Origin of the sequence: Kocuria sp. ChxB (genome assembly GCF_044359605.1) — a bacterium.
In the GTDB taxonomy this organism is placed as follows: domain Bacteria; phylum Actinomycetota; class Actinomycetes; order Actinomycetales; family Micrococcaceae; genus Kocuria; species Kocuria rhizophila.
Map to the genome: position 1 here is coordinate 1,664,453 of NZ_CP121123.1, position 112,548 is coordinate 1,777,000.

The following is a 112,548-nucleotide window of genomic DNA, read 5'->3' on the forward strand; positions in this document are numbered from 1 at the left end:
GTCTCCCGCCATGAACGAGACGGACAACGCCCAGGACACGGCTCTGGAGGAGACCGTGGCACCGGAGTCGCAGGTGGACACTGCCCCGCTCTCCCCGCTGGAGGAGGAGGGCGAGATCGCCGCGGACTACATCGAGGAGCTCCTCGACACCGCGGACATCGACGGTGACATCGACATCGAGGTGCGCGACGGCCGCACCTACGTCTCCGTCGTGGCCGAGGACGACGACGCCGATCTGCGGGCTCTCGTGGGCCAGGACGGTGAGATCGTGGAGGCTCTTCAGGAGCTCGCCCGCCTGTCGGTCCTCAGTGCCACGCAGCGGCGCAGCCGCCTGATTCTCGACGTGGCGGGTCACCGGGACGAACGCGCGGCCGAGCTTCGTTCCCTGGCCGACGACGCCGTGGCCAGGGTCCGCGCGGACGGCGAGAGCGTGCACCTGCCGCCCCTGTCCCCGTACGAGCGCAAGATCGTGCACGACGCCGTGGCGGAGGCCGGGCTGGTCTCCGAGTCCGAGGGCGACGGCGCTGGGCGCCACATCGTGATCTCGGCCGGCGTATGAGCGCCCAGGAGTCCAACGGACGGCCCGCGGGGCCGTCGGCCGGAGGGGCAGGCGGTTCCGGCCAGGAACCCGCTCACCGGGCCGCACCGGAGCCCCAGCCGGCTCCACCACTCGGGGACCTGGAACCTGCGGCGCGGGCCATCTTCGGCCCCCGGCTGGACCTTGCGCGGCGCTACACGGAGCACCTGGCCTCATCCGGGATCGTACGCGGTCTCATCGGGCCCCGGGAAGCCCCGCGCCTGTGGGAGCGGCACGTTCTCAACTGCGCCGTGGTGCAGGAGCTCATCCCCGCTGACTCGCGCGTGGTGGACGTGGGGTCGGGGGCGGGTCTGCCGGGTCTGTGCCTGGCCATCGCCCGCCCGGATCTGCAGATCACCCTGGTGGAACCGCTGGAACGGCGCGTGGTGTGGCTCGAGGAGGTCGTCTCCGACCTCGAGCTGGACAACGTCCGGGTGCTGCGGGCCCGCGCGGAGCAGGCCAAGCAGGATGTCGGCGCCGTGGACGTGGTCACGGCGCGCGCCGTGTCAGCTCTGGTCGGTCTCGTGGACATCACCCTCCCCCTGCTGAAGGGCCGGGGTGAGCTGCTCGCCCTCAAGGGCCGGTCGGCGGAGGACGAGCTCACGAAGGCGTCCAAGAAGTTGGGGCGCTTCGGTGTCAGGGAGTCGGAGGTTCTGACCGTGGGCGAGGACCTGCTGGCCGAACCCACCACGGTGGTGCGCCTGGTGCTCTGACCTGCCTCTGGCACCAGGGTGCGGGGACGGATGCGGATAAGCTACGAGGAGCACGCATCAGCCATGAAAGGGACCGTCGATGACCACCCCGGAGCACGACCCGCAGGCCGTGAAACGCGGACACGATTTCGGGTTGCCGCCCGATCCCGCTAATCAGTCCAAAAAGGTTGTCCCGGATCGCGGCAAGCATGTTTCACGTGAAACAGACGCTCACGCCGGTCTTGCAGCACAGGATGCGGTGGCTGATACCGCTCTGGGGAGGAAACTCGTGGAAGAGAACAAGCGTCGCGCCAAGCTCAAGAACGTCCACTTGGAGCATCCGAAGAACACTCGCTTCATCACCATCAGCAACCAGAAGGGCGGCGTGGGCAAGACCAGCACGTCCGTGAACCTGGCGGTGGCGCTGGCCCAGCAGGGTCAGCACGTGCTGGTGGTCGACAACGACCCCCAGGGCAATGCCTCCACTGCCCTCGGCATTCCCCACGGAGCGGATGCGGACTCGGTGTACGACATCCTCATCGACGAGGTGCCCGTGGCGGACGTGGTCAAGGAGTCTCGCGAGATGGAGAACCTGTGGGTACTCCCCGCCACGATCGACCTCGCGGGCGCGGAGATCGAGCTGGTGTCCGTGGTGGCTCGCGAGCAGCGTCTGCAACGAGCTCTCGCGGAGTACGCGGAGTCACGCGAGCAGAACGGTTTGCCGCGGCTGGACTACGTGTTCATCGACTGCCCCCCGAGCCTGGGTCTGCTGACCATCAACGCGTTCGTGGCGGCCACTGAGGTGTTGATCCCCATCCAGTGCGAGTACTACGCCCTGGAGGGACTGAGCCAGCTCCTCAACAACATCAAGATGATCCAGAAGCACCTCAACCCCCAGCTCACGGTATCCTCCATTCTGCTGACCATGTACGACGGCAGGACCAACCTGGCGTCGCAGGTGGCAGACGAAGTGCGTCAGCACTTCCCGGACGAGGTCATGGAGACAATGATCCCGCGATCTGTGCGGATCTCGGAAGCACCCAGTTACCAGCAGAGCGTCATCACCTATGACCCGAGCTCCACAGGCGCGCTCTCCTATCTTGAAGCGGCGGCTGAACTGGCCACGCGGGAGCCTGGCACTTCCCAGGGATGAGGCCTCACGTGAGTCGGCGCCACCGACTGGTTCACACGAGGTGGCGGCAGAGCATGCAGGACAGCTGAGACCACCGGCCGGGTCGCGGATAATCTCACTGGCGGATGCGGCCCACAACGGGATGCCCCGATGTTTCACGTGAAACATCGGGGCATCGTGCTGTTCGCAGCGGGGGGTGTCGAGCGACGCCCTGACTGATTCGGGACGCCCCAGGAGATGGCGGGGAATACTTCCGACAACGCGAGGGGCGAACCCCACCACGACTACGATGGACAGCACATCATCGGTGAAAGGACATGAACGTGGTCGAACGACGTCGGGGGCTTGGGCGAGGTCTTGGTGCCCTCATCCCCAGTGGAGAACCGGAGACTCAACGCAAAGCTGCGGGGAGACAAAACGAGGCCACCGATGAGCCCAGCAAGCCGGAAAGCGGTCGACGACGACAGCGAACCGGCTCGGTCGGCGGCGCAGAGGCATCCAAGACATCCGGGAACTCGAAGAATGCGGCCTCGACCGGCAAGGCGCCCAAAACCGGAACGGCAGGCAAGGGCGCGCCTTCATCGAAGCAAACGACGACAAGCGACAAGGCGACCTCCCATTCTTCCGGGACTGACGCGGTGAAGAAGGCCGGGTCTGGAGCCAAGAAGTCCACGAAGGCCACGGCAGTGGAGGCGCGCAGTGCTGCGGGGGCCGAAGAGAGGGACAAGAGCACGAGGACGACGGCTGGCAAGGCGTCCTCGGACGGCGCAAAGACCGTGGGGGCCAGGAAGTCCTCCAATGGTGGTGCCGGTGCCGGTGCCGGTGCCGGCGCCGCAGCCATCGGCACGGGGAGTGAGCGGAAGAACGCGGTCAGCCCCGAAGGCCCAGGCGCACATGCTGACGTCGAGCAGTCCGCCACGCCCAGTGCCCGCGCGGCGGAAACCACGCAGGGCTCCGCAAGGGATGACAGCTCAGTCCGAAAGGACCACGAACGGGATAACGATGTTTCACGTGAAACATTCAGTGCAGGCACGTCCCGGCCGGGCGGTCGTCCCAAGGACTCGACAGGTCGACCCGCTCAACGCCGTCGTGACATGGGGCAGGCACTGCGAAGCACAACAAATGTAAGCCGGCCCGTGGACATGTTCTTCCTGCCGTCCGATCCAGACTCCTTCTCCGATGCCCCTTCCAGCCCTGTGGGCACGTCGGGAGTGACGCCGGACGGTGACGGGGACACGTGGCAAGCAACGCGCCGCGAAGGGACGTCGAGTGTCCTGGAGACATCCACGCCGGCTCCCGGGCGTGAATCCTCCATGGCGCACGAGCTCACCACCTCTCCTGCGGACGACCAGGAAATGCGTGGCGATGTGGCTTCAGAGCAGGACAGTTCCACCGGGGCGAGCGATGTTTCACGTGAAACATCCGCGACCAAGGGCTCTGACCCCATGGGGTCACAGAGCATTGGAGAAGATCTCACGATGAACGGCGCGCGGACTCGAGGCGAGGACACGTCCATGCCGGCCGAGAGCTCTCCGGAGACTGCGCCCGATTCAAGCGTAGGTGTGCCCACGGATGGTGCAGGCACCACCGAAATAAACGGTGACGGCGGCGACCTGCGAGCCGTTCCGGGTGCTACCTTCGCCGAGTTGGCGGTGACGGACATCCACCCCAACCGCAAGCAGCCACGGCAGGTGTTCGACGAGGACGAGCTGGCGGAGCTCGCCTTCTCGGTGAAGGAACTTGGCGTTCTCCAGCCCATCGTCGTGCGTCCCAGTCGCGACGGTGGCCCGGAAGCTTATGAGCTGGTCATGGGTGAGCGCCGTTGGCGAGCGGTTCAGGCTGCCGGGATGAGCACAATCCCCGCGATCGTCCGGGAAACGGCCGATAACGACCTGCTCCGTGATGCACTGCTGGAGAACCTGCACCGTGCGCAGCTGAATCCCCTGGAGGAGGCGGCCGCGTATCAGCAGCTGATGGAAGAGTTCGGTGCCACTCAGGAGCAGCTGTCGGAGCGCATCGGGCGGTCCCGCCCGCAGATCTCCAACACGCTGCGACTACTGCGTCTCCCTGCGCTGGTGCAACGACGTGTGGCCGCCGGTGTACTGAGTTCCGGTCACGCTCGCGCTCTGCTGGCGCTGACGGATCCCGCAGAGATGGAACGTCTGGCTCAGCGCATTGTGGCGGAAGGTCTGTCCGTGCGCGCGACGGAGGAAGCGGTGGCGCTCTCCGATAGCCTCAAGCGCCAGTCCACCAGGCGCAAGGCGCCGAGCACCCGACACGACGACCGTCTGGGCTACATCGCTGATGCCTTCTCGGACAAGCTCGACACCAGCGTCAAGATTCAGCTGGGCGCTCGTAAGGGCAAGATGACCATCGAGTTCGCGTCGGTGGAGGACCTGAACCGCATCATCGACGTTCTGGACCCCAAGCTCGATCCGGAGAACTGAGCCTCGGAATGATCGACTGAGAATCCCCGAGGACGCAGACGGCCCCAATGTTTCACGTGAAACATCGGGGCCGTCTGTTGTCGTCGGGACGTGGTGGCAGCGTCAGCACACCAGGGCAAGAAAGGAGCAGAGGGGGTGCAGAGGTAGAGCGCGTCGCTCAGGCCGTGGGATCGCTGCGCACCTCAGCGCGGGGGTTCTCACGGTAGTACGCTTCGATGTCCGCGAGGCTCATGGTGCCCGTGGCAGTCGGCTCCGGCGCGGGAGCCGTGACGCGCTGGAGCCCGCACAGCAGCGATTCAGCCAGACGAGCCCGGTAGGACTCGGTGCGCAGCTGCTCCCGCTCCACGGGGCTGGAGAGATAGCCCAGATCCACCCAGGCGGTGGCTGCCCCTGCGCTGCGCAGCGTGCTCCACTGCCGGGCGTGGCTGCCCAGGTCCAGGGCGCCGGTTCGGGCCACGAGTTCCCGGAGGATCATGTCCGAGGCCTTGTGGCCGATGGGCGCGTAGGACTGTCCGGTGGCGGGGTCGCCCCAGTAGAACGTGGCGACGCCCTGAGCATGTGGGGAGCGGTTCCAGTCGCACTGCAGGCACAGCACCACGGCCTGGGGATGCGCTGCCAGCGCCTCCTGCTGCGTCCGGACGCTCACACGACCGCCCGCCGCGCGGTTCCCTGAGTCCGGTCCCGGGGAGGAAGAAGTGCTCTCGGACTCCTGGTCCCATGGTGTGACGGCAGGATCGTGCTCCGTGCGTGGGTGCTTCGGTTCCTCCTGGGGCGAGGAGCCCCCGCAGGAGGAGGGATTCACGAGCACGGGCACGGCCCCCACGTTGCGCAGCAGGTCGTAGGCGCGGACCGCCACGTCCATCGTGATCTCGTCCTGGGCCGTGGTGAACTCGGGGGGTGCGGCATCGGGTGCTGTGGCGGAGCTCGCGGCGGAAGGGACCAGAACGACCTCCCGTCCGCGAAGCGCCTCGTGCAGCGACTCCAGCCGCCGGTGGTCGCGCAGGGAGAAGGCTTTGGCGGTGGTGATCTTCTTGCTCACGCGGGCCAGTCCCGTGAGCGTCTCCCGGTCCACGACGCCGTCGACCTCGGTCCCGAGGCTGCTCTGCAGCTCCTTGACCGCGTACTCGGTCTGGCGCGTGAACGTCCCGTCCAGGTGTCCGTAGTAGAAACCCAACAGGGAGAGGTTGGTTTGCAGTTCTTCGACGTCGTCACCGTGCAGCGGCCGGTCCTCCTGCAGGAACAGTGGCCGGTCTCCCAGGGAGTACTGCGCATCGTTGAGCGCCGCCTCGGTGTCCGGCCCCACCACACCGTCCACGATGAGCCCCTTGCGCTGCTGGAAACCCCTCACCGCCCGGTCCACGTGACCGTCGAAGACCGAGGGATCGCGGGCGGCGTCGGGCGCCAGCTCGGTGTCCTGCGCGCCGGCGCGCAGCAGCCTTTCCCTGAGCCCCAGGACCCGTCGGTCGGACACGCCGTGGCGAAGCGGTGCTCCTGCGGTGGGTTGCGGCACGTGGGCCTCCCTGCTGTTGGTCGTCCCGCTCGTGCGGGCTTCGGGTCTGGGGTGAATGATGTCAGAGAAAACCCGGGCCCGCGCACCGGCGGTGCGCTGACCCGGGCGGGTGGTCTCACGCGGAGGGGGTGAGGTACTCCCCGAACTCTTTCTCCAGCGCGGACTTGGGCTTGGCGCCCACGGAGGTCTTGGCCACCTCGCCGTTGGCGAAGAGGTACACCGCGGGGATGGAGGTGATGCCGTACTGGGAGGCGATCGCGGGGTTGTCGTCCACGTTGACCTTGACCACGTCCACCTGCTCGGCGTACTCGGCGGCCAGGGCGTCCAGGACGGGGCCGAGCTGGCGGCAGGGGCCGCACCACTCCGCCCAGAAGTCCACGATGGTGGGCTTGGAGTTCTCGAGGACCTCGGTCTGGAAGGTGGCGTCGGTGACGTCCTTGGCTGAGCTCATGTCTGGTTCCTTTCGTCGGTGTCGCCCGGACGGTTCTGTCCGGAGGGTTCCGCGGGGACGGGTCCGGGCGGAGGAATGGGGTCAGCGACCAGGGGGTGCACGCGGCCCCCGCCGGCTCAGCTGTCCAGCGCCGCCAGGTAGTGCTCCACATCCACGGCGGCCACGCAGCCCGAGCCCGCGGCCGTGATGGCCTGGCGGTAGGTGGGGTCCACCACGTCGCCCGCGGCGAAGACACCGGGCAGCGAGGTGGTGGAGGAGCGGCCGTCCACGGCGATCGTGCTGTCCACCGTGAGCTCCAGCTGGTCCCGCACGAGATCCACGCGCGGGTCCGAGCCGATGGCCACGAACAGCCCGGTGACCGCGAGTTCCGAGGCCTCGCCGGTGACCGTGTCCTCCAGGGCGAGGGACTCCACCTTGTCCGCACCGTTGATGCCCGTGACCCTGGTGTTCCACAGGATCTCGATCTTGGGGTCGTCGAACGCGCGCTGCTTCATGATGTCCGAGGCACGGAACTCGTCCCGGCGGTGGATCAGCGTGACCTTGTCCGCGAACTTGGTGAGGAAGGTGGCCTCCTCGATCGCGGAGTCACCACCGCCCACCACGGCGATGTTCTGCCCCTTGAAGAAGAAGCCGTCGCACGTGGCGCACCAGGAGACACCGTGTCCGGACAGGCGCTCCTCGTCCTCGAGCCCCAGCTTGCGGTAGGCGGAGCCCGTGGAGATGATCACGGCGCGCGCCCGCAGGACCGTGCCGTCCTCGATGGTCACGGTCTTGACCTCACCGTCCAGCTCCACCGAGACGACGTCCTCGAAGCGGATGTCCGCGCCGAAGCGTTCCGCCTGCTGCTGCATGCTGTCCATGAGCTCGGGGCCCATGATGCCGTCCACGAACCCGGGGTAGTTCTCCACCTCGGTGGTGTTCATGAGTTCGCCGCCGGCGGTCACGGAGCCCGCCAGCACCACGGGCTTGAGGTTGGCCCGCGCCGTGTAGATCGCGGCGGTGTACCCCGCGGGGCCGGAGCCCACGATGACGACGTCGTGAACGGCGTCGTCACCCGGGGCCGCAGCCGGGGCGGTGGACGGCTGGGCGGCGCCGCCCACGCCGATGTTCACGGCGCTGGAGAAGATGCCGGGCTGGTTGCTCACTGCTTCGAAGCCTTTCCATGGGTCACCGCGTTCGCGGAGGTCGACTACACGTCAGAACGTGGGGAGCACGCTCAGATATTCCACCCCGCGGGGCGTCCTGGGCTGGTCGCGCCGCACGGGGGACGACGACGCCGCACCGCGGGTCCCCGGGGCCTGGACAGCCCCGTGGGCCCACCGTGGGGACCACCCGGACCCCGTGGGGTCAGCGGACGTCCACCTCTCCGATCCGCAGACCGAAGGGGTATCCGCCAATGGGGTTGCTCAGCTGGGGCAGCTCGGTCCACTGGACCAGCACGTACTGGTGGGGCGTGCTGCGTGCGGCGTCCGAGAGCGCAACGGTGACCTCGGGGCCGGTGAAGGAGCCCTTGCCCACCTCCTGGGCGCCCTCGAGAGAGGGCTGGTCCGAGACGTAGACGGTGAACTGGCCGCCGGAGCCGTCCGCCTGCTGGATGGTCAGCTCCTGGGCCGTTGCGGGTTCCTTCAGCTGCACCGCAAGACCCACGCTGTCCGCGAGGTTGCCGAACTGCGCGCTGGAGAACCCGTAGCTGAGCCAGTAGGTGGCGGGATCGCCGTCCGTGGCCTGGTTCATGGTGGCGTCCGTGTCCGCCATGAAGTTCGGATCGGAGGTCAGCCGGGAGGCGGAGGCCACGTCCGGCGCCGCCGCGGCGCTGGGTGCGGCCGTCGCGGCGGGAGAGCCGCTGGGATCCGCCGGAGCCGCGGTCTGCTCCGGTGCTCCCTCACTGGTGAACTGGCTCGTCAGGGCTCCGAGTCCCCGGAACCCCAGGACAATGGCGGCAATCAGCACGATGGCCAGCAGGAGCAGCAGGAGCCAGCGCAACGGTCCCTTGCGGGAGTCCTCTGCGGTGGAGCCCACGGTGTCCGACGTGTCCCCGTTGCCCGTGCCCGTTGCGGCCGCACCAGCCGTGGCCGTACCCGCGTCGACCGCGTCCCTGCCGTGCGTGGCGGGCACGTCCTCCGTGCCCGGGTTCCTGTGTGTTGTGACCTGCTCGAGGTCCTCACGGGAAGCGGTTCCGGGTCCGGTGCTGGCACCGGCCACGGCGGCGTCAGCACCTCCCGCGTGCGGACCCCCCACGGCCGCGCTGGCGGGTGAAGAGGCGGTTTCCGGCTCCGGATCGAGCCCCTGCCCGCGCTGCTGATGCGTGGCGCCTGCCCCCGTGGCTCCTCCGAGTGCGGCCCCTGCAGCGGCAGCCCCCGCGCCGGCGGTGCCACCGGTGCTTTCGTCAGCCGTTCCCGCGGTCCTGTCATCGGTCCGCTCGGTGGAACCTGTGGTGGCAGCTTCGGCGCGGTCCCGGGACGCGGCGGCCGGGGCGGCGTCGTCGAGGGGCCCGGGCGCGTCAGGGATGCCGGCGGCGTCGCCGGACGGGACGGCGCGTGAGCCGCCGTGGCGCTCGTCCAGGCGGTCCGGCTTGCCCTCGGTGCGCTCGAAGCTCTCGTAGCGGTTGTCGCCGTCGTACGTGGGGTCGATGGCGCCGGCGGCCACCGTGGCACCACCGGAGCCGCCGCGGGAGGCTGCGCGGTCGAACATGGTGGAGCGCACGGCACCAGGGCGGACCTTGCGCGCGAGGCCGAGCCTGTTGCGCACGGACGGTGCGGGCGGCGCCGAGGAGTAGTCGTCGTAGTCCGAGGCGCTCCAGCGCGTGACGGCGGGCTGCTCGTCCTGGGGCTCCTCCGTGCGGGGTGCGACGCTGCGCTGCGGCTGGGTGGGATCCGGCTCCTCGTAGATGTAGGACGCCGAGGACGCGGTGCGCGCATCCCCGAAGATGTCGTCGGAGAGGGAGTAGTCGTCCGAGTGCTGGTCCGCGAACAGCAGCGCGTCCAGCAGGTCCGCGGCGGGTGCGTAGGACGTGACCAGGTAGGTGGCGTCCTCGGTCTGGCCCATGTCCAGGACCTGGAAGCCGCTGTGCCCGGAGCCGGCCGCGAGGGAACGGGCGTTCTCCACCACGGTGGACTCGTGCGCGGGCGCGGGAACCAGGATGGACACCCGACGGCGCAGGATCTGGTCCTCGCCCTGGAGCACGTGGTCGTGGTCGGCGGTGCTCAGCAGCGACGCGCTGACCTTGTAGCGGCCGCCCAGGACGGTTCCGAGCGCGATGGGCTGGGACACGGTGGCTCCCTCTGATTCGGGCGCCGCGGCGGTCGCACGGACGCGAGAACGAACTTTCCGGCAGTCTACCGGCCGAGCTTGGCCTTCAGCGGGGCCACGAGGGACGCGAACTCCTGCACCCGGAAGACCTTCAGGGCCACCGCGTAGCCCACGGCCATGGCGATGCCTCCGACCGCGATGGTGGCCAGCGCCGTGACCTGCCGGTGCCACGGGAAGCCGTCCGTGCTGTAGCCGCCCATGAGCCACAGGGCCGCCACGCCGACGAGCCCCGCCACGAGGGAGGCCGCCAGGATCCGGGCGTGCGAGCCCACGATGCGGGACAGGCCGTAGTCGCCGATCCGCCGCTTGAGCGCGTAGTGGTAGATGACCGTGGCCAGGATGTTCTGCAGGGCGTAGCACCCGGCCACGGCGAACACCATCTGCTCGGGCGGGACGGCGTGGGCGATGACCACGGCGCCGAGCACCGTGAACACGGATACCGCGAGCTGCACCATGAACGGTGTGCGGGCGTCCTCCTGGGCGTAGAACGCGCGGCCCAGCATGAACGCCGTGGACATGAACGGTGCGCCGATCGCGATCACGGTGATGACCTGCCCGATCACGGCGCCCGCCGCGGGGACACCGCCGGAGAACAGCATGCCCAGCGGTCCGGCGTAGACGATCAGGGCCACCATGCAGAACACCGTGGCCACGCCCGTGACGCGCAGGCTCGAGGAGAGGGAGGACACCAGGGACTCGCGGTCGTGCTCCGCGGCGGCGGCCGCCATCCGGTTGAACAGCACGGTGGCGATGGACAGCCCGATCACCCCGTGGGGCAGGGCGTAGAGCATCGTGGCCTGGTCCAGCACGGCCGTGCCCGCGATCGGGGCGGGACCGCCCGGGCCGGCGGGAACGTCGGAGCGAGCTCCGGTGGGGATGGCCGCCGTGCGGTACAGGGCCATGAAGGCGAGGTTGGCGATCACGCCGGTGGCCAGGGTCCAGCCGCCCAGCCGACCCGCGGCGGACAGCCCGATCCCGCGCCACCCGAAGCGCGGGCGGACGCGCAGACCCAGCCGCGCGAGCGGCCAGAACAGGATGAAGGCCTGGGCGGCCACGCCCACCGTGGACATCCCCACGAGCCAGAACGTCTGCGCCGACGTCCAGTTCTCCAGCGTGTGCGGGGTGGTGCGGAACGGGCCGAACAGGTAGATGAACACCAGCAGCGAGGCGATCGCGATGACGTTGTTCAGCACGGGCGCCCACATGTAGGCCCCGAACGCGCCCTTGGCGTTGAGCACCTGGCCCACCACGGTGTAGAGCCCGTAGAAGAAGATCTGGGGGAACGTGATCACCGCGAACATGGTGCCCATGGCCAGCTGCTCCTGGGACCAGCCGGGGCCCATGAGCCGCATGATGGGCCCCACGCACAGCAGCACGGCGGCGGTGATCACCAGCAGGGCGATCACGGCGAGCGTCAGCAGCCGCGAGATGTAGTCAGCGCCCTCGTCCTCGGACTTGGACGCCTTGATGATCTGCGGCACCAGAACCGCGTTGAACACACCGCCGGCGATCAGCACGTAGATCAGGTTGGGCAGGGTGTTGGCCAGCTGGAACACGTCCGCCATGGTGGCGGCGGAGCCGATGGCCACCGTGATCAGGAAGGTCTTGACGAAACCCAGGATCCGGGACACCAGGGTCCCGGAGGCCATGATGGCGCTGGCGCGCGCCCCGGAGCTCTGCATGGAACAAGGCCTCCTGCACGAAGGGTGGGACCGTCCGCGGCGCGGCACGGGTCGAACGGGACACCTTACAACTGGTGGATGATGTATTCCCGGGCGATGTCGGCGATGCGCCGCTCGTTGGGGAAGGACAGCTTGCGCCCGAGGTCGTCGATGCCCGCCCACGCCACGTCCACGGCCTCGTGGTCGGGATCGTTCTCGGTGGTCAGGAATCCGCCGGTGGCCTCCAGCAGGAAATGGTGGACGGTCTTGTGCACACGGTGCCCGGAGACGGTGAACCAGTAGTCGATGCTGCCCAGCGGGGAGAGCACCCGGCCCCTGATCCCGGTTTCCTCCTCGATCTCCCGCACGGCGGCCTCCTGGTTGGTCTCCTCACCCTCGGGATGCCCCTTGGGGAGGCACCACTCCAGGCGCCCACCGCGGTTGATGCGAGCGATGATGGCCACCGGATGCGTGGGGTCGGACAGGTTGACCACGATCCCACCGGCCGAGACCTCTTCCACCGTGGGCAGCGCGGAGACCGGTTGGTTCGGTCGCCTCTTGGGCGCGCTGGGTACGGGGAAAGCCATGCCGTCTACCTTAGCCACAATCACCTGGCACTCCCTGACGGCCGCCGGAGGCCCCCGCCGCAGCCCCGGCAGGGCAGTCGAGAAGCCGTGGCGCGACCCCGCCCCGGTTCGGTGGCGGCGGCCGGCGAGGCCGCTCGGGGCCGTGATGCGATAATGGCTCGCATCATGACGCAGCTGCTGGACACCTCCTCCCTCCACCCCGTCTCCCTCGAACTGGGCCGGCTCTTCGCCGCCTCCGGGCACGAGCTGTCCCTCGTGGGCGGTCCCGTCCGCGATCTGCTCCTGGGGCGGGAGGCCCTGGACCTGGACTTCACCACGGACGCGGATCCCGATCAGACCCTGGCCGTCATCCGCGACTGGGCGGACGCCCACTGGGAGATCGGACGGGACTTCGGGACCATCGGGATGCGCAAGGCGGGCATGCAGCTGGAGGTCACCACCTACCGCGCCGAGGCCTACGACCCCGATTCGCGCAAACCCACGGTGGCGTTCGGGGACGACCTCACGGAGGATCTGCGCCGCCGTGACTTCACGGTCAACGCCATGGCGCTGCGGCTGCCGGACATGGAGCTCGTGGATCCCTTCGGGGGCATCAAGGACCTGCACGCGGGTGTCCTGCGCACCCCCGGAACCCCGGAGGACTCCTTCACGGACGATCCCCTGCGCATGATGCGCGCCGCCCGCTTCACGTCCCAGCTGGGTCTGACGGTGGCGGAACCGGTGCGTGAGGCAATGACTGCCATGGCGCAGCGGATCGAGATCGTCTCCGCAGAGCGCGTGCGCGAGGAGCTGGTCAAGCTGATCTGCGGCGCCCAGCCGCGGCGCGGCGTCGAACTCATGGTGGACACCGGCCTCGCCCAGATCGTGCTGCCCGAGGTGCCGGCGCTGCAGCTCGAGACGGACGAGGCCCACCACCACAAGGATGTCTACCAGCATTCCCTCACGGTCATGGAGCAGGCCGCGGAGAAGGAGACGGACGCGGGGGGCCCCGTTCCCGCCCCGGACTTCGCGCTGCGCTTCGCCGCGCTGATGCACGACGTGGGCAAGCCCGCCACCCGGCGCTTCGAGCCGTCCGGGGCGGTCAGCTTCCGCCACCACGAGGTGGTGGGCGCCAAGCTCACCCGCAAGCGGATGAAGGCGCTGCGCTTCGACAACGACACGATCAAGCGGGTCACCCGCCTGGTGGAACTTCATATGCGTTTCTACGGATATGGAGAGGCGGACTGGACCGACTCCGCGGTGCGCCGCTACGTGCGGGACGCGGGGAGCGAGCTCGAGCGGCTGCACCGGCTGACCCGCTCGGACGTGACCACCCGGAACCGTCGCAAGGCCGCCCGGCTGGCCGGGCACTACGACGAGCTCGAGCGGCGCATCGCGCAGCTGGCGGAGCAGGAGCAGCTCGACGCCGTGCGCCCCGAGCTGGACGGGCAGCAGATCATGGGGGTCCTGGGCATCCCGCCGGGGCCCCAGGTGGGTCGGGCCTACAAGTACCTCCTGGAGCTGCGCCTGGACGAGGGGGCGCTCGGGGAGGACGAGGCGCGGGAGCGGCTGCTGCGGTGGGCCCGTGAGAAGGGCATCGGCGGCTCCTGAGCCGAGCGGCGGCGTCGTGCCGAGGGGCGGGGCACTGCGCCACCCCGGTGTGGTCCGGCGCTGGGGGCCGCGCCACAGGTCCGGTGCCGCGCGCCGTTCCACGGACTCGGTGCCGTGCGCCGCTCCACCGGGCAGGTGTCGCCCGGCGCTGCACGCCGCAGAGTGACATGACGCCCGAGAACGCGCACCCGCGTGGAACACTGGTGATCGATTCCCCGCCCACGCCCTAGGAGACCCCGCATGAGCCTCGAAGGTGCACGCAACAGGTCCGGAGCAAGTGCCGGCCTGATGCTGCTGGGCGTGGGGCTGTACACGGTGATGATGGCCTACCTCATCCGCATCCCGTGCCACGTGCCGGAGTGGAACGTCGCGGAGCAGGTCCCGCAGCTGTGCGCCACCGTGATCGACGCGGGCGATCTGGGGGTGCGCTCCTCGGACGTGGCCGGAGGCTTCTTCACGGGCGGCCCCACGGGGGACCAGCCCGTGCTGGTGGGCATGATCACCACGATCATCGGGTGGTTCGCCTCCAACCTGTCCTCCCTGATGGGTCTGGACGTGGGGCAGGGCTTCTACCTGGACCTCTCGGTGGTGCTGCTGGCGCTGGTGTGGCTGGCGATCGTGGCCGTGGTGTCGTCGCTGAGCGGCAACCGCAGCACGGACGCGCTGGTCATGGCGCTGTCCCCCGTGGTGGTGCTGGTGGGCTTCCAGTCCTGGGACCTGTGGGCCGTGCTCTTCATGATGCTGGCCGTCCTGGGGTACGTGCGCGGCAATCCCGCCGTGGCCGGGATCATGGTGGGTTTCGGCGCGTCCGTGGCCTTCTTCCCGGTGGTGGTGCTGCTGGCCATCCTGATCATGGCCGCCCGGCACCGGTTCCTGAAGGACATCGTCTCCGCGCTGCTGTGGGCCGTGTTCGCGTGGGCGGTGATCAACGGGACCTACATGCTCACGGCCTGGGACCGGTGGCTCGCCCAGTTCAACGAGATGGTCCGCTCCGACACGGGCAGCTCCTCCCTGTGGAACGTGTGGGCCTCCACCGTGGAGCCTCGCACCGGAGTCTCCCTGGGCGCCGGGGACGGTGGCCAGTTCGTCCTGCTGAGCATGGTGCTGGCACTGGTGTTCGTCCTGCTCGTCGCACTGCTGAGCAAGCGTGAACCCTCCGTGGTGCAGGTGACCTTCCTGCTGCTGGCGCTCTACATCCTGCTGGCCAAGGAGTACTCCCTGACCTACGTGCTGTGGCTCGTGCCGCTCGTGATCCTGTGCCGGCGCAACTGGGTGGAGTTCGCGCTGTGGCAGGTGGTGGAGACCCTCTACTGGGCCACCGTGGTGCTTCCCAGCTCGGCGTGGCCCACCCTGCCCTGGGCGCAGGAGTTCGGGTGGAGCGCCCAGGACCTGCTGGCCGTGGTGCGCTACGCGTTCCTCGTGTACCTGGTGGTGGCCGTGGTGGTGGACATGTTCCGCGGCCGCAAGGCGGCGGCCCTGGGTGCCTCCGCCGTGCAGTAGCCCGCCGCAGAACCCATGAGCAGACACGAACCCGAGGCCCTCGAGAACCTGGCGCTGCCCACCCTGCGCGCCCTGGCCGTGCCGCTCGTGGTGGTCCTCGCGCTCGTGGTCGGCATCGTCACGGTGTGGACCTCCGCCGCGAACTGGTTCCTGGTGGCCCGGGACCCGGAGTCCCCTGTGGACACCTACCTGAGCTACCTGGAGGGAGGCAGCTCCCGGCAGGTCATGGCACCGCTGCTGACCACGGAGGACGACGGGCTCGACCAGGTGCTCACCAACCCCGCGTACCGAGCCGCGGGCAACCGCCCGCAGCGCCACGAGTTCGTGGGCACCCGGGTCACCGGGGACACGGCGGTGGTCACCGTGGACGTGGGCCTGGGGGACGGCTCCGTGGTCCGGCGCGACTACACCGTGCACCTCGTGACGGCGTGGGGGCCGTTCAACGACGCCTGGCAGCTGCGCGAGCGCGAGCACGCGCCCGTGACCGTCCGGCTGCCCGCCGCCGTGGACGCGCTGGCCGTCAACGGGCAGAAGGTCCGTCCCGAGGACACCGCGATCGGGCCGGACCCGGACGCCCCTCCTGGCGGTCCCGCCCGCACCTGGCGCTTCGAGGGCCTCCCCGGGCAGTACGACGTCGCCCTGCCGCAGGACTCGTACCTGGTGGCCGGGAAGCATGCCGTCACGGAGATATCTCTTGCGGATCCGCGTCCGGCCGAGGCGGGCATGACCTACGAGGCCTCGCCACGCATGTGGGAGGAGGTGGAGCGCGAGGTGCAGAACACCCTCAGCACGTGCGGCAACGTGGTGCGCTTCGACGCGGCCACCTGTCCCGTTCCCCGGAAGGCCGAGCGGGCGCCGTCGTCCGGGGGTGGCGCACCGACCGGGACGAGCGGGTTGGCGGACGGGGTCTCCAACGTGCGCTGGCAGCTCACCTCGCGTCCCGCGCTGCTGCTGGAGCCCGACGCGCGGGATCCCCTCACCTTCCACGCGGTGCCCTTCCGGCAGGCGCAGGCCCGGGTCACGTGGCTGCAGAACGGGCGGCAGATGGAGGAGATGGTGTCCTTCGAGATCGAGGTGACGGCCCGCACCACCGGGGAGCACCTGGACACCGACGTCCGGTTGCGCTCCCCGCTGACCCACCCCCAGGCGGGCCCTCGGCCCTCCTAGACTGGAGACAGCCGAGACACCGCAGTGCCGCACGAGGACAGGGGAGCCACCATGGCCGAGGAACCGGAGTACTACCGCGCGCAGCCCATGCCGCCGCGGGGCGGGGCCCGCCCGGGCTCGCCGTACGGCAGCACCGCCGGCGCCTCCTGGGGAGGCCCCACGGTCAACGTGAACGTGGTGGGTGGCAAGTCCACGCTGCTCGCATACGTGCTGTGGTTCTTCCTGGGCCAGTTCGGGATCCACAAGTTCTACCTGTCCCAGCCGTTCCAGGGCCTGATCTACCTCACCCTCGGGGTGGCGGGGTGGGCCACCGTGGGCATCTTCATCGGGTGGTTCCTGCTGATTCCCCTGTGGCTGCTGCTGCTCGTGGACATCTTCGTGATCCCGGTGCGGGTGGGCACTCTCAACGCCCGGCTGGCCCGGCGCGTCAGTGGCTACTGAGGCCCCGCTGTAGTAAAGTGGGCAAGTCTGTGTGCCGTGCGCCGTTTCTCGTGCCGGCACCGACAACGCACAGAACCTCCTGCTGCGGAAGGACCGCAGCCGCTCAGCCCGAAGGAGGTGGGTTCTTTACATGCGTGAATACGAACTGATGGTCATCCTCAACCCCGAGGTGGAGGAGCGTGCCGTCGAGCCGACCCTCAAGAAGTTCCTCGAGGTCGTCACCAAGGAGAACGGCACCGTCGACAAGCTCGACATCTGGGGCCGTCGTCGCCTGGCCTACGAGATCCAGAAGAAGTCCGAGGGGATCTACGCCGTGGTGAACTTCACCGCCGAGCCGCAGACCGCCAAGGAACTGGACCGTGTCCTGAGCCTGAACGAGGCCGTGATGCGCACCAAGATCATCCGCCCGGAAGAGCAGAAGATCCACGGCAAGTGAGCTGACGTGCGGTCCACCCGGACTGCACACCGCACTCTCCCCGGCAGCCCTCACGGGCTCCGTGAGATGCTTGTCAACCCACTGAGTCTCGCATCCAGCGTCCACACATCCGGAGGTTCACATGGCTGGCGACACCGTCATCACAGTGATCGGAAATCTGACCGCAGACCCCGAACTTCGCTTCACGCCGTCCGGAGCCGCCGTGGCCAACTTCACCGTTGCGTCCACCCCGCGCGCCTTCGACCGGCAGAGCAACGAGTGGAAAGACCAGGAAACTCTTTTCATGCGCTGCTCGGTGTGGCGTGAGGCAGCCGAGAACGTGGCGGAGTCCCTCACCAAGGGCACCCGCGTGATCGTCCAGGGCCGCCTCAAGGCACGCTCGTACGAGACCAAGGAAGGGGAGCGCCGCACCAGCACCGAGCTGGAAGTGGACGAGATCGGCCCCTCCATGAAGTACGCGACCGCCAAGATCAACCGCAACTCGCGCGGCGGAGGAAACTCTTACGGCGGGAACCAGGGCTTCGGCGGCGGTCAGGGCGGCTTCGGAGGAAACCAGGGCGGCGGCCAGGGAGGGTTCAACGACTCCCAGGGCGGCGGCGGTGGTTTCAACCAGGGCGGCAACCAGGGCGGCGGGTTCAACGGGAACCAGGGTGGCCGTGGCGGCCAGCAGCGACCGCAGCAGGGCGGTGACCCCTGGGGTCAGTCCTCCGGCGGGAACTACGACTGGGGCGCCGACTCCGAGGACGAGCCCCCCTTCTAAACATCAACAATCCACCCCATCCCGCAGGTCCGCCTGCGGGCTCCGCACCAGAAAAGGAGCACCACGATGGCCAAGGCTGAAATTCGCAAGCCGAAACCAAAGCAGAACCCGCTCAAGGCGGCTGACGTCACCGAGATCGACTACAAGGACGTCGCACTGCTGCGCAAGTTCATCTCCGATCGCGGAAAGATCCGCGCTCGCCGCGTGACCGGCGTGTCCGTCCAGGAGCAGCGCAAGATCGCCCAGGCGATCAAGAACGCTCGTGAAGTGGCACTGCTGCCCTACTCCGGCGCCGGCCGCTGATCAGAGAGGACTGAGAACTCATGGCAAAGATCATCCTGACCCAGGAAGTCTCCGGGCTCGGTTCCGCTGGCGACGTGGTGGACGTGAAGAACGGCTACGCCCGTAACTTCCTGTTCCCCCGCGGCTTCGCCACCCCGTGGAGCCGTGGCGCCGAGAAGCAGATCGAGTCGATCAAGCAGGCTCGTGCGGCACGTGAGCTGTCCTCCCTCGAGGACGCGCAGGCTCTCGCCGCCAAGCTGACCTCCACCACCCTGACCGTCCCGGTCACGGCCGGTGCCGAGGGTCGCCTGTTCGGCACGGTCCGCGCCGGCGACATCGCCTCCGCTGTGGAGAACGCCGGTCTCGGTTCCATCGACAAGCGTCGCGTGGACCTGACCCAGCGCATCAAGACCACCGGCGTGTACCAGGCCGTGGTCCACCTGCACGAGGACGTCAACGCGAACGTGGAGTTCGAGGTCGTCCCCGCCTGATCCCCGTGGTCCCGCCGCAGCACCCCGGTGCTCGGCGAGCCCGTCCGCGTCCGTCAAGGGGCGCGGACGGGTGGACCCCGGTGGATCCGCGCAGGATCCGTGAGAACCCCGTGGAACGCCTTCCACGGGGTTCTTCCATGCCCAGAGGCATCCAGCCTCTCCGGAGCGGTTCGTGGGAGGATCGAGGTCATGATCTCCAGGAGTGTGTACACGATGAGCACGGGCCGGAAGCTGTTCTGGGCCGGGCTGGGATGTGTGGCCCTCACCGTGGTCCTCTTCTTCGGCGGGTTCCTGGTGGGCAACTCCTTCAGCCCGGAGTTCTCCATGGGGGTGCTTCTGGCAGGGCTGATCCTGAGTGCCGTCACTTCCCTGGTGGCCGGGATCATCGGGGTCGCCGGGATCGTGGCGTTCCCCCGGCTGCGCGGCAGGTTCGTGCTGGTGCTCCTGCTGGCGCTGCTGTGCTCCCCCTTGCTGTGGCTCATGTCCCTGGTGCTCATCAGCTGATTCATCCACAGCTAAGCGTGCTTGTCCACAGAGATCTCCACATGCTGTGCACACGGCCGAGCGGCGTGTTCCACACGTTTCCCACAGAGTTTTCCACAGGCCGTGGACAGCGCGGGAACACGCGCTGTGCGGGTCTGAGGGCGGTGCGAGAATGGTGGGGTGCGCCGCGGAGGACGGGCGCCGCCGTCGTGAAGAAAGTGAGACAGGGTGTCCGAATACACGTCCGGCCCGCGCGAGGACTACGGCCGCACCATGCCGCACGACAACCAGGCCGAGCAGTCGGTGCTGGGCGGGATGATGCTCTCCAAGGACGCCATCGCGGACGTGGTGGAGGTGCTGCGCGGCGTCGACTTCTACAAGCCGGCGCACGAGAACATCTACGACGCCGTGGTGTCCCTCTACGGGCGCGGCGAGCCCGCGGACGCGATCACCGTGGGGGACGAGCTCACCAAGAACGGTGAGATCGAGCGGATCGGCGGGATCGCCTACCTGCACTCGCTCATCGCCTCCGTGCCCACTGCGGCGAACGCGGGCTTCTACGCGGAGATCGTACGGGAACGCGCGGTGCTGCGGCGGCTCGTGGAGGCCGGCACCAAGATCGTGCAGCTGGGCTACGCGCACGACGGCGAAGTGGACGACATCGTCAACGAGGCCCAGGGCGAGATTTACCAGGTGGCGGAGCGGCGCACGGCGGAGGACTACGTCCCGCTGAAGGACGTCATGGAAGCCACCGTGGACGAGATCGAGGCCGCGGGCAGCCGTTCGGGCATGCAGGGTGTGCCCACCGGGTTCCACGAGCTGGACGAGCTGACCCACGGTTTCCAGGGCGGGCAGATGATCGTGATTGCGGCCCGTCCGGCCATGGGCAAGTCCACGCTCGCGCTGGACGTCGCGCGCTCGGCCTCCATCAAGCACGGCATGACCTCGGTGATCTTCTCCCTGGAGATGAGCCGCAACGAGATCGCCATGCGACTGCTCTCCGCGGAGGGCACCCTCAACATGCAGGACCTGCGCGCGGGCACCCTGCACGACGACCAGTGGGCCAAGATCGCGCAGATCATGGGCAAGATGAACGAGGCACCCCTGTTCATCGACGACTCCCCGAACATGTCGCTCATGGAGATCCGCGCCAAGTGCCGCCGGCTCAAGCAGAAGCACGACCTCAACCTGGTGATCCTGGACTACCTGCAGCTGATGAGCTCCGGCAAGAAGGTGGAGTCCCGCCAGCAGGAGGTCTCCGAGTTCTCCCGTGCGCTCAAGCTGCTCGCCAAGGAGCTGGACGTGCCCGTGGTGGCGCTGTCCCAGCTGAACCGTGGTGCGGAGCAGCGTCAGGACAAGAAGCCGCAGGTGAGTGACCTGCGCGAATCGGGCTGCCTCACCGGCGACACCCGCATCCTGCGGGCGGACACCGGCGCGGAGACGACCATGCGTGAACTCTTCGACTCCGGGGAGAAGGACGTGCCCGTGTGGGCACTTGCGGATGACCTCCGGTACGTGAAGCGTCCCATGACGCACGTCTTCTCCACGGGCACCAAACCGGTGTACAAGCTCCGGCTCGCATCCGGCCGCGAGGTCCGGGCCACGGCCAACCACAAGTTCTTCACCTACGACGGCTGGACGGCGCTGGGAGATCTCACGGCTGGAGAGCGACTGGGCATCCCGCGGCACGTGTGTGCGCCGGAGCAGGAAACGCAGTGGGACGATCACGAAGTGGTGATGCTGGCTCATCTGATTGGAGACGGTTCATTCGTACGACGCCAGCCCATTCGTTACGCCTCGATCGATGAGAACAATCTACGAGTGGTGACGAGTGCTGCCGCCCACTTCGGCATCACCCCAGTAAGAGATGAACATGCGGCTTCCCGCTGCACGTCCCTTCGTTTGCCCGCGCCGTACCGACTGACTCATGGCAGACGGAACCCCATAGCGGGCTGGCTCGACGGCATGGGCCTCTTCGGCGCTCGGAGCCACGAAAAATTTGTTCCGCAAGCCGTGTTCTCTCTTCCAAAACGTCAAATCAAGCTTTTTCTGCATCACTTGTGGGCGACGGACGGTTCCGTCACAGTCAACAAGAATCAGCGGGGAGGTCGCATCTACTACTCGTCAACCTCACGTCGACTTGCAGATGACGTCAGCCGGCTCCTCATGCGCTTTGGCATTGTGGGCCGGATCAAGTCCACCCAGAAGAGTGCTTACCGCCCATCGCACACCGTCGACATCTCCGGGACGGAGGACCAGCTCATGTTCCTGGAGCAGATCGGCGTTCATGGAGATCGATCGCGCAACGTCGAGCATCTGCTGGAGATTCTGCGGGACATCAAGCACAACACCAATGTGGACACAATGCCCATCAACGTCTGGGACGATGTCCGGCGGATCATCGAACAGAAGGGCATCACGCACCGCTCATTCCAGGAGGCCCTGGGGACCCGGTACTGCGGATCGGCTCTCTACAAGACGGCCCCCTCCCGTACCCGGATGGCCCGGGTCATCGAGGCCCTGGACACCCACGAGCTCGACATGATCGCCATGAACGACCTCTACTGGGACCGCATCCTGTCCATCACCCATGACAGCGAGGAAGAGGTTTTCGACGCCACCGTGGTGGGTTCGCACAACTTCATTGCCAACGGGGTGACGGTGCACAACTCGATCGAGCAGGACGCGGACATGGTCATCCTCCTGCACCGTGAGGACGTGTACGACAAGGAGTCCCCGCGCGCGGGTGAGGCGGACGTGATCGTGGCGAAGCACCGTAACGGCCCCACCAAGACCATCGTGGTGGCGTTCCAGGGGCACTACTCACGGTTCGCGAACATGGCGCTGGAAGGGTTCTGAGCAGCTCAGCGCCTCCCTGTGCAGGAATGGCCGGGCGGGGCGTGTGGCCAACCTCCCACCAGACTGCCCCCTCCTCGCCTCGCCGGTAACTGCGGCGCCCCACTACGCTTGGCCAGTGCTCACCACAGAACAGGCCGCTTACAAACTCGCCTTCCAGATCGCGGACGCCCTGATCCGCAGCGGGGCGGGGTCCGCGAACACCACCAAGTCGCTGCTGTCGATCTTCCGCAAGACCGACCTGCGGGACGTGACCGTCAGCGTCTCCCTGGGGCAGGTGACCATCAGTCACCAGGACCAGCCGGACAAGGCTCCCAGCACGCGGGTGTTCGAGACCCAGCCCGGAACGCTGGACATCCAGCTGCGCACCGCCGCCGGTGAGGTGCTGGAGAAGTTCGTGCTGGGGGAGCTCAGCGCGGACGAGGCCAGCGACCGCATGGACGAGATCATGGCGAAGTCGCGGGTCGTCGGTCACAAGCTGATCATGACCGGTTTCACCATGTTCGGGGTGGGCTTCGCGCTGATCCTCGGGGGCAGCTGGGGCACCGCGATCAGCGCGGGCGTGGTCTCGGCCATCGTGTACGGGGTGTACGCGCTCATCCAGCGCATCAAGGCCCCGGAGATCTTCAGCCTGGCGGCAGGTGGGCTCACCGCTGTGCTGGGAGCGACCGTGGCAGGGGTCCTCTTCGACATCACCCAGACCGCGGTGTGCATCGTGGCCGCGCTCGCCGCGTGGCTCGCCGGGATCGCGGCCTACGGTGCGGTGCACGACGTCATCACCGGCTGGTACGTCTCCGCGTCCGGCCGCATCCTGGAGGCCGTGACCAGCACGGCCGGTCTGGTGGCCGGCGTGACGGTGGGCATCCACGCCATGCAGCCGCTCGTGGGCAACTCCATGGACTACATCGAGACCCTGGAGATGGACGACTCCCGGTGGGCGCTGTCCGTCCTGGGTGCGTTCGCGGTGTCCGCGGGCTTCGCGCTCGCGTCCGGGGGGCGCGGGTGGAAGCTGTGGGCACTCGGCCTGTTCGGCGGTCTGGTGCAGCTGGGTGTGCTGGGCCTCGGGGCGGTGGGCATCAGCTCCTACGGCGCCATCCTGATCTGCTCCATCATCGCCGGCGCGCTGAGTGTGACCCTCACCCGCACCCTGAACCTGGCCTCCAACGCCACCCTGATGATCGTGCTCCTGCCCCAGTTCCCGGGGATGCTGGTCTATCAGGGCGTGCTGGGCACGATCTTCGGCATGCAGGACGCCGGGGAGTCCGTGCTCAAGGCCGCCATCACCGCGTTCTGCCTGAGCATGGGCGGCATGCTGGGTCAGTACCTCGCGTCGGAGACCCTCTGGGCCGGGCGCCGCAGGCAGTTCGCCCTCAAGCACCCGGGCCAGAAGTTCCGCCGCGAGATGGCGGACGAGGCGAATTTCAGCGACATCATGGTCCCGATCTTCTCCAAGCCCTTCAACAGCTGAGCAGCTACTTCCCCATGGCCTCCGCCACGCGCTGCACGAGGCCGCGCATGTTCTCGAGCGTGCGCTCGGCGCGCTCCTCGGGACTCATGGTCTCCTCCATCTGGCGCACGCCCTCGGGCTTGCGCCGCCCCAGCGTGTAGTCGCTGCACGCGAGGTTGGAGCACACGTACGTGCCCACGGAGCTGTACTTGTCCTTCGCGGACTTGGAGCGCTGGATGGACACGAGCGACACCCCGCTGGCCGGGTGCAGGGTCAGGCAGATCTGGCACATCCTCGCCCCACCCGTCGCCTTCTGCGCGCTCTTCTCCATGACGAGCCCGCGCAGGCCGTCCTCGGTCTCCACCACCACGTAGCCGGCGCGCGGCGATTTGGGGTCGTACCACCCCAGGAAGATCTGCTGCTCCCACGCGGTGTGCAGCACGTCCTGGGGGATGTTGATGCGCTGGGCAGCACCTTTGGAGCAGTTGATGAAACTCTTGCGGATTTCGGATTCTGTATGCGTATGCATGATTTTGGGCTTTCGTTCTGGTGCGTCACTGCGCGCACGACGCCGCTCGCGGGCGTTGCGTGGGACACGCACCCGGGCGCGGGGCAGGAAGGCGCGGCGGCGGCGTCGTTCGGGAGCGTGAGGACATCGGGCACGGTCCGGCGGCGGGGCAGGGACGCGGTGGAATTTTTGGGCGTGACGAAGGGCGCGGCCCGGTCGTCCGCAGACGACGGCCGCGCGGGTCAGCGCTGTCTGGTGCCGGCGTGAGAGCCGGCTGCCTCCTGACGCACGTGAGCCTCGTTCCTCCGCGGGTGCGGATCGTGGTGACGTACCCGGCGAGTCTATCGCCGGGCTGTCGCACGTGCACCGGATGAGTGGCCCCGGGGGGCGCGGGTGTCTGCGGGCGGGACGCCGGGCGGTCCCGGAGAGTAGCTGGGGTTTGGGTTTGGGGGTCCGACGGGGTGTCAGGATGGCCGGGCCTCACCGTGGGGCAACGTGGCCTGACATGCGAGAACGCAAGTTTGGGAATCACCTGAGTGCTAAAATTGATGCATCGACATGAATGCTGGACAGACTGGGGAACCCGTGAACGACTCCGACATCGACCGGCGGCGGCTGGCCAAGGGGGTTGCGTGGAGCGTTCCCGTGATCGTGGCCGCGAGTGTGGCCCCGGCGGTAGCGGCATCGCCAATGCCGACCCTCTCGGTGTCTGGACGAGGGACCTACAACCGCGCCTGGTACACGGAGAATTTGGACTACCGGGAAAACTACAAACTGTTCTCGACGCCCCCGCTGTCCAGTCGGCCCGGTCAGGGCTTCTGCATCCAGAACAGCAAGAGTTCTACGGACATTCAAAATGCGAGAGTTACGTACCACCTCCCGTACTATGACCTGCGATTTGTCTCCGCCGGCCCGGGGGCGAATGGATGGAGCGTGCTGAGCCGAGACTATTCCGTGGGAAACAAGTCATACAACGGGATCACCTACTACGCCTACACCACGGAGTACCGCGGTGGGCTGACCCCTCAGGACGGCACCACGTGCCTTCCTTCATACGGGTTCGAGAGCAACGGCCCTCTCGACAGCACCGGGTACTTCTTCGTGGACCACACCGTGCAGGTGAACGGTCAAACGCTCAGAGTCGATGCTGGACGTGTCGCCATGATCGGCTAACTCCGCGGGAACTCCACAGCCCGGGCCCGCAGTGGCCGCACCGCCTACCCTGGAGGCATGACCTCCACGAGCACCGAAACCGAGTCCCTTGCTGTCCTGCGGGAGGTCTTCGGCTATGACTCCTTCCGAGGTGAGCAGGCGGAAATCATCGACCAGGTGGTCGGCGGCGGGGACGCCGTGGTGCTCATGCCCACCGGCGGCGGCAAATCCCTGTGCTACCAGATCCCCGCGATCCTGCGGGAGGGCACGGGCGTGGTGGTCTCCCCGCTGATCGCGCTCATGGCGGACCAGGTGGCCGCGCTCGAGGCCGTGGGCATCCGCGCGGCCTTCCTCAACTCCACGCTGGAGCCCTACGAGGCGCAGGAGGTCGAACGGCAGCTCGGTGCCGGGGAGATCGACCTGCTCTACGTGGCACCCGAGCGGCTGATCCTGCCGCGCACCATCGACCTGCTGAAGCGCTCGCCGGTTGCCCTGTTCGCAATCGACGAGGCGCACTGCGTCTCCCAGTGGGGCCACGACTTCCGCCCCGACTACATGGGACTCTCCGTGCTCGCGGACGCCTTCCCGGACGTTCCCCGCATCGCGCTCACCGCCACCGCCACGCGCGCCACGCACCAGGAGATCACCGAACGGCTGCGCATGGAGAACGCGCGGCACTTCGTCTCCAACTTCGACCGCCCCAACATCCAGTACCGGATCGAGCCCAAGGACGGCGCGAAGGACCAGCTGCTGCGGCTGATCCAGTCGGAGCACCCGGGGGAGGCCGGCATCGTCTACTGCCTCTCCCGCAAGAGCGTGGAGACCACCGCGGCCTGGCTCTCGAAGCGCGGGGTCACCGCCCTGCCGTACCACGCGGGGCTCGACGCCGCGGTGCGCCAGGACACCCAGGTGCGGTTCCTGCGGGAGGAGGGGATCGTCGTCGTCGCCACGATCGCGTTCGGCATGGGGATCGACAAGCCGGACGTGCGCTTCGTGGCCCACCTGGACCTGCCCAAGAGCATCGAGGGGTACTACCAGGAGACCGGCCGCGCGGGCCGCGACGGCATGCCCTCCACGGCATGGATGGCGTACGGCCTGGGGGACGTGGTGAACCTGCGGCGGATGATCGACCAGGGCGAGGGCAGCGACCTGCACAAGCGCAATGCGCGCTCCCACCTGGATGCCATGCTCGCCCTGTGCGAGACCACCGACTGCCGCCGCGTGCAGCTGCTGCGCTACTTCGGGCAGGACTCGGAGGCCTGCGGGAACTGCGACACGTGCCTGAACCCGCCCAAGGTCTGGGACGCCACGGTGCCCGCCCAGAAGCTGCTGTCCACGCTCATCCGCCTGCAGCGCGAACGCGGTGAGCAGTTCGGCTCCGGCAAGGTGTTCGACATCCTGCTCGGCCGCTCGAACGACCGCACGGAGGCCTCCCGTCACCAGGAGCTCAGCGTGTGGGGGATCGGCCAGGAGCTGTCCCAGCAGGAGTGGCGGTCCGTGCTGCGGCAGCTGCTGGCGCGCCGGGTGGTGGAAGCCGTGGGTGACTTCGGTGTGCTGGTCCCCGGTCCGGAGGCCGGGCCCGTGCTGCGCGGGGAGATCGCCCTGGAACTCGCGGTGGACCGGGCCCCCGCCGCGCGTGGCGGCGGCCGGGCTCGCGGCGGCGGGGGCGGCGGGCGCTCACGCGCCGCGGACACGCTGGACGAGGCCGCCAAGGAGACCTTCGAGGCTCTGCGCGAGTGGCGGACCTCTGTGGCCAAGGAGAAGCAGATCCCGCCCTACATGGTGTTCTCGGACGCCACGCTGGTGGGGATCGTGGAGGCCGCCCCGGAGTCGACCGCTCAGCTCAGTGGGATCAGCGGGGTGGGCGCCAAGAAGCTCGCCGAGTACGGAGACGCCGTGCTGGAGGTGCTGGGCACCTCGGTCTTCTGAGTCCGGGGACCGAGGTGGCCGATCGGTGTCAGCTGGCCGTGACGGAGGAGATCCGGTCCGCGATGGCGTCCGCCACCCGGCCGGCCTCGCGCTCGGGAAGCCAGTGCCCGGCGTCGAGCTCGATGAACTCGTACGGTGCGTGCACGTACACCTCGGTCTCCTCCGCGGCCGTGCGGCCCAGGGCGGGATCCCGGTTGCCCCACACGAACGTGGTGGGCACCGTGATGATGCCGTTGCCAGCGTGTGTGCCCGTCACGCCGTCCTTGCGGAACATCGCGCGGTACCAGTTGATGGGTCCGCGCAGGTCCTCGGCGGTGGAGAACCGCTGTCCGTAGCGGGACGCGGCGTCCTCGCTGATCCCCTGCTTGCGGGCGATCGTGCCGATTCTTCCCGCGAGCAGCCGCTCCGGTGCGCCGGGGATCTGGAACATGCCGATGTACCAGGACTTCTTGAGCTGGTCCGCGGTCTTCAGGGCGTGACCCAGGGCGGTGGGGTGCGGCGTCGAGAGCACGGTCAGGGAGGTCACCCGCTCCGGGGCGCGCAGGGCAATGTCCCACGCGAGCACTCCACCCCAGTCGTGGCCCACCAGGTGGAAGGTCTCGGCTCCCGCTGCGTCCGCGAGGGCCAGTGCGTCCCCGGAGAGCTCCTCGCGGCGGTACGCGGCCAGCTCGGTGGGCCGGGCGCCCGGGGAGTACCCACGCTGGTCCATGGCGAGAGTGCGCAGCCCCTGCGCGTTCAGCCGCTCCGTGACGGAGTCCCAGCAGCGGGCGTCCTGCGGGAAACCGTGCAGCAGCAGGACCACGGGGGCGTCCTCCGGGCCCTGGTCGAGAACGTCGAACGTGAGTCCCTGTCGCGTGAAGCTGGTGATCCGAGTCATGCCTCCACCCTATGGCGCACGGAGGGGCTCGTCAGCCGTGGCCGCAGACCTGGAGCGGGTCTGGGGCGGAGCGGCTCTAGAAGAACCCGATGACACGGCCGATGACGGCCAGGACAATGAACAGCGCCACCACCACGGCCAGGCCGATCAGGACAATCTTGCCCACGGCGCCCTCACCGGGGCGCTCGCGGTCCACCTCGTTGTTGGTGGGTCCCACGCCAAGTCCTTCGGCGGGCGGGGTGTCCCCCTCCACGCTGTACCCGGAGTGCTCATTGGCTGCTGCGGCCGCCTTGCTGCGGTCCTGCTCGGATTCCTCCGGATTGATGTCTGCCACCGTGGCCCACTTCCTGGGTGCTCGTGCGGAGTTGGTGGAGCCACTGTAGCAAGCAGGCTGAGCATCCGGGGGCTCGATCCGCCGTCACCACCTCTGCGCGCGGCGGAATGCCGGGGCCGTGTGGCGGGGGAGCGCGGGGCTGGACCGCGCCGGGAGGGGGTTCGGGGGGCTCCTGCGGAGCCGGCGGCACCGCGCGCGGACGGCCCGGGCGGCGTCGTGCGCTAGGAGTCCGTGGGGTAGTCGCGCGGCCAGCTGTGGCCGAGGCTCGCCTCCACGCTCTCGTTGAAGCGGCGGGTGAGGTGGGCCAGGGTGGCGACGTCCTCCGCGGACCAGTCCCGCGTGAAGCGCTCGAAGGACTCCCGGCGGGCGTGGAACTCCTCCTCGAGGCGGCGCAGGCCCTCCTCGGTGGGGCGGTGCTTGCGGGCCACGCCGCCCTCGGGGTCCTTGATGCGCTCGATCAACCCGCTCTTCATGGCGGCGGCCACCTGGCGGTGGACGGTGGAGATGTCCAGGCCGAAGGACTGCGCGAGCTCGGCCACGCTCATTGGGCCGCCGGCCTGCAGGCGGGCGAGGAGCACGGTGGAGCTGCGGTCCAGCGCCTCGGTGCGTGACTGCGGGGGCGCGCCCTGGAGGGCGTATCGGGAGAGCAGCATGTGCTCGTAGACCAGCTCGCTCACGGAATCCTCGCTCTGCACGGGTCCATCCTTTCATCTGTCGTTCGTCCGCTGTCCGCGCGCGGGGTGCGTGGGCCGCGAGGGTGGGGGCGGCGTCGTCGTCGTGGCAGGGGTGGACGCGGAGGCGGGGGTCACGGTCTGACGGGACGCGAACCCCCGAAATTGCACTATACAAATCTCCGAGTAGTATTTTGCACTATACAAATTCGAGATCCCCAGGAGGCGCCCGTGTCCGTCGACACCCAGGAGCACGTACCCACCGGCCAGCTGCCCATGGTCGTGGAGCACAGCAGGTCGGGCCCGGCGCACTCCGCGGGGCCCGAGCGGCTGGTCACGCCCACGTTCGTGGTGGCGTGGGTGGTCAACTTCCTGCAGTACCTGACCTTCTACATGCTGGTCACCACCATGGCGCTGTACGCGGTGAAGAGCTTCGCGGCCTCGGACGCGGTGGGCGGCTTCGCGTCCAGCGCGTTCGTGGTGGGTGCCACCCTGGCGCGGCTCGTGTCCGGGTACCTGGTGGACGTGCTGGGGCGGCGCCGGATGCTGCTGATCGCCCTGGTGGTCGTGGCCGTGGCGTGCGCGCTGTACATCCCGGCGGGATCGCTGCCCGTGCTGATCGCGGTGCGCATGGTCCACGGCTTCGGGTACGCGTTCGCGAGCACCGCCGTGATGACGATCGCGCAGTCCGTGATCCCCGACTCTCGCCGCGGCGAGGGCACCGGGTACTTCGCGCTGGGCACCACGCTGGCGACGGCGATCGGTCCCGCCCTGGGGCTGTTCCTGGTGGGCAATCTGGACTACACGTGGCTGTTCTGGACCACGCTGGCCACCGCGGTGCTCGGCCTGGTGCTGGGCATCTTCCTGCGCGAGCCTCTGGCCCACCAGGAGGCGAAGGCGGAGCGCTCCAAGTTCTCGCTGAGCGACATCGCGCACCCGTCCGTGCTGCCCATCGGCTCCTTCATGCTGGTGGTGGGCGTCTGCTACGCGGGTGTGATCACCTACCTCAACGCCTACGCCGAGGACCGCGGGGTCACCACCGGCGCCGCCCTGTTCTTCGTGGCGTACGCCGTGGCCATGCTGATCATGCGCCTGGTGCTGGGCAAGGTGCAGGACCAGCGCGGAGACAACGTGGTGGTGTACCTGGGCCTCGTCTGCTTTGCGGTGGCCCTGGGCATCCTGGCCGTGGCCACCCAGGACTGGCAGGTGGTCGTGGCCGGCGCCATGACCGGTCTGGGCTACGGCACCCTCATGCCCGCCGCGCAGGCCATCGCCGTGAGCGCGGTGCCCGCCCACAAGCTGGGCACCGGCATCTCCACCCTGCTGCTGCTCATGGACGTGGGCGTGGGCATCGGCCCCGTGGTCCTGGGCCTGCTGCTCTCCGCCACCGGGTTCGGCACCATGTACACGGTGCTGGCGGTGCTGGTGGTCGTGGCGGCGCTGCTCTACCACGCGGTCCACGGGCGGCACCCGCACGCCAAGCGGGGGCGGCTGGCGGTGGACTGACGGTCGCTCATGTGGGGGCCCGTGGCGTGTGCCGCGGGCCCCTTTTCGTTGCGCGGTTGTTCGGGGGACAACGACGCCGCGGGGCCGGGTGGGTGCGTACCGGCGCCTCTGTGCCAGTCGGTGCCCCCTCCTAGAGTCGATCCATGGATTCCTCGTCATTGCATTTCAAAGAGTGGGATGTCCCCTCCGGGCTGAGGGCGTCGGCCCTGTTTGATGTGGGGTTCACTTCTGGAATCTATGTCCTCGTGTTTGCCAATGGCGAGGAGTACGTGGGCAAGACGGTGAATTTCCCTCGCCGCTTGATGGATCATCGTCGACGGTGGTCGGACATCGTGTCCGTGAGGTTCGCGCCGGTTATTGCAGAGGATCTCGACCGGATGGAACGCGCCGTCGTGTCCGCGCGAGAAGCTGACGGGGTCCTCCTACGCAACCTCTTGCTCCTCTCACAGTCGCTCGGGAGTTCACGTCTGGACTTGCTGATCGACAAGCAGGCCCAGGCGGAGTGGCTGACAGCGGATGAGGACTACACGGGACTGCACGTCGACCCGCAAAGAATTGCCCTTGCGCGCCGCAGGTTGCGTTCGCGGAACAAGCTGGACCAGCTCATGCGTCACCCTCAGGGCGAGGCCGTGGTTTCTACCGTGGCGGCTTATATCAGCGCGGTCATCCCTTCGCCGGATGTGGGGGGAGGGAACGTCCTGGACCTTGACGGCCATGCCTCACACCTCGAAGGGCCCACGGAATCGACGGTTGGCCACCCTCAGCATCCACAGCGTGGAAGTGCTGTTCCTGGGGGAGTGGAGGGGCGATGCCGGTGAGTGGGTGCTCTACACGGTCCTCAACATAGGGCCCCACGGGGATCTGCCGGCTGAGATCACCGCACTCGTCACCACCCACGGTCGTTACCGCTCAGCGGGCACGGTGAGGTCGGTTGAACTGGAGGGTTTCCATGCCGTCCCCGAGTTGCTGCGGATCCCCGGTGTCCTGCGTGCTGCACGATCGCTGGCGCTGGGCCAACTGCGGAAAGGGCGGGGTGCATTTTCACGGTTCCACAACGATGCTTTCGCCGATGCAGTGTTCGCATCTATGAGCGAGGGCGAAGGGTCCTAACCACTGAACCTGTCGCGGGAACCAATGGGACGAAAGGACGGGCGCGGACTGTATCTCGGCAGCTGAGATGTGCGGGGTGGCTATTCAAAGAAATCCTCGTCCACAGCCAAAACCTCGTACGTTTGTTTCACTTGAACGCCCACCCGGTACTTGATCATGAGCGCGACCAACCGGGCGCCGTCGATGAGGATAGGGCGGGGTTGCACCAACGATGCATACTCCTTAGCCAAGGCGGTGAAGGTGCTAGTGGTGATGAAAATACCTCGCGGTGCTCCCTTGACATGCAGAGCCCCTACGAAGGCCTGCAGCGCTTCACGGCCCACCGAGTTGGTTTCCGCATAGCGCTTCGCCTGTATATAGATTTGGTTCAACCCCAATGGGTCCTGATCGATAACACCATCGACGCCGCCATCGCCCGTGCCTCCGATACGCCGCCCGCGCTCTTCAATGCCTCCGTAGCCCATCTTGAGAAGAACCTGAACAACAGCCTCTTCGAAGAAGTCAGGGTGTGAGCCCCGGAGGCGCTGAAGTAGCTCCTCGCCGGTTTTGGTAGTCAGTTGCTCGAAGCCCTGGTCAATTTTCTCCAGGGGGTCAATTTCAGCGACATCAGTCACCAGGGCGGGAGTGGCCGTTGAACGTGCCTCTTTCTTCCAATACGACTTGAAATAGGTGTTCGCTGAACTGTACGTCATGCCATCCGGATGCTCTGAATGAAACTGTCGACCCGCGGCATTGAGGCGATAGTGCCCACGGGATGGCTTGTCCACGAGGTTGGCTCGGGCCAGATGGGTGAGGACCCAACTCATGCGGTGTTCGTAGTTGAGCTCGCCGCTGTTGAGTCGCTCTTGGAGAGCTTTCTCGCTGAGGTGAGCGAGGCGGGCAGCTCGTTCGAAGATCTCCTTGCGGTGGAGGGTCTCTCCAGGCTCCAGAACGTTCATGACGGGGCCCATGAGTTCGGGCCACGTGGGAACTTCACTGGGTCGGGCATTGGGTGAGGTCATGCAGCACCGCTCTCGTGTCTCTCTAGTGGCCGTCTCATGGCTCGGGGCGTGAGGAACGAATCGGTGACAACTGATCGTTAGCGCTGAGAGGCGCTGGCAGGGAGGATGTCATCATGCCCGGTCCTTATCCCAGAGAGTTCCGCGAAGACGTTGTCGCGGTCGCTCGCAGCCGCGAGAGCGGCGTCACCATCAAACAGATCGCCACGGATTTCGGTATCAGCGAAGCGACTCTGCAGAACTGGCTCCGCCAAGCCGACGTCGAGGACGGCAACCGTCCCGGTCAGAGCTCGGCGGACGCGGTGGAAGCGCGTGAGTTGAAGAAGCGGATCCGCCTGCTCGAACAGGAGAACGAGGTGCTCAGGAGGGCTGCGGCGTATCTGTCGCAGGCGAACCTGAGACTCGGTGGCTCCCCAAAATGACATACCCGCTCGTATCTGAGCTCGCCGACGCGGGGATCCCCGTGACGGTGTCGTGCCGGGTCCTCAAGCTCGCAAGACAGCCCTACTACCGCTGGCGCAATGCCCCTGTCCGGGACGCGGACGTTGTCCGCGCGCACCGGATTAATGCCCTGCATGACGCGCACCACGATGACCCGACGTTCGGATACCGATACCTCGCCGACGAGGCTCGGCGGGCCGGGTGGCGGATGAGCCGGCGGACGGCGTGGAAGCTGTGCTCGCAGGCCGGGATTCTCTCGTCCGCGCAGCGCCGCCGGCGCGGGAAGGGGAAGAAGGCGGGCCCGCCCGTGTTCGATGACCATGTGAAGCGGGTCTTCCGGGCCGACGCCCCGAACAAGCTCTGGCTCACGGATATCACGGAGCATTGGACGAGTGAGGGCAAGCTGTATTGCTGCGCGATCAAGGACGTGTTCTCGAATCGGATCGTCGGGTACTCGATCTCGGATCGGATGACCGCGAAGCTCGCCGTCGACGCCGTCCGCAACGCCGTCACCCGCCGGACCGAGGTCGCTGGGTGCATCCTGCACGCCGACAGAGGCAGCCAGTTCCGCAGCCGCGCCATGGCCCGGGAACTGCGCTGTCACGACATGGTCGGATCGATGGGCAGAGTCGGCGCTGCTGGCGACAACGCCGCGATGGAATCGTTCTGGTCGCTGCTGCAGACGAACGTGCTGAACCAGCAGCGCTGGGCCACGCGCCAGGATCTGCGACTCGCAATCGTCGTCTGGATCGAGCGGAAGTATCACCGTCAACGAGCCCAAGACGCCCTCGGCGGGTTGACGCCCATCGAGTTCGAAGCCAAACTAACCGAGCCGCTCACACTCGCGGCCTAAACCGAAACTGTCACCGATTCGTTCCTCACGCCCTCGAAACCTCAGTGTAGAGATTGCTGCTCAAACACTGGGTGTCAAGAGTGAGGTAAAGCACCGTGTTGTATACCCCCCTTGGGTATATAGTCGATGGCATGAACACGGCCGCTACCACCCACCCGACCAACCACCCAGACCCCCACACGGGTCACGACATGCACGACCACACCACCTCCGACCACTCCGGCCACGACATGTCCAACATGGCCGCCAGCGCCACCCTCCACTGCCTCACCGGCTGCTCCATCGGTGAGATCCTCGGCCTGATCCTGGCCACCGTGTTCGGGTGGGGCAATGTCACGAGCACCGCCGTGGCCATCGCCCTGGCCTTTGTGTTCGGCTACGCCTTGTCCTCCCTGCCCCTGCTGCGCTCCGGCATCAGCGTGGGCCAGGCGCTGCGCCTCGTGCTCGCCGCGGACACCGTCTCCATCCTCACCATGGAGGTCGTGGACAACCTCGTGATGTGGCTGGTCCCCGGCGCCATGGACGCCGGCCTGCTGGACGCCCTCTTCTGGGGCTCCATGGCCCTGTCCCTCGTGATCGCGTACTTCGCCGCTTACCCGGTGAACAAGGCCCTGCTGCGCCGCGGCAAGGGCCACGCCATCACCCACCACGCCTCCGGCGGCGGCCCCATGGACAACCGCCCGCTGGCGTACGGCATCAGCGCCTTCATGCTCGGTGGCTTCGTCGCCTCCTTCGGCACTCTGCTGTAGGGAACTCCCGCAGCGGGGCCCCGCTGCCACCGCGCATTCCGACCAGAAACCCGCCCATACCGGGGTCCAGAAACCCGGGAGGGCCCACAGAAAGGATCCGTCCCATGCGTCGACTTCCCCTCACCCTCGCCGGCCTCGCCATCCTGGTGACCGCCACCGCCTGCTCCGCCGGTTCCGATTCCGCGGACCACTCCGCCCACGAGGGCCACGAGACCAGCGCGAGCTCCAGCGCGACGAGCCAGGCGGCGTCGTCACCCGCGAGCGGCACGCCCAGTGCGAGCCAGGGCGGGCACGCTCACGGCCAGGAGCACATGCACGCCATGGACGGCGGCCCCGCCCCGGAGGGTATCGCCGCCGCGGAGAAGCCCACCTACCCCGTGGGCACGCAGGTCACGCTGACCACCGATCACATGGAGGGCATGAAGGACGCCCCGGCCACCGTGGTGGGCGCCTACAAAACCGTGACCTACGCCGTGAACTACACCCCCACGGACGGCGGGCCTGAGGTCACCAACCACAAGTGGGTGGTCCAGGAGGAGCTCAAGGGCGTCGGTTCGGAGCGCCTCGCGGACGGCACCGAGGTCACCATCGAGGCGGACCACATGCCCGGCATGAAGGGTGCCACGGGCACCATCGCCTCCTCCACCACCCAGACCGTCTACATGGTCGACTACGAGGCCGACGGCATGACCATGAAGAACCACAAGTGGGTCGTGGAGGACGAGCTCGCCCCGCGCCGCTGACGCCCCGGCGGACCACAGCGGACGACGACGCCGCCAGCCCCCCTCTCCCCGCCCCGCGCCCGAGCGTCCTTTGCCCGGGCGCCCCCTGCCCCGGCGCCCCCACCCGGGTGCGGGGCGCTCGGGAGTCCGCGTGCGGCGTCGTCGTCCCGCGCGTGGGCGCGAATGGTAATCTGAGAACGGTTCGCAAAAGCCCCAACGCAAGGAGACCCCCGTGAAGGTCCGCAACTCCCTCCGCTCCCTCAAGAAGATCCCCGGCTCGCAGGTGGTGCGCCGCCGCGGGAAGACGTACGTGATCAACAAGAAGAACCCCCGCATGAAGGCGCGCCAGGGCTGAACCGGTCCGTTCCAGGACACCGCGGAGACGCTAGGGGGGTGTCCCTATGTTCCGAGTCAAGCCGCGAGAGCGGTTGGTTCGGGGGTAGGGGCGGTGGGTGGTTGGTAGTAGGTGCCGTTGCGGAGCATCGCGAAGATGACGTTGCAACGACGACGGGCCAGGCAGATCACGGCGGCGTTGTGTCGTTTTCCTTCGGCTCGTTTGCGATCGTAGTAGGCCTTCGAGATCGGGTCGCGATTCGAGGCGATCCACGCGGAGTAGAACAGTGCGTTCTTCAATCGTTTGTTGCCCGAACGAGCGGGGAACTCACCACGGATCGACGTCCCTGATCGCCGTGTGATCGGGGCGATGCCCGCATACGCGGCCAGGTGGCCCGCGGTCTCGAACCCGGTGCCATCGCCGATCGCGAGGAGGATCTGGGCTGCGGTCTTGATGCCGATCCCCGGCATGCTCATCAAGACCGAGGCGAGAGGGAAGTCCTCCAGCATGGCCTCGACTTCGTGGGCGACCGTGGCCCGTTGCGCTTTCAACTCCTTGACCTGCCCGGCCACCCTGGGGATCACGAGCTCGACCGCCGCGGTCGCCGGCACTGTCACGGTCTGCTCGCTCAGCGCCGTGAAGATCTTCTCGACCAGCGCAGAGGGATCGCGGCGAGAATGGGAACGAGCGAACCTCAAAACCCGCCCCGCCCAGCGGACGTGAACCCGGTGGGGCCTCCGAACTTCTCTAGCAGCTCCAGCACGAGGTCGGTGGAGAGGGTCCCGCCGGGGAAGACACGTTCTAGTGCGGGGTGGATCTGGGTGAGCAGCGAACGGATCCGGTTCAACGCCCTGGTGGTCTCGTGGGCGAGGTCCTCGTCGAACCCGGCGAGGACTTTCAGCGCGGAGAGGACCTCGTTGTCATGGTCGACCTGCCGCAGCGTGTGGGGCATGGTGCGGGCGGTGTCGGCGATGATGAACGCGTCTCTGGCGTCGGTCTTCGATCTTCCCGGATACAGGTCTGCTGCTTTTCGCATAGCTAACCCGGGAAGATACGCCACAGCGCAGCCGGTGTCTCTGGCCACCGCGATCGGCAACGCCCCGATGGTGTTGGGCTGGTCCACGACCATCAGCACCTCACCACGCTCCTGCAGGCTGGTGAACAACTCCCGCAGCTGGGTCTCGTCCTGCGGGAGGGGTTTGTCGAACAGTTTGTGCCCGGTCGCATCCAGCGCGCACCCGTGGTGGGCGGTCTTGCCCACATCCAGGCCGATGATTACCGCGAAACGGTTCTCCATGATGAGCCTCCTTGGCGCACCATCGCTGGTCGCAGTCTTGACACCCGATGCCGGCACCCACGTTACGAAGAGACCTCGCCACCACGGCGGCGGGCCGTGTCCCTATCAGCGGTCAACGCGTGTCTCTCGACCGGGCGGCAACACCCCCCGGACCATCAATGGCAGGGCAACAAAGCCATACCCGGCCGAGCGACCAGACCCCCGACCATCGGAGGCACTCACAAGGTAACGGGCGTGGGCCCCATCGCAGCTCCACGTCGAACCGCGCGGGCGCACGCCGCGCGGCCGGCTCACACCTCCGCGCCCACCAGCCGGTACCCCATGCCCTGCTCCGTGAGGATGTGCCGGGGGTTGGCCGGGTCCGCCTCCAGCTTCTTGCGCAGCTGCGAGATGTAGAGCCGCAGGTACCCGCTGTCCTGCACGTGCTCGGTGCCCCACACGTGGGTGAGCAGCGTCTGCCGGGTCACCAGCTTGCCCGCGTTGCGCAGCAGCACCTCCATGACCTGCCACTCCGTGGGCGTGAGCCGGATCTGCTTGACCCCGCCCGCTACCGCCCGGGTCACGCTGTGGGTGGCCAAATCCACCGTCACGTCCCCGAGCCGCACGACCGCCACGGTCTTCTCCTGCGGGATCCGCCGGGTCAGCGCCCGGATGCGGGCCAGCAGCTCGTCGATCGCGAACGGCTTGGTGATGTAGTCGTCCGCCCCGGTGTCCAGCGCCTGCACCTTGTCCGCCGCGCCCGTGCGCCCGGAGACCACCAGGATGGGCGCCTGGGACCAGCCCCGGATCCCCTGGATCACCTCGATCCCGTCCAGCTGCGGCATCCCCAGGTCCAGCAGGAACATGTCCGGCTGCTCGTCCACCGCCGCGCTCACGGCCTCCGCACCGTTCGCGGCCGTGATCACCCGGTAGCCCTTCGCGCCCAGGATGATCCGCAGCGCCCGCAGGATCTGCGGGTCGTCATCCGCGATGAGGATTTTCACCGTGCACCCCCTTCCCGTTCGTCGGTCCCGGCGGACGACGCCGCTGTCCCCGCCCCGCGCGCGAACGGCGCCTCGGGCGCGGAGGCCGCGGGCGGCGTCGTCGTCCCGAGTGTCTCCAGCGGCAGTGAGACCACCATGGTCAGCCCGCCGCCCGGGGTGTCCTCCGGGGTGAGCGTGCCCTGCATGGCCTCCACGAAACCACGCGATAGCGCCAGTCCGAGCCCCAGCCCGGTGGTGTTGTCCGTGTCCCCGAGGCGCTGGAAGGGCACGAACATCTCGTCGTGGCGCTCGGGGGCGATCCCCGGGCCGTGGTCGATCACGCGGATCTCCAGCCGGTCCGCGAACGTGCTGGTGGTGACCGAGACCGGAACGCCCTCGGGCGTGTGCCGCTCGGCGTTGGCCAGCAGGTTCACCAGCGCGCGCTGCAGCAGCACCGGGTCCGCGAGCACCGTGGCGCCGTGGTGGGCCAGGTCCAGGCGCACCTCGGAGGGCCCCAGCTGCAGCTCGTCCAGCGCGGAGGCCACCGAGTCCGCCGGGTCCGTGGACGTGGTGCCCAGGGACAGCACGCCCGCCTGCACGCGGCTCACGTCCAGCAGGTCGTTGACCAGGGTGGCCAGCGCGGTGAGGCTCTCGTCCGCGGTGTCCATGAGCTCCTGCCGGTCCTCCGGTGTGAGCGAGTCCCCGGCCGCGCGCAGCCCGCCCACCGCCGCCGTGGCGGACGCCAGCGGGCGCCGCAGGTCGTGGCTCAGCGCGGACAGCAGCGCACCGCGCACCCGGTCCGACGCCGCGATCGGCCCGATCTCCTCGGCCGCCGCCTGCAGCCGCTGCCGCTCCAGGGCCGCGCTCATCTGCACGGCGACGACGCTCAGCAGCCGCCGCTCGGACGAGGCCAGGTGCCCGCCGTGCAGCTCCAGGGCACCCCCGCCGTCCAGGGGCATGACCGTGGGCTCGTCCCCGGGCTCCACGTCCCCCGCGCTCGCGACCACCGTGTCTCCCGCCATGATGCGCACCCCCGGAACGCGGAACACCTCGTGCGCGCGGTCCACGAGCGCCTGCACGGCGTCCTCGCCGCGCAGCACGCTGCCCGCGATGCTCTGGATCAGTTCGGACTCCGCGGCGGCCCGGCGGGCGGTGCGGGTGTAGCGGGCCGCGCGGTCCACCACGAAGCTCACGAGTGCCGCGATCACCGTGTAGAGGATCAGCGCGAGCAGGTGCAGGGGGTCGGCGATGGTGATGGTGTGGACGGGGTCGATGAAGAAGTAGTCCAGGGTGAGCCCGGAGAGCACCGCCGCGAACAGGGCGGGCCAGATCCCGCCCACGAGCGCCACGACCACCACGAGCAGCTGGTACGCGAGCACGTCGCTCGTGATGGCGTCCGGGGAGCGCGCCCCGGCCAGCGCCACGGTGAGCGCCGGACCGCCCAGCAGCGCCACCAGGAAGCCGAGCACGCGGCGTCGTGCGGAGAGCGCACCGCCCAGCGGCGGGAGCGTGAACTGCCCGCCCGCCTGCGCGTGGGCGACCATGTGCACGTCGATCTCCCCGGACTCCTTGGTGACCGTGGCGCCGATGCCCGGGCCCGTGAAGGCCGCCGCGAGCCGGCTGCGGCGGCTGGTGCCCAGCACCAGCTGCGTGGCGTTGACCGACCGGGCGAACTCCACGAGGGCCGCGGGGACGTCGTCCCCCACCACCTGGTGGTAGGTCCCGCCGAGCTTCTCCACGAGCGCCCGCTGCTGCGCGAGTGCCGCGGGGTTGTCGGCGCGCACGCCGTCCTGCGCGATCACGTGCACGGCCAGCAGGTCACCGCCCGCCGAGCGGGCCGCCACCCGGGCACCGCGGCGCAGCAGGGTCTCGCCCTCGGGCCCGCCCGTCAGGGCCACGACGACGCGCTCGCGGGCCTCCCACGTGCCGTCGATGTCGTGCTCGCGGCGGTAGTGCATGAGCGCCTGGTCCACCTCGTCCGCGAGCCACAGCAGCGCGAGCTCGCGCAGCGCGGTGAGGTTGCCCAGCCGGAAGTAGTGGGACAGCGCCGCGTCCACGCGCTCGGCGGGGTACACGAGCCCCTCTGCGAGCCGGTCCCGCAGCACCTGGGGTGCCAGGTCCACCACCTCGATCTGGTGCGCGCCGCGCAGGAACCGGTCCGGCACGGTCTCCCGCTGGGGCGCGCCGGTGATCCGCTCCACCACGTCGTTGAGGGACTCGATGTGCTGCACGTTCACCGTGGAGATCACGTCGATCCCCGCGGCGAGCAGCTGCTGGACGTCCTCCCAGCGCTTCTCGTGCGCCGAGCCGGGGGCGTTGGTGTGGGCGAGCTCGTCCACCAGGGCGATGTCCGGGGCGCGCTCCAGCACGGCGGCCACGTCCATCTCCTCGAGCTCCACGTCCCGGTAGCGGGTGCGCAGCCGGGGAACCTGGGGCAGACCATCGGTCATGGCGGCGGTGGCCGCGCGGCCGTGGGTCTCCACGACGCCGATCACCACGTCCCTGCCCTCGGCCAGCAGCCGCCTGCCCTCCGCGAGCATCGTGCACGTCTTGCCCACGCCGGGGGCGGCGCCGAGCAGCACCCTCAGCCGCCCCGGTGCGGTCATGTCAGTGCCTCGTCTCGTCCAGTGCCAGGTTGAGCTCGGCCACGTTCACCACGCGGTCACCCACGTAGCCCAGATCGGGCTTCTTGGTGTGCTGGCTCACGAGCTCCCGCACCTGTTCTACCGGAAGACCCCGCTCCCGGGCCACGCGCTCCACCTGGATGTCCGCGTAGCGCGCGCTGATGTGGGGGTCCAGACCGGAGGAGGAGGCGGTCAGGGCGTCCGCGGGGACCTCGGACTCGGGCACCCCGTTGAGCTCCGCAATCGCCTGCTTGCGCTGGGTGATGGCCTCCACCAGGTTCTCGTTCTCGGGGCCCCAGTTGGTGCCGGAGGACGACGCCGCGTCGTACCCCGCGTCCCCGGCGGCCGAGGGCCGGGACTGGAAGTACTGCGGCAGGGGGTTGCCGTCCGCGTCCGTGAAGGACTGACCGATCAGCGAGGACCCCCGGACCTCACCGTTGCCGTCCGTCATCATGGACCCGTGGCTCTGCTCGGGGAACGCGAGGTACCCGAGCCCCGTGACCACCGCGGTGTAGCCCACGCCCAGCAGCAGGGTGAGCACGATCAGGGTGCGGACGGCCACCGACATGGTGCGCCCGGAGGAGTGTGCGGCAATGCTCATGACGATCGCTTCTTTCTCGACGACTCGAAAACTCTGTGGTGCGGGGTGGGGGCGTTTCGGTGAGGCGGGGTGCGCCGCCCGCCGGGGCCCGGCGAGGTGGCGGGCGGCGCGTTCAGGGGGCGGGTCAGAAGCCCGGGATCAGCCGGACCACCAGGTCGATCAGCCAGATCCCCAGGAAGGGCGTGATGATCCCGCCCAGCCCGTAGACCGCGAGGTTGCGCCCCAGGGTCTTGGACGCGTTCATGGGCCGGTACTTCACACCCCGCAGGGCCAGCGGGACCAGGAACACGATCACGATCGCGTTGAAGATCACGGCGGAGAGCACCGCGGAGGCCGGCGAGTGCAGGCCCATCACGTTGAGCACCGCGAGCCCCGGGAACACCCCGATGAAGATCGCGGGGATGATCGCGAAGTACTTGGCGATGTCGTTGGCGATCGAGAACGTGGTGAGCGCCCCGCGGGTGATGAGCAGCTGCTTGCCGATCGCGACGATGTCGATGAGCTTGGTGGGGTCCGAGTCCAGGTCCACCATGTTCCCGGCCTCCTTGGCCGCGGAGGTGCCGGTGTTCATGGCCACGCCAACGTCCGCCTGGGCCAGCGCGGGGGCGTCGTTGGTGCCGTCACCGGGCATGGCCACGAGGTTCCCGCCCTCCTGCTCCGTGCGGATGTAGGCGAGCTTCTGCTCCGGGGTGGCCTCCGCGAGGTAGTCGTCCACGCCGGCCTCCTCCGCGATGGCCGCGGCGGTCAGGGGGTTGTCACCCGTGACCATCACGGTGCGGATGCCCATGGCGCGCAGCTGCGCGAAGCGCTCGGTGAGCCCCTCCTTGACCACGTCCTTGAGGTGCACCACGCCGAGCACGCGCGCCGCGCCGTCGGCCCGCTTGTGCGCGACCACCAGCGGGGTGCCGCCCGAGCGGGAGATCTTGGTGACGCGCTCCTGGAGCTCACCGCGGGCGGCGTCGTCCGGCTGCGCGCCGTCCTCCGAGAGCCACGCGACGATCGCGGAGCCCGCGCCCTTGCGGATCTGCGAGCCGTCCGGCAGGTCCAGCCCGGACATCCGCGTCTGCGCGGTGAAGGGGACGACGTCGCCCGCGGCCTCCCGCTCGAGGCTCGCCCCGCGCTCGCGGGCCAGGTCCACGATCGAGGAGCCCTCGGGCGTGGGGTCCGCCAGGGACGAGAGCGCCGCGGCGTGCACGAGCTCCTCCTCGGCCACCCCGGTGAGCGGGACGAACGCGGTGGCGCGGCGGTTGCCGTACGTGATGGTGCCGGTCTTGTCGAGCAGCAGGGTGGTCACGTCCCCGGCGGCCTCCACGGCGCGCCCTGACATGGCCAGCACGTTGCGCTGCACCAGCCGGTCCATGCCCGCGATGCCGATCGCGGAGAGCAGCGCGCCGATGGTCGTGGGGATCAGGCACACGAGCAGCGCGATCAGCACGGTCACGCTCGCGGGGCTCGCGGGGTAGGAGGCAATCGGGTTCAGGCTCAGCGTGACCACCACGAACACGATGGACAGGGACGCCAGCAGGATGTTCAGGGCGATCTCGTTGGGGGTGCGCTGGCGGGCGGCGCCCTCCACCAGGGAGATCATCCGGTCCACGAACGTCTCACCGGGCTTGGAGGTGATCCGCACGACGATCCGGTCCGAGAGCACGCGCGTGCCACCGGTCACCGCGGAGCGGTCGCCGCCGGACTCGCGCACCACGGGGGCGGACTCGCCGGTGATCGCGGACTCGTCCACGCTCGCGATGCCCCACACGATGTCCCCGTCCCCGGGGATCAGCTCGCCCGCGGAGACCACCACCACGTCACCCAGGGTGAGGTCCGCCGAGGACGCCTCCTCGGTGACCGCGCGCTGGGCACCCGGGTCCGCGGCGTCGTCGTAGTCCCGCACGCGGTGCGCGGTGGTGCTGGTGCGCGTCTGGCGCAGGGACTCCGCCTGGGCCTTGCCGCGGCCCTCCGCGATGGACTCCGCGAGGTTCGCGAAGACCACGGTGAGCCACAGCCACACGGCGATCGCCCACGTGAACGCACCGGGGACCGCGGTGCCGCCGGAGTCCTGCGCGCCGCCGGTGAACAGCTCCGCCACGGCGAACACCGTGGTGACCACGGCACCCACCCACACGATGAACATCACGGGGTTGTGCCACTGGGTGCGGGGGTCGAGCTTGCGCACCGCGCCGGGCAGAGCCCCGCGCAGCTGCCGCCACGTGAGGGTCTTGCGGGGTGCGGCCGGGCGGGCCGCGGGGGCCGCGGGGGCCTCGGAGAGTGCTTCGGTGACGGTGGTGCTCATGACTGCATCAGACCTTCTGCCAGGGGACCCAGCGTGAGAACGGGGAAGAACACGAGGGCGGTCACCAGGACCGCGGTGCCCGCGGTGAGCCCCACGAACAGGGGTCGGTGCGTGGGCAGGGTGCCCGCCGTGGCGGGGATCTTCTCCTGCGCCGCGAGGGAGCCGGCCAGGGCCAGCACCAGGGCGATCGGGATGAACCGGCCGAAGAGCATGGCCACGCCGATCGCGGCGGTGAGCCACGGGGTGTCCGCGGTGAGGCCCGCGAACGCCGAGCCGTTGTTGTTGGCGCCGGACGCGAACGCGTAGAGCACCTCGGAGAGCCCGTGGGGGCCGGTGTTGGTCAGGGACTCGTTCTCGATGCTGTCCCGCAGCGCGGGGATCCCGAAGCTCAGGCCCACCCCGGCGAGCACCAGCACGGGCATCACCAGGATGTAGAGGCTCGCGAGCTTCATCTCGCGCGGGCCGATCTTCTTGCCCAGGTACTCGGGGGTGCGCCCCACCAGCAGCCCGGCCACGAACACGGCGATCACCGCGATCACGAGCATCCCGTAGAGCCCGGAGCCCACACCGCCGGGGGCCACCTCGCCCAGGAGCATGTTGAGCATGGGGACCATCCCGCCCAGGGCGGTGTAGGAGTCGTGCATCGAGTTCACCGCACCCGTGGAGGTCAGTGTGGTGGTGGCCGCGAAGATCACGGACTGGGGGATGCCGAAGCGGGCCTCCTTGCCCTCCAGGGGGCCACCCGCGAGCTCGGGCGCGGTGCCCTGCCCGGCGGACTCGAACGCCGCGAGCGCGAACAGCGAGGCCAGGTACAGCACGCCCATGACCGCGAGGATGGCGTAGCCCTGGCGGTTGTCCCCCACCAGGCGCCCGAACGTGCGGGGCAGGGCGAACGGGATCAGCAGGATCAGGAAGCACTCGAATAGGCTGGTCCACCCGGTGGGGTTCTCGAACGGGTGGGAGGCGTTGGCGTTGTAGAAGCCGCCGCCGTTGGTGCCCAGCTCCTTGATGACCTCCTGGGAGGCCACCGGCCCGCCCGGGATGGACTGGGTGCCGCCGGCCACGGTGGTGACGTCCGTGAAGCCGTCGAAGTTCTGCACCACACCGCCCGCGATCAGCGCCAGCGCGCCCAGAATCGACAGCGGCAGCAGCACGCGCACCGTGGTGCGGGTGAGGTCCACCCAGAAGTTGCCGATGGTGCCGCTGCGCCGGTACGCGAAGCCGCGCACCAGGGCCACGGCCACCGCGATGCCCGTGGCGGCGGAGACGAAGTTCTGCACCGCCAGGCCCGCGAACTGCACGGTGTACGCGAGGTTCTCACCCGAGTACGCCTGCCAGTTGGTGTTGGTCACGAAGGAGACGGCCGTGTTGAACGCGACCCCCGGATCCGGGTTGTCCGCGCCCGTGGAGAACGGCAGCCACTTCTGGGTGCGCTGCAGCAGGTACAGCAGCAGCACGCCCGCCAGGGAGAAGTACAGCACCGAGCGCAGGTACGCCTGCCAGGACTGCTCCTGGTCCGCGGCCACGCCGGTCAGCCTGTAGAGGACCCACTCCGGGGCCCAGTGCGTGCGGGTCTGGAAGACCCACGCCATGTAGTCGCCCAGGGGCCGGTAGGCCAGCGCGAGGGCCAGCACCAGGGTGCCCGCGGAGGCGAGGAAGGGAACCCACTCCATCAGAAGCTCTCCGGGTTCACCAGGGCGAAGACCAGGTACGCGATCGCTGCGACGCCCAGCACGAACGCGATGCCGCTGAGCACGATCACAGCTTGTCCACCGCCTTGCCCACCATCACCACGACCATGAACAGGGCGACCACGCCCAGGACGTACACGACATCAAGCACTGCTGGCTCCGATCGGAGATCACCGGCCGCAGGACCACGGCCGCCGCACCCTCCCTGGGTGCAGAACCTCAGTAGACGCCCGCCCCCACCGCCGGGGGAGGCCCCCTCACGGAACCCATACGCGCACCCTGCGGATCCTCACGGTTTCCTCACAGCCGGGGGCTCGGGGCGCTGCTGCGCGAGGGGGAGCCGGATGCCGTGGGACGCGCTGGACGGGCAGCGCGTGCGGGAGCGGGCCATGGGAACGGGTGACGACGACGCCCGCTCGCCTCCCACCGTCCGTCGCCTGAGCGTGGCGCACCGCACATCCTGGGTCGGTTGGGAGACACAAGTTACCGATCGGTTATTCCCAAATTCCCCGCCGTCCGCTCCGCGCGAATTGTTGCTGCGGAAAGCGATCAGGCGTGCCACGATGCAGACATGGCTACCAACGATTCCACCAGCACCCAGATCCAGCTCGTCTCCCGCCCGGAGGGGTGGCCCGAGCCCGAGAACTTCCGCACCGAGACCGTGGAGCTGCCCGAGCTGCAGGACGGCCAGGTGCGCGTGCGCAACGAGTTCATCTCCGTGGACCCCTACATGCGGGGGCGCATGCGGGACGAGAAGAGCTACGTCCCGCCGTTCGCGCTCAACGAGACCATGACCGGCGGCGCCGTGGGCCGCGTGGTCGAGTCCCGCTCCGAGAAGCTGCCCGAGGGCACCCCCGTGCTGCACCAGTACGGCTGGCGGGACCTCGCGCAGGGCTCCGCCGAGGAGTTCACCGCCATCCAGGAGCTCCCGGACACCCCGCTGTCCGTGTACCTGGGCATCCTGGGGATGACGGGCATGACCGCCTACACCGGGCTCACCCGCATTGCCGGGTTGAAGGAGGGCGACCGCGTGTTTGTCTCCGGTGCGGCAGGCGCCGTGGGCTCCGCGGCCGGTCAGATCGCCAAGCAGCTGGGCGCCTCGTACGTGATCGGTTCCGCCGGTTCGGACGAGAAGGCGAAGTTGCTCACCGAGAAGTACGGCTTCGACGCGGTGCTCAACTACAAGGACGCCCCCATCCGTGAGCAGCTCGCGCAGGCCGTGGGCGAGGACGGCGTGGACGTCTACTACGACAACGTGGGCGGCGACCACCTCGAGGCGGCCCTGGACGTGCTGAACCGGCACGGTCGCGTGGCCGTGTGCGGCGCGATCAGCCAGTACAACTCCACCGAGCGCCCCTGCGGTCCGGACAACATGGGCAACATCATCAAGAACTCGCTCATGCTCGAAGGCTTCACCATGGGTGACCACTGGGACGTCACCGAGGAGTACACCTCCCGGATGACCGAGTGGTTCACCTCCGGCAAGATCGCCTACGACGAGACCGTGGTGGAGGGCCTGGACCACGCCGTGGACGCCTTCATCGACATGATGAAGGGCGCGAACACCGGCAAGATGGTCGTGAAGATCTGATCACCGCGCACCACGCCTCCGCCCTGGAGGTCGCGCCCCAGGACTGAGCGCGCGGGCGGGCCGGCGGCGCGGCGGCGTCGTGCCCCGTGGTCGTGCCTCGGGACGGCGACGCCGCTGCCACCCACCCCTGCCCCGTCCAACGAACCGCCCCGCGCACCCGTGCGGGGCGGTTCGTTCGTATCATGGGCTCGGCCAGCCCCGCCCCGAGAGGAACCCGTGCCCCGCACCGCCCTGCCGCACCGCGTGAGTCCCGTGCAGATGCTGCGTGCGCTGCGCGATGAACCCGGGCTCGCGGCGCTGTTCGGCGACTGGCTTCACGGGGACGCGGTCATCGGCATCCGGCCCACCCGCGTGCTGGGCGCGGACGAGGACCCGTTCGCCGCGCTGGGCGCCGCGGACGACGACGCCGCCCTCACCGCTGAAGACCCCGCCCGCTTCGGCGGCGGGTGGCTCGGCTACCTGGGCTACCAGCTCTCGCGCCGCCTGGAGTCGCTCCCGCCCGCACCGCCGCACTCGGGCGGTCTGCCGGAGCACCACCTGGCGCACTACGACCACGTCCTGGTGCACGACGCCGCCGCGGACCGTTGGCTCTGCGAGTCCCTTCCCGGAGCGGACCCTGGCCGGGTGGCCGAGACGATCGGGACGGTGGAGCGGGCGCTCGCGGCCGGCCCTGCGGCGTCGTCGTCCGGGGTGTGCGCCCCGCACCCGTACAGGTGCGAGCCGTTCGAGGCCGCCGTGACCGGCGCGGCCCACGCCGAGGCCGTGCGGCGCGCGCTGGCGCACATCCGGGACGGCGACATCTTCCAGGCGAACATCTGCCGAGAGCTCACGGCGGCATTCGACGGTGACCCGCTGGACCTGTTCTGCGCCGGGTACGAGCGGCTGCGGCCGCGTTTCGCCGCGTTCCTGCGCGTGCCGGGCGGCGCGGTGGCCAGCTTCTCGCCCGAGCTCTACCTGCGCCGCACCGGCCGCGCCGTGCTGACCTCCCCGATCAAGGGCACCGCGCCCGCGGACTCGGACCCCCGCGAGCTGCACGCCTCCGCCAAGAACCGCGCGGAGAACGTGATGATCGTGGACCTCATGCGCAACGACCTCTCCCGCGCGTGCGTCCCCGGCTCCGTCCTGAGCCCCGCCGTGCCGCGCGTGGAGCCGCACACGGGCGTCCACCACCTGGTCGCGGACGTCCACGGAACGCTGCGTCCCGGGCTCGACGACGCCGCCCTGCTGCGCTCCACGTTCCCGCCCGGCTCGTGCACGGGGGCGCCCAAGATCAGGGCCACGGAGATCATCAACGAGCTGGAGACCACGGCCCGGGGTGTGTACACCGGGGGCATCGGGTGCGTGAGTCCGCTGGCGGGGCTGGTGGTGAACGTGGCCATCCGGACCTTCGAGTTCTCCGGTGGCGCCGTGCGGCTGGGTGTGGGCGGCGGGATCGTCGCGGACTCGGACCCGGACGGGGAGGCGTTCGAGACGCTCGTGAAGGCCGCTCCGCTGCTGGACGCGGTGGGCGCCCGGTTCGGGGCGGAGCTGTCCCGGGAGTGGCGTGAGCACGCGGAGTCCTCGGAGGTGGCGACCCCGGGGTGCGTGGTCGGTGGCGGGGCGTCGTCGCGCGCGGCGGCCTCCCTGAGTGACGCGCCCGTGATCCACTCGACCCCCGACCCCACCCTGGGGATCTTCACCACGATGCTCGTCCGCGAGGGACGCCCCGAGCAGCTGGCGGAGCACCTGGCGCGACTCGGGAACAGCGTCCGTGCGTGCTTCTCCCGTGAGCTGCCGGGGGCGCTCGCGGAGCAGATCATTCAGCGTGCCGCGGCGCTGGACGGCCCGCACCGGCTGCGGGTCACGGCGGTCCCGGACGCAGGGAGTCTGCGTGTCGAGATGACCCACGCCCCGCTGAACCCTCCCGGTGCAGCGCCTCCCGTGGAGCCGTGGGTGCTGCGCCCGGTGGTGGTGCCCGGCGGGTGGGGAAGTCACAAGTGGGCGGACCGCCACGCCCTGGACGCGGCACCCGGGCCGTGGTCCCCGGTGTGCGATCCGCTGCTGGTGGACGAGGACAGCACGGTGCTGGAGACCGGGCGCGCCAATGTGTTCGTGGTGCGCGGCGGCGTGGTCACCACCCCGCCCGCTGACGGCAGGATCCTGCCCGGGGTGATGCGCGCCCGGGTGATCGCGGCGCTGCGGTCCGCCGGGTACGAGGTCCGCGAACGGGACACCGCCCTCGCGGACCTCGCTGAGGTGTCGGAGGTGTTCGTGACCAATGCCCTGCGCGGCGCCCGCCCGGTGGGGGAGGTCCGGGGCGTGGGACGGTGGGCTCACGGGCCTGTGACGGCGTGGGTGCAGCACGCGCTCGCGGCTGCCGGGTGACGAGTGGGTGCCATCGTTGAACCCCGTTGACACGCCCCGGTGAGCTGAGGATGCTCGGGGGAACAGCGCCGTCGTCCGAGCTGCAGGGTTCGGGGCGGTGCACCACGCAACCGTGAAGGAGTGCAGCCATGGGCAAGGACCAGCAGGACGAGAACACCGAGTCGGTCAGCCAGGTGGACACCGACGAGCAGCGCCAAAAGGCCGCTGAGCAGGCGGACACCCAGGAGCAGCAGGAGTTCTTCGAGGAGCAGGCCGGCACGGAGGAGCAGTCCCAGGGCTACGGGCACTGAGCGCCGCACCGGGCAGCCGCTGACAGACGAACCGCCCCGCACCAGGAAGGTGCGGGGCGGTTTTCCTGCGCCGAGTGGCTGCGGGGCCGGTGGCTACTTCTTCTTGTTCTCGAGGGTCTGCTCGTACTGGGACAGGGCCAGACCCACGCTCATGAAAGTGGGGGCCCAGTGGCCCACGAAGATGCCCCAGCGGTCCGACTGCGCCTTGGAGTCGTCGCTCTTGAAGCGCGAGAGGCCCCAGGACACGAAGGCGAGGCCGATGGAGCCCATGCCCGCGGCGTAGGCGTACTCGGAGCGGATGCCGGCGTCGTGCAGAGTCTTCATGATCATGGTGCGATCTCCATTCAGGCCCGGAGGGCCGATGAGGTGATGCGGGGCTTGGGAGTTCCCAGCGTAGTCCGATTCGGCGGCGATGGTAAGTGGGGTGACGAAAGTTTGTTCGACGCTCCACGGTGTGGTCCATGCGGAGCTGCGTGGCAGGGTGGAGGCATGACTGAGACCGAATCACGGCGTGTTCTGCTGGCCGGCTGCGGGGACGTGGGAACCGCGCTGGGGCTGCGACTGAGCGAGCGGGGGTGGGCGGCCACCGGTGTGCGGCGGCATGCGGACCGGCTGCCCGCGCCGCTGGCAGGGGCGTCCCTGGATCTCACGGATCCCGGCGAGGCACGCCTTCCGGACGTGGACGCCGTGGTGGTCACCCTCACGGCGGACGGCCACGACGTCGCCGGGTACGAGCACACCTACCTGGGCGGCCTGCGGGGGTTGCGGCGCGCACTCGGGGAGCAGGAGCCGCTCGTGGTCCTGGTGTCCTCCACGGGTGTGCTGGGCGGCGACGGCGAACGCGTCACCGAGGACACCCCGCCCGACCCGCAGCGACCCACCGCCCACGTGCTGCTCGCGGCGGAGGATCTGGCGGCGGAGCTGTTCCCGGACCTCGTGATCGTGCGGCCCGCGGGCATCTACGGACCGGGGCGCACGTCCATGATCGAGCGGGTGCGCCGCGGGGCGCCCCTGGCACACCGGCGGGTGACCAACAGGATCCACCGGGACGACCTCGTGACGGTCCTGGTCACCCTGCTGGAACGGGGCACCGTGGCGGGCGAGCGGGAGGATTCCACGCAGACAGGGATGCCCGGCGGAGTCGGCGACGCGGCGGGTCAGCGAACGGGAGCCTCGCGGAGCGGGACGGTCGCGGGGGGAGGCGGTGCGGCGGCGTCGTCGGCACCGGCCCGGCTCCCGCGGCTGCTGCACGCCGTGGACCACGACGCCGCACGGCTGGGTGACGTGGCCGCGCACCTCGCGCACCGGCTGGGTGTGCCCGTGCCGCCGGACGACTCCGGGCCGGGGGAGGGGCCGCTCGGCAAGATCGTGGACGGTGAGCTGGTGCACGCCCTGGTGCCCCGCGAGGAGTGGCGGTACCCCACGTTCCGGGAGGGGTACGACGCGCTGCTGGCGGACGGGTCCGCGGACTCGTGGGTGGGGCGCGGATGAGCGAGGACGTCCACTGGTTCCTGCCCATCAACCCCGCCGCCCATGCGGAGCACATGCCCGCGGACTGGCGCACCCGTGAAGACGCCACGGAGGTGTGGGAGGCGATCGGGCGCTCGCAGCCCATCGACCGCTGGTGCCTGCGCACGGGCTTCCGCACCATGAAGGCGGGGGACGTGATCTGGGCGTACCTGTCCAAGAGGCAGGAGCTGTGCGCGGTGGGGCGGGTGCGGCGGACGGCGTTCGAGGTGGACGGCGTGGAGGCGCCCGAGACCGGGGACGGACCGTCGGAACTATCCCCTGCGGAGGATTGCGCGGGCGCCACCGGCGGGGAGGGCGGCTGGTACGTCTACGTGGACTGGGACGAGCCACGCACGGCGGAGCTGTGCCGCCGGCCGATCCCCAGGGCGGTGTTCGGGCAGGTGCCGATGTCGGTGGGGCGGGTGGGGGAGATCGCCTTGCACTCAATATCATAGCTGCGCGACGAGGCCATGCCGTGCAAGAGGTGATAAAAACCGTCTAGCCGCCGGAATTCACGAATATCAAAAGAGGGGAGCGGAAGTGACGCTGAAGTTCGACCCCTTGCCATCCGCAGCTATGGTCGCGTTCAGGTAAATAATAGTGGGGCTGAAGCCGTCAAGGGTAACTCGGCGGTACAGAGAAATTCGATTCACGCTGTACGAACTGGTGCCAGCGGAACCGTCCACATTGTATGGCGAAAGTCCGGTCGTACCACAGGCTTCCGTTCCATTCAGGCCGGCATCGCAGAAGGTGTCCACCGTCCCGGCACTTCCGTTGGCAGGAACATTTCCGCCGTTGCTGAGATTGTAGGACTTTCCGTTCGTGAGGCTGACTCTCGACTTGTTCTCCGCGTTGTTCGAGTAGAGCGAGCCTGAGGTGACGCCGCAGGCGCGAGCTTCTGCACTTGTTTTGAATCCAAAGTTCAGGTACACCTGCTTGCTCGCCACCCCGCCTAAGGATTCCCTGGTTACGTAGAGGTACGTGACGGTAAACGCAGACGCTGGCAACGTCTGCCCACCCCTGTAAGCGGCGCACGGTGACGCCGCGATGGCAGGCGCCAGTGTGCTGACTGCAATCACGGGAGCGGCCCACGCCGCACCCTTCGCCAGGGTCCGCCGCGAGACAGCCGAACCGGCGCCGTCGTGGGCGTCGGATGCGGGGGCGGGGGTACTGCGGGGGAAGGACAGCATACTCCAGTCTAAAACATGAGTTCACCGGCCTGGCCAGGCCCACTGTTGCGCCGTGTGACACCTCCCTGGACCTCGGCGCCCGGGCGTAGTTCAGTAGTGGTCCTTCCCCCGTCAACCACTTCTGGAACGTGCGCCCACGGGTGCACAGGAATCAGGCACACACATGATCCTCACCGGACTCGTCCTCGGCGCGCTGCTGGGCATCGTCATGCAGCGCGGCCGTTTCTGCGTCACGGGCATGCTGCGGGACATCTTCCTGCAGCGCTCGTGGCGCACGTTCACCGCTCTGCTCGTGGTGATCACGGTGCACGCCGTCGGGCTGGCCGCGCTCACCTCGCTCGGAGTGATCTCCCCTGACTACCCCTCGTTCATGCCGCTCGCGGTGGTCGTGGGCGGATTCATGTTCGGGGTGGGCATCATCCTGGCCGGCGGGTGCGCCTCCGGCACGTGGTACCGCTCCGGCGAGGGCCTGGTGGGCTCGTGGATCGCCCTGGCCATGTACGCGCTGTCCGCGTCCGCCATGAAGACCGGCGTGCTCAAGGGGTTCAACTCTGGAATGAAGGAGTGGGACACCGGGCTCACCACCATTCCCGGTGCCCTGGGCGTCTCCCCGTGGCTCTTCGTGATCGTGCTGGCGGCGGTCACCGGTGTGATGGTGCGCCACTTCCTCAATCGCGAGAAGTCTGCGGTCACGCCCGCCCGCCTGACCAACCGGCCCGTGTGGAAGCGCCCGCTGCACGTCTACACCGCGGGTGTCCTGGTGGGACTGATCGGCGTCGTCGCCTGGCCGCTGTCCGCGGCAACCGGGCGCAACGACGGCCTGGGCATTACCACCCCCACCGCCAACCTGCTCAACTTCCTGGTCACCGGCGCGGACAAGAAGCTGGACTGGGGCGTGATGCTCGTGCTCGGCATCCTGGTGGGCTCGTTCATCGCTGCCAAGTCCACGGGCGAGTTCCGCGTGCGCGTCCCGGACGCCAGGACCACCGTGCGCTCCATCGGCGGCGGCCTGCTCATGGGTGTCGGTGCAGCGCTGGCCGGTGGCTGCACGGTGGGCAACGGCATGGTCCAGACCAGCCTGTTCACCTTCCAGGGCTGGATCGCGCTGCTGTTCATCGCCCTGGGTGTGGGTGCGGCCACCAGGATCTGGCTCAAGCCCACCGTCACCCAGCCGGAGCAGGGCACCAGCGGGGGCACCTACTCCACCGCCGAGAGCCTGGACCACACCGTGGATGCCTCCGCACCGGACGACAACTCCATCGACGCCGCCCCCACGGCCCGCCCCCTCGCCACGGACACCGCCGCGCACGACGCCGCTCCCACCGCGGGTGCCCCCCGCACCTCGGGCGCGGACGTGTTCTCGGGACTCTCCGCGGCACCCACGGCGCTCATGGTCAGGAACCCGGGCGCAGCGGCGTCGTCGAAACTGAAGGACCTGGGGGACGGCTACTGGGCCCTGGACTCGCTCGGGGCGGTGTGCCCGTTCCCGCTGATCGAGGCCAAGGACGTGATGCAGACCCTGCAGAGCGGTGACCACCTGGTGATCGACTTCGACTGCACCCAGGCCACCGAGGCCATCCCGCAGTGGGCGGCCACGGACGGGCACGAGGTCACCGACTTCGTGGAGAAGGGCGACGCCAGCTGGCAGATCACCCTCCGCAAGGGCTGACCCCCCGCCCTGGAGGGGGGGGGACGAGCCCCGCGCACGAGGGGCGGCCGCGGGATCGACCACGGTGGGCGCCCACACCGGCACCACGAACCCCGCGCGAGGGCTGGCCGCTCCGTCGCGAGAACCGCGCACGTACCCGCTGCCGGTGGTAGCGGGTACGTGCGTTGTCAGCAAGGTGTCCAACACCACGGGGCCGGGTGCGGCCGCGTTTTTGGCACGGAGCCCCGGTGGGGATCATCCTGGGGGAATGACAGTTGAACTGGTGATCCTGGGCCTGGTGGTCGTGACCGCGCTGGCCTTCGACTTCACCAACGGATTCCACGACACCGGCAACGCCATGGCCACGTCCATCGCCACCGGAGCGCTCAAGCCCCGCACGGCCGTGACGCTGTCCGCGGTGCTGAACCTGGTGGGCGCGTTCCTCTCCGTGGAGGTGGCCACCACGGTCACCAAGGACGTGCTGCTCATCCAGACCCCGGACGGCGGGCTCGTCTCCGGGCTGGACCCCACGATCGCACTGACCCTCATCTTCTCGGGGCTCATCGGCGGCATCCTCTGGAACCTGGCCACGTGGTTGTTCGGCCTGCCCTCCAGCTCGTCCCACGCGCTGTTCGGCGGGCTCATCGGCGCGGGTCTCGCCTCGCTCGGGGTGGCCGGGGTGAACTGGGCCGGAGTGGTGCAGAAGATCCTGGTGCCCGCCGCGCTGGCCCCGTTCATCGCCGGGTGCGTGGCCGCTGTGGGAACCGCGCTCGTGTACCTCATCGCCCGCGGGGCGGACCGTCGCCACCGGGACCAGGGGTTCCGCTGGGGACAGGTGGGAACGGCGTCGCTGGTGTCCCTGGCCCACGGCACCGGTGACGCGCAGAAGACCATGGGCGTGATCGCCCTGGCCCTGATCGCGCACGGCAGCCTGAGCGTGCAGGGCATCGAGGAGGACGGTCTGCCCCCGTGGATCATCGTCTCGTGCGCGGTGGCCATCGCCCTGGGCACGTACCTGGGCGGCTGGCGCGTGATCCGCACGCTCGGCAAGGGCCTCGTGGAGATCGAGCCGCCGCAGGGGATGGCGGCCGAGGCGTCGTCGGCGGCCATCATCCTGACCTCCAGCCACTTCGGCATGGCGCTGTCCACCACGCACGTGGCCACCGGCTCCATCCTCGGATCCGGGGTGGGCAAGCCCGGCGCCACGGTGCGCTGGGGCGTGGCCGGGCGCATGGTGGTGGGCTGGCTGCTCACGCTGCCCGCCGCGGCCGTGGTGGGTGCGGCGTGCTTCGTGGTCGCCCACGCGATCGGGGGACTGGCCGGCGCCGTGGCCATCTTCCTGTTCATGGTGGTCACGTCAGCCCTGATCTTCATGCGCTCCCGCCACCAGAAGGTGGACCGCCACAACGTCAACGACGACTGGGACGAGGGCACCACCCCCGCACCCGGCGACTCCCTCCGCTCCGGTACCCAGGAGGTCACCCGCTCATGATTGCCGAGATGGCGAGATCCGCCCTGGCCGTGCTCGTGGCCGGCCTGTGCTTCGGCGCCGGCCTGCCCGCGCTGTTCACCGTGGGCATCACCCTGTGGAGCCGCGCCACCCCGGACCCCGGCCCCGACGGCACGGCCCGCAGGAACCCCGTGGCGCTCGCCGGGGCGGTACTCTGCTTTGCGATCGTGCTCGCCGCGGTGCTGATCGGGGTCCTCTGGATCACCCGCAAGAGCTTGGAGCACTACCTAGGGATCACGGTGTTCGGATGATGACTTTCGACGCGGCTCTCGAGCACATTCGGGCCGCCTACCCGCAGGGCGTCCCGCCCGAGCAGCACGCCGCGCTCGCGGAGCTGCTGGCTCGCACGGTGGGCCCGCACCGCACCGAGCGCCTGCTCGAGGCGCTGGACGTTCCGGCGGGAGACCTCCTGGGCCCCGCCACGTCCTCCGAGGCCCAGCAGCACGACGTCGCCGCGGAGCTCGCGCGCGCCGGGTGGCCCCTGGTGGGCGCCAGCCAGGACGAACCACCCCGCCAGCCCGGCTACGTGGCGCGGGTGATGAACTGGCTGCGGGCTGACTACCCCAACGGGGTCCCCGCCCAGGACTACCTCCCGGTGCTCGCGGTGCTTCGCCCCCAGCTGGACGACGCGGACATGGCCGCGATCGCGGACCAGCTGGCCCAGGACGCCCGGGAACAGGGGGTGGCACCCTCCGAGGCCGATGCCCGCGACGCCATCCAGCGCGCCACGGAGGACGAGCCCAAGCCCGAGGAAATCGCACGCATCCGCGCGATGCTCGCGGCGCACGGGTGGCCGTTCGAGGGGGAGTAGGGCGCGGCGGGGCGCCACGCGTGGGGCGGGCGATGTCCCGTGGGTGGCCCGACGCGCAGGGAGAGGTTCTGCCCCCTGAAACGCACTTTCCGGGGGCAGAACCTCTCCTCAGACGCTGTGCGCCTAAGGCCATGGGTGTCTCAGTCCCGTTCGTGGAGCAGTCGGGAGGCTTCCCGCCCCGAGCGTGTTGACGGGCCCGGCTGCACGGGTGGTCCCCCACCTGGGGGGCGCACAATGGCCCCATGTTCGAGAACTTCGAGACCCACCGCATTCCGGTCCCCGGGGCCACCATCCACGCGCGGACCGGCGGGCAGGGCGAGCCGCTCCTGCTGCTGCACGGCTTCCCGCAGACCCACGCCATGTGGCACCGACTGGGCCCTGCCCTCGCGCGGGACCACCGCTTGGTGGTCGCGGATTTGCGCGGCTACGGGAACTCCACGGCGCACAGCGAGGAGTTCAGTTTCCGGGCCATGGCGGCGGACATGGTGGCCGTGATGCGCCACCTGGGCCACGAGAGTTTCGACGTGGTGGCCCACGACCGCGGCGCGCGCACCGCCCACCGCATGACCCTGGACTTCCCGGACGCGGTGCGCTCCGTGGCGCTGCTGGACATCCTCCCCACCCCCACCGTGTGGGAGCTCATGGACGACTGGCTGGCCACCCGGTACTACCACTGGCTGTTCCTGGCCCAGCCAGCACCCATGCCGCAGCGGCTCATCAGCGCCGAGCCCCTCACCTTCCTGCACGCGGCCCTCGGGGGACTGGGTGGCACTCCCGGTTCCCTGGACACGTTCGACCCCGAGGCGCTCGCGGCTTACGAGGCCGCCGCCCAGAACCCGTCCGTCGTGGCCGCGTGGTGCGCGGACTACGCCGCGGCCGCCGGTGTGGACCGGGAGCACGACGACGCCGACCGCGGCACCTCTCGCAACCTCCCCGCCCTGCTGCTCTGGGGCAGCAACGGCGTGGTGGGTGCCCAGACGGACCCGCTGGAGGCGTGGCGGCCGTGGCTGCCACGCATCACCGGCCGGGCGGTTCCCACCGGGCACTTCATGGTGGAGGAGCGCCCGGACGAGGTGCTGGCGGAGATCCAGGAGCACCTGGCGGCCGCCGCACGGGATTGAGAGGACCGCCCGTCAGACATGCGAGTGCACTTCCATCCTTGGAAACCGCGGTTCCTGGGGCGGAAGTGCACTCACCTGCGAGAGGCGGCCCCGCGGCGTCGTCCGCGCGGGGCCGTGGCGGGATCAGCCCGGGTTCATCGCCCGCGGCGCCCCCATGCCCGGGTCCACCTGGGTGGGACCGCTGGCGGAGGGGCGGATGTCCACGTCGAAGATCTCGGTGGGCAGGTACACCGTGGCGCACGAGTTGGGGATGTCCACCACCCCGGAGAAGCGGCCCTCGATGGGGGCGGCGCCCAGCAGCAGGTACGCCTGCTCCTTGGACCAGCCGAACTTGGCGAGGTAGTCGATGGCGTGCAGGATCGCGCGCTGGTAGGACAGGTGCGAGTCCAGGTAGCGCTGCTCGCCGTCGAGCGTCACGGACGTGCCCGAGAACGCCAGCCACTCCGAGTACACGGGACCGTTGCGTCCGGGCATGAAGATGGCGTTCTCGCTCACGCCGTAGGTGTCCATGCCGCCCTTGATCACGTCCACATGGATGTCGATGAAACCGCCCATCTCGATGCCGCCGCAGAACGTGATCTCGCCGTCCCCCTGGGAGAAGTGCAGGTCACCCATGGAGAGGTTCGCCCCGGACACGTACACCGGGTAGAACACGCGCGAGCCCTTGGTGAAGTTCTTGATGTCCTGGTTGCCGCCGTTCTCGCGCGGGGGAGCGGTGCGGGCGCCCTCGCCGGCCACGCGGTCGTAGTCCGCGCCGGTCAGCGAGCCGAGGATCGCGGAGTCCGGCTCCGGCGGCAAGGCCAGCGGGGGCACGCGGTTCGGTTCGGTGGCGATCAGGTCGCCCTCGCGCTTGTTCCACGTCTTCAGCAGCTCCGCGGACGGCGCAGTGCCCATGAGGCCGGGGTGGACCATACCCGTGAACTTCACGCCGGGGATGTGCCGGGACGTGCACTCGCCGCCGCGGAAGTCCCACACCGCCTTGTACGCGTCCGGGAACTGGTCCACCAGGAAGCTGCCGCCGTTCTTCTGCGCGAAGATTCCCGTGTAGCCCCAGCCCTGTCCGGCCAGCGGGCCCTCCTCCTGGGGGATGGGACCCACGTCCAGGATGTCCACGATCAGCAGGTCGCCGGGCTCCGCACCCTCGATGCGGAAGGGCCCGGACAGCGCGTGCACCCGGTTCAGTGGGGCGTCCCGGATGTCGTCCGCGGAGTCGTCGTTCTTGATGGCGCCGTCGAACCACTCGCGGCAGTCGATGCGGTAGCTCTCCCCGCGCTTGAGCGTGGCCACGGGCGGGATGTCGGGGTGCCAGCGGTTGTGGCCGGTCAGCTTCTGCTCGGTGAAGGGCTTGGTGGAGTCCAGCGGGAAAATCACTTCTGGCATGGTCCGTGACCTTTCTGGAGAGCCCCGCGGGCGGTTCCCGCGCGGCAGTGCGGGGAAGCTAGGGCCGCGGCAGCTTCGCGTGCCGGGGGTCGCGGGAGACCCGGGGTGCTGCTCCCGGGGCGCCTGCCTGCCCGGGCACGGAGCGGACGACGTCGGGCGCGTCAGCCGTGCGGGCGGCGTCGTCGATGGCGCGTGCCTGCGGGGAGTTCGCGCGGGAGAGGCCCACGGCGGAGAACACGCGGCGGGAGTCCGCGCCGCACGTCGGGCACTGCTGCGCACGGGGCACCCGGGCCATGGCGTGGTGGGCGTCGAACGGCCCGCAGGCCTCGCACCGGAATTCGTAGACGGGCATGTGGTGCTCCCTTCGCGCGTAGTAGTGACCCTAGTACCGGGCGCCCCCGGGGAACAGGGCGGGCAGGGTCGTGAATCCCAGGTGTAGAAACGACTGCGCAGCGGCGCGTCTGGCGGGTACTTCTCCTCCTCAGAGCCACCGGGGCGCGTTCCTGGCCTGCCGGGTCTCTCCGGGCTCCGGCGCAATGCAGCAGGCCGGGCACCCTCTGCGGCGGGCACCCGGCCCAGTGGCGTCGACTGGGCCGCGCGGCGTCGTCGCCCGGGGACGACGACGCCGCGCGGCTCAGTTGAGCGGGCCCGTGGCGGTCTCGACCGTGCTCACGAGACGGCCGGAGGCCACGTACTGGACGGCGGCGTCGATCTCCGGGGCCATGAAGCGGTCTGGGCCGGGCGCGCCCACGGTGCCGGCGAGGTCCGCGATCACGGCGCTCGCGGCGGGGCCCGGCTGCAGGGGAGCGCGCAGGGCGATGGCGCGGGTGGAGGTCAGCAGCTCGATCGCGATCACGCGCTGCAGGTTCTGCACGGCCTTGCGCAGCTTGCGGGCGGCGTGCCAACCCATGGACACGTGGTCCTCCTGCATTGCAGAGCTCGGGATGGAGTCCACGGACGCGGGCACCGCGAGGCGCTTCATGTCCGAGACGAGCCCGGCCTGCGTGTACTGCGCGATCATCAGCCCGGAGTCCGTGCCCGGGTCCTCCGCGAGGAACGGGGGCAGGCCGTGGGAGCGGGCCGGGTCCAGCATGCGGTCGGTGCGGCGCTCGGACATGGACGCCAGGTCCGCAATGGGGATGGCCAGGAAGTCCAGCACGTAGGCCACGGGCGCGCCGTGGAAGTTGCCGTTGGAGCTCACGGTGCCGTCGTCCAGGACCACGGGGTTGTCCACGGCCGCGGCGAGCTCCTGCTGCGCGACGGCCAACGCGTAGCGGACGGTGTCCCGGCTGCCGCCCGCCACCTGGGGGGCGCAGCGTAGGGAGTAGGCGTCCTGCACGCGGTCGTCGCCCACGCGGTGGGAGGCCACGATCCCGGAGCCTTCCAGCACCTTGAGCATGTTCGCTGCGGCATACTTCTGGCCCGGGTGGGGGCGCAGCGGCTCGTGCAGCTCGGGGACGAACACGCGGTCAGTGCCCAGCAGGCCCTCCACGGAGAAGGCGGCGGTGATGTCCGCGGCGGTGAGGAGGTTCTGCAGGTCCGCCAGCGCCATGATGAGCTGGCCCAGCATGCCGTCCGTGCCGTTGATGAGCGCCAGGCCCTCTTTCTCGGCGAGGGTCACGGGCTCGATCCCGGCCTCGGCGAGCAGCTCGGGCACGGGACGCTCGGTGCCGTCCGGTCCGACGGCGCGGCCCTCACCCATGAGCACGAGCGCGCAGTGGGCGAGCGGTGCCAGGTCACCCGAGCAGCCCAGTGAGCCGAACTCGTGCACCACCGGGGTGATGCCCGCGTTGAGCACGGCGAGCATGGTCTCCAGGGTCTCCACCCGGATGCCCGTGTGCCCCGAGGCCAGGGTCTTGGCACGCAGGAACATGAGCGCCCGCACCACCTCCCGCTCCACGGTGGGCCCGGTGCCCGCGGCGTGGGAGCGCACCAGGGACTTCTGCAGCCGGGTGCGCTTCTCCAGGGGGATGTGCTTGTTGGCCAGCGCGCCGAATCCGGTGGAGATCCCGTACGCGGGCACGTCCGACGCCGCCAGCTCATCGATGTTCCGGCGCACCCTCGCGACGTGCTCGCGGGCCTCGTCGGTCAGCTCCACGCGGGCGTCGTGGCGGGCGACGGCGATCACGTCACCCACCGTGACGCCGGAGGAGCCCAGCTGCACGGTGGTGGGGAGGTCGGTGTCGAAGAGGGTCATGGGGAAGAGTCCTTCCGGTCGATGGTCCGAGTCGTCTGGGCAACTCGTGGAGAAGAAAAGGGGTGGCCTGCGAGTGACCCGGGGTGGATGACCCCGGGTCACTCGGTGCGCTCAGATCTCCCGGCGGCCCGCCCGCCACACGCCCCACGTGAGGGGCATGCCGGGGCGGTAGGCCAGGTGCACGGCCTGCGGGGCGTCCAGCACGTGGAGGTCCGCGCGCGTTCCCACCGCGAGGTGGCCCACGGCGGGCCGGCCCGGGGTGGAGACGTCCCGCCGCAGCGCCTTGGCGCCGCCGAGCGTGGCGGCACGGATGGCCTCGTCCACCGTGAGCTCCATCTGCAGCACCGCAGTGGCCACGCAGAAGTTCATGGACGTGGTGTAGCTGGTGCCGGGGTTGCAGTTGGAGGCGATTGCCACGGTGGCTCCCGCGTCCAGCAGCTCACGGGCCGGGGCCAGCGGGGCACGGGTGGAGAGGTCGCACGCCGGCAGCACGGTGGCCACGGTGCCCGAGCCGGCCAGCGCCGCCACGTCCTCGTCCGAGAGGAAGTTGCAGTGGTCCACGGACGCCGCCCCCAGCTCCACGGCCAGGGACACACCCTCACCGGGGCCGATCTGGTTGCCGTGCACCCGCAGCCCGAGCCCCGCGTCCCGGCAGGCCTCGAGCACGCGGCGCGACTGCTCCGGATTGAACGCCCCGCGCTCGCAGAACACGTCCGCCCACTGCACGTACGGGGTTACGGCCTCGAGCATGGGCCCGCACACCGTCTCCACGTACTCGTCCGCGTCCACGCCCTCGGGCACCAGGTGGGCACCCAGGAACGTGACCTCGTCCGCGGCGTCCGCGGCGATCTTCGCCGCGCGCAGCTCCTGCTCCACGTCCAGGCCGTAGCCCGTCTTCGTCTCCAGGTAGGTGGTGCCACCGGCCACGGCATCCCGCACGCGCCCGGCCACGAGCCCGCGCAGGGTTTCGTCGCTGGCTTCCCGGGTGGCGTTCGTGGTCACGCCGATGCCACCCGCCGCGTATGCCTCGCCGGCCATACGCGCGGCGAACTCCTCCCCGCGGTCCCCGGCGAACACCAGGTGCGTGTGCGAGTCCACCCAGCCGGGCAGCCCCGCGCGCCCCTCCACGTCCACGGCGCGGTCCGCCGCGGGCGCCTCGGAGGCGCGGCCCACCCATGCGATCAGCCCGTTCTCGACGACGACGGCCGCGTCCCGGAGCACGGAGTCCTCACCTCGCGCGGGGTCCACCGTGTGCAGCTCGCCGATGCCGGTGATGAGCTCGGACCCGCCGGCGGACGACGCCGCCCGGTGCGACCGCGCGCCCGGCTGGGCTGCGTCGCTGGTCGCCCCCGGTGCCGTCCCCGAGGAGGCGGCACCCGGGTGAGAATCGGCGCGGAGCCCGCGTGCGGCGTCGTCGTCCCCGGTGGGGGAGGTGGGGCGCCCGCTCACTGGTCCGCCTGGCGGGTGGCCGCGAGGTCGTTGTGCATGGGGATGTTGACGCCGCGCTCGTCCGCCACCTGGATGGCGCGCTCGTAGCCGGCGTCCGCGTGGCGGATCACGCCCATGCCGGGGTCGTTGGTGAGCAGGCGCTCGAGCTTCTGCGCGGCGAGCTCGGTGCCGTCCGCCACGGAGACCTGGCCCGCGTGGATGGAACGGCCGATGCCCACGCCGCCGCCGTGGTGGATGGAGACCCAGGTGGCGCCGGAGGACGCGGCGGTGAGCGCGTTGAGCAGCGGCCAGTCCGCGATCGCGTCCGAACCGTCCTTCATGGACTCGGTCTCGCGGTAGGGCGAGGCCACCGAACCGGAGTCCAGATGGTCGCGGCCGATCACGATGGGCGCGGACACCTTGCCCTCGGCCACGAGCTGGTTGAACAGCAGCCCGGCCTTGTGGCGCTCGCCGTAGCCCAGCCAGCAGATGCGCGCGGGCAGGCCCTCGAACTCCACGTGCTCCTGCGCGGCGTCGATCCACTCGTGCAGGTGCTTGTTGTCCGGGAAGAGCTCCTTGATGGCGTTGTCCGTGACCTCGATGTCCTTGGGATCGCCGGAGAGCGCCACCCAGCGGAAGGGGCCGAGACCCTCGCAGAACAGCGGGCGGATGTACGCCGGGACGAAGCCCGGGAACTCGAACGCGCGGGTGTAGCCGGCGTGGCGGGCCTCGTCGCGGATGGAGTTGCCGTAGTCGAAGACCTCGGCGCCCTCGTCCTGGAACTCGACCATCGCCTGGACCTGGGCAGCCATGGCTTCCTGGGCCTTCTTGGTGAAGCCGATGGGATCGGCCTTGGCCTCGGCGTCCCACTGCTCCACGGTGAATTCGGTGGGCAGGTAGGACAGGGGATCGTGCGCGGAGGTCTGGTCGGTCACGACGTCCACGGAGATCTCGCCCGCGCGGTGGCGGCGCAGCAGCTCCGGGAACACGTCCGCGGCGTTGCCCACGTAGCCCACGGACAGCGCGCGGCGCTCGTTCTTGGCCGCCATGACCTTGGCGAGGGCGGTGTCCAGGTCCGTCTCCACCTCGTCCAGGTAGCGCTTGGACTGGCGGCGCTTGAGGCGCGTCTCGTCCACGTCCACGACGAGGCACGCACCGCCGTTCAGCGTCACGGCCAGCGGCTGGGCGCCGCCCATGCCGCCGCAGCCGCCGGTGATGGTCAGGGTGCCGGCCAGGGTGGGCTCGGGGATGCGGCCCTCCTCGTGCATCTTGCGGGCGACGGCGTAGAACGTCTCGTAGGTGCCCTGCAGGATGCCCTGCGTGGCGATGTAGATCCAGGACCCGGCGGTCATCTGGCCGTACATCATGAGGCCCTCGTCCTCGAGCTTGCGGAACTCGGGCCACGTGGCCCAGTCGCCCACCAGGTTGGAGTTGGCGATCAGCACGCGCGGGGCCCACTTGTTGGTGCGCAGCACGCCCACGGGCTTGCCGGACTGCACCAGGAGGGTCTCGTCCTCCTCGAGCTCCTTGAGGGTCTTGACGATGGCGTCGAAAGCCTCCCAGCTGCGGGCCGCGCGGCCGGTGCCGCCGTAGACCACCAGGTCGTCCGGACGCTCGGCGACCTCCGGGTCCAGGTTGTTCATGAGCATGCGCATGGGCGCTTCGGTCTGCCAGCTCTTGGCGCTGATCTCGGTGCCGCGGGGTGCGCGGACGGGGCGGGCGTTGGGCAGTGCCATGAGTGGTCCTCCTGGTGCGGGTCGGTCCGGGGCGTGTGAGGCCGCGGACGGGGAATGAGTCCATGGGACCACGGGCGGTGACGGGGGTCACGGGTTCTGGAGGGGGTTGTGTCTGGGATGCCAGACAAGATGCGCGGGGCAAAGCCCTTGTAGCGTCAGTGCAACGCAAGATAACTTGTAAGTGTGGATGAGCCGATCATCGCGCCGTCAGCGTTGAAGCACGGCCTCGTGGAGGCCGACATTCTTCACGCCTACCGCAACCCGATCCGTGCGTGGGACCTCGGTGAGGGGTTCACCATGCTGATTGGTGCGAACCGGGCCGCCATCGTTCTGGAAGTCGGATACGTGCAGGGACACACCGCTGACGTCATCGTCCACGCCATGCCTGCCCGTCGGAAATATCTGAGGTGATGACCATGCCCCGAACCGTAGAGGAAATCCTTGCTCACGCCGATGAGCTGGCTGCGCGCTTCGAGCAGTACGAGCCGCGGCTCGAGGACGAGCTGGACGTGGATGCAATCACGGCTCTGCGCGCGGCCGTCGCTGAACAGTCCGCCGCAGAACGTCACGTCATCGACGCCGTGCGCACGGCTCGTCGCGCGGGCATGTCATGGGCTGCAATCGGCACTTTCGTCGGAACGACCGGTGAGGCCGCTCGGCAGCGCTACACGCGACTCGTGGCGTGATAGCGGGGCCCCGGGGCAACAACGTCAGGGCCTCATGCACTTAGGCTTGCCCCCCGGAGTCGATGACGGGCTAGACAGAGGAAGGTTATGACGGTTACAGGCACCTATACTCTCCCATCACCACTATTGGTACATGAAAGTCTGCTCGGAAACGTTAGTGTCTTTGACTTTGAAGAGCAACCTGTCGAAGTGTTCCTTCCATTTTTAGAACCAGAGGGATCTCCGGTCCCCCTAATGTGACGTGGTTGGATAGTCAGTCTGAGGTTGGAGTCGACTGGATGGGGAATCCTCCTGACCCTAGGGCGGATTGGATAGGGCCTCCCCCCACTCCAACAAGCGGTCCCGGGGTATTGCAATTGCGTCGAGTTGCGGTGCGCTTACCTTCACGGTCAGACCCAGCTGGCGTCGGGGAGTGCCTCGACCGATGGTTCGACTTTATGGCCACCTGGATCGAGGTTAGGTTCGGTCAGGATTTAAACTGGAATTGGCCAATAAACAACCTGGAGACTCCTGGTGCCAATTTTGAGCCATCCTCTCGGCGCGATGAATCCAGTCGCTTGCTCTTGTACTGGGATGCGAGTATTCCGCTGTATGGACGCGACTGGGGAGGGCTCCTGCGACTGTCGTCTTCGGGGCAGCTCCCGCCTCTGGAAGAAATCTTATTATGTTCAGCCAAGACCTGGGAAAGGCGAAGAAAGAGTCGACTGGCAGTAATAGATGCGGGGTTAGCTGCGGAAATTGCAGTGGAAAAATTGCTACGAGAACACCTCCCCCCTTCGTTCAATTTAAAAAGTAAGTCATTTTTTGCCATGATCGATCTCATCTACGCGAATAACATCCCCACGCAGGTCTCTAAAGAATCTCTGCATTTATTACGGATGGCTCGAAATGATGCGGTCCATGAAGGTGCTGGAATATCTTCGGAGGATCTAGCGCGAATAATATTGACTGCGAACGGGCTCGTGAAGGAGGTTTACAAGCCAGTCGTCTTTTAAATTCCGGAAAAAAGAACGGGTGTTGACCAGCTTAGTTTTTCTGTGCTCATTGTTGTAAAAGACCAATGTGGGTTGTGGTGGAGATGCCCCAGACGTTTTTTTGTGAGTTCCCAAACAGTAGCTCGACGGTAAAAGACATCCAAAGCAGATCCTCTTCCACCTGCTCCCATGCGCAGAACGACGGTTGAGTTTCGACCCATAAGAGTGACCGGGAACGCCGCATCGTTTACTACAGAGACCCCGCCGCCGTGGAAGTTGAGAAATCCTTCGATCCACACCGGCCAGTAGTGCCGCCGAGTCAGAACCAAGATGCCTTCCTCTCCCCAGGTGGCCTCCCAGGGTGCTTCCCGGCCTAGTTGGAGCCAATCCGCAATCGCGATGAGGAAGGCTGCGCAGGCAATAGCTAGAGCGGCTAGGGAGATGAGGTTAGTTGTGTCCACGTAACTATCATCCTCCACTCTCTTGCGAGCGATGCCTGGTGGTGCCCCGGGTCTGGTCCTGTCCTCCTCAGTCGGCGAGTCGCAGAATCCCAAGGCGCACTGTTCTAGTTGTGAAAGGGCATGGCGTGGTCGTTAGTGGATACGGGTCGGGGCCGGTTGTGGCGGAAAGGGCCCGTCGGTCATGGGGAGCCCGCGGGTCCATCCAACTTTCAGTCCCCACCCCCCGGCACTGCCCCATGCAACCGCCGCGTCAGCACCTCCGCCGTCCGCCTTACGTGCCCCACCAGTTCCGCCCGCCGCTCGTCGTCGATCTTGTGCCCCAGGAACGTCAGCGCCACCCCCGCCACCGGCAGCCCCCGGTGGTCGTGCGCCGCAACAGCCACGGACGCGAAGTTCGGCGTCACGTCTCCCTCCTCCACGGCCCAGCCGCGCTCCCGGGTCCGCGAGAGCTCCGCGCGCAGCTGGCTCGGCGTCGTGATCGCCGTACTCTCCCAGCGCGACGCGAACGAGTCCCGGTCCGGGTACAGCGCCCGCACCTGCGCGGCGGGCAGGCCCGCGAGCATCGACCGCCCGCTCGCCGTGAGGTGCGCCGGGATGCGCACCCCCACGTTCGTCACCAGCGACGGCTTGTACGGCGCCCGCTCCTCCACCACGTAGACCACGTCCCGCCCGTGCATCACTGCCAGGTGCGCGTTCTCGCCCACCGCGTCCACGAGCGCGCGCAGCAGCGGCTCGCCCAGCCGCGCCATCGGGTCCTGCCGCGTGTACGCCGAGGACAGCTCGAACGCCGCGATCCCCAGTCCGTACAGCCGCTCCTCCGGCAGGTGCACCACGAACCCCTGCTCGGTCATCACCGCCAGCAGGTGGTACACGCTGGACCGCGGCAGCTCCAGCGCCGTCGCAATCGACGACGCCGCCACCGGCCCCTTCCGCGACGCCAGGAACCGCAGGATCCGCAGCGTGCTCTGGGCGGCAGGCACCTTGGCTCCCGGCATGGGGTCTCCTTCGACGTGCGGGGGTGGGTGACGACGACGCCGCGCGGCCACCGTGCGTGCCCCCGACCCGGCGTGTCGTACGATCTGCGTGTCTGGAATACCAGACGATATCTGGTGTCGGGCCTCCCCGCGATCCCTGATGATGGGCTTGTGTGGAGCAAAGGGTAATTCAGATCACACGCGAGCACCGCGAGGCGGCCCGGGGAGGCGGCACCGCGGGGAAGGACGCTGCATGACGACCACCCGGATCACCCCGCCGGACCCCCCCGTGTGGAGTGGCAGGACGGACGGGGACACCCCCGAGCACCTGCGTTGGCACCAGCGAGCACGGCAGGGCATCGCTCATGAAGCCGCGCAGCAGACCCCTCAGAATGCCTCGCGAGGTGACGGACAGCGCGGCGCCGACCAGGACACTGCTGCGCAGACTGCGCCGACTGCGCAGACCGCGCAGACCCCCGCCGTCGAGCTCATCGGCTTCTCCTGCGACGAGGGCGTGCGCCGCAACAAGGGTCGCGTGGGCGCCTCCGAGGGCCCGGACGCCCTGCGCGGTGCCCTCGCCCCCCTGGCGATGCATGCCGACTTCGGCATCCACGACGCGGGCACCGTGGTGGTCCCGGACCGCGACCTGGAGGGCGGCCAGGACACCCTGGGGAACGAGGTCGCGCGCCTCCTGGACACCGGCAATCCCGTGGTCGTCCTGGGCGGCGGCCACGACACCGCGTGGGGCAGCTACCTGGGCCGCACCCGCTGCGAACACCTGCGGGACCAGCGCGTGGGCGTGCTGAACCTGGATGCCCACTTCGACCTGCGGCAAGCGGACGAGCCCTCCTCCGGCACCCCGTTCCTGCAGATGGCCCGCGCGGACCGGGAGGCCGGCCGCACGTTCGACTACACCGTGCTCGGCATCAGCGAGCCCAATAACACCGGTGTCCTGTTCCGCACCGCGGACGAGCTGGGCGTGGAGCACCTCACGGACGAGCAGTGCCAGCCCCGCCACCTCGACGCCGTCCTGGAGGTCGTGGACCGCCTCGTCGAGCGCGTGGACGCCATCCACCTGAGCATCGACCTGGACGTCCTGCCCGCCGCCGTGGCGCCCGGCGTGAGCGCCCCGGCCGGATACGGTGTTCCCCTGGAGACCGTCCAGGCCGTGTGCCACCGCGTGGCCCGCAGCGGCAAACTGGTGCTCGTGGACGTGGTGGAGCTGCTGCCGCGGATGGACGTGGACGGCCGCACCGCCCGCGCCGCCGCGCGCCTCATCACCACCCTGGCCCACGACGCCCTGATCACCACGACGCCGCACCTGGCCACCGCGGGCACGTCCCCGCACGCGGGAGGCGCGGGGACGACGTCGTCCACCGAGGCGGCGCCCGCCGCACCGACCCCACCGACCGGCCCCGCCGGGAACACCACAGGAGAGCGCCATGAGTAGTCCCGCATCCCCGCCGCCCGCACCGCAGCAGGGCGGGGCGGGCCACCCCACCCTGTCCCGCGGGCTGAGCATGCGCCACATCCAGTTCATCGCGCTGGGCTCGGCGATCGGAACCGGGCTGTTCTACGGCTCGGCCACCGCCATCCAGGTGGCCGGCCCGTCGGTGATCCTCGCGTACCTGATCGCCGGAGCGGTGGTCTACATGGTCATGCGGGCCCTGGGCGAGATGGCCGTGCGCCACCCCGTCCCTGGTTCATTCGGCCAGTATGCCGCGCGCTACCTGGGCCCGTTCGCGGGCTTCGTCACGGGCTGGACGTTCGTGTTCGAGATGATCGTGGTGGCCATTGCGGACGTCACCGCGTTCGGCGTGTACATGGGCTTCTGGTTCCCGGACACCCCCCGCTGGATCTGGGTCACCGCCGTCATCCTGTTCATTGCCGCGATCAACACCCGCAACGTGAAGATCTTCGGCGAGATGGAGTTCTGGCTGACCATCATCAAGGTGGGGGCCATCCTGGCGATGATCGGCGGCGGCATCGTGCTCATGGTGATCGGCGTCTCCTACGCCCCGGGCGAGCCCGTGGGGCTGCAGAACCTGGTGGACCACGGAGGCTTCATGCCCAACGGCCTGGGCGGTCTGCTGGCCGCGCTGTCCGTGGTGGTCTTCGCGTTCGGCGGCATCGAGACCATCGGCATCACCGCCGGTGAAGCCGGTGATCCGGCCCGCTCCATCCCCAAGGCCGTCAACGCCGTGCCCGCCCGCATCCTGCTGTTCTACGTGGGCACCATGGTGGTGCTGATGTCCCTGGTGCCGTGGACCGAGATCACCGGCGAGGCCAGCCCGTTCGTGCAGATCTTCTCCGCCCTGGGTATTCCCGCTGCGGCATCCATCCTCAACGTGGTGGTCATCGTCGCCGCCGTCTCCGCGATCAACGCCGACACCTTCGGCGCGGGCCGCATGCTCTTCGGCCTCGCGGAGCAGGGCCAGGCGCCCCGGGCCTTCACCAAGGTCTCCCGCAACGGCGTCCCGTGGCTCACCGTGGTGGTCATGGGCATCGCCCTGGGCATCGGCGCGGTCCTCAACGCTGTGATCCCCGAGGACGTGTTCCTCATCATCGCCTCGATCGCCACGTTCGCCACCGTGTGGGTGTGGCTCATGATCCTGCTCTCGCACATCGCCATGAGGCGGGAGATCGAGCGCAAGAACCGCCCCGAGTCCGAGTTCAAGGTCCCGTTCTGGCCCGTGGCCTCGTGGGCCGCGACCGTCGGCATCCTGTTCGTGATCGTGCTGCTCGGCTGGTTCCCGGACACCCGCGTGGCGCTGATCGTGGGCGTCGTGTGGCTCGTGCTCCTGGGCGTGGGCTACGCGCTGTTCGTCCGGGGCAGCGGCCGCCACCGCCCGCCGCTGGACGACCACACTGCGCTGATCACCCTGCCCCGCAGCTGATCCCCGCCTGCTGAGAGCCCCGGCCCGTTCGCGAGCCGGGGCTTTCCCATGCCCGGACGACGACGCCGCACGGCCGGGCCCGCGCGCCCCGTCACGCGCCGCGCGGGTCACGGGTTCGTCCTCGCGGGGCCGTGGCCGCCTCCTGAGCGGGGCGCGGCCGCCGTCCGCTCCAGCGCCTGCCCGTGACGCGCTGGCGCCGCTCCGTGCTCCCTGAGCAGGCCACCCGGGGCACGGCGGCGTCGCGCCCCGGCGGGCTACCGGGCGGACTCCGGGGAGGCGGGGACGGCGGCGTCGTGCGCGGGAGCGTGTGCGGTGCCCACGCCCGCGGCCACGAGCGCGACGATCTCCCGCATCCGCTCCAGCACCAGGTCCAGCTCCGCGCGACCCTGGCGGGCGCGGTTGAGCTCGGCCAGCCCGCTGGTGACGATCATCCGCGCACCCACGTCCAGGGGGGCGGCGTCGGCGTCCGAGGCGGCGGGGCGGCAGCCCGCGAGCATCCGGGCGATGTGGTCCTCCAGCTTCTCCACGAGCACCAGCACCTCGCGGCGGTGCGGCAGGTCCTCGCCGAAGAGGATCTCGCGCGCGATCCACACCGTGGTCTCTGGCCAGTGGACGGCCATGTCGAAGATGGGGTCGAGCGAGTCCATGATCGCGTCCACCACAGCGGCGGGGGAGCGCTGGGCGGGGCCGGGGGTCGCGTCCAGGGCGTCGTTGACGTGGTCCGCCCAGATGTTCTCGGTGACCATCATGAGCAGCTCCGCCTTGGTGGCGGCGTACTGGAACACGGTGCCCGCTGCCACGTCCGCGCGGGCGGCCACCTCGCTCATGGACATCTGCGCGTAGCCCTTCTCGCTCACGAGCGCGCGGGCGGCGGCCAGGATGCGAGCGCGCTTCTCGGCCTTGGCGATTTCGCGGCGGCCGGGACCGCGCGGACTCACGCGGGAGGCCGCGTGCTCCAGGGGATGTCCCCGGCGGCGCGGCGTCGGGTTCTGAATTTTCTCCACCAGATAATTGTATTGCACTCAAAATTGATTAGGCTCAATTATGTACGCAGGGAGCGCCAGAGCGACGCCCCGCGGAAGGAGGAACGACATGCAGTTCACAGCAGGCAACTACGAGGCCTTCATGCGGCCCCGCCCGGCGGAGCACGCCCAGGACACCCGCGCGTGGATCGTGGGGTCCGGTCTGGCCGGCCTCGCCGCGGCGGTGTTCCTGGTCCGGGACGCCGGCGTGCCCGGCGAGAACGTGACCGTGGTGGAGAAGGGGCGGCTGCCCGGCGGCGCCCTGGACGGTCTGGACGTCCCCGAGAAGGGGTTCGTGATCCGCGGCGGGCGCGAGCTCGAGAACCACATGGAGTGCCTGTGGGACATGATGCGCTCTGTGCCGTCCCTGGAGATTGAGGGCGCGTCCGTGCTGGACGAGTTCGCGTGGCTCAACCGGGACGACCCCAACTACTCCCTGTGCCGCGCCACCGTGAAGCAGGGCCAGGACGCTGGCCACGAGGGCAAGTTCGACCTCCCGCAGCGCGCGCAGAAGGACCTGCTGCACGTCTTCATGGCCACGCGCGAGGAGATGGAGGGCAAGCAGATCCAGGAGGTCATGAGCAAGGAGTTCCTGGCCTCCCCGTTCTGGATGTACTGGCGCACCATGTTCGCGTTCGAGGAGTGGCACTCCGCGCTGGAGTTCAAGCTCTACCTGCACCGCTTCGTGCACCACATCGGCGGGCTGCCGGACTTCTCTGCGCTGAAGTTCTCCAAGTACAACCAGTACGAGTCCTTCGTGCTGCCCCTGATCTCCTACCTCACGGAGCGCGGCGTCACCTTCCAGTACGACACCGACGTCCGCGACATCGACTTCTCCCACCGCAACGGCGAGATCCGCGCCACCGCGATCCACTGGGTGCGCGAGGGCGCCACCGAGACCCAGGAGCTTGGTGAGCACGACCTCGTGCTCACCACCATCGGCTCCCTCGTGGACAACTCGGACGACGGCGACCACGCCACCCCCGCGAAGCTCGACCGCGGTCCCGCCTCGGCCTGGGACCTGTGGAAGCGGATCGCCGCCAAGGACCCCTCCTTCGGGCGCCCCGAGGTGTTCTGCTCCTCGATCGACAAGACCAAGTGGGAGTCTGCCACCGTCACCACCCTGGACGAGCGGATCCCCGAGTACATCCGGAAGATCGCGCAGCGGGACCCGTTCAGCGGCCGCGTGGTCACGGGCGGGATCGTCACGGCGGAGGACTCCTCGTGGCTGCTCAGCTGGACCGTGAACCGCCAGCCGCACTTCAAGAAGCAGCCGAAGGACCAGGTCGTGGTGTGGGTCTACTCGCTGTTCGTGGACACCCCCGGCGACTTCGTGAAGAAGACCATGGCCGAGTGCACGGGTGAGGAGATCACCCAGGAGTGGCTCTACCACCTGGGCGTTCCGGTGGAGGAGATCCCGGAGCTCGCGGCCACCGGCGCCAAGACGGTGCCCGTGATGATGCCGTACGTGACCAGCTTCTTCATGCCGCGCCACGCGGGCGACCGCCCGCAGGTGGTGCCCGAGGGCGCCCGGAACTTCGCCTTCCTGGGTCAGTTCGCGGAGACGGGCCGCGACTGCATCTTCACCACCGAGTACTCGGTGCGCACCGGCATGGAGGCCGTCTACCAGCTCATGGGCGTGGAGCGCGGCGTTCCCGAGACGTGGGGCAGCACCTACGACGTGCGGGTGCTGCTGGAAGGCCTCACCCGGCTGCGGGACGGCGAGAAGGTCCGGATCCCCGGGCCGGAACCGCTGCGCAAGCGGCTGCGTCGTCGTCTGGAGAACGGCGAGGTGGGCGAGCTGCTCGAGGAGTACGGCGTGCTGTGACCCTCAGCGCGCGCTGAGCGACCCTGCGCGGGTGCGGCCGGAGGGTGTCACCGCGAGGTGTACAGCCTCCGCGCCAGCTCGTGCAGGGTCAGCCTCTCCCGCAGGCTCATGTCCAGTTCGTCCAGCAGCTTCTTCTGCATGGCGGCGGCCTTCTTCTCCAGGGAGCGACCGGCGTCCGTGAGGGAGACGACCACGGAGCGCTCATCGCGTTCGCACCGCTTGCGGGTGACGAAGCCGGCGGCCTCCATGCGCCGCAGCAGGGGCGAGAGGGTTCCACTGTCCAGCATGAGGGTCTCCCCCAGCTGGTGGACGGAGCGGTGGTCGTCCTCCCACAGCACGAGCATCACCAGGTACTGCGGATAGGTCAGACCCATCGCCTTCAACGGCTCCCGGTAGGCACTGGTGACCTTGCGCGAGGCGGTGTACAGCGCGAAGCACAGTTGCGTGTCCAGGCGGAGCTCGGGATCCATGCGTCCATGGTACGGGAGGGCCCTGCGGTGCGACCTGGGCCGACGGGAGTTTGTTGAACAATGCCACCGAATCGCGTATAACTATGATCCGGCTCACAGGGTGTCCGCATCCTTTCGCTCGTCCCTTTCCCCGACAGCACGGAGACCCCGGTGGCTGACCACGACCACGCCCCAGACCCCACGAACGCCTCGACCGGAGGGTCCTCCGTGGCCACGGCCACGCAGGCGGATGCCGCGAACGAGCGGCCCGTCAACCGCCGGTTCGAGACCAACTGGGCCATCTCCCTCTTCGGCACCGCGGTGGGCGCGGGCGTGCTGTTCCTGCCCATCAATGCTGGGCTTGGCGGCCTTTGGCCGCTGCTGATCGTCACCATCCTGATCGGCCCCATGACGTACCTGTCCCACCGGGCGCTGTCCCGCTTCGTGTGCGCCTCCCCCGTCCCGGGCGAGGACATCACGGTGGTGGCCCGCAAGGCCTTCGGCGAGGGCATCGGCCGGGTCATCACCGTCCTGTACTTCCTGGCGATCTACCCGATCGTGCTGATCTACGGGGTGAGCATCACCAACACCGTGGACAGCCTCATGGTCAACCAGCTGGGCATGGCGTCCCCGCCGCGCTGGCTGCTCTCGGGCATCCTGGTGGCGCTGCTCATGCTCGTGATGTTTACGGGTCAGCGCATCATGCTGATCGTCACCCAGTGGCTTGTGTACCCGCTGATCCTGATCCTGCTGGGCGTGACGCTGTACCTGATCCCCACGTGGGACCTCAGCGTGTTCCAGGGCGTGCCGTCCGCCGGCGACTTCCTGATGTCCGTGTGGATGATCATCCCGGTGCTCGTGTTCGCCTTCAACCACTCGCCGGCCGTGAGCCAGTTCTCCGTGGCCATGAAGCACCAGTACGGGGAGCACGCGAGCGCGCGCGCCTCCGTGGTCCTGCGCCGCAGCACCCTGCTCCTGGTCGTCTTCACCATGGGTTTCGTGTGGTCCTGCGTGCTCTCGTTGGGCCCGGACGGGCTGCAGGCCGCCAAGGACCAGAACCTGCCCGTCCTGTCCTACCTGGCCAACGAGAACGGCAGCCCGTTCATCGCCTACCTGGGCCCCGCCGTGGCGCTGACGGCGATCGCCTCCTCCTTCTTCGGCCACTACATGGGCGCCGCCGAAGGCGCCGTGGGGGTCGTGCGCTCCACCGTGGACCCGCAGGGAACCAGGATCGGCACCAAGACGCTGCACACCGCCGTGGCCGTGTTCATGTTCGTGACCACGTGGCTCGTGGCCATCGCGAACCCCAGCGTGCTCTCGCTCATCGAGTCCCTCGCGGGCCCGGTGATCGCGATGATCCTGTACCTCATGCCCATGTACGCGATCCACAAGCTCCCCGCGCTGGAGCCCTACCGCGGCAAACTCTCCAACGTGTTCGTCACGGTGGCCGGCCTGGTGGCCGTGAGCGGCATCATCTACGGCCTGGTGGCCTGACGCCCCACGCCGCCGCAGGACGACGCCGCTGGGCCGGGTCCGCGTCCGGCCGCCGGTGGTGCGGTGCGGACCGCTACGGGCCTGCCGCCCCGGGCCCGGGGCGGTCCCCCTGTGTAGATTGGCCGTGACCGAGGCCGCGACCCCCGCTGCTGCGCAGCGGGGGTCGTTGCACACCACCGACCGAACGGGTGAGGAGCCCAGATGACCACCGTGGTGCTGTTCCGCGACGACCTCCGGGTCACCGACCACCCCGCCCTGCACGAGGCGGTGTCCCACGGCGAACCCGTGGTGTGCCTCTACGTCCTGGACGAGGAGTCGCAGGGTATCCGCCCGCTCGGTGGCGCTGCCAAGTGGTGGCTGCACCACTCCCTGAGCTCACTGGCCGCGGACCTCTCCGACCTGGGGGTACCCCTCACGTTGCGGCGCGGCCCGGCAGGGGAGGTGGTGCCCGGCGTCGTGCGCGAGACCGGCGCGAACCGCCTGCTGTGGAACCGCCGCTACGGCGGGCCGGAGCGTGCGGTGGATGCCGGGCTCAAGGAGTGGGCCGGGGAGAACGGTGTGGACGCCCACTCGTATGCCGGTTCGCTCATGTTCGAGCCGTGGACCGTCAGTACCCAGAACGGGGACCCCTACCGGGTGTTCACGCCGTTCTGGCGCGCGTGCACCAGTGGGCCGCCGCCCCGGGAACCGTACCCGGCGCCGTCGTCGATCGACCCCGCGGACCCGGCACCGGCCTCCGATGACCTGGCCAACTGGGGCCTGCTGCCCACGCACCCGGACTGGTCCGGGGGGCTGGCGCGCACGTGGACCGTGGGGGAGCGGGCGGCGCACGAACGGCTGGACGAGTTCCTGGACGAGCGGCTGCCGCGCTACGCCGAGGACCGGGACGTGCCCGCCAAGCCGGCCACGTCAGGGCTGTCCCCGCACCTGCGCTGGGGCGAGATCAGCCCGTACACCGTGTGGCACACCGCCCTGGAGCGCGCTGAGAACCCCGGGAAGTTCCTCACCGAGGTGGGGTGGCGCGAGTTCTCCTGGTACAACCTCTACGTCCACCCGGACATGGCCACCGAGAACATCAACCCCAAGTTCGACGCCTTCCCGTGGCCCCCGCTGGACGAGGACGTGCTCGCCGCGTGGCAGATGGGGCGCACCGGGATCCCGCTGGTGGACGCCGGGATGCACGAGCTGTGGGAGACCGGGACCATGCAGAACCGCGTGCGCATGGTGGTGGCCTCCCTGCTGGCCAAGAACCTCCTGATCGACTGGCGGCTGGGCGAGCAGTGGTTCTGGGACACGCTGGTGGACGCGGACCCCGCGAGCAACCCGCACAACTGGCAGTGGGTGGCCGGCTGCGGCACGGACGCTGCGCCCTACTTCCGGATCTTCAACGCGGAGACGCAGCAGAAGAAGTTCGACCCTGACTTCGAGTACGTGGACCGATGGAACGGGCGGCAGGAGGGCGTGGAGCCCATCGTGGACCTCAAGGAGTCCCGGGCGCACGCGCTGGAGCTGTTCAAGAGCCTGTAGGTGCCGGGTCTACCCTGACCCCATGAAGATCACGGTGCTGGGTGCCAGCGGGAACTTCGGAGCGAACGTGGCGGACGTGCTGGAGGGGCGCGGCCACACGGTGGTGCGGGCCAGCCGCCGCACGGGCGTGGACGCGGTCGCCGGGGAGGGCCTCGCGCAGGCCCTCGACGGTGCGGACGCGGTGGTGGACGCCCTCCACATCACCACCATGGGGGCGCGCAAGGCCGTGCCGTTCTTCGCGCGCTCGGCGTCGAACATCGCCTCGGCAGCGCACGAGCAGGGCGTGGGTCGGATCGTGTGCCTGTCCATTGCCGGGGCCGAGGACCCGCGCGTGAACTCCGGGTACGGCTACTACAAGGGCAAGGCCGTGCAGGAGAGCATCTACCAGCAGTCCCCGGTCCCGTCCGTCACGGTGCGCTCCACGCAGTGGTTCGACTTCGTCCCCGCGACCGTGGGCATGGTCAGCCGGGGTCCGGTGGCGCTCGCACCCACCATGCTCATGGCGCCCGCCCTGCGCGAGGAGGTCGCGGACTTCGTGGCCGACGCCGCCACCGCACCGCGCGAGGCCCGTCACGAGATCCTCGCCGTCCGGGGCCCGGAGGCGGACACCATCGCGAACTTCGCCCGCCGCATCCTCGCCGCCGGTGGGGACCTGGGCGGCCAGCGCCCGAGCACGATCAAGGAGGCGCCGTACCTGGGGCGCGGCATCGCGAACGGCGGGCTGATCCCGCAGGACGCGTTCGTCACCGCCACCCGGTTCGAGGACTGGCTGGGCTGATCGCCGGTGCCTGGTCGGGGCGGTCGACTTTCTTAAGGGCTCGCAAAGACGTTTCGGAGAACTCAATCGCCCAGGTCAAGAATGTCCTCCACCTCGGCCAGCGAGTAGGTGCGTTCGCGGCCGGCACGCACATTCTGTGCGGTTTCCAGGAGCTCATAGTCGCGGACCAGCTGGTCGATGTGTGTCTCCACGGCCTCGCGCAGGTAGTAGGACTTCGAGCGCCCGGTGCGGGCCGCCAGGCGCTCCAGCTTGGCCCCGGTTTCGTCGGACAGCTTCACGGACGTGGCCACGGTCATGGGGACATCCCCTTTCAGGGGTGGATTGACTACAGGTAGTCAATTTTACCCGCCGTCAGGATGGCGACAAGGGGCGGTGCGCACCATTGCACGCGCGCTCAACCCCGAAAAAGCGGCGCAGGGCTATCGTGCCCTCGCAGGTCACCGGTGTCTCGGGGCGCACGTACGTCTCCGGGGTGACGACGACGCGCTGCTCCTCCACGCCCACGGCGCCGTCGCGGGTGTTCTGGGCAATGCGGGCCCTGCCGTTGTCCACGTAGCCGGTCTTCCGGCTCACCGCGGCGGAGGCGTGGTTGCCCACCACGTACTCCGAGTGGCACGCGAGGGCGTCCAGCTCGTCGAACGCGAACCCCACGGCCATCTGGCGCATGAGAGTGCCCATGCCCTGTCCGTGGTGCGCGCGCCCGAGCCACGAGCCCGAACTGACCGAGCGTGCCACGGGGAAGTCCCGGGCCGCGAGGTCCTGCATCCCCACCAGCTCGCCCCGGAACCGGACGACCAGCGCCAGGTTCCAGTGCTGCGGTGCGAACGTGGCCCGCTGAGTCCACCACCAGGACAGCGATGTGGTCGGGAAGCCGTCGGGCGTCCCCGGCGCGAACGGTTCCTCGTGCCAGGCGCGTAGGAACGGCATGGGCAGACCCGCCACGGAAATCCCGCCCTGGACGAGTTCCACCAGCTCCGGGAAGTCCTCGTCCCGCAGCACGCGCAGCTCCAGGTCCTCGCACGTGATGCGCAGTCCGAAGGGCGGAAAGATCTCCTCGAGGGTCAGCATGGTCGATTCTCTCAGTCCAGGGGCCACGTGGCCGGGGGAAACTCCGTGAGGGGTGCCATGGGGCCCCGGGGGATCCAGTCCATGTACCAGGGCCCCCTGCCCATGAGCATGTCGGCGTAGACCGCCCGCAGCTCCTCATCGCTCAGCAGGTCGAGGTCCGACCAGCTGTGACCCACGGGGGCGCCCTCCCGGTTCTGCCCCAGGGCCCTGCTGCCGTGGCGGATCTTCGCGAGGAAGTGCTCCTGGGACCGGTAGGGGAAGTGCAGGACGCGCAGGTCCTGTCCGATGAGCCCCGGTCGGTGCACGGAGTGGTTGCCGTGGGCCAGGTGCGCCCAGCGGTGGGGCCGGAAGGCGACCTTGGGCAGCGGGTCGGGCCCTGTTCCCACCAGGAAGCCCTCGGGCGTGCGCACCGCGTTGTGGACGTGCGCGGACTGCACGGGTCTGTCCGGGGCAGAACGCTGCAGGACCTCGGCCAGGGTGCCGCCCAGCCCGTACCAGAACTCGTCGGCGTCGAAGGGAACGATCCACTGGGCACCGCGGGCCACAGCTGCCTGCGCCAGCAGGTCCATCTTGTGCTCCTGCAGGAACCGGGGCTCGGAGTCGTCCACCACGATCAACCCCAGCGGGCCCTCGTAGACCTCCAGGAACTGCCTGGTGCCGTCCGTTGAGCCGTTGTCCGCGACCACCAGACCGGTGACTCCCTGCTGCTCGAGGTGGGCGATCACGAGCGGCAGCAGATCCATCTCGTCCCGGACCATCGACACGCCCCACACGCCCCCGAGTGCCCGGTCGTCACCCAAGGCGCCCGAGGGGAAGCGCATGGCTCCGGAGAGCGCACGGCTGGTGCGGATGCGCGAGGGCGAGTGGTGCCGTGCCGCGGCCTCCGCCGACCGCCTCACCCGTTTCAGGGCCAGGTCCTTCCGGCTCGCCATCCTGGCCAGCACGTCACCCATCGCGCCGGCCCTCCAGGTCCAGCAGCTTCAGCGCCTCCTCGCGCATCTCCACCTTGCGGACCTTGCCGGTCACGGTCATGGGGAACTCGTCCACCACGTGCACGTAGCGGGGGATCTTGTGGCGGGAGATCTTCCCGTCCGCGAACTCCAGGATGGCCTCGGCGGTGAGGGTGGCAGCGCCGTCGCGCAGCCGCAGCCAGGCCATGAGCTCCTCGCCGTACTTCTCGCTGGGCACACCGATCACCTGGGCGTCCACGATGTCCGGGTGGGTGTAGAGGAACTCCTCCACCTCGCGCGGGTAGATGTTCTCCCCACCGCGGATCACCATGTCCTTGATGCGCCCGGTGATCTGCGCGTAGCCGTCCTGGTCCATCACGGCGATGTCCCCGGTGTGCAGCCAGCCCTCGGGGTCGATGGCCTCGCGGGTCTTCTCCTCCTGGCCCCAGTAGCCCTTCATCACCGAGTAGCCGCGGGTGCAGAACTCGCCGGCCTGCCCGCGGGGAACGGTCTCGCCCGTGGAGGGGTCCACGATCTTGACCTCCACGTGCGGGTGCACCCGCCCCACGGTGCCCACGCGGCGGTCCAGGGAGTCGTCCGAGCGGGTCTGGAAGCTCACCGGGGAGGTCTCGGTCATGCCGTAGCAGATGGCCACGTCCCCCATGTTCATCCGGTCGATGACCTTGCGCATCACCTCCATGGGGCACGGGGACCCGGCCATCACCCCGGTGCGCAGGGTGGAGAGGTCGTAGTCCGCGAAGTCCGGCAGCTCCAGCTCCGCGATGAACATGGTGGGCACCCCGTACAGGCTGGTCGCCCTCTCCTGGGCGACGGCGCGCAGCGCGGCCCGCGGGTCGAAGCCCGGCCCGGAGAGGATGATCGCGCAGCCGTGGCTGGTGGCGGCCAGGTTGCCGATCACCATCCCGAAGCAGTGGTACAGCGGCGGGACCACCACGATCCGGTCCTCGGCGGTGTAGTGCAGCAGCTCGCCGATGAAGTACCCGTTGTTGAGGATGTTCCGGTGGCTGAGCGTGGCTCCCTTGGGTCGCCCGGTGGTGCCGGACGTGTACTGGATGTTCACGGCGTCGTCGGCGTGCAGACCGGCGGCGACCGAGGCGAGCCGGGCGTCGTCTGGCTCCACGAACAGGGCGTCCCACTCGGGGCTGCCCATGAGCACCACGTTCTGCAGCTCCGGGGCGTGGGGGCGGGCGGCCTCCAGCATTCCCGCGTAGTCGCTGTTCTTGAATGCGGGGCTGCTGATGACCGTGGAGATCCCGGCCTGCGCGAGCGCGAAGTCCACCTCGTGCTGGCGGTAGGACGGGTTGATGTTGACCAGGATGGCGCCGAGCTCAGCGGACGCGTACTGCGTGAGCACCCACTCCCACGAGTTGGGCCCCCAGATCCCCACCCGGTCACCCGCGCGCACGCCCAGCCGGTCCAGCCCCGTGGCCAGGGACCGGACGTCTCGCAGGAACTCGCGGTAGGTCCACCGTTTCCCGGCGGCCACCTCCACGAGGGCCTCGTGGTCTGGGAAGCGCTCGGCGGTGCGGTGCAGGTTCTCGCCGATGGTCTCCTCCAACAGCGGCTGATCGGTGGGCCCGGCGGCGTAGGACGGCGTGGGGTCGGTCATCGGTGTCTCCTTGGTCGGGTGCCGGGAGGGTCAGCAGGGGCCGCGGCCGGCGGGTGGCTCGAGGTGGGGTGGTGTGCTCAGTTCGCGGCCGCGATGTGGTGGCCCACCGTGGCCTTGAGGATCTCGTCCGTGCCGCCGAAGATCGTGAGCAGCCGCACGGCCGTGTACGCCTGCGCCACGGAGGACTCCAGGATGTAGCCGAACCCGCCGTGCAGCTGCAGGCAGCGGTCCACCAGGTCCTTCACGGTGCCGGTGGCCTGCAGCTTGACCTTCGACGCCGCGATGAGATCCAGCTGACCGCGGTTGAACAGCTCCACGCAGTGCGCCACGTACGCCTGCGAGGCCTCCAGCTGCGCGGTCAGCTCCGCGAGCTCGAACTGCGTGTTCTGGAAGTCCAGGACGCGCTCGCCGAACACGTTGCGGCTGGAGACGAACTCCGTGGTCTCGGCCAGCACGCCCTCGGCGATGGCCATGGCGGCCACGGCCACGCCCAGCCGCCCCTGCGGCAGCTGCTCGGTGACCTGGTCCAGCCCCTTGCCCTCCTCGCCCACGAGGTTGGCGGCGGGCACCCGGACGTCGTCGAAGAACAGCTCGGCGGTGTCCGAGGCCTGCAGGCCCATCTTGTCCAGCTGCTTGCCCGTGGTGTAGCCCTCGTGGTCCTTCTTCTCCACGAGGAACAGGCTGAAGCTGTCCCGGTTCCCGCGCGGGGAGGTGCCGCCGTCCGTGCGGGCAAGGACCAGGGCGGCGTCGCCGGAGATGCCGTTGCCGATGAACGTCTTCTGGCCGTTGAGCACGTACTCGTCGCCGTCGCGCACGGCCTTGGTGCGCACCCCGCGCAGGTCGGATCCCGCGCCGGGCTCGGTGAAGGCGACGCTCGTGACCATCTCCCCGCCCAGGATCGCGGGCAGCCAGCGCTGCTTCTGCTCGTCCGTGCCGTACGCGAGCAGGTGCGGCAGCACCCAGTCGTCCTGCAGGTGGAACGCGAGCCCCAGGGCCAGGTGGCCCGAGCGCACGAACTCCTCGTCCATCACGCAGCGGAAGCGGTAGTCGGCGAGCCCCATGCCCTCGTGGTCCTCCGGGACGGCCAGCCCGAGCAGCCCGGCCTCCGCGGCCTGGTTCCAGATGCCACGGTCCATCATGTGCTCGGCGTGCCACTGCGCGTAGTGCGGGGCCACCTCGCGCTCGTTGAACTCGCGGGCCACCGAGCGGAACTCCTCGTGCTCTTCGTCGTAGAAGCCGTGGATCATGGGGTCACCTTTCACTGGGAACGGGTTCGGCGGAGATGCCCAGCGCGAGCCGGGACATCTCCTTGAGGACCGCGCTGACCTGGGCGTCCGGGCTCTCGGTCCGGGCGCGGGAGTACGCGGTGGAGTTGATCAGGCCGATCACGGCGAACGCGCGCGTGGTCTGGTCCTGGAGGGAGCGACCGGGCTCCAGGGCGAGCAGCACGTGGCGCCACTCGGCCAGGTAGAGCCGCTGGATCTCCCGCACGGTGCGGCGGTTGTGCTGCTCCAGCGAGCCGAAGTCGCGCTCGTGCACGCGGATCAGCGCGGCGTCCGCGAGGGCGAAGTCCACGTGGAAGGAGATCAGCTCCGCCAGCGCCCGGGGGGTGTCCCCGTGCTCGGCGCGGATCGCGCGCCCGCCGTCCAGCAGGCGCTGGGAGATCCCCACGAGCAGCTGGCACAGGATCTCCTGCTTGCTCTCGAAGTGCCGGTACACCCCGGGTCCGGAGATCCCGGCGCGCTCGCCGATGCTCTGCAGGGTCACCGCCTGGTAGCCGTGGCGCGCGAAAAGCTGCGCGGCGGCGTCGAGAATCCTGCGACGGCGCTCGCTCTTGGCCTGCTCGCGGGGCGTCACGACCACGCAACCTCCTTCGGGTGCCGTGCCCACCCCCGGACCTGTGCGGACGCTGGGCGGTGGGGCGTGGACAACGGTGATGGGTGTCACTATAGTCCACTTTAGTTATTGAGCATTAACTGAATTTTCCGAAGGGACGACATGGCTTTCCTCACGAGCGAGTTGGACCGCAGTTCCGCCGCGTTCCGCACGAACAGCGAGACCAGCGCGCGGCTGCGGGACGAGCTGCGTGAGCGCACGGCGCGGGCCGCCCTGGGCGGACCCGAGAAGAGCCGTGAGCGCCACCGCTCCCGCGGCAAGCTGCTGCCGCGCGAGCGCGTGGCCCGGCTGCTGGACGAGGGCTCGCCGTTCCTGGAGATCGGCGCCCTGGCCGCGGAGGACATGTACGACGGCGCGTGCCCGGGTGCCGGGGTCATCGCCGGGATCGGGATGGTCCGGGGCCGCCTGGTGGTGCTGGTGTGCAACGACGCCACCGTGAAGGGCGGCGCCTACTACCCCGTGACGGTCAAGAAGCACCTGCGGGCGCAGGAGATCGCCGCGGAGAACAAGTTGCCGTGCGTGTACCTGGTGGACTCCGGCGGGGCGTTCCTGCCGATGCAGGACGAGGTGTTCCCGGACCGGGACCACTTCGGGCGGATCTTCTACAACCAGGCGAACCTCTCCGCCCGGGGGATCCCGCAGATCTCCGCCGTGCTGGGCTCGTGCACCGCGGGCGGCGCGTACGTCCCCGCAATGAGCGACGAGACCGTGATCGTGCGCAACCAGGGCACCATCTTCCTGGGTGGCCCGCCGCTCGTGAAGGCGGCCATCGGGGAGGAAGTCACCCCGGAGGAGCTGGGCGGCGGAGAGCTGCACACCCTCACCTCCGGCGTGACCGACCACCTCGCGGAGAACGACGAGCACGCCCTGGAGATCGTCCGGGACATCGTGGCCACCCTCCCCGAGCAGAAGACCGTGGCGTGGGACGTGATCGCGGCCCGGGAGCCGGACCTGAGCGTGGCGGACCTGGACGGGATCATCCCCGCGGACGTCAACGGCTCCTACGACGTGCGGGAGGTCATCGGGCGGATCGTGGACGGCAGCGAGTTCCACGAGTTCAAGAAGGACTACGGCACCACGCTGGTCACGGGCTTCGCGCACGTCGACGGCCACCCCGTGGGGATCGTGGCGAACAACGGCATCCTCTTCTCCGAGGCCGCGCTCAAGGGCGCGCACTTCATCGAGCTGTGCGACCAGCGCGGCGTGCCCCTGGTGTTCCTGCAGAACATCACGGGCTTCATGGTGGGCCGGGACGCGGAGGCCGGTGGCATTGCCAAGAACGGCGCCAAGATGGTCACCGCGGTGGCCTCCACCCGGGTCCCCAAGTTCACGGTGGTGGTGGGCGGCTCCTTCGGCGCCGGCAACTACTCCATGTGCGGGCGCGCGTACTCCCCGCGGTTCCTGTTCATGTGGCCCAACGCCCGGATCTCCGTGATGGGCGGCCCGCAGGCGGCGTCCGTGCTGTCCACGGTCAAGAAGGACCAGCTGGCGGCGCGCGGCGAGCAGATGGACCCGCAGGAGCAGGAGCGCTTCGAGGCTCCCATCCGTGAGCAGTTCGAGTCCCAGGGCAACCCGTACTACTCCACGGCCCGGCTGTGGGACGACGGCGTGATCGAGCCCGCGGACACCCGCCGCGTCCTGGCCATGGCGCTGGCCGCGGCGTCCCTGCAAGCCCTTCCCGACCCGGGCTTCGGCCTCTTCCGGATGTAGGAGTCCTCGTTCATGTTTTCCACCGTGCTCGTCGCCAACCGAGGCGAGATCGCCGTGCGCGTGATGCGCACCCTGCGCGCCATGGGCATCCGCTCCGTGGCCGTGTACTCGGACGCCGATGCCGGCGCCCGCCACGTGAAGGAGGCGGACGTGGCCGTGCGGATCGGTCCCGCGGCCGCCGCCGAGAGCTACCTGGACATCGACGCTGTGGTGGCCGCCGCCCGGGAGACCGGCGCGGAGGCCGTCCACCCCGGCTACGGCTTCCTGGCCGAGAACGTGGACTTCGCCCGCGCGTGCGCCGCGGCGGGAATCGCGTTCATCGGCCCGCGGGAGCGTGCCCTGGAGATCATGGGGGACAAGATCGCCTCCAAGCTGCAGGTGGCCGAGCACGGGGTCCCCCTGGTGCAGGGCGTCTCCGAGCCCGGTCTCACGGACGAGCAGCTCGTGGCGGCCGCGGCGGACATGCCGTTCCCCGTGCTCATCAAGCCGTCGGCCGGTGGTGGCGGCAAGGGCATGCACGTGGTCGAGCGCTTCGAGGACCTCGCCGAGGCGCTGCCCGCCGCGCGCCGCGTGGCGAAGCAGAGCTTCGGGGACGACACCCTGCTGATCGAGCAGCTCGTGGCTACCCCGCGCCACATCGAGGTGCAGGTTCTCGCGGACACCCACGGCCACGTGATCCACCTGGGGGAGCGGGAGTGCTCGCTGCAGCGCCGCCACCAGAAGGTGATCGAGGAGGCGCCGTCCGCTCTGCTGGACGCCGCCACCCGTGCGCGCATCGGGGAGGCCGCCGTGGCCGCCGCGAAGGCCGTGGACTACGTGGGCGCCGGGACCGTGGAGTTCCTGGTCTCGGACCGCGAGCCGGACACCTTCTACTTCATGGAGATGAACACCCGCCTGCAGGTGGAGCACCCGGTGACCGAGATGGTCACGGGCGTGGACCTGGTGGAGTGGCAGGTGCGGATCGCGGACGGCGAGCACCTCACGCTCACCCAGGAGGACGTCCACCTGGACGGCCACGCCGTGGAGGCGCGCGTCTACGCGGAGAACCCCGCGCGCGGCTTCCTGCCCACCGAGGGCACCGTGGTGGCCCTGCGGGACGCCTCCGGCCCGGGGGTCCGCGTGGACTCCGGGATCATGGCGGGTCAGCGCGTGGGCCTGGACTACGACCCCATGCTCGCCAAGGTCATCGCCCACGGCCCCGACCGTCGCACCGCGCTGCAGCGGCTGCGCACCGCGCTCGAGGACACGGTGGTCCTGGGCGTGGCCACCAACGTGGAGTACCTTCACATGCTGCTCACGGACGAGGACGTGGTGGCCGGGCGCATGGACACCGGCCTCATCGAGCGCAAGCTTCCGCAGCTGCAGTTCGCCCGGCCGGACCCCTACGTGGAGGCGCTCGCCGCCCACGTGGTCCTGGGCTCCCGGGACGACGACGCCGCCCGCGCGGGCTCCCTGCTCGCCACCCTCGGTGCCGGGGCCGGCACGGACCCCGTGGTCGGCTCCGGAGCCCACGGGCACCACGGTGCCGACCGCCGCACCGACACCGACACCGCAGCGCACCGGGACCGGCTGGCCGCACGCCGGATCGGCGGCACCGCGTGGCGCGCGGACGGCTTCTCCGCCACCACGGCCCTGCCCGGACCGGCGCCGTTCGAAGAGGACCCCTCGCGCGCCGTCGTGACCGCCGTGGGAACCGGGAACCCGGACACCGCGGAAGGCCGCACGGTGCACGTGAGCGAGGGGGCGGCGTCGTTCGAGATCCCCGTGCGGACCCGCACCGGGGCGCTGCAGGCGCAGCTCGCGCAGATCGAGCGGGAGACCACCGCGGGCGGACCGGAGTTGCGCTCCCCCATGCCGGGCACCGTGGTGGCCGTGCTCGCGGAGAGCGGCGAGCACGTGGCCGAGGGCCGCACCGTGGTCTCCGTCGAGGCCATGAAGATGGAGCACCCGATCACCGCCACCCTGCCCGGGACCGTCACGGTCCTGGTGGGCGTGGGGGACCGCGTGAAGGTGGACCAGGTGGTCGCCACGATCGAGACGGACGACACCGAGCAGGACAGCACCGAGCAGGACACCCACGACCACACGGAGGACCAGGCATGAGCGAGAACACCGAGCTAAACACGTTCGAACTGTCCGAGGAGTACCAGGCGCTCTCGGACGCCGTGCGCGAGTTCGCGGACGAGGAGATCGCCCCGGTCTCCGCCAAGCACGACGAGGAGCACTCGTTCCCGTACGAGATCCAGTCCCAGATGGCGGAGATGGGCCTGTTCGGCCTGCCGTTCCCGGAGGAGTACGGGGGACAGGGCGGGGACTACTTCGCGCTGTGCCTGGCCCTGGAGCAGATCGCCCGCGTGGACCAGTCCGTGGCCATCACCCTGGAGGCGGGCGTCTCGCTGGGCGCCATGCCCGTGTACCTGTTCGGCACCGAGGAGCAGAAGCAGCAGTGGCTGCCCCAGCTGGCCAGCGGCCAGGCGCTCGCGGGCTTCGGGCTCACCGAGCCGGAGGCCGGCTCCGACGCCGGCGGCACCCGCACCCGCGCGGAGCTCAAGGACGGCAACTGGGTGATCAACGGCAGCAAGGAGTTCATCACCAACTCCGGCACGGACATCACCAAACTCGTCACCGTCACCGCGGTCACGGGCACCACCACCACGGCGGACGGGAGGGAGAAGAAGGAGATCTCCACCATCCTTGTCCCCACGGACACCCCCGGTTTCACCGCGCAGAAGGCGTACAACAAGGTGGGCTGGAACGCCTCGGACACCCACCCGCTGACGTTCGAGGACGTCACCGTTCCGGAAGCCAACCTGCTGGGCCAGCAGGGCCGCGGCTACGCGAACTTCCTGCGGATCCTGGACGAGGGGCGCATTGCCATTGCCGCCCTCGCCACGGGTGCCGCGCAGGGCTGTCTCGAAGAGGCCATCCGCTACGCCACCGAGCGTGAGCAGTTCGGCCGCTCGATCGGCAAGAACCAGGCCGTGGCGTTCAAGATCGCCCGGATGCGTGCCCGGGTGCACCAGGCCCGCCTGGCCTACTACGACGCCGCGTCCCGCATGCTCAAGGGCAAGCCGTTCAAGACGGAGGCCGCGATCGCCAAGCTGGTGGCCGGTGAGGCCGCCATGGACAACGCCCGGGACGCCACCCAGGTGTTCGGCGGCTACGGGTTCATCAACGAGTTCCGCGTGGCCCGCCACTACCGCGACTCCAAGATCCTGGAGGTGGGCGAGGGCACCACGGAGGTCCAGCTCATGCTGATCGCCCGCGAGCTGGGGCTGTGACAGGGGCGCCCAGCACCACGTCACCCGAGCACGACTGAACGCGCCGCCCCGGCGCACCGGCAAGGAGAACCGCATGGCCAAGGTCATCGAGCAGCGCGGGCTGTACTTCGACGAGTTCGAGGTGGGCGCCGTGTACAAGCACGCCCCCGGGCGCACCGTCACGGAGGCGGACAACGTCCTGTTCACCACCCTCACCATGAACACGCAGTCCCTGCACCTGGACGCCGCGTGGAGCGAGCGCCAGGAGTTCGGGGAGCGGCTGGTGAACTCCATGATGACGCTGTCGATCATCGTGGGCGCGTCCGTCGCGCAGCTCACGCAGGGCACGATCGTGGCGAACCTGGGCTTCGAGGAGGTCGCGTTCCCGCACCCCATGCACCACGGGGACACGCTCTATAGCGAGTCCGAGATCCTGGACGCGCGCCCCTCCAGATCCCGGCCGGGCCAGGGCATCATCAGGGTCCGCCACGTGGGCCGCAACCAGGACGGCACCGTGGTGGCCACGTGCGTGCGCTCGGTGCTCATGCAGGGCGCCCCAGGGAAGGACCAGTCATGACGATCCCCACGTTCACGATGGGCCCGGCCATCCTCTTCTGCCCGGCGGACCGCCCCGAGCGCTTCGCCAAGGCGGCCGAGCGGGCGGACGCGGTGATCCTCGACCTCGAGGACGCCGTGGCCCCGGACGCTAAGCCCGCCGCGCGCGAGCACATCGCCGCTGCGGACCTGGATCCCGCCACCACGGTGGTGCGCGTCAACGACGCCGCCTCGCCGTTCTTCGAGGACGACCTCGCCGCGGTGCGCGACACCCCGTTCCGGACCGTGATGCTCGCCAAGGCGGAGTCCGCCGAGCAGGTCCGCCGGGTGACGGACGCCCTGCCGGACGCGCGGGTCATCGCGCTGTGCGAGACGGCCGCCGGGATCGTGGCGGCGTCCGAGATCGCGGAGCAGAGCGGCGTCGTCGCCCTGATGTGGGGCGCGGAGGACCTGGTGGCATCCCTGGGCGGACGCTCCAGCCGCCGCCCGGGCGGCTCCTACCGGGATGTGGCCGTGGCCGCGCGCGCCGCGGTGCTGCTGGCCGCGGGCGCCCACGGCAAGGCCGCGATCGACGCCGTGCACGTGGACATCGCGGACACCGAGGGCCTCGCGGCGGAGGCGGAGGACGCCGCGGGCAGCGGATTCGCGGCCACCGCGTGCATCCACCCCGGCCAGGTGGCGGTGATTCGCGAGGCGTACCTACCCACCGCCGAGGACGTGGACTACGCGCGCCGTTTGCTGGCGGCCGCGGAGGGCGCGCCCGGCGTGTTCCGCTTCGAGGGCCACATGATCGACGGGCCGCTGCTGCGCCACGCGGAGCGCACCGTGGCCCAGGCACGCCGCGCCGACACACTCGGCACCGATGAACCGGGCACCGAGACGTCCCGCACCGAGACGAGGGAGAACTGATGAGCACGAACATCGTGGTTCCGGTCAAGCACGTTCCGGACGCCCAGAAGCAGCGCACGTTCCAGGAGGACCTCACCGTGGACCGCGGCGAGTCGATCCTCTCCGAGCTGGACGAGTACCCCCTGGAGGCGGCCATCGCCCTGCGCGAAGCGGCCCCGGAGGCGGAGGTCACCATCATCGCCGTGACCGTGGGCCCCGAGGACGCCTCCGGTGCCGTGAAGAAGGCCCTGCAGATGGGCGCGGACGCCGCGTTCCACGTGGCCGACGACGCCCTGGCCGGCTCCGACGCGCTCGGCACCTCCGCGGCGCTCGCCGCCGCGATCCAGCACGTGGGCGAGGAGCACGGCGGGGTGGACCTGGTGCTCACGGGCCTGGCGTCCACGGACGGGGAGACCTCCGTGATGCCCGCGATGCTCGCCGAGCGCCTGGACTTCGCGCTCGTGACCCGCGCGGACAGCGTCGCCTGGGACGAGGGGAACACCGGGCTGGCCCTGACCCGCCCCGGAGCGGACGCCACCCAGACCGTGGCGGTGCACTTCCCCGCGGTCGTCTCGGTCACGGACCAGGCGAACGAGCCGCGCTACCCCAACTTCAAGGCGATCATGGCCGCGAAGAAGAAGCCCTCGGCCGTGCTGAGCCTCGCGGAGATCGGCGTGGAGGCCTCCACCGTGGGGCGCGACGCCGCGGCCGCCTCCGTGCAGTCCGCCACCGCCCGGCCCCCGCGCGAGGCCGGAACCGTGGTCCAGGACGAGGGCGAGGCCGGGATCCAGCTCGCGGACTTCCTCGCGCAGCGCCGCCTGCTCTGACGGCCGCGTGGCCCGGGGCGCCTCACACGGCTGCCCGGGGTCTCTGTTCCCGGCGGTCCGAGCACCGCACCGGGCCGCTGCGGGCCCGTCCCGCGCCGCACCCACGATCTTCCACTGCGTTCGAGAGGAAACACCATGCACGTCCTCGTAGACCTCGGCCACACCCGTCAGCTGCGCTCCCCGGACCATGAGCTGCTCACGCTCGCGCGCACCCTCGCCGGGGGAGATTCCGTCACCGTGCTCAGCCACGACCCCCAGCCCGAGGGCCTGGCCGACGAGCTCGGCGGCTACGGCGCGGCCACGCTGCTCGTCCCAGAACGGGAGGCCGAGGACCTGTCCCTGACGGACACCGCACTTCTCGACGCCGCCCTGGCGGACTCCGGCGCCACGCTCGTGGTGGGCGCCAACGACGCGGACACCACCGAGTGGTTCGCCCGCTTGGCCGTGCGCCACTCGGCGGCGATCATCACCGACGCGGTGGGTGTGGCGCAGGACCGCACCGTGACCAAGTCCGTGCTGGCCGGCGGCTGGACCACCACGGCGGAGCCCACCACGGAGCTCGCGTTCGTGACGCTCGCCCCCAACTCGGTGGAGACCGAGGAGGTGAGCGGGGGCCAGGCGCCTGAGGTGAAGCCGCTGGCGGTGTCGGTCTCCGGCCCGGCGGCCACGGTCACGGGAACGGAGGCCGCGCCGGCGTCGTCGCGCCCCAAGCTCACCGAGGCCAAGACCGTGGTGGTCGGCGGCCGCGGCGTGGGTGAGGACTTCTCCCTGGTCGAGCAGCTCGCGGACGAGCTCGGCGCCGCTGTGGGTGCGTCCCGCGCGGCCGTGGACGCGGGCTGGGTGGAGCACGCCGCGCAGGTGGGCCAGACCGGTGTGACGGTGTCCCCGCAGCTGTACCTGTGCGCGGGTGTCTCCGGCGCCATCCAGCACCGGGCGGGCATGCAGACCTCGCAGACCATCGTGGCGATCAACAAGGACGAGAACGCCCAGATCTTCGAGATCGCGGACTACGGCGTGGTGGGAGACCTCAATAAAGTGCTGCCGCAGCTGATCGAGGCGCTGCGGGAGCGGAAGGGCTGACTCGGGTCCACGTCCCCCTCACACCTTCTCCGGCACCCGCACCTCCGTGCGCACGGGGGCGGCGCGACGGTCCGCCACCTCCCGGCGGATCACCCACACGAGCGCACCGGCCCACAGGGCGGCGAGAGCCGCGAGGATCACGACGGGAGCGGCGTCGGGCAGGGCGTTGCGGACGGCGTCCACCCCCAGGAGGGTGCGCGCGTTGGTCACGATGATGAGCCCGCCCGCGCCGATGGCGAGGATGCGCGGGGCGAGCAGGCGCACGAGCCACGCGGCCAGCGGTGCGGCCGCGACGCCGCCGATGAGCAGGGCCACCACCATGCCGTAGTTGATGTTCTGGCTGCCGAGCGCCAGCAGGAAGCCCGCGGAGGCGCCCAGGCTGACCACGAACTCGGACGTGTCGATCGAGCCGATGACCTTGCGGGGTGCGATCTTGCCGGAGGCCAGCAGCGTGGGCGTGCCCACGGGCCCCCACCCGCCGCCGCCGATCGCGTCCATGAACCCGGCCACCGCGGCCAGGGGCACGAGGAACGCGGCGGGCACACGGCCGTGGAACGAGGGGCGCCCTCCGCCGATGCTCAGGAAGCGCCACACCACGTACACCCCGAGCAGCAGGAGGATGGTGGACATGACCGGCGCGGCGGCGTCGCCGGAGACGGTGAGCAGGTTCGCGCCGAAGAACGCCGCGATCCCGCCGGGCACGGCCATGAAGCCCACCACGCGCCAGTCGATGTTGCCGAAGCGCCAGTGCGAGAACCCGGACGCGAGCGTGGTGCCCACCTCCGCGAGGTGCACCGTGGCGGACACGGACGCCGGGGTCAGCCCGGCGGCGAGCAGCAGGGTGGAGGAGGTCACGCCGTAGGCCATGCCCAGAGAACCGTCCACGAGCTGCGCTCCGAAGCCCACGAGGGCCAGCACGATGAGTGTGCGCACGATGCCTCCTGCACGGCGGGCGGCGGTGCCGGCGGGGTACCGGCGGGTTGCCGCGTGAATCGCCCCAGCGTAGAAACCGCCCGAACCCGGGCCCAAGGAATGTGTCGTCATGCGTCGTCCCATGTCACAGCGTGACGTGGGCTTGACACAGGGCTCAGAAATGTGGCCTCGACCACCTCCTTGTCAGCAGACAGCACACTGACGAAAATGGGAATGTCGGTGATCCCACCGATCAGCAGTCCAGAGGAAGGGCAGCACCGTGGCACAGAAGAATCCCGCCAACGCCGGGGAAGAGTCCATCAAGATGAACCCGCAGGACGAGGCCGCGGCCATGGCCCAGGACACCCAGGTGGACGCGGAGCCCGCCGACGAGGGCGTCGGCGCCATGACCGACAACAAGGGCGAGACCCCCGCCACCGAGAACTGGGGTCCTCGCGCGGACAAGGGCGCCCCGCAGGCACGTGCCTGCGGGGCGCCCTTCTGTGTTCGGGGAAGAGACGGGGGAGTGTCGCTGCCGTGCGGGCCGTTCTGCACGGCCCGCGGCCGGGGCCTCAGTCCTCCTCGCCCGCATCCTCCCGCGGGCTGCCGATGTTGTAGCGCGGCGGACGCGTGCGGAAGTTCGCGAGCTTGTGGGAGCCGTCGCAGAACGGGGCGATCGAGGACATGTTGCACCGGCACAGGGCGACGACGCGGCGCGGCGGCTTCTGCGGCTCGGCTCCCGGTTCCGGGGCGATCATCACGTCCCCGCGCACCAGCAGCGGCCCGTTGGGGCACGGGGTGATGACCACGGGATCCTCAGCGGGGGAGTCCTCGGGGCGTTCGTTGCTCACAGAGCCGCCCCAGCGGCGTCGTCCGCACGCAGCGAGGAGCGCTCGTTGCTCCAGCACTCCAGCATGTGATCGCCCATGAGCCCGTCCACGTACAGGCACGCGGCCGCGCCGAACAGCACGTCCTCCAGCAGCTCTGGCTCGTCCTGGGCCAGCGCCCCGGCGAGGTCCCGGGCGGCGATCTGCTCGTGGACGGCGTCGGCCTCCACGTGCTCGTCGTAGTACCAGGTGACGTCCTCGCCGTAGCCGAGCTTGCGGAACGCGCGGCCGTAGTACTTGTTGGGGATCGAGGAGGTCATCTCGAACGCCGCGAGGTGCCCGGCGATCGCCCCGCGCAGCCGGCGGTGCAGCCCGAAGAGGCTCATCACGTTCATGGACGCGAGCGTGGGCGCGGGCACCAGGTCCAGGTAGTGGTCCAGGGTGTCGTCCAGCCCCACGCCGCGCATGCTCTGCGCGAAGATCGTGGCGTGCACGCGCTCGGGGCGCCCGCCGCCGTACTCGTCCGACTGGATCTCCACCAGCGCGGCCTTCGCACGGCCCCGCAGCCGGGCGATGCCCCACGAGTGCGGGTCCGCCTCGCGCAGCGTGTAGATGGAGCGGTGGATCAGGAACTCCCGCAGGATCTCCTCGCTCGGGTGCCGGGCGAGCCACGTGGCCAGGGTGGGCTTCTCCGCCCCGCCGGTGATGGCGAACATCGTGTCCACCAGCTCGGCGCCGTCCTGCGGCATGGGGTCCGGCATGGGCACCCGCTCCCGCAGCTCGCGCTCGAAGCGCTCCTCGAGCACCGCGCGGATGCGCAGCAGCTCGGGGTCCCACTCGCGGTCCCCGGTCACGAACTCGGCCGGGCCGTAGTGCAGCAGGTACAGCAGGAACAGGGAGAGCTGGACGTCCTCGTCCGCGAGCACGTCCTCGGTGCTCTCCACGGCGCGGGCGACGGCGCTCGCGAGCGCCTCGTAGGCGGCGTCCGGGGTGTCCTCGGGGCCGGTCAGGACGTCCAGGAGGGCGGTGCTCACGGGTCCCCGAGCGGCCGGGGCGGCAGTGCGGACGGGGGTTGTGGTCATGATCGTGGTCTCCCGTGACGAAGTCGTTGAGTGGCCCGCCCGCGGGTTGTGTGGCCCGCTGGCGGACGTGCCGCCGAGGATGCACACCGGGTGGGTGGCATCGTTGGCACAGCGTGCACGGTGTCCTACCGCGCACGCGATGGGTGGGGGAGCAGACGGTGACCCGCGGACCGTGACCGGGTCACGATCCGCGGGCAACTCCGTGAACTGCTGTGGTTGTTCCCTACGCCAACATACCGGTGGTCGGGAAGCGTTCCCAGACCCGGTGGCTGCCGAGCAGCTGCACCACGGAGTCCAGCGCGTCCTCGGCGGACTCCGCCGCAACCACGCCGGGCGTCTGCCCGATCTGCAGCGTCTCCAGGGCCGTGACGCCGGGCCCGAAGGCCGCGATCGCCTTGGCGTGGCGCCACATCTCGTTCAGCAGCAGGCTCACGCGGGGGTCCACGTCGCCCGGGCTGGGTGCTCCGGCCTTCGCGTCCATTCCCGCGGCCACCTGGTGGGCGGGTGCCCCCGCGGTGGTGACCACCACGGCGTCGAACTCGATGGAGCGCGCCGTGAGCAGCGTGCGGTGGGCGACGACGCCCGGGGCCACCTCGCCACCCTGCGGTGCGATCACGAGCGGGACCATGCCCGCGGCGTCGATCCGGGAGACGAGCGTGGTGAGCTGCTCGACGTCCGTGTCCGCGCCCACGAGGATGCCCACCTGGCGACCGTCCACGGGCCACGTGCCGCCCACCTGGGACAGCGACGGCGAGGGCTGGACGTCCTGGGCCGGGGCCACCGTGGGCTCCTGGTCCGGCAGGCCCAGCCCCTGCGCCACGGTGTGTCCCAGGGAGGGGTCGATGGCGAACAGGTGCCGCAGCTGGCGCACGCGGATGGTCTCGTCCCAGCACTTGCCGAGCTCGAACGCGTAGGCCTGCGCGGTGTGCTCCCGCTCCACCTCGCTCAGGCTGAGCCAGAACATCCGCGCCTGGGAGAAGTGGTCCTCGAACGACTGCGGCCGGGCGCGTTCCTTGACGGACTCCGCCACAGGGGCGGGGTAGTCGATGAAGGCGTGCTCGCTCTCGGGCGTTTCGAACGGGTTGCCGCCGTCCAGCGAGTTGGGCCGGTACGGTGCCACCCCCGAGTGCACGGCGCCCTGGTGAAAGCCGTCCCGCAGCATGTCGTTGACCGCGGCGTGCGGGCGGTTGATGGGCAGCTGGTTCCAGTTCGGCCCGCCCAGGCGGGTGATCTGGGTGTCCAGGTAGGAGAAGAGCCGACCCTGCAGCAGGGGGTCGTTGGTCACGTCGATGCCCGGGACCAGGTTGTTCGGGTTGAACGCCACCTGCTCCGTCTCCGCGAAGTAGTTGGAGGGGTTCCTGTCCAGGGTCATGAGGCCCACGGGCTCCACGGGAACCAGTTCCTCCGGCACGATCTTCGTGGGATCGAGCAGGTCGATGCCCTGGAAGCTCTGCTCCTCGTTGTCCTCGAAGACCTGGACGCCCAGCTCCCACTGCGGATGCGCACCGGCCTCGATGGCGTCCGCGAGGTCCCGGCGGTGGAAGTCCGGATCCGCGCCGTTGATCAGCTGGGCCTCCTCCCACGCCACGGAGTGCACGCCCAGGCGCGGCTTCCAGTGGAACTTCACCAGCACGGAGGCGCCGTCCTGGGCCACCAGGCGGAAGGTGTGGATGCCGAAGCCCTCCATGGTGCGCAGCGAACGGGGGATCCCGCGGTCGGACATGTTCCAGATGGTGTGGTGCTGCGCCTCGGTGTGCAAGGACACGAAGTCCCAGAACGTGTCGTGCGCGGACTGCGCCTGGGGAATCTCACGGTCCGGGTGCGGCTTGCCGGCGTGGATGACGTCCGGGAACTTGATGGCGTCCTGGATGAAGAACACGGGGATGTTGTTGCCCACCAGGTCCCACGTGCCCTCGTCCGTGTAGAACTTCACGGCGAAGCCGCGGGTGTCACGGGCCAGGTCCCCGGAGCCCCGGGAACCCAGGACGGTGGAGAAGCGCACGAACACCGGCGTCTCCTTGCCCTCCGCGAAGACGCCCGCCCGGCTGATGCGGGACGCGGTGCCGTAGGAGCGGAACGTGCCATGGGCGCCGGTGCCGCGGGCGTGGACCACGCGCTCGGGGATGCGCTCGTGGTCGAAGTGCGAGATCTTCTCGCGGAAGTGGTGGTCCTGCAGCAGCACGGGGCCGCGCGGGCCGGCCTTGAGGGACTGGTCCGAGTTGGTCAGCCGGGCACCGTGCGCCGTGGTCAGGTACTCGCCCTGCTGCGCCATGCTGGACATGGGCGCATCGGTCGGCCCGCCGGTGGGGGACACCCGCTCGGGCGCACCCTGGTCCGGCTTGGGAGGCAGGGGCTCACTCGGTGTGGTGGGTTCCTCGAGGGACGTGTCCCCGGTGCCGGGAACTCCCGGGACCTGAGGTGTCTGGTTCTCGTGTGCGGACATGATGATCCTCCTGAGGAAAGACGGCACGCACCCGCGGATGGAGCACCGGGTGTGTACCTCCACAATGTCAGCACCCTGATCGATTGGCTACACCTCTAGGTGTGCCCTGCCCCGGCGCTCGCGCGAGGGCCGGCCGAGGAGCAGCATCGCGGCGTCGTGAGACAGTGGCCCCATGACGTGGACACCCGTGACCCTGCGCGGCCGGCTCGTGCGGCTGGAGCCCCTGACCCGAGAGCACTTGGACGGCCTGGTCGAGGCCACCGAGGACGGGCGCATGTGGGACCGCTGGTACACCTCCGTTCCCGCACCGGACGGCATGGCAGAGGCGGTCGAGCAGCGCCTCACATGGCAGGAGGAGGGTTTCATGCTCCCCTTCGTGGCCGTGCGGCAGTCGGATGACGCCGTGCTGGGGATGACCTCCTTCTACGACCCCCAGTGGGCCGTGCCGCGCGTGAGCATCGGGCACACCTGGAACCGAGCCTCCACCCACGGCACGGGCACCAACGCGGAGTCCAAGCTGCTGCTCATGACCCACGCGTTCGAGGAGCTCGGCTGCCGGTGCGTGCGCTACGAGACCAGCTGGGCCAACCAGCAGTCCCGCACCGCCATCGAACGCCTCGGTGCTCGGCTGGACGGCGTGCTGCGCGGGGACCGGCTGGAGCGCAACGGGGTGCTGCGGGACACCGTGGTCTACTCGGTGCTCGAGCACGAGTGGCCGTCCGTGCGGACCGGGCTGGAAGCGCGGGTGGCGCGGCGCTGAGGTGAGCGGGCGGCAGGTGCCGACCGCGCGGCGTCGTCAGCGCCCGGAGCTGGGAATCCGCACCGTGCTGGTCAGCGCGGTGAGGCTGGGGCGGCGGGGCGTGGAGCTGAACCCGAAGTCCGGGGGAGGGGTCATGTCCGTGAGCGTGCCCAGGTCGCGGCCGCCCCATGTGGCGCGGGAGAACGTGATGGTGTGCAGGTCGTAGGCGGAGTACCACTCGGTGCGGCCGTTGCCCGCGGTGCCCAGGGTCTGCACACCGGGCATCACGTGCGGCGCCACCAGGTTGGTGATCCGCGCGAAGGGCAGCGAGGTGCCCAGCGGCCGTGGAACCGACTGCAGCAGCAGACCGAGTGGCGCTCGCGGACCCACGCTGAACTGCCACGTGAGCGGCCCGGCGGTGACGGTCCAGCGGGAGGCGCGGGAGAACCCGGTGCGCTGCACGCTCACGGGAACGCGGGTGACGGTGTCGAAGGAGTAGGTGGCGGAGACGAAGTCGGCCACCCATTCGGTGGGCGCGAGCAGCTCACGACGGCCGTCCGGGTGGGCGACCATGACGTCCGCGAACGGACCCTGCGGGGTGCGGTCCCAGCAGCCGAGCACCAGGCGGGTCCCGCCGGAGGTGCCGACGCCGGCGATGTGGCCGGTGAAGCGGTGGGTGTGGGTCATGGGGTCAAGGGTAAAGGTGGGCTGGTCGAGAGCGGGTGTTCCCGCGACCGATGAAGTGGTCTAGAGTGGGGGGGCCAGATCCCCCTCGCCTCTCAACGATGCGCACCTGGGGGATTTTTCATGCTCTCCCTCTAGGATCGGGGCATGTCAGCAGCCCATCATCGCTCGCGCACCAGGGGTCACGACTTCTACGCGAAGCCCCCTTTGTCTCATCGGCAAATGGTGGACCAGCTGGTGGGACGGGGGCTGGAGATCCCGGACGGACAGCGGGCAGAACGCTACATGCGACACATCGGGTACTACCGATTGTCGCCGTACATGATTCCGTTCCAAACCCACGACGGGTCTCACGAGTTTCTCCCGGGGGCCACCTTCGATGACGTTCTGGGCCTCTATGTATTCGACCGACAGCTGAGACTTCTGGTGCTCGACGCGGTGGAGCGAGTAGAGGCGGCGGTGCGTGCCAGCATGACGGACGTCATGTCGATGCATGCGGGTGACTCGCACTGGTATACCGATCCTCGGCACTTCCGGGATCGTGGGAAACACCGGCGGCTGCTCGAGGAAATCCGGAGGGAGTGCCATCAGCAGCTCGGGCGTCGGGCGGAGCCTGTAGGCGACTCGGTCAACTACAGGTCCGCTTTGGAGCACTACCTGACGACCTACGGCACTCCAGAGCTGCCGCCCTCATGGGTCATGGTGGAGATGTTGACGATTGGTCAGTTGAGTCACCTCTACGCGAATCTCCAGCCGCGCCGTTGCAGAACCGACATTGCCGCCTCGTTGGGTCTCAACGAGGCGGTCCTGTCGTCATGGCTGACGACTTACGTCCGCGTTCGCAACATATGCGCTCATCACGGCCGGCTGTGGAACGTGGGCCTCGGCGTCTATCCCGCCATCCCAGCTGACCGATCGGTGCCATGGCTCGAAGCGCGGGAGATGCTGGATGAAGATCCCGATCGGCGCAAGCGGCTCTACCCGGTTCTGGTCTCACTGCAATCAGTTCTGGTCACTGTCTCTCCCCACAGTTCCTGGGCGCGGAGACTCATCACGCTCATCGAGGGCAACCTCGACGTTCCCGCGAGTGCCATGGGTCTCTTCGGCGGATGGGCTGATGACCCCTTTTGGCGGGCGCACACCGCTGCCTGAACGCTCCGCCACCACGGGTCTGCGTGGCAGCCACCTCCAGGACGTGGGCGACTGTGCTCCTGAAAATCCATTGTGGACAACTAAAACGCACGCAACTATGATTGGTTCCGGTCGCTCGCCACGGTCCCGGACCTCCCCCCCCCCCCAACCACGGGGGCGTGCGCGAACAGCGGCCACGTGTCATGAGCGGGCGCGCAGGACTCCATGGGTCCCTGTCACGCCCACCCACACGCGGCACCAGCACGGCGGGTCTCGACGCTTGGGGGGTCGAGACCTGCCAGTCCCGCCAGCGAAGGAGTACAAATCATGGACGCTCTCTACACCGCAGAAGCACTCGCGCAGGGCGCGGGCCGCGACGGCAGTGTGGCCCTCAAGGACGGCTCGCTGCAGTTCGACCTGGCCATCCCTAAGGAGATGGGCGGTTCCGGCAACGGCGCCAACCCTGAGCAGCTCTTCGCCGCCGGATACGCGGCGTGCTTCCACTCGGCCCTGCAGATGGTGGCCCGCCAGCAGAAGGTCTCACTAGGTGACTCCGCCGTCGGCGCACGGGTCCAGATCGGGGACAACAGCGAGGGAGGCTTCGGCCTGGCCGTGGAGCTGGAGGTGGTCATCCCCGAGCTGGAGCACGACCAGGCCCAGGAGCTCGCGGATGCGGCGCACCAGGTGTGCCCCTACTCCAACGCCACGCGCGGGAACATTCCCGTCTCCGTCACGGTGGTGGACGAGTGATGAACCTCCCCACCCCTTCTCGCCGCAAGGCCTCCAAGCTCTCCCCCGCCCGCCACATCGTCCGCACGGCCCTCGGCGGCTTCCTGGCCTTCGCCGGCGTCAGCCACCTGACATTCGCCCGTGACGAGTTCCAGGCCCAGGTTCCGAACTTCGTGCCCCTGGACACGGACGTCACCGTCCTCGCGTCCGGTGTGGTGGAGATTGCGCTGGGTGCCTCGCTGATCGCCGCCCGGTCACGACGCCGCACGGTCGGGCTGGTCGCCGCCGGCTTCTTCGCCGCGGTGTTCCCCGGCAACCTGGCCCAGTGGATCCACCACCGGGACGGCTTCGGGCTGGACACGGACACCAAGCGCTTCGTACGCCTGTTCTTCCAGCCCGTCCTCATCGCCGCGGCGCTGTGGTCCACCGGCGCTCTGCGAGGCCTTCGCAAGTAACCGCACGGGTCACCGGCCGTGGCGCGCCACGACCGGCGGGCTCGGGCGGACCTGTGGGCCGGGCAGCCGGCAGGCTCCCCGGAGGGTTCCTTCACGCTGCCCTGCCCCACCCGTGTTCACCGCGGCTCCCGGTGCCGCCCCACCATGGCGGCGCCCAGCACCCCCACGGTCACGTCGAGGAGGGTGTCCAGCGGCGGGATGTGGATCTCCGGGGTCACGAACAGGAACCCCAGCAGCTCCATGATCTCCCACACCGTGGCGAGCGACAGCCCGGCCAGCGCGCACAGCAGGTACGGTTCCCGGCGCGCGTCCCGCATCCGGTCCCGCAGCTGCGCGCTGCCCCGAAGCACCCGGTTCCAGAGCATCCACACTAGTGCGTGGACCGCGAGGAAGTGGATCAGGATGTCCCACCACCAGATCCGGTTGTAGAGCTGCTGCGCCGCGCTCACCGCCGCCGTGAGCAGGACCAGGGAGCACACCGCCCGCGGCCACGGCGCGCGGAACCACAGGAACGCGATCACCTGCCCCAGCCCGGCCAGCATGAGCACGGCGGTGTCCACCCAGCGGGCGTCCAGGGCGTAGACCAGGGCCACCACGATCGCCGTGAAGCACGTGGCCGACGCCGCCACCGCACCCGCTCGGCGCAGCCACCCCGTGTGCCAGACGAGGGAGCCCCCGGTCTCGGCCGGCACTCCCGCATCCGGCGCCGAGGACGACGACGCCGCTGTCGCCCCGTCCTGCTCGCAGCCCGAGTTCGAGCCCCGGTGGGCCGACACCTCCGAGGGACGGGCGCGCCCGGGCGACCGTGCGGCGTCGTCGTCCCGGGGGCCCTCCGGGGAGGTGGTCCGTGCTGCGGAACGGTGCGTCACGGGCGGGCACCCCGGCGGGTCAGGCGAGTGCGGATCCGCACCCACGGCCGCTCGGTGCGCCAGTTGGCGCGCAGCGTGGCGGCGGCCATGCGCAGCTGCCTGCGGATCCGCGGCGGCGAGACCACCGCCCGCCACGAGACCACGGCGGCGCTGCCCGGGTCCATGACCACCCGCTCGCGGGGCCGCACGCGGAAGCTGAGGTCGAAGTCGTCGTGCACGTGCGCGTCGCGGTGCACCGCGGGGGATACCCGCCGCCACCAGGACCGCGTGAACGCCATGTTGGAACCCCACAGCGCCCAGTGCCCCAGGGCGGTCCCGGCCACCAGCCGGTAGGCCGTGATGTAGGCGGCGCCCGCGAGACGCCCGAGGCCCGGGCACCGCGGGCCGAAGCGCGCGATCCCGGAGACCGCCACCACGTCCTTGCCCTGCGGCCGGGTCAGCGCCCGCGTGAGGGTGTTCGCGTGCCGCTCGACCCACCCCGTGGCGGGCAGGCTGTCCGCGTCGCAGCGCAGGATCAGATCGCCGCGCGCGGCGTCGTATCCCGCCGCGGCCGCATGGGCGACGCCGGGCTCCGGCTCACGCACGCACCGCACCTCGGGGTGCCGTGCGAGAACGTCCGCCAGGTGGTCGGAGGACGCGTTGTCCACCACCACGATCTCGTCCGGCACGCGGGTCTGCTCCCGCAGGGCGCGCAGACAGCGTTCGAGGTACGCGGCGTCGTTGCGCACGGGGATGACGACGCTGCACGTCATGCTCTGCGCCGCACTCACCCGTTCCACGGGGCCAGTCTGTCACGCCGTCCGTGAGGTCACCTGGGTGCCGCAGTGGGTGCGAGCGGTGCAACGAGGTCCCCCACTCCCGAGCGGATCCAGCACGGCTGCTCGCGTGATCGCGCCCTTACGGTGGTCCCGCACATCTCGGTACACCTGCCCGCGCTGGGATCGCGACGATCAGCGCGCCCGCCCCGCCGCCTCCCCTTCCAGCAGGCTCCGCTTCACGTCCTCACCCCACGCGAAGCCACCCATCGAGCCGTCCGCGCGCAGCACCCGGTGGCACGGCACGAACAGCGCCACGGGATTGCGCGCACACACCGAGGCCGCCGCCCGCACCGCCCGCGGGGTGCCCAGGGCATCCGCGAACTCAGAGTACGTCAGCGGGTCACCGGGCCGGATGCGCCGCAGCTGCTCCCACCCGGCGAGCTGCCCGTCCGTGCCGTGCAGCTCCACGGGCACGGCCATGACCAGGTCGAGCTCCCCCGCGTAGTACGACCGCACCGCGTCCATCGCGGCCACAGTCCCGGCGTGCACGTCCTGCGGACGCCACTGCTCCCGCACCCGGGCCAGCGCCTCCTCGGGGGACGCCGTCCAGCCCGAGGCGATCACCGCTCCGTCCTGCCCGGCCACGGCCGTGAAGGGGCCGTCCGGGGTGTCGATGGTCTCCACGGTGTGGGTCATGGCTGCTCGCTCTCGTCGAAGGTGGCGGGTGGGGTCAGCGGACCCCACAGGTGGGTGGTGGCGTAGCTGCGCCACGGGGCGGCGTCCTGCGCCCACGCGGTCAGCGCCTTCTTGTCCCCGGGCAGGCCGATCCGCTGGGCACCGGCCCGCATGGCGCCGTCGTCCACCAGGAACACGTCCGGGTCCCCGGTGACCCGCATGCGCACGTGGTCCGCGGTCCACGGCCCCACCCCGGGCAGGGCGAGCAGGGCGGCACGCTGCTGGGCGGCGTCGTCCCCGGGGGACAGGCTGAGCTCCCCGGAGGCGACGGCGCGTGCGGCCCCGAGCACCGCGCGCACCCTGGCCGCGGGACCGCGCAGGAAGCGCTCGCCGTGCTCCGCGATTGCCGCCGCCGTGGGGAACATGCGGCTCAGCCCCGGGGCGAAGTCCGGGGCGGGCTCACCCATCTCCCGCGTGCGGGCACCGAGCATCGTGCGCGCGGCGGCCAGGGAGATCTGCTGACCGATCAGGGTGCGGAACAGTGTCTCCTCCGGGTCCACGGAGCCGACGACGCGCACACCCGGCCGGGCCTCGACGAGCGGGTGCAGGGCGGGCACGCGGGAGAGCGCCTCGTCCACGGCCAGGGGGTCGGCATCCAGGTCCAGGAGTCTCCGGACCCGGGCGATCAGGTCGGGCAGGTCCGCGAGGTCCGTGAGACGGGCACGCATCCGCAGCTCGTCCGCGCCCCGCCGGTACACCCGCAGCCACGCGGGGCCGCCCGGCAGGCGCAGGGTCCGGGAGTAGGAGGTGGCCGTGCCGACCTCCATGCCCTCGACGGCATGCACCGCGAACCAGACGAACAGCCCGTGCAGGTCCAGGGGTGCACGGTAGTGCAGGGCGAGGTCCACCTCGCCAGAGCCGGCCGCGGCGTCGGGGTACGCGTCCCGAGAAGGCGCGGCCCGGTGCTGCTCGTCAGAGGCGGGGTTCTCGGTGGGCACGGGCACCAGACTCGCACTGTGCGGAGCCGGGCGCCAGTGGATCGCGGAGGCGTTGCCCGGGGCGTCAGTTCAGCAGCGCAATCCCCAGGTTCAGGGCCGCGGCGAACGTGACCCACCCGAGATACGGGACCATGAGCCCCGCGGCCAGGCGGTTGACCTTCCAGAACACGGCCACGCACCACACCACGGCCACCCACAGGGCGGCGATGTCCACGAACGCGAGCCAGTACAGCTCGGCGCCGAAGAACAGCGGGGTCCACAGGGCGTTGAGCACCAGCTGGGCGGCCCACAGATAGAGGGGGAAGGAGAAGCCACGGGCGCGGAACACGAGCCAGCCGGCCACGGCGATCAGCGTGTAGAACACGGCCCAGGCGGGTCCGAACAGCCACGCGGGCGGGGCGAAGAACGGCAGTTCCAGGCTCCCGTAGACCTCCTGCGCGTTGGAGGACGCCAGTCCGCCGAGCGCGGCGACCGCCGCGACGAGCAGGACGAACGGGATCAGGCAGAGCCACGAGCGGCCTCCGCGGGTCGGGGTGCTGACGGTTGGGGCGGCGGCGGGCGTGCTCATTCGAGTGTCCTTGTCCATGTCGGTCGTGCGGCAATGGGCACGTCCAGTGTCCCACAACCGGTGATGACGTATCAACAACTAGATAGGCGAGCGAAAAAATCGCGCGGCCGCACGGCGGGTGCGCGGCGCATCAGGCCCCGGCGCTCAGCAGCTCCTCGTATGCCAGACCGGCCAGGGCGCTCGCCGTGATCGCGAGCCAGCGCGAGATCCGACGCCGCCGCCGCGCGGCTCCCTTCCCCGACGCTCCGCTCACGGCTTGATCCGCTCCCACTCGGCCACGTCCCCGGGAACCACCGCGAACAGCGGGTGGGCGGGGGCGGCGTCGGGATCCGTGCCGTCCAGGGCGGTGCGGGCCCACTCCGGGTCCCGGGCGAGGACCTTCTGCAGCAGGAACTCGAACTCGTAGCGCAGCTGGCCCGTGGTGACCGTGATGGAGCGGGGCTCGGTGTCCCGGGGGCGCGCCAGGCGGGAGCGGTCGAAGCTGTAGCCGCGCCGGTCCGCCTCGTCCGCGACCCCGTGCAGGTAGGCCGTCACGAAGCCCACCGGATCGCTCGTGGCGCGGAAGCGCTGCAGCTGCGGGTGGCGGGTGTAGCCCGTGGTCTGGCCCAGGAGCACCTTCTGGGCCAGCAGGCCCTCCCGCCAGTCCGCCACGAGGGCGCGTCGATCCAGCAGGGACGGGTGAAGTGACCACAGGCGCATGCGCCCATTCAACCGTGCAACGCCCCGGAACCTCCAAGCCGGCTCCGAGCCAGCGCCCGTAGGATGGGGCCCACCCCTGACGACCACGTGCGGAGAACACCTTCATGTCCTTGCCTGCCATCCTGGCCGCCACCGCCGAGAGCGGTTCCCAACTCACCGGCGTCGCGGCGTGGGTGGTGGACGTGATGAACGCGATCGGCGCCCCCGGTGCCGGTGTCCTGGTGGCGCTGGAGAACCTGTTCCCGCCGCTGCCGTCCGAGGTGATCCTCCCGCTGGCCGGATTCACCGCGAGCCAGGGCGGATTCAGCCTGGCGAGTGCCATCTTCTGGACCACCCTGGGCTCGATCGTGGGCGCCATCGCGCTGTACTGGATCGGCATCGCCCTGGGGCGCCGCCGGCTGCGGATCGTCGTGGACAAGATGCCCCTGGTGGACCTGTACGACCTGGACCGCACCGAGGCGTGGTTCGACCGCCACGGCCGCAAAGCTGTGTTCTTCGGGCGGATGGTCCCCATCTTCCGCTCCCTGATCTCCATCCCGGCGGGCATCGAGCGGATGCCGTTCGGACTCTTCGTGCTGCTCAGCGGCCTGGGATCCCTGATCTGGAACACCATCTTCGTGCTGGCCGGGTTCTACCTGGGCGAGAACTGGCACATCGCGGAGCAGTACGCGAGCGTGTTCTCGCGCATCGTGGTGGTCGTGGTCCTCGTGGCGGTGATCGGGTGGGTGCTCAAGCGCATCCGCCGCAACCGGCAGGCGCGCTCCGACACCTGAGCGGCGCGGTGGGGGCCGCACGGGAGCCGGCCGTGCGGCGTCGTGGGCCGGAGGCGGTGTCCGCGTTCCGTCATCGAGCGCCCGACCCCGGCCTGACCAGTAGCATTGCGATCGTGGCGCGCCCCCGCAAATTCGATGAGACCACCCGCCGAGCCCTGATCCAGGACGCCGCCGAACAGATCCTGTCCGGTGGTGTGGACTCCGTGTCCCTCCGGCCGCTGGCCGCCAAGCACGGCTGCTCCACCACCGCCATCTACACCATGTTCGGCAGCCGGGACGCGCTGATCGCCGAGGTGCGCCGTGAAGCCCTCGCCGACTACCTCCGGGCTCAGAGAGGGGCGCTCACCACGGGACGGCCGCTCGAGGACCTGTGCGCGCTCGCGCGGGAGAGCCGCCGCTGGGTGCTCGCGAACCCCGAGCTGTACAAGGTGATCCTGGGGCGCGGCCGGCCCTGGCTGGGCACGCCCACGGTCGGGGACGCGGAGCGCCTGGAGTTCGCGGAGGCCTCCACGCGCCTGATGTACCGGCTGATCCGCGCCGGGATCGACGAGGGCGCCCTCCACTCCGTTCCCGTCACGGACATCGGGGCGTCCGTGCGGGCGGGGATTCACGGCTGGATCGCCATCGAGATGCACCACCCCGGCGCAACGGACGGGGAGGACGCCGACGCCGCCTACGACCGCCACATCCACGCCCTGCTGCGCGCGTGGCAGGTGACCACACCCCTGACCCTTTCCTGCCGCACCACCGAGAGGACCCCATGAGCGCGAAGACCCTGCCCGTGCCCCCGCTGGACGACACGCTGTCCCGGTTCCTCACCGCCGCCGAGCCCCTGGTGGACCGGGAGACCCTGGAGGACACCCGCCGGGAGGTCGAGCGCTTCGCGTCCCACGAGGGCCCGCGGCTGCAGGCCGCCCTGGAGGAGTTCGCCCGCGCGGAGGACGCCGCGGGACGCAGCTGGCTCTCGCGGGAGTGGTTGGACGGCTACCTCACGGTGCGCGCACCGTTGCCGCTGACCACCAGTGTGGGCTTCCAGATCGCGGGGGACTACGGCTCACCCGGCGTGGGCCGGGCCGCTGAGCTCGTGCACCGGGCGGCATCGGTGCACCTGCGGCAGGTGCGCGGGGAGACTCCCCAGCAGGTGGACCCCCGGGGCAACCCCCTGAGCATGGAGCAGTGGGAGTGCCTGGCCGGGGGAGTCCGCCATCCCCTCCCGGAACGTGACGAGATCCGCAGACCGGACCACGCGGCGTCGTCGTCCGGCGGCGTGGTGGGCGTCCCGGAGATCGGTGTGATCCACCGCGGGCGGCTGTACGCGCTGCCGATCGCCACCGGGCAGCTGCGGCCGGTGCCGCTGCGGACCGTGGCGCAGGGGTTGCGGGGGGTGCTCGAGCGGGACGAGCCGCGCGAGACCGAGCTGCCGTTCGGGGCGCTGTCCTACCTGGGCAGCGAAGTGGCGGCGCCGCTGCTGGAGCGACTGACCGCGGACGCGCACAACGCGGCGGTCTACGAGCGCATCACGCGCATGCTGTTCGTGGTCAACCTGGTGGAGGCACGCGCGGAGGTCGTGGAGCACCTGGAGCGCTCGGCGTTCGAGGTGGGGCACGCGTGGGCGTACAAGCCCATCACGTACGAGGTGTGCCTGGAGGACGAGTGGCTCGCGATGCTCGTAGAGCACAGCACCGTGGACGGCGCCACGATCCTGGCGGTCGCCGGGGAGCTGCAGGACGTCACGGTCCCGGACGAGGCGCCGCTGCCGGACGCACCGTCACCGGAGGCCCTCACGTGGGACATCGACCCGCAGCTGCGGGAGGAGCTCGTGGCGGCGGTCGCCGGCTACCGCAACGAGGCCGCGCTGCTGGGCGTGCACCGCGTGGTGGTGCCGCGCCCGCACCGCGCGGAGCTGCCCTTCCGGATCAGCGACGACGCCGCCCAGCAGCTCATCATGCTGCTCGCCCAGCACGCCACGTACGGGCGCGTGCGCGGGGTGTACGAGGCCGTGGACATGCGCGAGTACCAGGCCGGGCGCACCGAGTGCCTGCGGCCCGTCACCCCGGAGGCCGCCGCGTTCGTGCGCGCCCTGTACGAGGGTCACGCCACCGAGGAGCTCTTCCGCGCCGCCCTGGACGCGCACCGCGGCTGGGTCAAGGCGTGCAAGAGCGCCCACGGGGTGGACCGGCACCTGCTGGGGCTCGCCATGATGGCCGATCGCACCGGTGAGACCTCCGCGTTCTTCGGGTCCCCGGCGCTTGCGGCGGTGCGCCACGACTTCCTCTCCACCACGTCCATCGGTGGACCGGACCGGATCGTGCGCTACGCGTTCGCCCCCACCACGCCCGAGGGCTTCGGGGTCACCTACACCACGTGCGCGGACAGCTACGAGTTCTGCGTGAACTACCGCCGGGACACCAGCGAGGACCTGGAGGGCTTCGCGCACCACCTCACCACGGCCGCGCAGACGCTGTGGGAGTTCGTGGCGTCGCTGCGGGGCTAATTGCCGGTGTCCGGCTCCCGGCCCTGCATGTCCGTCATGGCGCCGATCCCGCCGTCCGCGGGCTGCGGCTGGGTACGGTCGTCCGTGAGGTACTCCTGCTCCTGCTCGGGAGTCATCCCCACGGTCTGCTCCTTGGCGGTCTGGCCGTTATCTGCGGTGTGTCTGCCCGCCACGGCTCAGCCCTCCCGCTCGGCGAGGATGTCGTCCAGGGTCTCGCGGACGGCCTGACGTGCGGCCACACGCGAACTGGCCGCGCGCTGCTGCTCGTGGTTGTCCGCGTCCTCGACGCGCTGCTTCTCCTCGTCCTCACGCTCCTTGGCCTTGTCGCGGGCGGTCTGCAGGGCTTCCCAGATGCTGTTTTCACTCATGGAGCCAGTCGACCACTCAGCGCGCGGCACCACAACCGTCTCGGGGCCACCACATGAAGTGACACAGTCGGCACTTTTCTGCCGAACGGGGTTCCCGAGGTATTTGACGCTCTGCGACCTGGGTCACATAGTGGCAGGGCAGGGGTCACAGCGTGGTGGTCCCGCCGGCCACCGCGTGGACCGGTTCTCCTCCCTCCTGATCCAGAGGTGCCCATGTCCCACACCGTCAGTGGTCCCGCAGACCACGCGCAGGGCGGCCAGACCGTCCGGCAGCACGACCCCCGCAAGGCCCGCCGCGCGCTGATCGGCGCCTACGTGGGCACGTCCCTCGAGTGGTACGACTTCTTCCTGTTCGGCACCACCTCCTCCATCGTCTTTGCGCCGCTGTTCTTCGGCGGGGACGATCCTGCCCTCGCGGTGATCAGCTCGTTCCTGCTGTTCGGGGTGGGCTTCATCGCACGCCCCATCGGGGCGCTGCTCGCGGGGCACTTCGGGGACCGGCTGGGCCGGCGCACCATCCTCATGATCACGATCGTGGCCATGGGTGTGTCCTCCACGCTGATCGGGGTGCTGCCCACGTTCGAGACCGCTGGGATCGTGGCGCCGATCCTGCTGGCGGTCCTGCGGTGCGTGCAGGGCATGGCCGCGGGCGGCGAGTGGGGTGGTGCCACCCTCATGGCGGTGGAGAACGCACCCGAGGGCAAGCGCGGATTCTACGGATCGGTGGTGCAGCTGGGCTCTCCCACCGGCACCATCCTGTCCTCGATGATCGTGGCCGCCGTGGTGGCGCTGTCCGGCGAGAAGTTCCTGGAGGGTGCCTGGCGCATCCCGTACCTGATCTCCATCCTGCTGGTGGTCGTGGGCGTGTGGATCCGGCTGCGCGTGGACGAGACCGACGACTACAAGGACGCCCAGGCCGCCCGCGCGGCGGCTCCCCAGGAGAAGGAGGGGCTGCCCGCCGTCGAGATCCTGCGGACCGTGCCCGGGCGCCTGATCCTGGGCGTGGGGACGTACCTCTTCGGCAACGCCGGGTTCTTCGTGCTCACCACGTTCATGATCAGCTACGTCACCGGGGAGCTCGGCCTGCCCTCCACCGTGATCCTGACGGCCATCACGTGGGGTGCGGTCGCGCAGCTGGTCACCATGTCCGTGGCGGGCAAGGTGGCGGACCGGACCTCCCCGTCCATCGTGGTGGTTCTGGGCTACGCGCTGGCCACCGTGCTCGCGTTCCCCATCTTCTGGCTCGTGGACACGCGCGACGTCGCGTGGATCACGGCCGCGATGATCCTGGGCATCGGGTTCGCCTCCATCCCGTACGCCCCGGTGGGCACGATGCTCACCCAGCTCTTCCCGGTGAAGGTCCGCTACTCCGCGATCGCCATGTGCGCCAACTTCGCGGGCGTGATCGCCGGGTTCATGCCCGCACTGGCCGCGTGGATCCTCGGTGTCACGGGCGGTGGTTCCACGGGCCCGGCCCTGCTGCTGATGGTGCTGGGGGCCATCTCCCTGGTGTCCTCGATCGCCGCCCGCCGGCTCATCCGCCGCGACGAGGAGCAGAACGTGGACCAGATCTCCGGAGACCTGCTGAACCGGTGACCCCGGTGGAAACGAGGAACCAGACATGACAGGGCAGAACACCCGCAGCATCACCGTGGTCAATGCCGTGGTGCACCGACCCGCCGGGCAGTACCGCCCCGAGCCGCAGGCCGTGGTGGTCCAGGACGGCGTCATCACCTTCGTGGGGGACTCCCGCGAGGCACGACGCCGCACGGCACCGGATGCGCCGGTGGTGGACGCGGGCGGACGGTACCTGATGCCGGGGCTCATCGAGACGCACGGGCACCCGGGGCTGTACGCGCGGCTGGCGCTGAACGCGGACTGCCGGCCGTCCGTCACTCCGCGAGCGGGCGACGTCGTCACGGCTGTCCGTGAGGCGGCCCGGGAGACCGCGGCGGGGGAGTGGGTGATCGGCTGGGGCTACGACGAGCACCGCATGGACGGCGGCGGGCCCACCCGCGCGGACCTGGACGAGGCCGCCCCGGAGCACCCGGTGTACCTCAAACGCACGTGCGCGCACATGGCGCTCGTGAACACCGCTGCGCTGGAGCGCATGGGCATCACCCGGGACACCCCGGACCCCTCCGGCGGGTGCATCGTGCGGGATGAAAGTGGTGAGCCCACCGGGCTGCTCCAGGAGACCGCCATGTCGCTCGCGGACCTTCCCGTGAGCGGGGCGGACGAGCTGCTGGACGGCATGCGCGTGGCCCAGCAGGACTTCGCGGCGTGGGGGCTCACCACGGTGCACGACATGAGCACCGGGCCCCTGGAGATGGGCACCTACCTGCGTCTGAAGGACGAGGGGGAGCTCACCACGCGGTTCCGCCCGTGGTACTTCGCGCTGAAGCTCGGTGACTTCCACGGCAGCTACGACGAGGTGATCGGCACCGGGATCCGCAGCGGCCTGGGGGACGACATGGTGCGGATCCAGGGCATGAAGTTCATCCTGGACGGCTCCGTGGGTGGCCGGACCGCGGCGGTGGCGGAGCCCTTCGAGGGCACCGACTCCCGCGGCATCCTGTACTACGACACCCCGGACATCGCCCCGATGGCCGCCCAGGCGCTGCGCAACGGGCTGCGGCTGGCCATCCACGGGATCGGGGAGCGCGCCGTGGAGCAGGCCCTGGATCTCATCGAGGGGGCGGGCCGCGAGGTCGCCACCGAGGCCGAGAACCCTGAGGCGGCGTACGAGAAGGCGGTCACGCGGCGTCGTCACCGGGTGGAGCACTGCGCGCTGCCCACCGAGGAGGATCTGCAGCGGCTGGTGGAGGGCCGGATCGTGGCGGCATCCTCCACGGCGTTCCTCCACGAGCTCGGGGACTCCTATCTCACGAACCTGGGCCCGGAGCGGATGCGGCGGACCTACCCCATGCGGACGTTCCTGGATCGGGGAATCACGGCGCCGAGCAACTCGGACTTCCCGGTGACCACGGCCAACCCCTGGCTGGGAATCTCCGCGTGCGTGACCCGCACGTCCGTGTCCGGCCAGGTCACGGACACCGCCCAGAACATCACGGTGGCCGAGGCCCTGGACGCCTACACCGTGGAGGCCGCGAAGGCATCCTTCGACGACGAGCGGACGGGGCGCATCGCGGAGGGTTTCCTGGGAGACCTGGTGCTGCTGGACCGCCACCCGTTCGAGGTGGACGTCCAAGAGCTCAAGGACGTCACCGCGGATCTGACCGTGTGCGACGGGCGGATCGTGCACCGCGCGGACACCGTCTGAACCGCTCCCTTGCGGCGGGCCACGCCGCTCGCAGAAGCCCCCGGCTCCCGCCCTCCAGGGCGGCCGCGGGGATCGTGCCGCGCGGCGCTCGCGGTCAGGCCTGCACCTGGGTCTTGGGAGTCGGCGGGGTGGTGCCCTGACCGGTGAAGTAGGCGACCACGCGGCCGTCGGACTCCAGCACGACGTCGCAGATCTGGTTCCTGCCGAAGCTCACCCGGCGCGTGGCCGTGGCGGTCACCGTCTGCCCCGTGTGGGCGGGAGCCGTGAACGTGATCTCCGCGTTGCGCGTGACAATGGGCGCCCCGGCGGTCGCGCAGCAGTACGCCAGGGTGGTGTCCGCGAGCGTGAACAGGTACCCGCCGTGGCAGATGCCGTGGCCGTTGGCCATGAAGTCGGACACGGTCATGGACATGCTCACCCTCCCCTGCTCGATCTCCCCCAGCTCGATCCCCAGGTGCAGCGGGGCCGGGTCCTGGCGCAGGATGTCGTGGAGCAGCTCGCGGATGGCGGTCATGTCGGAGGGATCGGCGTACATGGCGTCCTTCGGGATCGGGGCCCGGTCCGCGACGGTGCGGGCCGGGGGGCTGCGCCCGCAAACGGGCGGTGAGGTCCGAGAACACTCTAGGGGTGGGGATGCCGTGGTCAGCTCCCGTGACGTGTCTCACGATTCTCCAGTCGCCCGGGCGTAGCATGCGGGAACACGTCGCGGGGCTGTCGGGCCACACCAGGCAGGGAGGGACCATGACCGGACACGGCACTGCCGGACGCCGCGCGGACCTCACCATGGCCCAGTGGCGGGGCATCATCAACGCATCCTTCGCGGCCCTCGAGATCACCTCGCCCGAAGGGCCTGCCTTCCGGGCG

Annotated in this window: 109 protein-coding genes and 2 pseudogenes (1 of these 111 running past the window's edge); 60 read left to right on the forward strand and 51 right to left on the reverse strand. The window is 69.7% G+C overall.

Features of this window, described 5'->3' with window-relative positions; genetic code table 11:
* Positions 1-10 precede the first annotated feature (10 nt).
* The 3 genes from P8S73_RS07345 (at position 11) to P8S73_RS07355 (ending at position 2,422) form a co-directional block, all read left to right on the forward strand.
* Positions 11-559 carry a R3H domain-containing nucleic acid-binding protein gene (locus P8S73_RS07345; protein WP_039101587.1) on the forward strand — a complete coding sequence of 183 codons (549 nt, stop codon included), beginning with the start codon at positions 11-13 and terminating at the stop codon, positions 557-559.
* Entirely contained in the window at positions 556-1,290 is a 735-nt protein-coding gene (gene rsmG, locus P8S73_RS07350) for a 16S rRNA (guanine(527)-N(7))-methyltransferase RsmG (RefSeq protein ID WP_082019302.1), read from the forward strand. The genes P8S73_RS07345 and rsmG overlap by 4 nt, the downstream gene beginning before the upstream one ends.
* 268 nt (positions 1,291-1,558) lie before the next feature.
* Positions 1,559-2,422 (forward strand): ParA family protein, encoded by an 864-nt coding sequence (locus P8S73_RS07355; RefSeq protein ID WP_396350281.1) that lies wholly within the window; start codon positions 1,559-1,561, stop codon positions 2,420-2,422.
* A 370-nt stretch (positions 2,423-2,792) separates the two neighbouring features.
* Here the strand turns inward: P8S73_RS07355 and P8S73_RS07360 are convergent, their stop codons facing one another.
* Positions 2,793-3,200 (reverse strand): hypothetical protein, encoded by a 408-nt coding sequence (locus P8S73_RS07360; protein ID WP_396350282.1) that lies wholly within the window; start codon positions 3,198-3,200, stop codon positions 2,793-2,795.
* Between the two features lie 337 nt (positions 3,201-3,537).
* On the opposite strand from P8S73_RS07360, the gene P8S73_RS07365 reads away from it, so the two are divergent.
* Positions 3,538-4,848 carry a ParB/RepB/Spo0J family partition protein gene (locus P8S73_RS07365; protein ID WP_396350283.1) on the forward strand — a complete coding sequence of 437 codons (1,311 nt, stop codon included), beginning with the start codon at positions 3,538-3,540 and terminating at the stop codon, positions 4,846-4,848.
* Between the two features lie 157 nt (positions 4,849-5,005).
* Here P8S73_RS07365 and P8S73_RS07370 read toward each other — a convergent pair whose 3' ends face one another.
* The 6 genes from P8S73_RS07370 to P8S73_RS07395 form a co-directional block, all read right to left on the reverse strand.
* Positions 5,006-6,358 carry a peptidoglycan-binding protein gene (locus P8S73_RS07370; RefSeq protein WP_396350284.1) on the reverse strand — a complete coding sequence of 451 codons (1,353 nt, stop codon included), beginning with the start codon at positions 6,356-6,358 and terminating at the stop codon, positions 5,006-5,008.
* Between the two features lie 115 nt (positions 6,359-6,473).
* Positions 6,474-6,809 carry a thioredoxin gene (gene trxA / locus P8S73_RS07375; RefSeq protein ID WP_019310415.1) on the reverse strand — a complete coding sequence of 112 codons (336 nt, stop codon included), beginning with the start codon at positions 6,807-6,809 and terminating at the stop codon, positions 6,474-6,476.
* Between the two features lie 116 nt (positions 6,810-6,925).
* Positions 6,926-7,909, reverse strand: coding sequence for a thioredoxin-disulfide reductase (gene trxB / locus P8S73_RS07380; RefSeq protein WP_059281318.1), 984 nt, complete (start codon positions 7,907-7,909; stop codon positions 6,926-6,928).
* Positions 7,910-8,156: 247 nt separating this feature from the next.
* Complete coding sequence (locus tag P8S73_RS07385) at positions 8,157-10,079, reverse strand: hypothetical protein (RefSeq protein WP_396350285.1); 1,923 nt, start codon at positions 10,077-10,079, stop codon at positions 8,157-8,159.
* A gap of 65 nt (positions 10,080-10,144) precedes the next feature.
* On the reverse strand, positions 10,145-11,800 hold the full coding sequence (gene murJ / locus P8S73_RS07390; RefSeq protein ID WP_396350286.1) for a murein biosynthesis integral membrane protein MurJ: 1,656 nt from the start codon (positions 11,798-11,800) through the stop codon (positions 10,145-10,147).
* Between the two features lie 65 nt (positions 11,801-11,865).
* Positions 11,866-12,366: an NUDIX hydrolase gene (locus P8S73_RS07395; protein ID WP_029603333.1), complete on the reverse strand. Its 501-nt coding sequence runs from the start codon at positions 12,364-12,366 to the stop codon at positions 11,866-11,868.
* Positions 12,367-12,531: 165 nt separating this feature from the next.
* Between P8S73_RS07395 and P8S73_RS07400 the strand changes: the two genes are divergently transcribed.
* The 11 genes from P8S73_RS07400 (at position 12,532) to P8S73_RS07450 (ending at position 23,840) form a co-directional block, all read left to right on the forward strand.
* Positions 12,532-13,956 carry a CCA tRNA nucleotidyltransferase gene (locus P8S73_RS07400; RefSeq protein ID WP_396350287.1) on the forward strand — a complete coding sequence of 475 codons (1,425 nt, stop codon included), beginning with the start codon at positions 12,532-12,534 and terminating at the stop codon, positions 13,954-13,956.
* A 240-nt stretch (positions 13,957-14,196) separates the two neighbouring features.
* Positions 14,197-15,456 carry a glycosyltransferase 87 family protein gene (locus P8S73_RS07405; RefSeq protein WP_047978216.1) on the forward strand — a complete coding sequence of 420 codons (1,260 nt, stop codon included), beginning with the start codon at positions 14,197-14,199 and terminating at the stop codon, positions 15,454-15,456.
* Between the two features lie 15 nt (positions 15,457-15,471).
* The gene (locus tag P8S73_RS07410; RefSeq protein WP_191550947.1) at positions 15,472-16,623 is read left to right on the forward strand and encodes a hypothetical protein; all 1,152 of its coding nucleotides are present in this window, start codon (positions 15,472-15,474) and stop codon (positions 16,621-16,623) included.
* 51 nt (positions 16,624-16,674) lie between these two features.
* On the forward strand, positions 16,675-17,064 hold the full coding sequence (locus P8S73_RS07415; protein WP_191550948.1) for a TM2 domain-containing protein: 390 nt from the start codon (positions 16,675-16,677) through the stop codon (positions 17,062-17,064).
* A 130-nt stretch (positions 17,065-17,194) separates the two neighbouring features.
* Positions 17,195-17,500: a 30S ribosomal protein S6 gene (gene rpsF / locus P8S73_RS07420; RefSeq protein ID WP_012399407.1), complete on the forward strand. Its 306-nt coding sequence runs from the start codon at positions 17,195-17,197 to the stop codon at positions 17,498-17,500.
* Between the two features lie 121 nt (positions 17,501-17,621).
* On the forward strand, positions 17,622-18,260 hold the full coding sequence (locus P8S73_RS07425; RefSeq protein ID WP_047978215.1) for a single-stranded DNA-binding protein: 639 nt from the start codon (positions 17,622-17,624) through the stop codon (positions 18,258-18,260).
* A gap of 66 nt (positions 18,261-18,326) precedes the next feature.
* Positions 18,327-18,563, forward strand: a complete 237-nt coding sequence (gene rpsR / locus P8S73_RS07430) for a 30S ribosomal protein S18 (protein ID WP_012399405.1) — start codon at positions 18,327-18,329, stop codon at positions 18,561-18,563.
* A 20-nt stretch (positions 18,564-18,583) separates the two neighbouring features.
* On the forward strand, positions 18,584-19,033 hold the full coding sequence (rplI, locus tag P8S73_RS07435; RefSeq protein WP_012399404.1) for a 50S ribosomal protein L9: 450 nt from the start codon (positions 18,584-18,586) through the stop codon (positions 19,031-19,033).
* Positions 19,034-19,222: 189 nt separating this feature from the next.
* Positions 19,223-19,537 carry a hypothetical protein gene (locus tag P8S73_RS07440; RefSeq protein WP_047978214.1) on the forward strand — a complete coding sequence of 105 codons (315 nt, stop codon included), beginning with the start codon at positions 19,223-19,225 and terminating at the stop codon, positions 19,535-19,537.
* Between the two features lie 207 nt (positions 19,538-19,744).
* On the forward strand, positions 19,745-22,375 hold the full coding sequence (locus tag P8S73_RS07445; protein WP_082141983.1) for a replicative DNA helicase: 2,631 nt from the start codon (positions 19,745-19,747) through the stop codon (positions 22,373-22,375).
* Positions 22,376-22,490: 115 nt separating this feature from the next.
* On the forward strand, positions 22,491-23,840 hold the full coding sequence (locus tag P8S73_RS07450) for a threonine/serine exporter ThrE family protein (RefSeq protein ID WP_047978213.1): 1,350 nt from the start codon (positions 22,491-22,493) through the stop codon (positions 23,838-23,840).
* Positions 23,841-23,844: 4 nt separating this feature from the next.
* On the opposite strand, the gene P8S73_RS07455 is transcribed toward P8S73_RS07450, so the two are convergent.
* On the reverse strand, positions 23,845-24,348 hold the full coding sequence (locus P8S73_RS07455) for an FBP domain-containing protein (protein WP_124109075.1): 504 nt from the start codon (positions 24,346-24,348) through the stop codon (positions 23,845-23,847).
* Positions 24,349-25,281: 933 nt separating this feature from the next.
* Between P8S73_RS07455 and P8S73_RS07460 the strand changes: the two genes are divergently transcribed.
* Both P8S73_RS07460 and recQ read left to right on the forward strand, forming a co-directional pair.
* Positions 25,282-25,500: a hypothetical protein gene (locus P8S73_RS07460; protein WP_047978211.1), complete on the forward strand. Its 219-nt coding sequence runs from the start codon at positions 25,282-25,284 to the stop codon at positions 25,498-25,500.
* A 57-nt stretch (positions 25,501-25,557) separates the two neighbouring features.
* On the forward strand, positions 25,558-27,408 hold the full coding sequence (recQ, locus tag P8S73_RS07465; protein ID WP_396350288.1) for a DNA helicase RecQ: 1,851 nt from the start codon (positions 25,558-25,560) through the stop codon (positions 27,406-27,408).
* Between the two features lie 28 nt (positions 27,409-27,436).
* On the opposite strand, the gene P8S73_RS07470 is transcribed toward recQ, so the two are convergent.
* The 3 genes from P8S73_RS07470 to P8S73_RS07480 form a co-directional block, all read right to left on the reverse strand.
* On the reverse strand, positions 27,437-28,285 hold the full coding sequence (locus tag P8S73_RS07470; protein ID WP_047978210.1) for an alpha/beta fold hydrolase: 849 nt from the start codon (positions 28,283-28,285) through the stop codon (positions 27,437-27,439).
* A 76-nt stretch (positions 28,286-28,361) separates the two neighbouring features.
* Positions 28,362-28,619, reverse strand: coding sequence for a DUF6480 family protein (locus P8S73_RS07475; RefSeq protein ID WP_249494162.1), 258 nt, complete (start codon positions 28,617-28,619; stop codon positions 28,362-28,364).
* Positions 28,620-28,840: 221 nt separating this feature from the next.
* Positions 28,841-29,314, reverse strand: a complete 474-nt coding sequence (locus tag P8S73_RS07480) for a MarR family winged helix-turn-helix transcriptional regulator (protein ID WP_039100645.1) — start codon at positions 29,312-29,314, stop codon at positions 28,841-28,843.
* A gap of 207 nt (positions 29,315-29,521) precedes the next feature.
* Between P8S73_RS07480 and P8S73_RS07485 the strand changes: the two genes are divergently transcribed.
* Together P8S73_RS07485 and P8S73_RS07490 are read left to right on the forward strand one after the other, a co-directional pair.
* Positions 29,522-30,796 (forward strand): MFS transporter, encoded by a 1,275-nt coding sequence (locus P8S73_RS07485; protein WP_396350289.1) that lies wholly within the window; start codon positions 29,522-29,524, stop codon positions 30,794-30,796.
* A 143-nt stretch (positions 30,797-30,939) separates the two neighbouring features.
* Entirely contained in the window at positions 30,940-31,614 is a 675-nt protein-coding gene (locus P8S73_RS07490) for a GIY-YIG nuclease family protein (protein WP_059281279.1), read from the forward strand.
* A gap of 372 nt (positions 31,615-31,986) precedes the next feature.
* Here P8S73_RS07490 and P8S73_RS07495 read toward each other — a convergent pair whose 3' ends face one another.
* Entirely contained in the window at positions 31,987-32,844 is an 858-nt protein-coding gene (locus P8S73_RS07495) for a restriction endonuclease (RefSeq protein ID WP_235586637.1), read from the reverse strand.
* A 176-nt stretch (positions 32,845-33,020) separates the two neighbouring features.
* On the opposite strand from P8S73_RS07495, the gene P8S73_RS07500 reads away from it, so the two are divergent.
* The 4 genes from P8S73_RS07500 (at position 33,021) to ykgO (ending at position 36,024) form a co-directional block, all read left to right on the forward strand.
* Positions 33,021-34,198 (forward strand): IS3 family transposase gene (locus P8S73_RS07500; RefSeq protein ID WP_396350290.1). Its coding sequence is split into 2 segments (ribosomal slippage): positions 33,021-33,287 and positions 33,290-34,198, totalling 1,176 coding nucleotides; the frame shifts between segments, so codons are not numbered across the junction.
* 131 nt (positions 34,199-34,329) lie between these two features.
* Positions 34,330-34,947: a DUF4396 domain-containing protein gene (locus P8S73_RS07505; RefSeq protein WP_235586636.1), complete on the forward strand. Its 618-nt coding sequence runs from the start codon at positions 34,330-34,332 to the stop codon at positions 34,945-34,947.
* A 104-nt stretch (positions 34,948-35,051) separates the two neighbouring features.
* Positions 35,052-35,690 (forward strand): YdhK family protein, encoded by a 639-nt coding sequence (locus P8S73_RS07510; protein WP_059281277.1) that lies wholly within the window; start codon positions 35,052-35,054, stop codon positions 35,688-35,690.
* A 211-nt stretch (positions 35,691-35,901) separates the two neighbouring features.
* A complete protein-coding gene (gene ykgO, locus P8S73_RS07515; protein WP_039100650.1) occupies positions 35,902-36,024 on the forward strand; it encodes a type B 50S ribosomal protein L36 in 123 nt (40 codons plus the stop codon).
* Between the two features lie 56 nt (positions 36,025-36,080).
* On the opposite strand, the pseudogene P8S73_RS07520 reads toward ykgO, so the two are convergent.
* The 7 genes and pseudogenes from P8S73_RS07520 to P8S73_RS07550 form a co-directional block, all read right to left on the reverse strand.
* Positions 36,081-37,300: pseudogene (locus tag P8S73_RS07520) on the reverse strand (IS110 family transposase).
* 290 nt (positions 37,301-37,590) lie between these two features.
* Positions 37,591-38,283 (reverse strand): response regulator, encoded by a 693-nt coding sequence (locus P8S73_RS07525; protein WP_059281276.1) that lies wholly within the window; start codon positions 38,281-38,283, stop codon positions 37,591-37,593.
* Positions 38,280-40,868 (reverse strand): ATP-binding protein, encoded by a 2,589-nt coding sequence (locus P8S73_RS07530; protein ID WP_396350291.1) that lies wholly within the window; start codon positions 40,866-40,868, stop codon positions 38,280-38,282. Before P8S73_RS07530 ends, P8S73_RS07525 begins: the two co-directional genes overlap by 4 nt.
* 1 nt (position 40,869) lies before the next feature.
* Positions 40,870-41,487: a potassium-transporting ATPase subunit KdpC gene (kdpC, locus tag P8S73_RS07535; RefSeq protein ID WP_121566921.1), complete on the reverse strand. Its 618-nt coding sequence runs from the start codon at positions 41,485-41,487 to the stop codon at positions 40,870-40,872.
* 124 nt (positions 41,488-41,611) lie between these two features.
* Positions 41,612-43,777 (reverse strand): potassium-transporting ATPase subunit KdpB, encoded by a 2,166-nt coding sequence (gene kdpB / locus P8S73_RS07540; RefSeq protein ID WP_396350292.1) that lies wholly within the window; start codon positions 43,775-43,777, stop codon positions 41,612-41,614.
* Positions 43,774-45,450 carry a potassium-transporting ATPase subunit KdpA gene (kdpA, locus tag P8S73_RS07545; RefSeq protein WP_121566833.1) on the reverse strand — a complete coding sequence of 559 codons (1,677 nt, stop codon included), beginning with the start codon at positions 45,448-45,450 and terminating at the stop codon, positions 43,774-43,776. Before kdpA ends, kdpB begins: the two co-directional genes overlap by 4 nt.
* Positions 45,450-45,539 (reverse strand): potassium-transporting ATPase subunit F, encoded by a 90-nt coding sequence (locus P8S73_RS07550; RefSeq protein ID WP_065118165.1) that lies wholly within the window; start codon positions 45,537-45,539, stop codon positions 45,450-45,452. The genes kdpA and P8S73_RS07550 overlap by 1 nt, the downstream gene beginning before the upstream one ends.
* Before the next feature lie 500 nt (positions 45,540-46,039).
* Between P8S73_RS07550 and P8S73_RS07555 the strand changes: the two genes are divergently transcribed.
* The 3 genes from P8S73_RS07555 to P8S73_RS07565 all read left to right on the forward strand — a co-directional run bounded on the left by P8S73_RS07555 (position 46,040) and on the right by P8S73_RS07565 (position 49,713).
* Positions 46,040-47,059, forward strand: a complete 1,020-nt coding sequence (locus P8S73_RS07555) for an NADP-dependent oxidoreductase (protein WP_121566834.1) — start codon at positions 46,040-46,042, stop codon at positions 47,057-47,059.
* 216 nt (positions 47,060-47,275) lie between these two features.
* The gene (locus P8S73_RS07560; RefSeq protein WP_239357238.1) at positions 47,276-49,423 is read left to right on the forward strand and encodes a bifunctional anthranilate synthase component I family protein/class IV aminotransferase; all 2,148 of its coding nucleotides are present in this window, start codon (positions 47,276-47,278) and stop codon (positions 49,421-49,423) included.
* 128 nt (positions 49,424-49,551) lie between these two features.
* On the forward strand, positions 49,552-49,713 hold the full coding sequence (locus P8S73_RS07565; protein ID WP_183085986.1) for a hypothetical protein: 162 nt from the start codon (positions 49,552-49,554) through the stop codon (positions 49,711-49,713).
* Between the two features lie 93 nt (positions 49,714-49,806).
* Here P8S73_RS07565 and P8S73_RS07570 read toward each other — a convergent pair whose 3' ends face one another.
* Entirely contained in the window at positions 49,807-50,043 is a 237-nt protein-coding gene (locus P8S73_RS07570; RefSeq protein ID WP_070637294.1) for a hypothetical protein, read from the reverse strand.
* A 159-nt stretch (positions 50,044-50,202) separates the two neighbouring features.
* Between P8S73_RS07570 and P8S73_RS07575 the strand changes: the two genes are divergently transcribed.
* Both P8S73_RS07575 and P8S73_RS07580 read left to right on the forward strand, forming a co-directional pair.
* Positions 50,203-51,204, forward strand: a complete 1,002-nt coding sequence (locus P8S73_RS07575) for an NAD-dependent dehydratase (protein WP_121566835.1) — start codon at positions 50,203-50,205, stop codon at positions 51,202-51,204.
* Positions 51,201-51,677, forward strand: a complete 477-nt coding sequence (locus P8S73_RS07580) for a hypothetical protein (protein WP_121566837.1) — start codon at positions 51,201-51,203, stop codon at positions 51,675-51,677. Before P8S73_RS07575 ends, P8S73_RS07580 begins: the two co-directional genes overlap by 4 nt.
* A 66-nt stretch (positions 51,678-51,743) precedes the next feature.
* Here P8S73_RS07580 and P8S73_RS07585 read toward each other — a convergent pair whose 3' ends face one another.
* Entirely contained in the window at positions 51,744-52,169 is a 426-nt protein-coding gene (locus tag P8S73_RS07585; RefSeq protein ID WP_144803090.1) for a hypothetical protein, read from the reverse strand.
* A 481-nt stretch (positions 52,170-52,650) separates the two neighbouring features.
* Between P8S73_RS07585 and P8S73_RS07590 the strand changes: the two are divergent.
* From P8S73_RS07590 to P8S73_RS07615, 6 genes and pseudogenes are all read left to right on the forward strand, one after another.
* Positions 52,651-53,481, forward strand: a pseudogene (locus P8S73_RS07590) (YeeE/YedE family protein); the annotation flags it as partial.
* A gap of 387 nt (positions 53,482-53,868) precedes the next feature.
* The gene (locus P8S73_RS07595; protein WP_338074425.1) at positions 53,869-54,081 is read left to right on the forward strand and encodes a sulfurtransferase TusA family protein; all 213 of its coding nucleotides are present in this window, start codon (positions 53,869-53,871) and stop codon (positions 54,079-54,081) included.
* Between the two features lie 247 nt (positions 54,082-54,328).
* Positions 54,329-55,552, forward strand: coding sequence for an inorganic phosphate transporter (locus P8S73_RS07600; protein ID WP_102613673.1), 1,224 nt, complete (start codon positions 54,329-54,331; stop codon positions 55,550-55,552).
* Between the two features lie 8 nt (positions 55,553-55,560).
* On the forward strand, positions 55,561-55,821 hold the full coding sequence (locus tag P8S73_RS07605; RefSeq protein WP_235586634.1) for a hypothetical protein: 261 nt from the start codon (positions 55,561-55,563) through the stop codon (positions 55,819-55,821).
* On the forward strand, positions 55,818-56,381 hold the full coding sequence (locus P8S73_RS07610; protein WP_102613672.1) for a DUF3349 domain-containing protein: 564 nt from the start codon (positions 55,818-55,820) through the stop codon (positions 56,379-56,381). The genes P8S73_RS07605 and P8S73_RS07610 overlap by 4 nt, the downstream gene beginning before the upstream one ends.
* Positions 56,382-56,623: 242 nt before the next feature.
* Complete coding sequence (locus tag P8S73_RS07615; RefSeq protein WP_396350293.1) at positions 56,624-57,502, forward strand: alpha/beta fold hydrolase; 879 nt, start codon at positions 56,624-56,626, stop codon at positions 57,500-57,502.
* Between the two features lie 123 nt (positions 57,503-57,625).
* Here P8S73_RS07615 and fmdA read toward each other — a convergent pair whose 3' ends face one another.
* From fmdA to P8S73_RS07640, 5 genes are all read right to left on the reverse strand, one after another.
* Positions 57,626-58,882 carry a formamidase gene (gene fmdA, locus P8S73_RS07620; protein WP_121566798.1) on the reverse strand — a complete coding sequence of 419 codons (1,257 nt, stop codon included), beginning with the start codon at positions 58,880-58,882 and terminating at the stop codon, positions 57,626-57,628.
* 58 nt (positions 58,883-58,940) lie between these two features.
* The gene (locus tag P8S73_RS07625; RefSeq protein WP_396350294.1) at positions 58,941-59,234 is read right to left on the reverse strand and encodes an FmdB family zinc ribbon protein; all 294 of its coding nucleotides are present in this window, start codon (positions 59,232-59,234) and stop codon (positions 58,941-58,943) included.
* Positions 59,235-59,516: 282 nt separating this feature from the next.
* Positions 59,517-61,079: a histidine ammonia-lyase gene (hutH, locus tag P8S73_RS07630; RefSeq protein ID WP_396350295.1), complete on the reverse strand. Its 1,563-nt coding sequence runs from the start codon at positions 61,077-61,079 to the stop codon at positions 59,517-59,519.
* Between the two features lie 111 nt (positions 61,080-61,190).
* Positions 61,191-62,354, reverse strand: a complete 1,164-nt coding sequence (gene hutI, locus P8S73_RS07635; protein ID WP_259919196.1) for an imidazolonepropionase — start codon at positions 62,352-62,354, stop codon at positions 61,191-61,193.
* A gap of 170 nt (positions 62,355-62,524) precedes the next feature.
* Complete coding sequence (locus P8S73_RS07640) at positions 62,525-64,243, reverse strand: urocanate hydratase (RefSeq protein WP_396350296.1); 1,719 nt, start codon at positions 64,241-64,243, stop codon at positions 62,525-62,527.
* Positions 64,244-64,426: 183 nt separating this feature from the next.
* On the opposite strand from P8S73_RS07640, the gene P8S73_RS07645 reads away from it, so the two are divergent.
* The 3 genes from P8S73_RS07645 to P8S73_RS07655 all read left to right on the forward strand — a co-directional run bounded on the left by P8S73_RS07645 (position 64,427) and on the right by P8S73_RS07655 (position 65,924).
* Positions 64,427-64,654 (forward strand): hypothetical protein, encoded by a 228-nt coding sequence (locus P8S73_RS07645; protein WP_019310340.1) that lies wholly within the window; start codon positions 64,427-64,429, stop codon positions 64,652-64,654.
* Positions 64,655-64,659: 5 nt separating this feature from the next.
* Positions 64,660-64,929, forward strand: a complete 270-nt coding sequence (locus tag P8S73_RS07650) for a hypothetical protein (RefSeq protein ID WP_224764850.1) — start codon at positions 64,660-64,662, stop codon at positions 64,927-64,929.
* A gap of 437 nt (positions 64,930-65,366) precedes the next feature.
* Positions 65,367-65,924, forward strand: a complete 558-nt coding sequence (locus P8S73_RS07655; RefSeq protein ID WP_158217866.1) for a DUF4145 domain-containing protein — start codon at positions 65,367-65,369, stop codon at positions 65,922-65,924.
* Here P8S73_RS07655 and P8S73_RS07660 read toward each other — a convergent pair.
* A complete protein-coding gene (locus P8S73_RS07660) occupies positions 65,921-66,364 on the reverse strand; it encodes a hypothetical protein (protein ID WP_141564918.1) in 444 nt (147 codons plus the stop codon). The genes P8S73_RS07655 and P8S73_RS07660 overlap by 4 nt on opposite strands.
* A 209-nt stretch (positions 66,365-66,573) precedes the next feature.
* Positions 66,574-67,359 carry an IclR family transcriptional regulator gene (locus P8S73_RS07665; protein ID WP_019310338.1) on the reverse strand — a complete coding sequence of 262 codons (786 nt, stop codon included), beginning with the start codon at positions 67,357-67,359 and terminating at the stop codon, positions 66,574-66,576.
* Positions 67,360-67,591: 232 nt separating this feature from the next.
* On the opposite strand from P8S73_RS07665, the gene hutG reads away from it, so the two are divergent.
* A complete protein-coding gene (gene hutG / locus P8S73_RS07670; RefSeq protein WP_019310337.1) occupies positions 67,592-68,788 on the forward strand; it encodes a formimidoylglutamase in 1,197 nt (398 codons plus the stop codon).
* A complete protein-coding gene (locus P8S73_RS07675) occupies positions 68,781-70,235 on the forward strand; it encodes an amino acid permease (protein ID WP_019310336.1) in 1,455 nt (484 codons plus the stop codon). Before hutG ends, P8S73_RS07675 begins: the two co-directional genes overlap by 8 nt.
* A 254-nt stretch (positions 70,236-70,489) precedes the next feature.
* Here the strand turns inward: P8S73_RS07675 and P8S73_RS07680 are convergent, their stop codons facing one another.
* Positions 70,490-71,239, reverse strand: a complete 750-nt coding sequence (locus P8S73_RS07680; protein WP_396350297.1) for a TetR/AcrR family transcriptional regulator — start codon at positions 71,237-71,239, stop codon at positions 70,490-70,492.
* Positions 71,240-71,327: 88 nt separating this feature from the next.
* Between P8S73_RS07680 and P8S73_RS07685 the strand changes: the two genes are divergently transcribed.
* Positions 71,328-73,085, forward strand: a complete 1,758-nt coding sequence (locus tag P8S73_RS07685) for an oleate hydratase (RefSeq protein WP_396350298.1) — start codon at positions 71,328-71,330, stop codon at positions 73,083-73,085.
* A gap of 47 nt (positions 73,086-73,132) precedes the next feature.
* Here the strand turns inward: P8S73_RS07685 and P8S73_RS07690 are convergent, their stop codons facing one another.
* Positions 73,133-73,555, reverse strand: coding sequence for a MarR family winged helix-turn-helix transcriptional regulator (locus P8S73_RS07690; protein WP_191871979.1), 423 nt, complete (start codon positions 73,553-73,555; stop codon positions 73,133-73,135).
* 150 nt (positions 73,556-73,705) lie between these two features.
* On the opposite strand from P8S73_RS07690, the gene P8S73_RS07695 reads away from it, so the two are divergent.
* The 3 genes from P8S73_RS07695 (at position 73,706) to P8S73_RS07705 (ending at position 77,333) form a co-directional block, all read left to right on the forward strand.
* Positions 73,706-75,028, forward strand: a complete 1,323-nt coding sequence (locus P8S73_RS07695; protein WP_191871981.1) for an HAAAP family serine/threonine permease — start codon at positions 73,706-73,708, stop codon at positions 75,026-75,028.
* Positions 75,029-75,229: 201 nt separating this feature from the next.
* On the forward strand, positions 75,230-76,555 hold the full coding sequence (locus P8S73_RS07700) for a cryptochrome/photolyase family protein (RefSeq protein WP_396350299.1): 1,326 nt from the start codon (positions 75,230-75,232) through the stop codon (positions 76,553-76,555).
* Between the two features lie 22 nt (positions 76,556-76,577).
* Positions 76,578-77,333, forward strand: a complete 756-nt coding sequence (locus tag P8S73_RS07705) for an SDR family oxidoreductase (protein ID WP_209199481.1) — start codon at positions 76,578-76,580, stop codon at positions 77,331-77,333.
* Between the two features lie 62 nt (positions 77,334-77,395).
* Here P8S73_RS07705 and P8S73_RS07710 read toward each other — a convergent pair whose 3' ends face one another.
* The 6 genes from P8S73_RS07710 to P8S73_RS07735 form a co-directional block, all read right to left on the reverse strand.
* The gene (locus P8S73_RS07710) at positions 77,396-77,629 is read right to left on the reverse strand and encodes a ribbon-helix-helix protein, CopG family (RefSeq protein WP_396350300.1); all 234 of its coding nucleotides are present in this window, start codon (positions 77,627-77,629) and stop codon (positions 77,396-77,398) included.
* Positions 77,630-77,684: 55 nt separating this feature from the next.
* Positions 77,685-78,401 (reverse strand): GNAT family N-acetyltransferase, encoded by a 717-nt coding sequence (locus P8S73_RS07715; protein WP_396350301.1) that lies wholly within the window; start codon positions 78,399-78,401, stop codon positions 77,685-77,687.
* Between the two features lie 11 nt (positions 78,402-78,412).
* The gene (locus P8S73_RS07720) at positions 78,413-79,354 is read right to left on the reverse strand and encodes a glycosyltransferase family 2 protein (RefSeq protein ID WP_135010581.1); all 942 of its coding nucleotides are present in this window, start codon (positions 79,352-79,354) and stop codon (positions 78,413-78,415) included.
* Positions 79,347-80,981: an AMP-binding protein gene (locus tag P8S73_RS07725; protein WP_396350302.1), complete on the reverse strand. Its 1,635-nt coding sequence runs from the start codon at positions 80,979-80,981 to the stop codon at positions 79,347-79,349. The genes P8S73_RS07720 and P8S73_RS07725 overlap by 8 nt, the downstream gene beginning before the upstream one ends.
* Positions 80,982-81,058: 77 nt before the next feature.
* On the reverse strand, positions 81,059-82,228 hold the full coding sequence (locus P8S73_RS07730; protein WP_019310320.1) for an acyl-CoA dehydrogenase family protein: 1,170 nt from the start codon (positions 82,226-82,228) through the stop codon (positions 81,059-81,061).
* Between the two features lie 4 nt (positions 82,229-82,232).
* A complete protein-coding gene (locus tag P8S73_RS07735) occupies positions 82,233-82,844 on the reverse strand; it encodes a TetR/AcrR family transcriptional regulator (RefSeq protein WP_271073724.1) in 612 nt (203 codons plus the stop codon).
* A 135-nt stretch (positions 82,845-82,979) separates the two neighbouring features.
* Here P8S73_RS07735 and P8S73_RS07740 point away from each other — a divergent pair, with 135 nt between their 5' ends.
* From P8S73_RS07740 to P8S73_RS07770, 7 genes are all read left to right on the forward strand, one after another.
* Positions 82,980-84,587 carry a carboxyl transferase domain-containing protein gene (locus P8S73_RS07740; protein ID WP_135010582.1) on the forward strand — a complete coding sequence of 536 codons (1,608 nt, stop codon included), beginning with the start codon at positions 82,980-82,982 and terminating at the stop codon, positions 84,585-84,587.
* A 12-nt stretch (positions 84,588-84,599) separates the two neighbouring features.
* Complete coding sequence (locus P8S73_RS07745) at positions 84,600-86,690, forward strand: biotin carboxylase N-terminal domain-containing protein (protein ID WP_145000338.1); 2,091 nt, start codon at positions 84,600-84,602, stop codon at positions 86,688-86,690.
* Positions 86,687-87,868, forward strand: a complete 1,182-nt coding sequence (locus tag P8S73_RS07750) for an acyl-CoA dehydrogenase family protein (protein ID WP_052239195.1) — start codon at positions 86,687-86,689, stop codon at positions 87,866-87,868. Before P8S73_RS07745 ends, P8S73_RS07750 begins: the two co-directional genes overlap by 4 nt.
* A gap of 73 nt (positions 87,869-87,941) precedes the next feature.
* On the forward strand, positions 87,942-88,424 hold the full coding sequence (locus P8S73_RS07755; RefSeq protein ID WP_121566126.1) for a MaoC family dehydratase: 483 nt from the start codon (positions 87,942-87,944) through the stop codon (positions 88,422-88,424).
* Positions 88,421-89,311 (forward strand): CoA ester lyase, encoded by an 891-nt coding sequence (locus P8S73_RS07760; protein ID WP_135010584.1) that lies wholly within the window; start codon positions 88,421-88,423, stop codon positions 89,309-89,311. Before P8S73_RS07755 ends, P8S73_RS07760 begins: the two co-directional genes overlap by 4 nt.
* Positions 89,311-90,117 (forward strand): electron transfer flavoprotein subunit beta/FixA family protein, encoded by an 807-nt coding sequence (locus P8S73_RS07765; protein WP_039100685.1) that lies wholly within the window; start codon positions 89,311-89,313, stop codon positions 90,115-90,117. Before P8S73_RS07760 ends, P8S73_RS07765 begins: the two co-directional genes overlap by 1 nt.
* Before the next feature lie 135 nt (positions 90,118-90,252).
* Positions 90,253-91,197 carry an electron transfer flavoprotein subunit alpha/FixB family protein gene (locus tag P8S73_RS07770; RefSeq protein ID WP_135010586.1) on the forward strand — a complete coding sequence of 315 codons (945 nt, stop codon included), beginning with the start codon at positions 90,253-90,255 and terminating at the stop codon, positions 91,195-91,197.
* Between the two features lie 18 nt (positions 91,198-91,215).
* Here the strand turns inward: P8S73_RS07770 and P8S73_RS07775 are convergent, their stop codons facing one another.
* The 4 genes from P8S73_RS07775 to P8S73_RS07790 form a co-directional block, all read right to left on the reverse strand.
* The gene (locus tag P8S73_RS07775) at positions 91,216-92,130 is read right to left on the reverse strand and encodes a sulfite exporter TauE/SafE family protein (protein ID WP_047979115.1); all 915 of its coding nucleotides are present in this window, start codon (positions 92,128-92,130) and stop codon (positions 91,216-91,218) included.
* A 551-nt stretch (positions 92,131-92,681) separates the two neighbouring features.
* Positions 92,682-92,960: a CDGSH iron-sulfur domain-containing protein gene (locus P8S73_RS07780; protein ID WP_121241610.1), complete on the reverse strand. Its 279-nt coding sequence runs from the start codon at positions 92,958-92,960 to the stop codon at positions 92,682-92,684.
* The gene (locus P8S73_RS07785) at positions 92,957-94,018 is read right to left on the reverse strand and encodes an iron-containing redox enzyme family protein (RefSeq protein ID WP_121241612.1); all 1,062 of its coding nucleotides are present in this window, start codon (positions 94,016-94,018) and stop codon (positions 92,957-92,959) included. Before P8S73_RS07785 ends, P8S73_RS07780 begins: the two co-directional genes overlap by 4 nt.
* Positions 94,019-94,241: 223 nt before the next feature.
* Positions 94,242-96,461, reverse strand: coding sequence for a catalase (locus tag P8S73_RS07790; protein ID WP_396350303.1), 2,220 nt, complete (start codon positions 96,459-96,461; stop codon positions 94,242-94,244).
* 172 nt (positions 96,462-96,633) lie between these two features.
* Here P8S73_RS07790 and P8S73_RS07795 point away from each other — a divergent pair, with 172 nt between their 5' ends.
* Complete coding sequence (locus P8S73_RS07795) at positions 96,634-97,221, forward strand: GNAT family N-acetyltransferase (protein WP_121241616.1); 588 nt, start codon at positions 96,634-96,636, stop codon at positions 97,219-97,221.
* 36 nt (positions 97,222-97,257) lie between these two features.
* Here P8S73_RS07795 and P8S73_RS07800 read toward each other — a convergent pair whose 3' ends face one another.
* Positions 97,258-97,887, reverse strand: coding sequence for a hypothetical protein (locus P8S73_RS07800; RefSeq protein WP_121241618.1), 630 nt, complete (start codon positions 97,885-97,887; stop codon positions 97,258-97,260).
* Positions 97,888-98,031: 144 nt separating this feature from the next.
* On the opposite strand from P8S73_RS07800, the gene P8S73_RS07805 reads away from it, so the two are divergent.
* From P8S73_RS07805 to P8S73_RS07815, 3 genes are all read left to right on the forward strand, one after another.
* Positions 98,032-99,036, forward strand: coding sequence for an Abi family protein (locus tag P8S73_RS07805; protein WP_145000340.1), 1,005 nt, complete (start codon positions 98,032-98,034; stop codon positions 99,034-99,036).
* Between the two features lie 306 nt (positions 99,037-99,342).
* The gene (locus tag P8S73_RS07810; RefSeq protein ID WP_101888143.1) at positions 99,343-99,765 is read left to right on the forward strand and encodes an organic hydroperoxide resistance protein; all 423 of its coding nucleotides are present in this window, start codon (positions 99,343-99,345) and stop codon (positions 99,763-99,765) included.
* Entirely contained in the window at positions 99,765-100,199 is a 435-nt protein-coding gene (locus tag P8S73_RS07815; protein ID WP_375543756.1) for a hypothetical protein, read from the forward strand. Before P8S73_RS07810 ends, P8S73_RS07815 begins: the two co-directional genes overlap by 1 nt.
* A 116-nt stretch (positions 100,200-100,315) precedes the next feature.
* On the opposite strand, the gene P8S73_RS07820 is transcribed toward P8S73_RS07815, so the two are convergent.
* The 7 genes from P8S73_RS07820 to P8S73_RS07850 all read right to left on the reverse strand — a co-directional run bounded on the left by P8S73_RS07820 (position 100,316) and on the right by P8S73_RS07850 (position 104,766).
* Complete coding sequence (locus P8S73_RS07820) at positions 100,316-101,068, reverse strand: hypothetical protein (RefSeq protein ID WP_244246305.1); 753 nt, start codon at positions 101,066-101,068, stop codon at positions 100,316-100,318.
* Positions 101,065-101,847: a glycosyltransferase family A protein gene (locus tag P8S73_RS07825; protein WP_260857918.1), complete on the reverse strand. Its 783-nt coding sequence runs from the start codon at positions 101,845-101,847 to the stop codon at positions 101,065-101,067. Before P8S73_RS07825 ends, P8S73_RS07820 begins: the two co-directional genes overlap by 4 nt.
* Positions 101,848-102,018: 171 nt before the next feature.
* Positions 102,019-102,522 carry a methylated-DNA--[protein]-cysteine S-methyltransferase gene (locus P8S73_RS07830; RefSeq protein WP_047978698.1) on the reverse strand — a complete coding sequence of 168 codons (504 nt, stop codon included), beginning with the start codon at positions 102,520-102,522 and terminating at the stop codon, positions 102,019-102,021.
* Entirely contained in the window at positions 102,519-103,499 is a 981-nt protein-coding gene (locus tag P8S73_RS07835) for a DNA-3-methyladenine glycosylase (protein WP_259273944.1), read from the reverse strand. The genes P8S73_RS07830 and P8S73_RS07835 overlap by 4 nt, the downstream gene beginning before the upstream one ends.
* Positions 103,500-103,563: 64 nt before the next feature.
* Positions 103,564-104,067 (reverse strand): TspO/MBR family protein, encoded by a 504-nt coding sequence (locus P8S73_RS07840; RefSeq protein WP_121566143.1) that lies wholly within the window; start codon positions 104,065-104,067, stop codon positions 103,564-103,566.
* A 130-nt stretch (positions 104,068-104,197) separates the two neighbouring features.
* On the reverse strand, positions 104,198-104,320 hold the full coding sequence (locus P8S73_RS07845; protein ID WP_396350304.1) for a hypothetical protein: 123 nt from the start codon (positions 104,318-104,320) through the stop codon (positions 104,198-104,200).
* Entirely contained in the window at positions 104,317-104,766 is a 450-nt protein-coding gene (locus P8S73_RS07850; RefSeq protein ID WP_047978696.1) for a pyrimidine dimer DNA glycosylase/endonuclease V, read from the reverse strand. The genes P8S73_RS07845 and P8S73_RS07850 overlap by 4 nt, the downstream gene beginning before the upstream one ends.
* 104 nt (positions 104,767-104,870) lie before the next feature.
* On the opposite strand from P8S73_RS07850, the gene P8S73_RS07855 reads away from it, so the two are divergent.
* From P8S73_RS07855 to P8S73_RS07865, 3 genes are all read left to right on the forward strand, one after another.
* Positions 104,871-105,539, forward strand: a complete 669-nt coding sequence (locus P8S73_RS07855; protein WP_396350305.1) for a DedA family protein — start codon at positions 104,871-104,873, stop codon at positions 105,537-105,539.
* Between the two features lie 113 nt (positions 105,540-105,652).
* Complete coding sequence (locus tag P8S73_RS07860; RefSeq protein WP_160119480.1) at positions 105,653-106,303, forward strand: TetR/AcrR family transcriptional regulator; 651 nt, start codon at positions 105,653-105,655, stop codon at positions 106,301-106,303.
* A complete protein-coding gene (locus P8S73_RS07865; RefSeq protein ID WP_135010601.1) occupies positions 106,300-108,033 on the forward strand; it encodes a choline/carnitine O-acyltransferase in 1,734 nt (577 codons plus the stop codon). The genes P8S73_RS07860 and P8S73_RS07865 overlap by 4 nt, the downstream gene beginning before the upstream one ends.
* Here the strand turns inward: P8S73_RS07865 and P8S73_RS07870 are convergent.
* Positions 108,030-108,206: a hypothetical protein gene (locus P8S73_RS07870; protein WP_168165719.1), complete on the reverse strand. Its 177-nt coding sequence runs from the start codon at positions 108,204-108,206 to the stop codon at positions 108,030-108,032. The two genes, P8S73_RS07865 and P8S73_RS07870, sit on opposite strands and share 4 nt — an antisense overlap.
* A gap of 3 nt (positions 108,207-108,209) precedes the next feature.
* Positions 108,210-108,401, reverse strand: a complete 192-nt coding sequence (locus P8S73_RS07875; RefSeq protein WP_019310283.1) for a hypothetical protein — start codon at positions 108,399-108,401, stop codon at positions 108,210-108,212.
* A gap of 213 nt (positions 108,402-108,614) precedes the next feature.
* On the opposite strand from P8S73_RS07875, the gene P8S73_RS07880 reads away from it, so the two are divergent.
* Both P8S73_RS07880 and P8S73_RS07885 read left to right on the forward strand, forming a co-directional pair.
* Entirely contained in the window at positions 108,615-109,997 is a 1,383-nt protein-coding gene (locus tag P8S73_RS07880; RefSeq protein ID WP_101888139.1) for an MFS transporter, read from the forward strand.
* Between the two features lie 25 nt (positions 109,998-110,022).
* Complete coding sequence (locus P8S73_RS07885) at positions 110,023-111,684, forward strand: amidohydrolase (protein ID WP_396350306.1); 1,662 nt, start codon at positions 110,023-110,025, stop codon at positions 111,682-111,684.
* A 94-nt stretch (positions 111,685-111,778) separates the two neighbouring features.
* Here P8S73_RS07885 and P8S73_RS07890 read toward each other — a convergent pair whose 3' ends face one another.
* Positions 111,779-112,219: a PaaI family thioesterase gene (locus P8S73_RS07890; RefSeq protein WP_101888137.1), complete on the reverse strand. Its 441-nt coding sequence runs from the start codon at positions 112,217-112,219 to the stop codon at positions 111,779-111,781.
* A 206-nt stretch (positions 112,220-112,425) separates the two neighbouring features.
* Here P8S73_RS07890 and P8S73_RS07895 point away from each other — a divergent pair, with 206 nt between their 5' ends.
* Positions 112,426-112,548, forward strand: the 5' end (the start) of a protein-coding gene (locus P8S73_RS07895) for a helix-turn-helix domain-containing protein (RefSeq protein ID WP_135010604.1). The gene runs 828 nt beyond the window's last position; the window shows 123 of its 951 coding nt (coding positions 1-123); it begins with the start codon at positions 112,426-112,428; the stop codon falls past the right edge of the window.

What these genes read in the sequence shown, in the direction of transcription:
- P8S73_RS07345 (WP_039101587.1), top strand. Translation starts at nt 11, where the DNA reads ATGAACGAGACGGACAACGCCCAGGACACGGCTCTGGAGGAGACCGTG.
- rsmG (WP_082019302.1), top strand. Translation starts at nt 556, where the DNA reads ATGAGCGCCCAGGAGTCCAACGGACGGCCCGCGGGGCCGTCGGCCGGA.
- trxA (WP_019310415.1), bottom strand. Translation starts at nt 6,809, where the DNA reads ATGAGCTCAGCCAAGGACGTCACCGACGCCACCTTCCAGACCGAGGTC.
- murJ (WP_396350286.1), bottom strand. Translation starts at nt 11,800, where the DNA reads ATGCAGAGCTCCGGGGCGCGCGCCAGCGCCATCATGGCCTCCGGGACC.
- P8S73_RS07395 (WP_029603333.1), bottom strand. Translation starts at nt 12,366, where the DNA reads ATGGCTTTCCCCGTACCCAGCGCGCCCAAGAGGCGACCGAACCAACCG.
- P8S73_RS07400 (WP_396350287.1), top strand. Translation starts at nt 12,532, where the DNA reads ATGACGCAGCTGCTGGACACCTCCTCCCTCCACCCCGTCTCCCTCGAA.
- P8S73_RS07405 (WP_047978216.1), top strand. Translation starts at nt 14,197, where the DNA reads ATGAGCCTCGAAGGTGCACGCAACAGGTCCGGAGCAAGTGCCGGCCTG.
- P8S73_RS07410 (WP_191550947.1), top strand. Translation starts at nt 15,472, where the DNA reads ATGAGCAGACACGAACCCGAGGCCCTCGAGAACCTGGCGCTGCCCACC.
- P8S73_RS07415 (WP_191550948.1), top strand. Translation starts at nt 16,675, where the DNA reads ATGGCCGAGGAACCGGAGTACTACCGCGCGCAGCCCATGCCGCCGCGG.
- rpsF (WP_012399407.1), top strand. Translation starts at nt 17,195, where the DNA reads ATGCGTGAATACGAACTGATGGTCATCCTCAACCCCGAGGTGGAGGAG.
- P8S73_RS07425 (WP_047978215.1), top strand. Translation starts at nt 17,622, where the DNA reads ATGGCTGGCGACACCGTCATCACAGTGATCGGAAATCTGACCGCAGAC.
- rpsR (WP_012399405.1), top strand. Translation starts at nt 18,327, where the DNA reads ATGGCCAAGGCTGAAATTCGCAAGCCGAAACCAAAGCAGAACCCGCTC.
- rplI (WP_012399404.1), top strand. Translation starts at nt 18,584, where the DNA reads ATGGCAAAGATCATCCTGACCCAGGAAGTCTCCGGGCTCGGTTCCGCT.
- P8S73_RS07440 (WP_047978214.1), top strand. Translation starts at nt 19,223, where the DNA reads ATGATCTCCAGGAGTGTGTACACGATGAGCACGGGCCGGAAGCTGTTC.
- P8S73_RS07455 (WP_124109075.1), bottom strand. Translation starts at nt 24,348, where the DNA reads ATGCATACGCATACAGAATCCGAAATCCGCAAGAGTTTCATCAACTGC.
- recQ (WP_396350288.1), top strand. Translation starts at nt 25,558, where the DNA reads ATGACCTCCACGAGCACCGAAACCGAGTCCCTTGCTGTCCTGCGGGAG.
- P8S73_RS07470 (WP_047978210.1), bottom strand. Translation starts at nt 28,285, where the DNA reads ATGACTCGGATCACCAGCTTCACGCGACAGGGACTCACGTTCGACGTT.
- P8S73_RS07490 (WP_059281279.1), top strand. Translation starts at nt 30,940, where the DNA reads ATGGATTCCTCGTCATTGCATTTCAAAGAGTGGGATGTCCCCTCCGGG.
- P8S73_RS07495 (WP_235586637.1), bottom strand. Translation starts at nt 32,844, where the DNA reads ATGAACGTTCTGGAGCCTGGAGAGACCCTCCACCGCAAGGAGATCTTC.
- P8S73_RS07505 (WP_235586636.1), top strand. Translation starts at nt 34,330, where the DNA reads ATGAACACGGCCGCTACCACCCACCCGACCAACCACCCAGACCCCCAC.
- P8S73_RS07510 (WP_059281277.1), top strand. Translation starts at nt 35,052, where the DNA reads ATGCGTCGACTTCCCCTCACCCTCGCCGGCCTCGCCATCCTGGTGACC.
- P8S73_RS07530 (WP_396350291.1), bottom strand. Translation starts at nt 40,868, where the DNA reads ATGACCGCACCGGGGCGGCTGAGGGTGCTGCTCGGCGCCGCCCCCGGC.
- kdpC (WP_121566921.1), bottom strand. Translation starts at nt 41,487, where the DNA reads ATGAGCATTGCCGCACACTCCTCCGGGCGCACCATGTCGGTGGCCGTC.
- kdpB (WP_396350292.1), bottom strand. Translation starts at nt 43,777, where the DNA reads ATGAGCACCACCGTCACCGAAGCACTCTCCGAGGCCCCCGCGGCCCCC.
- kdpA (WP_121566833.1), bottom strand. Translation starts at nt 45,450, where the DNA reads ATGGAGTGGGTTCCCTTCCTCGCCTCCGCGGGCACCCTGGTGCTGGCC.
- P8S73_RS07555 (WP_121566834.1), top strand. Translation starts at nt 46,040, where the DNA reads ATGGCTACCAACGATTCCACCAGCACCCAGATCCAGCTCGTCTCCCGC.
- P8S73_RS07565 (WP_183085986.1), top strand. Translation starts at nt 49,552, where the DNA reads ATGGGCAAGGACCAGCAGGACGAGAACACCGAGTCGGTCAGCCAGGTG.
- P8S73_RS07570 (WP_070637294.1), bottom strand. Translation starts at nt 50,043, where the DNA reads ATGATCATGAAGACTCTGCACGACGCCGGCATCCGCTCCGAGTACGCC.
- P8S73_RS07575 (WP_121566835.1), top strand. Translation starts at nt 50,203, where the DNA reads ATGACTGAGACCGAATCACGGCGTGTTCTGCTGGCCGGCTGCGGGGAC.
- P8S73_RS07580 (WP_121566837.1), top strand. Translation starts at nt 51,201, where the DNA reads ATGAGCGAGGACGTCCACTGGTTCCTGCCCATCAACCCCGCCGCCCAT.
- P8S73_RS07600 (WP_102613673.1), top strand. Translation starts at nt 54,329, where the DNA reads ATGACAGTTGAACTGGTGATCCTGGGCCTGGTGGTCGTGACCGCGCTG.
- P8S73_RS07605 (WP_235586634.1), top strand. Translation starts at nt 55,561, where the DNA reads ATGGCGAGATCCGCCCTGGCCGTGCTCGTGGCCGGCCTGTGCTTCGGC.
- P8S73_RS07610 (WP_102613672.1), top strand. Translation starts at nt 55,818, where the DNA reads ATGATGACTTTCGACGCGGCTCTCGAGCACATTCGGGCCGCCTACCCG.
- P8S73_RS07615 (WP_396350293.1), top strand. Translation starts at nt 56,624, where the DNA reads ATGTTCGAGAACTTCGAGACCCACCGCATTCCGGTCCCCGGGGCCACC.
- fmdA (WP_121566798.1), bottom strand. Translation starts at nt 58,882, where the DNA reads ATGCCAGAAGTGATTTTCCCGCTGGACTCCACCAAGCCCTTCACCGAG.
- P8S73_RS07625 (WP_396350294.1), bottom strand. Translation starts at nt 59,234, where the DNA reads ATGCCCGTCTACGAATTCCGGTGCGAGGCCTGCGGGCCGTTCGACGCC.
- hutH (WP_396350295.1), bottom strand. Translation starts at nt 61,079, where the DNA reads ATGACCCTCTTCGACACCGACCTCCCCACCACCGTGCAGCTGGGCTCC.
- P8S73_RS07640 (WP_396350296.1), bottom strand. Translation starts at nt 64,243, where the DNA reads ATGGCACTGCCCAACGCCCGCCCCGTCCGCGCACCCCGCGGCACCGAG.
- P8S73_RS07650 (WP_224764850.1), top strand. Translation starts at nt 64,660, where the DNA reads ATGCCCCGAACCGTAGAGGAAATCCTTGCTCACGCCGATGAGCTGGCT.
- P8S73_RS07655 (WP_158217866.1), top strand. Translation starts at nt 65,367, where the DNA reads ATGGCCACCTGGATCGAGGTTAGGTTCGGTCAGGATTTAAACTGGAAT.
- P8S73_RS07665 (WP_019310338.1), bottom strand. Translation starts at nt 67,359, where the DNA reads ATGCCGGGAGCCAAGGTGCCTGCCGCCCAGAGCACGCTGCGGATCCTG.
- hutG (WP_019310337.1), top strand. Translation starts at nt 67,592, where the DNA reads ATGACGACCACCCGGATCACCCCGCCGGACCCCCCCGTGTGGAGTGGC.
- P8S73_RS07675 (WP_019310336.1), top strand. Translation starts at nt 68,781, where the DNA reads ATGAGTAGTCCCGCATCCCCGCCGCCCGCACCGCAGCAGGGCGGGGCG.
- P8S73_RS07685 (WP_396350298.1), top strand. Translation starts at nt 71,328, where the DNA reads ATGCAGTTCACAGCAGGCAACTACGAGGCCTTCATGCGGCCCCGCCCG.
- P8S73_RS07690 (WP_191871979.1), bottom strand. Translation starts at nt 73,555, where the DNA reads ATGGATCCCGAGCTCCGCCTGGACACGCAACTGTGCTTCGCGCTGTAC.
- P8S73_RS07700 (WP_396350299.1), top strand. Translation starts at nt 75,230, where the DNA reads ATGACCACCGTGGTGCTGTTCCGCGACGACCTCCGGGTCACCGACCAC.
- P8S73_RS07705 (WP_209199481.1), top strand. Translation starts at nt 76,578, where the DNA reads ATGAAGATCACGGTGCTGGGTGCCAGCGGGAACTTCGGAGCGAACGTG.
- P8S73_RS07710 (WP_396350300.1), bottom strand. Translation starts at nt 77,629, where the DNA reads ATGACCGTGGCCACGTCCGTGAAGCTGTCCGACGAAACCGGGGCCAAG.
- P8S73_RS07715 (WP_396350301.1), bottom strand. Translation starts at nt 78,401, where the DNA reads ATGCTGACCCTCGAGGAGATCTTTCCGCCCTTCGGACTGCGCATCACG.
- P8S73_RS07720 (WP_135010581.1), bottom strand. Translation starts at nt 79,354, where the DNA reads ATGGGTGACGTGCTGGCCAGGATGGCGAGCCGGAAGGACCTGGCCCTG.
- P8S73_RS07725 (WP_396350302.1), bottom strand. Translation starts at nt 80,981, where the DNA reads ATGACCGACCCCACGCCGTCCTACGCCGCCGGGCCCACCGATCAGCCG.
- P8S73_RS07730 (WP_019310320.1), bottom strand. Translation starts at nt 82,228, where the DNA reads ATGATCCACGGCTTCTACGACGAAGAGCACGAGGAGTTCCGCTCGGTG.
- P8S73_RS07740 (WP_135010582.1), top strand. Translation starts at nt 82,980, where the DNA reads ATGGCTTTCCTCACGAGCGAGTTGGACCGCAGTTCCGCCGCGTTCCGC.
- P8S73_RS07745 (WP_145000338.1), top strand. Translation starts at nt 84,600, where the DNA reads ATGTTTTCCACCGTGCTCGTCGCCAACCGAGGCGAGATCGCCGTGCGC.
- P8S73_RS07750 (WP_052239195.1), top strand. Translation starts at nt 86,687, where the DNA reads ATGAGCGAGAACACCGAGCTAAACACGTTCGAACTGTCCGAGGAGTAC.
- P8S73_RS07755 (WP_121566126.1), top strand. Translation starts at nt 87,942, where the DNA reads ATGGCCAAGGTCATCGAGCAGCGCGGGCTGTACTTCGACGAGTTCGAG.
- P8S73_RS07760 (WP_135010584.1), top strand. Translation starts at nt 88,421, where the DNA reads ATGACGATCCCCACGTTCACGATGGGCCCGGCCATCCTCTTCTGCCCG.
- P8S73_RS07765 (WP_039100685.1), top strand. Translation starts at nt 89,311, where the DNA reads ATGAGCACGAACATCGTGGTTCCGGTCAAGCACGTTCCGGACGCCCAG.
- P8S73_RS07770 (WP_135010586.1), top strand. Translation starts at nt 90,253, where the DNA reads ATGCACGTCCTCGTAGACCTCGGCCACACCCGTCAGCTGCGCTCCCCG.
- P8S73_RS07785 (WP_121241612.1), bottom strand. Translation starts at nt 94,018, where the DNA reads ATGACCACAACCCCCGTCCGCACTGCCGCCCCGGCCGCTCGGGGACCC.
- P8S73_RS07790 (WP_396350303.1), bottom strand. Translation starts at nt 96,461, where the DNA reads ATGTCCGCACACGAGAACCAGACACCTCAGGTCCCGGGAGTTCCCGGC.
- P8S73_RS07795 (WP_121241616.1), top strand. Translation starts at nt 96,634, where the DNA reads ATGACGTGGACACCCGTGACCCTGCGCGGCCGGCTCGTGCGGCTGGAG.
- P8S73_RS07800 (WP_121241618.1), bottom strand. Translation starts at nt 97,887, where the DNA reads ATGACCCACACCCACCGCTTCACCGGCCACATCGCCGGCGTCGGCACC.
- P8S73_RS07805 (WP_145000340.1), top strand. Translation starts at nt 98,032, where the DNA reads ATGTCAGCAGCCCATCATCGCTCGCGCACCAGGGGTCACGACTTCTAC.
- P8S73_RS07810 (WP_101888143.1), top strand. Translation starts at nt 99,343, where the DNA reads ATGGACGCTCTCTACACCGCAGAAGCACTCGCGCAGGGCGCGGGCCGC.
- P8S73_RS07815 (WP_375543756.1), top strand. Translation starts at nt 99,765, where the DNA reads ATGAACCTCCCCACCCCTTCTCGCCGCAAGGCCTCCAAGCTCTCCCCC.
- P8S73_RS07830 (WP_047978698.1), bottom strand. Translation starts at nt 102,522, where the DNA reads ATGACCCACACCGTGGAGACCATCGACACCCCGGACGGCCCCTTCACG.
- P8S73_RS07840 (WP_121566143.1), bottom strand. Translation starts at nt 104,067, where the DNA reads ATGAGCACGCCCGCCGCCGCCCCAACCGTCAGCACCCCGACCCGCGGA.
- P8S73_RS07850 (WP_047978696.1), bottom strand. Translation starts at nt 104,766, where the DNA reads ATGCGCCTGTGGTCACTTCACCCGTCCCTGCTGGATCGACGCGCCCTC.
- P8S73_RS07855 (WP_396350305.1), top strand. Translation starts at nt 104,871, where the DNA reads ATGTCCTTGCCTGCCATCCTGGCCGCCACCGCCGAGAGCGGTTCCCAA.
- P8S73_RS07865 (WP_135010601.1), top strand. Translation starts at nt 106,300, where the DNA reads ATGAGCGCGAAGACCCTGCCCGTGCCCCCGCTGGACGACACGCTGTCC.
- P8S73_RS07875 (WP_019310283.1), bottom strand. Translation starts at nt 108,401, where the DNA reads ATGAGTGAAAACAGCATCTGGGAAGCCCTGCAGACCGCCCGCGACAAG.
- P8S73_RS07880 (WP_101888139.1), top strand. Translation starts at nt 108,615, where the DNA reads ATGTCCCACACCGTCAGTGGTCCCGCAGACCACGCGCAGGGCGGCCAG.
- P8S73_RS07885 (WP_396350306.1), top strand. Translation starts at nt 110,023, where the DNA reads ATGACAGGGCAGAACACCCGCAGCATCACCGTGGTCAATGCCGTGGTG.
- P8S73_RS07890 (WP_101888137.1), bottom strand. Translation starts at nt 112,219, where the DNA reads ATGTACGCCGATCCCTCCGACATGACCGCCATCCGCGAGCTGCTCCAC.